The organism is Streptomyces sp. ATexAB-D23 (genome assembly GCF_000373645.1).
In the GTDB taxonomy this organism is placed as follows: domain Bacteria; phylum Actinomycetota; class Actinomycetes; order Streptomycetales; family Streptomycetaceae; genus Streptomyces; species Streptomyces castrisilvae.
The window spans coordinates 54,907-146,868 of the sequence record NZ_KB892011.1; the positions used below are offsets into that span (position 1 = coordinate 54,907).

Genomic DNA, 91,962 nt, shown 5'->3' on the forward strand with positions numbered 1-91,962 from the left:
CGACATATCCGGCGGGGCCTCCGGTGGGCGACGACGGGTTGCGGGCGCGCTTCGGGGACGTGCCGCGGTCCCCGGAAGAGCGCCGGGACGGTCTCCCGGTGTACGGGAGCCGCCCCGGCCGGCCCGCACGGGAAGAGCCCGCCGCCCCCGACAGCCGCCGCGGACTCGCGCTGCGGATCACGGAGAACCGGGCGGCGGACGGCGGCTCCCGCGAAGCCCGTACGGTCACCGGCCCGCCCGCCGACGGCACCGCAAAGGACCCCACCGCATGACGCCCCCGGGCCACGAAGACCACGACGGCGGCGACCGGCCACGCCTCCCGGACGGCAACCCGAACCTGCGCCACCTCCTCGCCCGTGCGACCGCCGTCGAGCAACGCATCCGCCACGCGGTGGAGACCCGGCAGCGCACCGACCCGGACCCGCAGGACGCGTTCCGGGGGCTCTACCTGACGGACGAGAACATCGCGCGACTGCTGGACGAGGAGGAGGCGAGGGGCTTCCCGGTGCCGATGCCGCCCGACGACGAGACGGCGGAAGGCATCACCCGGCCCTCCCGGCTCACGTCCCTGGCCACGGACTTCGGCCTCACGCCACTCGACACCGAGATCCTGCTCATCGCGCTCGTACCGGATCTGGACGACCGGTTCGAGGCGTTCTACGGCTACCTCAACGACGACGTGACCCGCCGGCGCCCGTCCATCGGCCTGGCCCTGGGGCTGTGCGGAGTCTCGCCCGCCGATGCCGTCGCCCGGGGCCGGCTCGCCGCGGGCGCCCCGCTCCGTGAGGCCGCCCTGCTCCTGGCCGAGGACCAGGACCGCCCGTTCCTGAGCCGCGCGCTGCGCGTACCCGACCGGGTCACGGCCCACCTCCTCGGCGACGACACGAGGGACCCGCGCCTCGCGGACCTGACGGCGCCCTGGCACGCGATGGCGGGCGTCGGCGATCCCGCACCCCTGGCCCGGGTCCTGGCCGACGGCGTCCGGCTGGCCTACCTGAGCGAGGACCAGGGCGGTGCGGGCACGGCCCTGGCCGCGTCGGCGCTGGAGCTGGCGGGCCGGGGCGTCCTGGGCGTGGACCTCGCCCGGCTGGCGGCCGACCCGGCCCCCGCCGACGCGGTCCGCAGCCTCGTCCGCGAGGCGCGGCTGACCGGGGCGGGCCTGGTCTGCGCCCCACTGGACGCCGTCTCCCGCGAACACCCGCACCTGCTGAGGCTGCTGACGGCCACCCCGGTACCGACCGTCATGGTGGGCCGGGTGCCGTGGGACGCCTCCTGGTCCCCGGCTCCGCCGCTGCTCCTGCACGCCCCGAGGGTCGAGCCTTCGGTGCGGGGCGCGCTGTGGAGCGAGGCGTACCGCCGTACCGCATCGGCCCCGGTCCCGGCCGCCATCGACCCGGACGGCCTGCTGGCGCCCTTCCTCCTCACACCGGAGCAGGTCACGGGCGCGGCCGTCAGCGCCGCCCAGACGGCACGGCTCGACGGCGGGACCCTCACCCCGGACCACGTACGCCGGGGAGCCCGCGCCCAGAACGCGGCCGGCCTCGACCGCCTCGCCCGCCGTATCGAACCCACGGTGGCCTGGGACGACCTGGTCCTCCCACCCGACACCCACACCCAGCTCCGCGAACTCACGGCCCGCGCCCGCCACCGCGACCGGGTCCTGGGGGAGTGGGGCATGCGGCCGGGCGGCGGCCGGGGCCGTGGGGTCTCGGCGCTCTTCGCGGGCGACTCCGGCACGGGCAAAACGATGTCGGCCGAGGTCATCGCGGCCGACCTCGGCCTCGACCTCTACACGGTCGACCTGGCGACGGTCATCGACAAGTACGTGGGCGAGACGGAGAAGAACCTCGAACGCATCTTCACCGAGGCGGCCGGCGTCAACGGCGTGCTCCTCTTCGACGAGGCGGACGCGATCTTCGGCAAGCGCTCGGACGTGAAGGACGCGCACGACCGCTACGCGAACGTCGAGAGCGCGTACCTCCTCCAGCGCATGGAGTCCTTCGACGGCCTGGCCATCCTCGCGACCAACCTCCGCGCCAACCTGGACGACGCCTTCACCCGCCGCCTCGACCTGGTCATTGACTTCCCGGTCCCGGACCCGGAACAGCGCCTGACCCTCTGGGAACGCTGCCTGGGCCGCGTCCTGCCACGAGACGCGGACGTGGACCTCCCCTTCTGTGCCGAGAACTTCGAGCTGGCGGGCGGCAACATCCGCTCGATCGCGGTCACGGCGGCGTACCTGGCGGCCGATTCGGGGGGCGCGGTGACGATGGCCACGCTGATCCACGCGATCCAGCGGGAGTACCAGAAGCTGGGGCGGCTGACGCTGGCCTCGGAGTTCGGGCCGTATCTGGGACTGCTGGCCGCCCCATGACGCCTGCTCGGCATCGGCGGGCGCGCGCCGCCCTTGCGCGGGACGGGCATTGCCATCACCGTTGGTCGCGGCCGGTCCATCGGCCGACAGGTCCGATTCGTACGGTGACGGGAGCCGGTGTGACCGCATTACCTGTTCTGCCTCACGGAGTTCTGCCCCACGCACTGCACGGAGACGGCCCGCACAAGGTGATCGCCGTGCACGGTTGGCTGGCCGACCGTTCCGCGTACGACCCGGTGGTGCGGGACCTCGATCTCGGCTCCTTCCAGTACGCGTTGGCGGACCTGCGCGGGTACGGCGAGGCCAGGGACGTGGCCGGCTCCTACACGACAGCGGAGGGCGCCGCGGACGTCCTCGCACTGGCCGACCGGCTCGGCTGGGAGCGCTTCTCGCTGATCGGCCACTCGATGGGCGGCTCCGTCATCCAGCGGACGCTGGCCGCCGCGCCGCAGCGGGTGCGCAGCATCGTCGGGGTATCACCGGTCCCGGCATCCGGCCTGTCCCTCCCGCCCGAGCAGTGGGAGCTGTTCGCCGGGGCGGCGCGGATCCCGGGCAACCGCCGGGCCATCCTCGACATCACCACCGGAGGCCGGCGCCCGGCGGCCTGGCTGGAGCGGATGGTGCGTCGCTCGGTCGAGTGCAGCGACGCGAAGGCGTTCCGGGCCTGGCTGGACTCCTGGACGGGTGAGGACTTCCACGACCGGATCGACGGTTCGCGGGTGCGGGCCCTGACGGTTGTGGGGTCGCTCGACCCGGCCCTCTCCGCCGACCTGCAACGCGCCACCTGGATGCGCTGGTTCCCGCGCGCCGAGCTCGTCGAACTGCCCTCGTGCGGTCACTACGCGATGGACGAGGCACCGCTCGACCTGATCCGGGTGATGGAGGACTTCCTGCGGGCCGACGCGGGGGACGGCGAGGCGAAGGCGTGAGCGGACCCGCCTCCCCGGTACCGGTACCGGACGTCTTCGACCCGAGGCAGTACGCGCTGGGCGTCCCCCATGACCGCTACCGCCGACTCCGCGACCACCACCCCGTGGCGTGGCAGGAGGAGCCGGAGGTGCTGGGCTGGCCGGCGGGCCCAGGCTTCTGGGCGGTGACCCGGCACGAGGACGCGGTCCGGGTCCTGAAGGACTCCTCGACGTACTCCTCCTGCCTCGGCGCCACCCAGATCCGTGACCCGGACCCGGCGGACCTGCCGTTCATCCGCCGGATGATGCTCAACCAGGACCCGCCGCACCACCGCCGCCTGCGTGTCCTGGTCAGCCGCGCCTTCACGCCGAAGCGCGTGGACCGCTTCGAGACGGTCGTACGGGAACGAGCCCGCTCCCTGCTGACCCGGGCGGTCACCGAGGCGCGGGCCGGCGACGGCACCTGCGACCTGGTCACCCAGGTCACCGACGACTACGCCCTGCTCAACCTCACGGACCTGCTGGGCGTACCGGACACCGATCGCGCGCTCCTCCTCCACTGGACCCAACGCGTCATCGGCTACCAGGACCCGGACGAGGCCGGGGCGCCGGTGCTCGGCCCGGACGGCAAACCGGTGAACCCGCGCTCCCCGGCGGCGCTGCGCGACATGTTCGACTACGCGCACGCCCTGGCGGCCCACAAGCGCCAAAACCCCGCCGACGACGTGATGACAGCCTTGGCCACAGACCCCGAACTGACCGCGCCCGAGCTGGAGATGTTCTTCTTCCTGCTGGTGGTCGCGGGAAACGACACGGTACGCAGCGCCGCCCCGGGCGGCCTGCACCTCTTGGCCGAGCACCCGGAGGCGTACGCCCGCCTGCGCAGCGGCGAGGTGGGTCTCGCCACGGCCGTGGACGAACTCCTCCGCCGCCACCCACCGGTCCTGACCTTCCGCCGCACGGCTGCCCAGGACACGACCCTGGCCGGCACGCGCATCCGCACCGGCGACAAGGTGGTCGTCTTCCACGCCTCGGCCAACCACGACGAACGCGTCTTCCCGTCCCCTCTCACCCTGGACCTCACCCGCTCCCCGAACCCCCACATCTCCTTCGGCGACGGCCCCCACGTCTGCCTGGGCGCGCACTTCGCACGCTTGCAACTGCGGGTGTTGTACGAGGAGGTGTGCGGCGTGATTCCGGCCGGGGGACTCCGGCTTGAGGCGCCGCCGCGGCGGCTGGTGTCGAACTTCATCAACGGGGTGAAGTCGCTGAGGGTGGGGGCGGTGGATGCTGCGACAGCTTGAACCTTTTCCATCTTGATCAGGCGGCGAGTTCGAGCGCGACGACGGCGGTGATCCGGGTGGTGCTGCAGCGGAGTTCCGCATTTGGTTACGCGAATTAACTACTGGAATCAACGATAAATGCCGCAAGGGCTATCAAAATATGGCTTGACAAGAGACTCGCCGTTGTCGATGATCATGACGTCACCGAACGGAAAGGAAATGATCGACAATGAAAAGAATCTGGATTCTTCTGGCGTCCCTCTTGGCAGTTCTGGGAGGAGGGCTTATATCTGCACCAGCGGCAAGTGCGGCTGGCTACGGATGTAGTGGATCTCTGATCGACACGTACAACGTCAACACTTCGGGTGGGACGAAGTACGGAGAAATTCAACTCTACTACAGCACCGCCAACGGTGGAACCAATTGTGCGGTGACTGTCGATACATATTTTGGCTCTTCCGTGAAAAAGCCCATCCGTATCAACATCATTCGCTGTGAAGCATCCGCATCGTCCGGGGGTTCCTGTGCGGCGGCTGGAAGCATGGATGATTGGGATGAATACTATACGTATGCCGGCCCGGTCTCGGTCACGTCGATGAGTGGACGCTGCGTCCGTCTTTCGGGGTCGGTTACCAATCCGAATAACTCCACGGTGTCCGCAAACCGCGACACTGGTGCCGTTCATTGTGGGTAACGGCCGTAAAGGGTGAAGTTGCCTCGATCGTTTGAGCCTCGCTGCGCCAATTAGCTAAATGAGTAAAAGGCGCGCCTGAGGAAGGAACGTCGCCCCGAGGGAAAAGCCTCAACCGCGCGGCCCAGCAGTTGGTAGCACCGGCTGCTGGGCCGCTGGCCCAACCCCTGCTTTCGTGACAGCCCGTCGAATTATCCGTCGGGCCGTTCCGGCTTGTCGGGTCGGTGGTGGGCAGACTGAGCCGCTTCCAACCTGACGGGTGGTTGGGCGGGCGACCCCAGCGGTGAGCATGAGGAAAGCTCCTGGCAGACGGGTTCACGACCAAGATCACCAGTTCGCCAGGAGCTTTCGCGTGCTTGTCCACCCGTCCGGTATTGATCTGTCCAGCCGCACCCTGCAGTACCTCTCCGGTCTCCTCGCAGGTCACCGTTGTCGGACCGGCTCCCGGTGACGCGCCACGCTGGAACAGTCCATGACGACCGTCCGGAAGAAGGCGTACGTGAACCTCGACGCCACCGTGCTGCCGATCGACCGCACCGCTGCCCGGATCACCGCCGTCGTCCGTGCCGTCGTCGCACTCGAACTCGCCACCTGAGCAAGATGGAAAAGGCTCCTTGAGTCTGCCTGCCGGCCATCCAGCGGGAGGCGACGCCGGCTGAAAACACTCAGTGACGTGCTCCCAATGCGCCGGCTACTCGAGTAAATACATGGTCCCGGATATACGTGATCAGTAATTCGCGGTCCTGCCGGGCATCCGAGGGGTACTTGATGCTTGAGTCATGAAACCCTGTGGCTCTCCCCGTCTGCTCCGCTTGAATGGCCCGCACGAGTTGTTTCTCGTACTCTTCATCGGTTCCTTCGAACGCGGTGGAATCGCTGCCCATCAACTTTTCTGAGAAAAGAACCCGTGGCTTGTCGGGCGGGAAGAACACATCGTGATCGGTGATGAGTGCAGGTAGGAGACTGTGTACGTTTGTTTCTTCCCTGCCCGCTGCGAGTTCATGGGCGACAGTCGCCCATAGCATCAAGTCGCGGCGTGGCAGGGCGACGCCTTCCGACACGGCGAGGTTGAGGAAGTTGGCGGTTCCGGATTCAGATACGGCCCGCCAGGGCTCGCCCTCGCACAGTCGAGTGACGATAGTGATGAGACCTCCGACGGAGAGATACCTGGTCGTACCGATGACCGAGGAGAGGAAGAGGCAGGCAGGTGGTGTCTCGGTGGATACGTACCAGGAGTCTCCCTCTTTCTTCCAATAGTCTGGATTGTCTGGCAGAGTCAGTATTTTCCGGCGCTGGTCCACCCAAAATTCTTTGCCCAGAAAATGGAGTGTCGAGGGGCGTTGGCCGTTGATCTTCAAGGCGCGGACGAAATCGGTGCGAGCGTCCCCAAGTGCGGCCATGGTCAGGTCCATGGCTTGTGTCGCACGATCCGTCACTAATCCCCCCAGGTGAGTTGCGTCTTCTCTCGCAATAGAATGAGGATCATTTCCTCGTGCTCGCTGCGCTCGCTCTTCGGGAGCTTCTCCATGTCGACCCCTGCCTCCTCCTCATAGAGTCGCTTAACCAGGTTGAATTCCAAGTCGGTGACCTTTATTGGGGGCTGCGGCTGGTTCTGTGGCCACCTCTCCTTGAGGTCTTGGTCTCGCTCGGCGGTCGGCTTATCGGTTCCGCCTCCGGTCATGGGAGCCATCTTGTAGAAGCTTTCCTTCATCTTCTTCTTGAGGAGAATCAGGTTGGTGACGTGGGCGTTGGGGTTGCGCCTGGCCTCGGCGATCAACGCTGCCAGAACCATGTTGGCGTCGTCGGCTCCGATGCGCACACCATGGAGTATGCCCACTACCATCTCGCGCATGCGTTCAACTGAGTGATCAAAATTTCCGTATCGATATTCGTCCAGTAAACCACGCTCCGCGACGATCATTTTCCCCGACTCTATTTTTCGATTCCTCACCCTGCTCTCGGGGACGATATAATTATTGTCCTGGTCCACGAAGTAGTGATTCCCGTTGAAAGTGAATACGTTGCCCGTGTAGCTCGCGGGGTTGGTCCCCGGGGGCGGGGGAGTGCAGGCCGACTCGTAGTCGGACATGGTGTGTGACATCAGTCGGTCGAACTTGACCTGCAACTCCTCGTACTCGCCGTCGGCCGGTGCCGGGGAGTTTCCAGCACTGTTTCTGCGGTTCAAGGCTTCTGTGCGTACCTTGTCGATGGCGTGGAACACTATGATCTTGACGTCTTTCTGGCTCAGGTATTGCGGGTCGCGATAATTGTCGTCCAGCGAGTACTTGCTGGCGAGAAGCCAGACGGAATATGGGCCGGACCCCTCGATGGAAAATCCGCGAATCCATGAGTAGGTCCGCTTGAGGGGGGCAAGCGCTCCCTGGAGTGCTTCGAGAGTATCGCCCCTTCGTTCGTGGCTCCGCGTGATGCTTCGGGCCCGTCGAAGGGCGGCTGGGAGCTCTCGCTTCTTCTTCGCCTCCTTTCCCTCTCCCTTCCTCCCCCTGGTCTTGTTCCAGAGCGCTTTGCCCTTCTTCGCGATGAAGTTCACGATCTTGTCGATCGCTCGATTCACCGGACGCGCCACCGCATGGAACACGCTCTTCACCTTCGCGGCCAGGCTGCCGATCCCAAGCAGCGAAGCCAGGAAACCGATCAGCAGCGGGACGCTCGCGGCCAAGGCGGTTTCGACCATCTTCGGGACGCCGGCCTTGTCGCCGTTGGCTATCGCCACCACCGCGTCCAGCACCGAATTGACGAACTCCACTATCTGGGCGCCCTGGTTCACGATGAACGTGACGATGTCGATGATTCCCTTGACCGCGCGAACGAATGCGGAGGCGGGGTTCAGGAGGGAGAGGATCCAGGTGATTCCCGCGATGATGACCGTCGGGATCAAATAGCTCGTCAGCTTTTCCAGGATCGTGGACTTGAGGTCGCCCGCCTCTTCCTGGATTTCCTTGACCGCGCCCGCAGGGCCCTCGTTCGCGATGTTCTTCGCTACCGGGACCGAGGACTCGACCGCCGTCATCGCCTGGTCGGGGACGCCCTTGCGGGTCACACGGGCGCGGATGTTGGCCCAGGTCAGGCCCAGCAGGGAGCCGATGAGCTGGATGATGCCCTTCATGTCGAACTTCTGGGGGATTTCGAGGCCCGCCTTGACCGCGGTGCCGAGCAGCCAGGACACGACCCCGGTCTTCAGGTGGTCGGCGATGCCCGTCATGAAGAGGTTCAGGCCCGCGCCGACGGCCGACACCAGGTTGCCCAGGAAGCCGATGGGGTCCTTGATGATCTTCATGATCGCGCCGGCGGCCTTGGCGAGGATGCCCAGGAGGAGGTTCTTCAGGTCGTTGATCGTCTTTATCGCACCGACGATCGCGTCCTTCGCCTTGTCGATCAGGCCCTTGTTGGCCTCCTGGAGTTTCTTTATGTCCTCGTCGATCTTGTTCAGGGCGGCGGTGTACTTCGATGCCAGGTCCTGGACCAGTTGTTCCGACTTTTCGTTGACCGTTGATTCCAGGTCATCGAATTTGCCCGCGAAGTCCTTGGCGGCTTCCTCACCGAACTGGCGGAGATCCGCGGGGAGTTTGTCGACCTCCGCCTTCAGTTCCTTGCGGCCCTTGGCGATACGCGCCTTCGCCTTGCCCAGTTCCGTGCCGATGATGTCGGCCACCGACGAGATCACCGTCTGCATCTGCGAGACGTAGAGCTTGCGGGCCTCCTGGTAGAGGTTGTTCGCCTCATCCGGGAGACCGGCGAACTTGTCCTTCACCCAGCGGGCCTTTCCCCGCCAGCCCGAGTAGCGCTTGTCCTTGTACTTCTTCATCCGGCGTTTGTGGTCTGCGGTGAACGCGTCCCGCGCCGCCTTCTCGCCGGTCGTGAAGGCCGTGTCGACCTTCTTGTCCAGGCCGTCGAGTGTTGCCTCGACGTCCTTCTTCGTGCCGTCGTAGACCTTCTGGAGCTTCGCCGTGACCTCGGCGCGCTTCTTCTCGTCCTTCGACTTCGTCTCGCCCTTGCCGCCGTCGACCTTCTGGCCGGCCTGGGTGCGTGTCGCGGTCAGCGCGCTCATGGCGGCGGCGCCGGAGGCCGCGGCGCCCGCCTTCGCGGTGTTCAGCTGCTGGTTCTCGGCGGACCTGCCCTTCGCGGGGGCCTTCGCCGAGTCGGCCTCGGCGGTCTTCTTCGCGCTGAGGGCCTCGTTGAACTCCGGCTCGTTGCCCTTGGCGAGCTGGTCCTCGGTGACCTCCGCGTCCGCCATCGCCTTGTCGTTTTGGGCCGGGCCCTCGGAGAAGTCCGTGACCGATGCCGGCTGCTTCTCCGGGATCGCGGCCGTCGCGGACGGGGCGCCCGGGTTGCCGGGCGGCTGGTCCGGGGTCAGCGGGGTGACGGGTTTGTCCTTGGCGGCGGACGTGTCCGGCGGGGCCTTCGTCGCCGTGTCGATGTCCTTGGCCGACGACTCCTTGCCGTCCGTGACCTTGCCGTCGACCTCCGCCTTGATCTTGTCCGCCTTACCGGACTTGGAGAACTTGTCGGCCTCGTCGAGGTTCTTCGGAGCCTGCGCGTCGATCGCCTTGTTCACGGCCTCGACGAACGCGTTCTTGTCGAACTCGCCCGGCTTCGCGGCATTCATCTTCTCCGCGTTGGCCGCCTTGCCCTGCGCCTCCTTGTCGTCCGGAGGGGCGACAGCCGCGGCCTGCGACGCCTTGGACTCCGTACCGGCCGGCCGGTGCTGGGCCAGGTGCTGCTTCTTCGCCACCACGTCCGCCTTGACGCCGCGGAAACCGGGGGCCTGCGCCGGTGAGGGCTTCACCGGGGCCGTGTAACGCTGGGCGACCAGGCGCGAGACCGCCGCGTTGCCGGCCGCCCGTTGCAGCCGCTGGAGGGCGCGGCGGTCCGGGGACGCGGGAGCGGGGGAGGGAGCCGCGCGGGAGGCGTCCGCGCGGGTGGGAGGGGTGTGGGACGGGGCGGCGGGGGGCTTTTCCGGAACCGCCTTCATCCGTCCCCCCCTCCCCGGCACAGCTCCGTACGGAGCTCGGCACAGCTCCGCCCGGACGCGGTCGATGTGTCAGCGTGCCGGGCGCGTGCGGCACGCGCGCAGAGGGTTCGGGCCACGCCCGGGGCACCGACGCGTGGCGCGGCCGTTGCCGCCCGCTTGCCTCATCGGGCAGCCCCCCGTGCACGGCAGGGCGGCCGGGTATCCGTTCCCGGTGATCGCCGAAGTGGCGAGAATCGCCGGAGTTCCCCAGTCGCACCACGGGCCGTGGAACGGGGTGGGAAGCACGTCGAGGAGCGTCAAGGAGAGGCCCATATGCCGTCGTACCTGTCCCCGGGCGTCTACGTCGAAGAGGTCGAGTCGGGTTCCCGGCCGATCGAAGGGGTGGGCACATCGGTCGCCGCCTTCGTCGGCTTCGCCCAGCGCGGCCCGTTCGACGAGCCGACACTGATCACGAACTGGAGCCAGTTCGTCAGCACCTTCGGCGACTTCGTCGACGGTACGTACCTCGCCTCCAGCGTCTACGGCTTCTTCGCCAACGGCGGCGGCATCTGCTACGTCGTCCGCGTCGGCGACGGCTCCGACACCGTGGCCGGCGGCGAGGACGGGGAACTGGCGGCCGGTGCCGAGGTCCGGATCGGGCCCTACTCCGTCAAGGCCAGGCCGGGAGTGGCCGGCGAGATCAGCGTCGAGGTCGCCGAGGCGGAGGGGGACGACCCGCCATCCGACGTGTTCCAGCTCGTCGTGAAGCGCGACGGCCAGGTCGCGGAGACGTATCCGGCCGTGACCACCAAGCGCAGCAAGGAGAACGTCGCCACCCGGGTCAACGCCAAGTCCGAGCTCATCGAGATCCGGGAACCGGGGCGTGGTGCCGCCCCTGCCCGGCCCGCGCCCCAGTCGGTCACCCTCGCCCCCGCCGCCCCCGCGGCCGGCAGCGCGGGTGCGCTCGCCCCCGAGGTGTACGTCGGTGACGCCGACCGGCGCACGGGCCTCGGCGGGCTGGAAGCGGTGGACGACATCACGATGATCGCCGTGCCCGACCTCATGGGAGCGTACGAACGCGGCCTGCTCGACCTGGATTCGGTCGTCGCCGTACAGCAAGGGCTCATCTCGCACTGCGAGTTGATGGGTGACCGCGTCGCCATCCTCGACCCGCCGCCCGGCCTGTCACCGCAGCAGATCAGGGCCTGGCGCACCGACCGGGCGAACTTCGACTCCAAGTACGCGACCCTCTACTACCCCTGGATCAGCGTCGCCGACCCGGCCTCGGGCCGCGCCACCCTCATACCGCCGAGCGGGCACGTCGCGGGGATCTGGGCGCGCAACGACGACTCGCGCGGGGTCCACAAGGCGCCGGCCAACGAAGTGGTGCGCGGAGCCGTGGCGTTGCAGACCCAGCTGACCAAGGGCGAGCACGATCTGCTCAACCCGATCGGGCTGAACTGCATCCGAGCCTTCCCCGGGCGCGGCATCCGGGTCTGGGGCGCCCGTACGCTGGCCTCCGACCCGGCCTGGCGCTATCTGAACGTGCGGCGGCTCTTCAACTACCTGGAGGAGTCGATCCTCGCCGGCACCCAGTGGGTCGTCTTCGAGCCGAACGACGACGCCCTCTGGGCGCGTATCCGGCGCACCGTCTCCGCGTTCCTGGTGAACGAGTGGCGCAAGGGTTCGCTGTTCGGGCTCACCCCCGACGAGGCGTTCTACGTGAAATGCGACCGGGAGACCAACCCGCCTTCGAGCGTCGACGCCGGTCAGGTCGTCTGCGAGGTCGGCGTCGCACCCGTCAAACCGGCGGAGTTCGTCGTGTTCCGGCTCTCCCAGCTGACCGGTGGTTCCGGGGGCGTGGACGAGTGACCGGCACGCTCGCCGCTCCAGTGACCGGACCGTCCCCGAACCCCGCGTAAGGAGCCTGTTGTGCCACTTCCCGATCTCGACAGTTCCGTCGGGCACTCCTTCGGCCTCGAATTCGACAGCGTCGTCATCAAGCAGATCACCGAGGTCAGCGGTCTGAAGATGGAACAGGACGTCATCGAGCTCAAGCAGAACACCGCCGACGGCAAGTACGCCATCAAGAAGCTGCCCGGCCGCCCCAAGGCCGGCGAGGTCACCGTCACCCGCGGCCTGACCGAGGACAACAGCTTCGAGCGCTGGATCAAGGACTCGCGGTTCGGCCGCATGACCAACGCCCGCCGCAACGGCGCGGTCATCGTGTACGACTACGAGGGCCTGCCGATCAAGCGGTACAAGCTGATCAACGCCTGGCCCAAGTCGCTGGAGATCGGCACGCTCAAGGCCGGTGACACCTCGGTGCTCACGGAGAAGCTGGCGATCACGTACGAGAGCATGGAGCTCGACTGATGCGGCGTTCGGTCCAGTTCCAGGCGCCCCCGGACCGGGATTCCGGCGCGGGCGGGTCCGAGCCGCTGCGGACCGAGTTCTCCTTCGAGCTGCCACGCGGTTACGTGGACGAGGCCGGGACCGTGCACCGCAACGGCGTCATGCGGCTCGCGACCGCACGCGACGAACTGGTGCCGCTGCGCGACGACCGGGTGCGGGAGAACTCCGCGTATCTGTCCGTCGTCCTGATTTCCCGGGTGGTGACCCGGATCGGGACGGTCGAGGACATCCACCCGGGTGTCATCGAGGACCTGTTCGCCTCCGATCTGGCGTTCCTCCAGGACTTCTACCGGCGCATCAACGCCGAGGGGCACACCCGCGCCGCCGTCACCTGTCCTTCCTGCGACGAGGAGTTCGCGGTGAATCTCGCCGGCGGTCGCCTGGGGGAATCGTGACGTACGCGGCCGACCTGCTCTACGAGGAGGTCGCGTACCTCGCCTACCACTTCCACTGGCCGCTGGACGACCTGCTGGACCTGGAACACCCGGAACGCCTGAAGTTCGTCGCACAGGTCGCCCGCCTCAACGGGCAGTAGCCAGGAGCGCGGAGGAGGACGAGGAACCATGGGGCTGATGTCCTGGCTGCGCGGCGGCCGCACCACCGGCCGTGCCATGCCCCCGGAGGCCCCGGGCCGGGGCGACCGGGCCGACCGGGTCGACGTGAACCGGCTGGATCCGGTCCAGTGGTCCGTCACGGGACAGGACCTCCTGACCGACCCCGGCGGATTCGAGGCTTCCCTGACCACACGTCAAGAACCGTCGCTCGGGCGGCCACTGGGGCATCTGGTCAGTCCGCAGGCGCCCGCAGGCCTGGTGCGCGGCGTTGCGGACCCGGCCCCCGGGAGCCCGGCCCCGGCCCCGGCTGCGCAGCGATCCGTGGACATGCCGATGCCGGCCCGTGGGAAGCCGCAGCCCGGAGCCGTCGCCGTCCAGCGGGCGTACGGGGACGGCCCGCCGGCCCTGACCTCCGCCGAGCACTCGTCCGCGTCGGCCGGTCTTCCCGTACGCCAACTGCTGGGCGAGCAACCGCTCGTAGAACCCGGACCGACGGACGAGAGGGTGTCCGGCGGCACGAACGCGGGGCCCTTTCCCCCGCCGGACGCGTCCCCGGGCGCCCCGGCCGTTCAGCGCACCACCGCAGCTGAGCAGCCGCCTCCGCCCCGGCCCACCGCGGGCGGGCTCGGGGCGCCGCTGCCCGGCCTCCCGCCCACCGCCCAGCGCCGGGTCGTCCGCCCGCCCGCCGCTCCGGAGCCCGCGCCCCGGCCCCCGCTCGTGCAACGCGACACCGCCTGGGCGGCCCCGGACGAGGTCCACGCCCCGGCGAACGGTCCCGCCGAGAGCGCGTCGGGGCCGGCGGTCCCGGAAGCGTCGGGCTCCCCGGATGCCCCTGACGGGACGGAGGCCGTGGCCCCCCTGCTGGGCGACGACCCCCTGACGGGCCCGGCGGTGTCCGGGGGAGAGCCGGCAGAGACGTCCGGCGGGCACGGTGCGGCCCCGGGAGGCCCGCCACCCGCCGCCCCGGTCCAGCGCTCCGCCGCAGTGCCGGGCGCCACGCCCGTACCCCCGCCGGCCCAGGACCGACCCACCGCGCCCCTGCTCGGGGACCGGCCGCTCATCCTCCGTACGGCGGACGCCCCCGGCACGTCCGGCACCCCGGCCGGCGCCCCAGCGGCCGTCCAGCGTGCCGCCGGGGGCGGTCCGGGGAAGCCGTCCGCGCCTGATCCGGCCGCCGTCCCGTCGCATCCGGCCGCCGCCGTCCGCTGGGTCCTCCCCGACGCGGACGAGGTCCCGCGCCCGCTGCCGCCCGCGGTGTCCCCCGTACAGCGGCAGACGCACGCCCCGCCCGCCCGGCCGCAGCCGGCGCCCGGGGGCCACCCGCCGGCCTCCGCCCCGACGGCCGGGGCGGTCGCCGTGGCTGCCGGGGTGGCTCAGCGCATGGCCGACGGGAGCGTGGTGTTCGCCTCCGCGCCACGGGCCGGCACCTCGCGACCGGTCGTCCAGCGGGACTCGGAGATCGCAGAGGAGCCACCGCCACCGCCCCTGCCCGAGCCCGAGGCCGGACCCCAGCCAGTGCCCGACGCCGAGCCGCCCTCCGGCGCCGAGCCGCCGACGGCGGAGCAAGGCGGCGGCGACGACGGAACACCCGCGGGGGCGGGAGGAGCGCCGCCCGTCACCGACGAACTGGTCCGCGCCCTGTACGCGCCGCTCAGCAGGCTCCTCAAGGCCGATCTGCGGCTCGAACGCGAACGCTCCGGATTCCTGATCAACACCCGTCACTGATCGAGAGGCACGTGCCATGGCCACCGATTCCGCCCCGGACGACCCCGCCGTCAGCGTCTGCTTCGTCGTGACGATCGACGACATCGAACTCGGGTCGTTCAACACCTGTGACGGGCTGGGCTGCGAAGTGGTCCTGGAGACCCGGGAGGAGGGCGGCAACAACGGGCATGTGTGGCAGCTGCCGACCAGGCTGAAGTACTCCAACGTCAAGCTGTCGCGGCCGCTCACCCGGGAGACGGAGAAGGTGGCCCGCTGGTTCGCCACCATGACCACCGGGTTCAGCCGCAAGACCGCGCACATCGAGGCACGCACGGGTGACGGCCGGAAGGTGGCGCAGTGGGGGCTGCTGGAGGTCGTGCCCGTGCGCTGGACCGGCCCCTCGTTCACCCCCGAGTCACCCAAGGTCGCGATGGAGACGATCGAGATCGCCCACCACGGCTACGTGATGGAGGGCTGAGCGGCGTGAGCGGTGCGGGACCCATCGCCTTCAGCGCGGCAGGGACGTCCGGGGTGGCGTCGGCCGCGAAGGGCGGCTCGGCCAGGCCCAAGCTGGAACACGCCTACCTGGAGCTGCGCACGCCGCCCACCGGGGGCGGCCTCACCCCTGGCGGGCCGTGCGGGCGGATCGACTTCCAGTTCAACCCCAAGGAGCTGAGTCTGACGAAGGCCGCGTCCTGGAAGCGGACTCCGGCCAAGGGCGCGAAGAGTTCGGGCCCGCCCGAGTACCAGGGTTCGCAGCCCAGCAAGCTCACCGTGGAGATGTTCTTCGACGCGGGCGACACCCAGGACACCCGCGTCGTGACGGCGGTGGAGCAGCTGTTCGCGTGCTGTGTGCCGACGAACGAGACGAGGCAGCAGCAGCGCTCCTCGCCGCCCTGGGTGGTGTTCCACTGGGGCGGACTGACCGGATTCCCCGGATACGTGAGCCAAGTCGCCGCGAAATACACCCTGTTCACGACATCGGGCGTGCCGATCCGAGCCGTGTGCCAGGTCACCATGGAGGAGATCAGCGGGGAGACGCCGGGCCAGAACCCCACATCGGGCGCGCTGGCGGCGCGGCGGGTGCACCGGGTGGCCTCCGGGGACTCGCTGCCGTCGCTCGCACACCGGGAGTACGGCGACGCGGGCGCGTGGCGGGTCATCGCGGAGGCGAACGGCATCGACGACCCGCTGCGGCTCGCGCCCGGCACCCAGCTGCTGCTTCCCGCCCTGGACGAGCTGAGCCGGCTGCGTGACGCCGGGGACCGGGGGGCGGGCCGATGACACACCAGGGGGTCGCCAGCGCGCTGGTGGTGGAGTTCGACGGCCGACCGCTGCCGGCCACCTTCATGAACGCCCTGGTCGAGGGGTACGTGGACGACAGCCGCACGCTCCCCGACCTGTTCCTGCTGCGGTTCCGCGACCCCGACCGCCTCCTGCTCGGGCAGACCGGCCTGAAGATCGGCAGCGAGGCCCGGCTGCTGGCCCGCGCGGGCGGTGGCACGGCCCCCCAACCGCTCCTCGAAGGCGCGGTCACGGCCCTGGAGGTGGAGCTCGACGAGACCGGCACCTTCACCGTGATCCGGGGGCTCGACGCCTCGCACCGGCTGCTGCGGGGCCGGCGCGTCGCCAGCTACCAGAACATGACGCTCGCCGACATCTGCGGCCAGGTCGCCCAGCGCGCCGGACTGAAACCCGGCAACGTGGACGTGGCAGGCCCCGTCATCGAACACATCGCCCAGCCCAACGTCACCGACTGGGAGTTCGTGCGCGGCCTCGCCGAGGAGGCCGGCGCCCAGGCGTACGTACGCGACGGGCAACTGCACATCACCCGGCCCGCCGAGGCGAGCGGGGCGCCGGACAGCTCCGCGCGCGCCGACCGCGACCCCCTCGTCCTCGAACTCGGCGGCAACCTGCTGCGCTGCCGCGCCGGGGTCTCGGCCGCCGAACAGGTCTCCGAGGTGGAGGTGCGCGGCTGGGACGTCGGCGCCAAGGAACCCCTGGTCGGCAAGGCACCCGCCGGTACGTCCGCCACGCTGGAACTCGGCGTGACCGCGGCCGAGGTGACCGCCCCCTTCGGCGAGGCGCGATTCGTCGTCACCGACGCCGCCTACGGCACCCAGGCCCAGGTCGACCAGGCGGCGAAGGCGCTGGCCGAGCGCATCGCCGGGTCGTTCGCGGAACTGGACGCCGTGATCCGGGGCAACCCCGAGGTCACGGCCGGCAGCGCCGTCGCGCTGAACGCCGTCGGCGCGCCCTTCGAGGGCCGCTACACCGTCACCACCTCACGCCACGTCTTCGACGCCGTACGCGGATACGAGACCTGGATCACCGTCTCCGGGCAGCAGGAACGCTCCCTGTTCGGGCTCACCGCGGGCGGCGGGCCGCGGGAGAGCGGCGGCCCGCGCTGCGCCGGCCTGGTCAGCGGGACGGTCACGGACACCCACGACCCGGAGGGCTCCGGCCGGGTCAAGGTGCGCTTCCCCTGGCTGTCGGACGAGTACGCGAGCGACTGGGCGCGTACCGCGCAGTCGGGCGGGACGGGCGGCGGCGAGGCGTTCATCCCCGACGTCGGGGACGAGGTGCTGGTCGGCTTCGAGCAGGGCCACCTGGACCGGCCGTACGTGCTGGCCGGGCTGTACAACGGTAAGGACCGGCCCGGCGGGGGCGGCGGCGAGCCAGGCGCCGCGGCCGCCCCCGACGCGGGCGGCGGTGACCTCGTCGACCCCACCACCGGGGCCGTCAACCGCCGGGCCTTCGCCTCCAGAAGCGGCAACCAGCTGGAGCTGCTGGACGCGGCCGACGGACCACAGGGCGTACGGCTGCGCACCGGAGACGGCAAGCTCACCATCGACCTGGACCGGCGGGGCACCGCCGTCGTCATCAACAGCGACGGCAGCGTCACCATCGAGGCCAAGGAGCAGGTCTCCGTCAAGGCGGCCAAGGGCGTCACCGTGGACGCCGGACGCGGGGAGCTGGAACTGACCGGCGACAGCGTCACCCTCACCTCACGCAACGGCCTCGCCCTGAACGGCGGGAACGGCAGGGTCGCGCTCTCCACCGACGGCGCGGTGGAGGTGCACGGCGGTCAGGTCACCGTCGAGGGCAGCCGGCGCACGGACGTGAAGAGCGGGGGATCGGTCTCCGTCAACGCACCGATGATCCAGCTCAACTGACGTACCGCACGCACGCAGTGAACAGGAGTGGACCGCATGCCGTCAGCAGCAGCCGCACGGGTCACCGACCCCACCGGACACCCCGGCACGGTCGGGCCGCCCGGAGTGATCTCGGTGCTGATCGGCGGGAGGCCCGCCGCCACGGTGGGCACTCCCCACCAGTGCGCGTCCCCGCTCGTCCACCCGCCGTCCGTGATCGCACCCCCGGGCAGCACCAGCGTGTTCATCGGCGGCAGGCCCGCCGCCCGCGTCGGCGACCTGAGCGCCTGCGGATCACCGATCGTCGCGGGCTGCGCCACCGTGCTGATCGGAGGCTGAGCGGGCATGGGAGAGCAGTTCATCGGAGCGGGCTGGGCCTTCCCGCCGCGCACCGACGCCACCGGGTCCATCGCACTCGTGCGCGGCGAGAGGGAGCTGGAGGAATCGATCCGGCTGATCCTGGCGACCTCGCCGGGCGAGCGCCCGATGCGGCCGGAGTTCGGCTGCGCCGTCAACGACTACGTGTTCGCGCCCGCCGACGCCGGGACGGCCGGGCAGCTCGCGTACGAGGTGCGCCTCGCCCTGGAGCGCTGGGAGCCCCGGATCGAGGTGGCCGACGTCACCGTCCGTTTCGACGCCGCGGACAACGGGGTCCTCTACATCGACATCGGCTACACCGTGCGCGGCTCCAACGACCCCCGCAACCTCGTCTTCCCGTTCTACGTGATCCCCCAGCACGGGCCGGAGACGAGCCACGACGACGAGGAGGCCGGCGCGTGACCCTGCCCAGTCCCCATCTGGACGACCGCCGCTTCCAGGGCCTGGTGGACGAGGCCAAGCGCCTGGTCCAGCAGCGCTGCCCGGAGTGGACCGACCACAACGTCTCGGACCCCGGCGTCACGCTGATCGAGGCGTTCGCGACCATGGTCGACCAGCTCGTCTACCGGGTGAACCGGGTGCCGGAGAAGAGCTACCTCACCTTCCTCGACCTGATCGGCGTCCAGCTGCACCCGCCCACGGCCGCCCGCACCGATGTGACGTTCCGGCTGTCCGCGCCCCGCCCCGACCCCGTCGTGGTGCGGGCCGGGACCGAGGTGGCGACCGTCCGGACCGAGACGGAGGAGGCGGTCGTCTTCACCACCACCGCCGAACTGGCCGTCGTCCCCTGCTCGTTCGCCCACCTCGCCACCTGGCCGGCCTCGGAGGAGGTCGCCGACCGCACGGAGGAGCTGGCGATCGGCCGTGACGTGGCCTGTTTCGGAGCCACCCCCGCGCCCGGCGACTGCCTCTACGTGGGCCTGTCGGCCGCCGTACCGGCCGGGGTCGTCGTGCTGCGGCTGGACTGCCGCGTCGAGGGCGTCGGTGTCGACCCGCTGCGGCCGCCGCTCATCTGGGAGGCCTGGGACGGCGCGGGCTGGGCGGTCTGCGAGGTCGAGAAGGACGACACCGGCGGCTTCAACCGGTCCGGCGAACTCATCCTCCACCTCCCGAGGACCCACACCCCGGCCGCCGTCGTCCGGCGTACCGGAGGCTGGCTGCGCTGCCGCCTGATCGAGGCCGAGCCGGGCCGCCCGACCTATCTGGCACCGCCCGTGCTCCGGGGGATCACCGCGTTCACCATCGGCGCGACCGCCGCCGCCGAGCACGCCGAGACCATCACCGACGAGGTGCTCGGAGCCGCCGAAGGCGTACCGGGCCAGACCTTCGCACTCGCCCGGCCGCCCGTGGTGCCGGGCGACTTCGTCGTCGAGGTCGCCGACCCGGCGAGCGGCCCCGATCCGCAGTACACCCACTGGACGAGGGTCGACGACTTCGCGCACTCGGGACCCGAGGACCGGCACATCACGCTCGACCCGAACTCCGGCCGCGTCGAGTTCGGCCCGGCCGTACGGGAACGGGACGGCTCCATCCGCTACTACGGAGCGGTCCCCGCCAAGGGCGCCACCGTACGCGTGCGCTCCTACCGCACGGGCGGCGGGCTGCGCGGCAACGTCGCCAGGTCCACCCTGAAGATCCTGCGCAGCGCGATCCCGTACGTGGCACGGGTGGAGAACCGCAGGCCCGCGCTGGGCGGCGTCGACGGGGAGAGCGTCGACAGCGCCCGGGTGCGCGGCCCGATGACGCTGCGCACCCTGCACCGGGCCGTCGTCCCCCACGACTACGAACTCCTCGCCCGCGAGGTCGCCCCGGACGCGGCCCGCGTCCACTGCATCCGGGCCGGGGCCGGCGGCGACGACAGCGGCGCCGAGGCCCAGGGCGTACGGCTCCTCGTCGTGCCCGCCGGGCGCAGCGACGAACAGGGCAGGATCGAGTTCGACGAGCTGATCCCGCCCGCCCCGACCCTGCGTCTGATCGCCGGGCACCTGGAGGAGCGCCGCCCGATCGGCGCCCGGCTCGTGGTCGAGCCGCCCTTCTACCAGGGCGTCACCGTCGTCGCCTCGGTGCAGGCCGAGCCCGGCGCGGTCCGCGAGCGCGTGCGCGACGAGGCACTGGCCGCGCTCTACGGGTACTTCAACCCCCTGTCCGGCGGGCCGAACGGACAGGGCTGGCCCTTCGGCCGGCCGGTCCAGGCGGGCGAGGCCTTCGCCGTGCTCCAGCGGGTGCCGGGCGTGGACCTGGTGGAGGACGTACGCCTCTACCGCGCCGACCCGGTGACCGGGGAGCGCACCGACGCCACCACCAAGATCGCACTCGACCGGCACGCGCTGGTCTTCAGCTACGAGCACCAGCTCCGGGTGAGAGGGGCCTGAGACCATGCGCACCGGCGTCCCCGGACTGGCCACCCCGCACCCGCTCGTCGAGCAACTGCCCGCCGTCTACCTGGAGCAGGACTTCCTCCGGCGCTTCCTGGGCGCCCTCGACGACGTCCTCGCCCCGGTCCTGCTCACGATCGACAACCTGCCCGCCCACCTGGACCCGCGCAGCGCCCCGGACGACTTCCTCGCCTGGCTGGCCCAGTGGGTGGCGGCGGAGCCCCACGAGGACAGCCCGGACGTGCGACGCCGCGAGACGGTGCGGGGCGCGGTGGCCCGGCACGCCCGGCGCGGCACGGCGGGCGGCCTCGCCGAGGCGGTGCGGCTGCGGACGGGTACGGAACCCGAGATCACGGAGAGCGGCGGGACCGCCTGGTCCACAGGGCCGCAGACCGCGCTTCCGGGCGCCCCGCGTCCCTGGGTGACGATCCGGGTCCGGGAGCGGCCCGGCCGGGACATCGACCGGGCGCGTCTGGAGGAGCTCATCGCCGCGGAGGTCCCGGCCCATGTGGGCTTCACGCTGGAGATCCTGCCCCCGGACGGGGGCGCGGGGGGTGCTGCCCAGTGATCTGCGAGTCGTGCGGGCGCAGGAACGAGCCGGGGCGCGAATTCTGCGCCTCCTGCGAGGCGTTTCTCGCCTGGGAGCCGGACGAGGGGGATACGGGGACGGGCCGGGGCGACCGGTCGGGCCCCGCACCCGGCCCGCCGGCCCCCGCACCGCCACCGCGGACGGCCGGTCCTGCCGCTGACGCGTCCACGCCGCCCGGCCCCCCGCCGCCCCGGGCCCACACACCCGCGCCCCCGGCCTCGCCGCCGGGGCCACCCGCTGCCGGACCTTCGCCAGGGCCTCCCGCGACCGGTCCCTCGGCCGCCGGTCTCCTGCCGGCAGTCCCCGCGCAACGGCCGCCGGGAGCCGCCCCTCCCGTTGGGGGGCCCGCCCCGGCCCCGCCGCGTACGCCCCCCGGCCCGGCCCGCTCCTCCGTGCAGCCCGCGGGGGCCGCGCCCCGGCGGCCGGGCGACGGTCCGGACGGGCCCCCGCCCGGCCCCGCGGCGTGGACGCCCGACCGGGCACCCACCACGCCCGCGCCACCGGACCCCGCGCCGAGGGCGGCCGGCGAGCCCGTGGTCTGCCCCGGCTGCGGCACCCGGAACGCTCCGGAGCGCACCCTGTGCGTCCGGTGCGCGCTCCTCCTCGACCCGGGAGCCCCTCCCGCGGTACGCCCGCCGTGGTGGCGCCGGATCTTCCACCGGGGCCCGGCGAGGTCGCACTCCGCCGGAGCGCGGCCCCGGCGGCGCCGCAGCCTGCCGAGGCTCGGGGTGCCCCTCGCGCTGCTCGTCGTACTGGCCGGCGTGTGGTTCGCGCTCCCGTACCTGTCCGGTCTGCTCGGCCTCGCCAAGGAGGAGACCGGCGCACCGGAGTCCATGCCGCCCTCCGCGTGCCACGGTTCGAGCGCGGCACCGGGGCACGCCGCCGGTGCGGCGTTCGACGGCTTCAACAACCGGTACTGGGCGCCCAAGGACCCCGGCGACGGCCAGGGGGAGTACCTGGAGTGCGACTTCGACCAGCCGGTCCGGCTGACCAAGATCGTGGTGTTCTCCGGGACGTCGGCCCGCACGGACGAGTTCCTCACACAGGCCAGGCCCGCCAGGATCACCGCGGAACTCACCGCGAAGGACGGCAGCACGAGCACGCACACGATCCGGCCGGCGGACCAGGCGGGACAGCAGACCTTCGACCTACGGGGCTCGCAGACCGTCCGTGTCCGGCTCACGCTCGACTCCGCGTACGGCACCGGCAAGGGCCGCCGGGTGGCGGTCGCCGAGGTCGAGTTCTTCGGTCACCGCTCCTGACCCCGTCGCTCGCGGGGCGCGTCCCGCTTGCGACGGCGGGACGGGAACGGCAGGGTTCGGTGCTGTGCCCACTCTCCTGATCGTGCATCACACACCCTCGCCCAACTGCCAGGCCCTCTTCGAGGCCGTCGTCTCCGGTGCGACGACCGACGAGATCGAGGGCGTACGCGTCGTGCGCCGCGCCGCGCTCGCCGCGACGGCCTCCGACGTACTCGCCGCCGACGGGCTGCTCCTCGGCACCCCGGCGAACCTCGGGTACATGTCCGGGGCGCTGAAGCACTTCTTCGATCAGATCTACTACCCGTGCCTCGACACCACGGGCGGCCGTCCGTTCGGCTACTACGTGCACGGCGGCAACGACGTCACCGGGGCCGTGCGCGGCATCGAGACGATCACCACGGGACTGGGCTGGCGCCGGGCGGCGGACGCCGTGAAGGTGACGGGGGAGCCGGGCAGGGCCGACACCGAGGCGTGCTGGGAACTGGGCGCCACCCTCGCGGCCGGCCTGGCCGACTGACGCGGGCACCCGCCCCGGACACCCGCCGTCTCAGCCCGCGGCCCCCGCGCGCAGCCCGTCCATCACGAGATCGAAGAGGCGGGCGGCGCGGGGCTGCCAGTCGCTGCGGGGGTCGAGCTGCCACAGGCCCGCTATGGCCAGGAGGAAGTCGTCGGGGGTCATCCCGGGGCGGATGCCGCCCGCCCGCTCGTTCGCCTCCAGGAGGAGCGTGATCGCCTCGGTCACCGGGCCGTGGCCGACCTGGGCCAGGGTGCCGTGTCCGCTCGTCGTCGCACGGAGGGCGTCGGCGAGGCCTGCCTTGGTCATGGCGTACCGCGCGAGCCGGTCCATCCACTCGCGCAGGGCGCGGTCGGCGGGGCGGTCACGGAGCAGTTGGGCGGCCGTGTCGGCGACCTGCTGCATCTCGTAGCGGTAGACCTCCAGGACGAGCGCCTCGCGGTGCGGGAAGTTGCGGTAGAAGGTGCCCTGGCCGACGCCGGCCTTCTTCGCGATCAGACTGACGGGCGCGCCGGCGTCGCGCGTCAGCTCGGTGAGCGCGACGGCGAGGATGCGCTCGCGGTTGCGCTGCGCGTCCGGACGCGTGGGAGTGCTCCGGGCTTCCCGCACGCCTTCTCCCCTCCCGGAGCCACGGCCGGGTACGGCCTTGCTCACCGGACAGCTGTCCGTTAGGTTCGACAATCAAGCGGACAGCTGTCCGCTTGGCTCCACCATAGCGCCGGATCAAGCCACTTGGCCGACCGGTGCCCATGGTCCCCGCACCCGCACGCATCGCCCTTCGACTTCCGGCACCGTCGCGTCCGACGCTCCCGAGCAATGCGAAAGAAGGCTGATCATGGCCCCATCGACGTCCAGTGCCATCACCCTGCACATCAATGGCGAAAAGTACACGCTGCCCGTCGACCACCGCACCACCCTGCTCGACGCCTTACGCGAGCATCTCGACCTGACGGGCACCAAGAAGGGCTGCGACCAGGGCCAGTGCGGCGCCTGCACGGTACTGCTCGACGGCCGCCGGGCCCTTTCCTGTCTCCAGCTCGCGGTGGCGGCCGAGGGGCGTGAGGTCACCACCATCGAGGGCGTGGCCGACGGCGACCGGCTGCATCCCGTGCAGCAGGCCTTCCTGGATCTCGACGGCTACCAGTGCGGGTACTGCACTCCGGGCCAGATCTGCTCCGCCCTCGCGGTCATCGAGGAGCACGCCGCCGGCTGGCCCAGCGCCGTCACCGAGGACGTGCGGCCCGAAGCTCCGGCGCCCGCGCTCACCGCTGGGGAGATCCGCGAGCGGATGAGCGGCAACCTGTGCCGCTGCGGCGCGTACGCGTCGATCGTGCAGGCGGTCGCGCGAGCGGCTGAGAACGCCGCCGACGAGACCAAGGAGCCCGTGGCATGAGGGAGTTCGGCTACGAACGGGCCCATGACATCGCCGGGGCGGTCGCCCTCCTCGGCAGCGACCCCGGGGCCCGGCTGCTCGGCGGGGGCACCAACCTCGTCGACCTGATGAAGGCGGGCGTGGAGCGTCCCACGCTCCTCATCGACGTCCAGGAACTCCCCCTCGGGGAAATCGAGTTCACCCCGGACGGCGGACTGCGCATCGGCGCGACCGTCAGCAACAGCGATCTGGCGGCCCACCCCGACGTACGGCGCCACTATCCCGCCCTCGCACAGGCGCTGCTCGCCGGAGCGTCCGGGCAGCTGCGCAACATGGCGACCGTCGGCGGAAACCTCCTCCAGCGGACCCGCTGCGGCTACTTCGCCGACCTGAGCAAACCCTGCAACAAGCGCACACCCGGCAGTGGTTGTGCCGCCATCGCGGGGGAGCACCGCAACCACGCCATCCTCGGCGCGTCCGATCACTGCGTCGCCACCCACCCCTCCGACATGGCGGTCGCCCTCGCGGCGTTCGACGCGGTCATCTCGTACGAAACGGCCGAAGGCCCCGGCGACCTGCCGATCGATGCCTTCTACCTGCCGGTGGGCGACACCCCGCACATCGAGACCGCCCTCCCGGCCGGCGCCGTCGTCACCGGCATCACGCTGCCGCCCGCACCGGCCGCCGCGCACTCCCACTACCGCAAGGTCCGCGAGCGCGCCTCGTACGCGTTCGCGATCGGTTCGGTCGCCGCCGCCCTCGACGTACGCGACGGGGTCGTACGCGATGTCCGCCTCGCGTTCGGGGCGGTCGCCTCCCGGCCGTGGCGGGCGCGTACCGCCGAGCGGGCGCTGACCGGCGGCCCGGCCGACGCGGACGCCTTCGCGGCGGCGGCCGGCGCCGAACTGGCCGCCGCGAAGACGCTCCCCGCGAACGGCTACAAGGTGACGCTGATGCGCAACCTCGTCGTGGCCGTGCTCACCCGACTCGCCGAGGAGGCCGTCCGATGACCACCACCACCGGCCCGAACACCGCCACCGGAGCCGTCGGCTCGGGCCGCACCCGGGTGGAGGGCCGCGACAAGGTCACCGGGGCGGCCCGCTACGCGGGTGAGGTCCCCTTCGCCCGCCTCGCCCACGGCTGGCTGGTCCTCTCCACCGTGGCCAAGGGACGGATCACCGCCGTCGCGGACGAACCCGTCCTCGCCATGCCCGGCGTCCTCGCCGTACTGCACCACGGGAACGCGCCCCGCGTCGACGCCGGCTACGTGGGGATGCTGGGCCGGCCGAACCCGGTCGTCGGGCTCTTCCAGCACGACCGCGTGCCGTTCGTCGGCTGGCCGGTGGCCCTGGTGGTGGCCGAGACGTCCGAGCAGGCCAGGGAGGCGGCCGAAGCGCTCGCCGTCAGCTACGAGGAGGAGCCGCACGACGTGGCGTTCCGCGCCGGACGCGACGACGCCTACCGGCCCGAGGACTCCCCGATGGTGCGGGCGGACGCCGAGAAGGGCGACCTGGAGGCGCGGATCGAGGGCGCCGCCTTCCTCGTGGACGAGGAGTACACCACTCCCGAGGAACACCACTGCGCGATGGAGCCGCACGCCGCGACCGCCCGCTGGGACGACGGCCGGCTCGACGTCATCGACTCCAACCAGGGCAGCACCTGGGTGAGCGCCGAACTCGCCCAGCTCTTCTCCCTGGACCCGGCATCGGTGCGGGTGCGCTCCGAGCACATCGGCGGCGCCTTCGGCTCCAAGGGGCTGAGCGCCCACCAGGTCGCCGCCGTCATGGCCACCACACTCCTCCAGCGTCCCGTACGCGTGGTCATGACCCGCCGTCAGATGTTCTCGCTCGTCGGCTACCGCAGCCCCACGGCCCAGCGCGTCAGGCTCGCGGCCGACGCCGACGGCAGGCTGCGCGCCTTTGACCACGAGGCGCTGAACCTCACATCGACCGTGCACGAGTTCGTCGAGACGAGCGCGGTGCTGGGGCGCGTCCTGTACGACGCCGACGCGCACCGCAGCCGCCACCGCGTGGTACGGCTGGACGTGCCGACACCGACCTGGATGCGTGCCCCCGGGGAGGCGCCCGGTTCCTTCGCCATCGAATCGGCCCTCGATGAACTGGCCGGGAAATGCGGTGTGGACCCGATCGCGCTGCGGGTGTGCAACGAACCCGCGGCGGGCCCGGTATCCGGTCTGCCGTTCAGCAGCCGCAACCTGCTCGCCTGTTTCGAGGAAGGCGCCCGCAGGTTCGGCTGGGCGGACCGCGACCCGCGACCCGGCCTGCGCCGAGAGGGCCGCTGGCTGCTCGGGACCGGCACGGCCGCCGCCTCCTACCCCTCCGGGGTCGGCCGGTCGACGGCCGCCGTGACCGCCGAGGCCGACGGCACCTTCACCGTGCGGATCAACGCCGCGGACATCGGGACCGGCGCCCGTACCGCCATGGCGCTCGTCGCCGCGGACGCCCTCCAGGTGAACCCGGACCGCGTCCGCGTACGCGTCGGCGACAGCGACCTGGGCCCCGCCGCGATCGCCGGCGGCTCCACCGGCACCCGCTCCTGGGGCTGGGCGGTCCGGCTCGCGGCGAGCGATGTGCGCGAACGGCTGGCCCTGGGCGGTGCCGTCCCGCCGGAGGGAATCACCGCCCGCTCTGACACCGCCGATGCCATCGAGGCCCTCCCGGAGCAGGAAAGGCACTCCTTCGGCGCGCAGTTCGCCGAGGTCGCCGTGGACATCACCACCGGCGAGGTACGCGCCCGCAGACTGCTGGGGATCTTCGCCGCGGGCGTCATCGTCAACCCGCTCACCGCCCGCAGCCAGCTCATCGGCGGCATGACCTGGGGGCTTTCCATGGCGCTCCACGAGGAGGCGGTCCGCGACGAGGCGTCGGGCGGTCACGTCAACGCCGACCTCGCCGGATACCACGTCGCCGCCCACGCCGACGTGCCGCTCATCGAGGCGGACTGGGTGGACGACCACGTGCCCGGCGATCCCGTCGGCATCAAGGGCATCGGCGAGATCGGCGTCGTCGGGGTCGCCGCCGCCGTCGCCAACGCGGTGTGGCACGCGACGGGCGTCCGCCACCGGCACCTGCCGATCCGCCCCGACCGGGTCCTGCGAGCGGCGGGTGACACCCCGGGTGCTTGAGATCGCCGACCGGCTGCACCCCTGGTTCGAGGACGGCCGGGACTTCGCCGTCGCCACGGTCGTGGCCGTCGACGGCAGCGCGCCACGCGGCCCCGGCGCCGCCCTGGCCGTCGACCGGGACGGAACCGTCGTGGGCTCCGTCTCCGGGGGCTGCGTGGAAGCGGAGGTGTACGAGCTCTGCGAACAGGCCCTGGACGACGGGCGGACCGTGCGCCGGCGCTTCGGGTACAGCGACGAGGACGCCTTCGCGGCCGGTCTCACCTGCGGCGGCGTCATCGACATCCTGATCGCACCCGTGCGCCCGGCCGCACCGGTGCTGCGGGCGGCGGTGGCGGCCGCGACCCGGCGGGAGGCGGTGGCTCTCGCCCGGGTGGTGCGCGGCCCCGACGACCTGCTCGGCGGGGCGCTGTCCGTGTCGGCCGACGGAGCGTACGAGGGGCACATCGGCGGCCGTCCGGAACTCGGCCGGTCGGCCGCCGCCGAGGCCCGCGCCATGCTGGACACCGGCCGTACCGGCACCGTCGAGATCGCCGAGGACGGCTCGCACTGCCCCGGCGGCCTGACGCTCTTCGTCGAGTCGAGCCTGCCCCCGCCCCGCATGATCGTCTTCGGCGCCGTGGACTTCGCGACCGCGCTCGTCCGGGCGGGCGCGTTCCTCGGCTACCACGTCACCGTGTGCGACGCGCGGCCGGTCTTCGCCACCCGGGCCCGCTTCCCCGGGGCCGACGAGGTGGTGGTCGACTGGCCGCACCGCTATCTGCGGAGCACCACGACCGACGACCGGACCGTCCTGTGCGTCCTCACCCACGACACCAAGTTCGACGTGCCCCTCCTGGAGGCGGCCCTGCGGCTGCCCGTCGCGTACGTCGGCGCGATGGGCTCCCGCCGCACCCACCGGGAGCGCAACCGGCGCCTGCGTGAAGCCGGAGTCACGGAAGACGATTTGACCCGGCTGCACTCCCCGATCGGCCTCGACCTCGGTGCCCGCACACCCGAGGAGACCGCCCTGTCCATCGCGGCGGAGATCGTCGCGGTGCGCCGGGGCGGCACGGGCACCCCGCTCACCGGCTCGCACACCCCCATCCACCGCGATCCCGGACAGGAGAGCAGACGCTAAGGGCCGTCCAGGCGCAGTTCGCGCCCCCGCCACCGCCGGCGCAGCCAGCGGTCGTGGCTGGCCACCACGACCGCGCCGGGCCCGGGGCCGAGCGCCTCCTCCAACTCGTCGCACAGCCTGGGCGAGAGGTGGTTCGTGGGCTCGTCCAGCAGCAGCAGTTCCGGCGGGCGGGCCATCAGCAGGGCGAGGGCGAGCCTGCGCCGCTGACCCGCCGACAACTGCCCCACCGGCTTGTCCGCGTCCGCCTCGTGCAGCAGACCGAGCGAGGCGAGCGGCACCCGCTCGGCCCGCTCGACGCCCAGCACACCCTCGTACGTGTCGCCGACGGTACGGTCGGGCCGGGCGAACACGGTGTCCTGCGTGAGGACCCCGACGCTCAGACCCGGCCGCCGGTCCATCCCGCCCCGAGCGCCGAGCCGCCCGGCGAGCACCGCGAGAAGCGTCGACTTGCCCGCCCCGTTGCCACCCGTGACCAGCAGACGTTCGGATGCCGCGATGTCGAGGCGGCCGACGGCCAGCCGGCCGGGGACCCGTACCTCGCGCAGGGACACCAGGGTGCCCGGCGCGGACGGCTCGGCGCGGGCGGTGTAGCGGAAGCGCAGCGGCCCGGGCGGCTCCGCGACCTGGCGGCGCTCCAGCTCGTCGAGGCGGCGGGCGGCGTTGCGCACCCGGCGCGCGATCTGGCTCTGCACCCGGCCCGCCCGCAGCCCGTACCCCATCTTCTCGCTGTCGCGGGGCCCGCGGTCCGGCGTGACCCGGCGTGCGGTCACCGCTGCGGAGCGGCGCAGGGCCTCGATCTCCTCCTGCTCCTCGGCGTACCGGCGCTCCCACCGCGCCCGCTCCGCGTGCTTCCCGGCCAGATAGTCGCTGTACCCGCCCCCGTACCGCACGGGTCCGTCCACCGCCGGATCGAGGTCGATCAGATCCGTGCAGACGGCGTCGAGGAAGGCCCGGTCGTGACTGGCGATCACCACGGGCCCCGGCATCGTGCGCAGCTGCTCCTCCACGAACGCGGCGGCCTCGTCGTCCAGATGGTTGGTCGGTTCGTCCAGCAGCAGGGCGGACGGCCGCCGCACCAGCAGAGCGGCGAGCGCCAGCCGGCCGCGCTGCCCGCCCGACAGCGAACCGAGGGTCCGCCCGTGCGGCAACGCGGCGAGGCCGAGCCCGCCGAGCAGGACGGCCGCGCGCCGGTCGGCGTCCCAGGTCTCCCGTTCCTCGGCCTGTTCGAGACGCCGGCCGTACGTCTCCAGGAGTTCCGCGTGCGCCGGGGCGCCCTCGGGCGTACGGGCGAGCAGCCCGGAGAGCCGGTCGAGTTCCGCCAGGTCCGCGCGGGCCTCGCGCAGCGCGTCGTCCAGGACGCCGGCGACGGTGGAGTGCGCGTCGAAGGGCATCTCCTGGTGCAGGAAGCCCACATCGGCGGGCCGGGTGACCTGGCCGGCGTCGGGCTCGTCCGCTCCGGCGAGCAGCCGCAGGAGGGTCGACTTCCCGACGCCGTTCTCGCCGATCAGCCCGATGCGGTGGCCGGGCGACGCGGTGAGCGACACCCCGTCGATGACCCGTTTCGTGCCGAGGGTGCGGATGAGGTCGTGGGCGAGCAGGGCGGGCGGCGGGGTGGTGGCAGGCATGGGTACCTCCGACGTGATCGGTTCTGGGCCCGCCGGGCACGGGGCCTCGGGCGCGGGCCGGGACGGCACGTCAGCGGTTCACGTCTGCGGGGCCCCCGTCTCCCGCAGCTCCCCGCCGGCCAGCCGGAGCCACCGCTCCACCCCGATCCGCTCCAGGAACCGCTCGTCGTGGCTGACCACCACGAACGCCCCGCGATAGGAGGCGAGCGCGCCCTCCAGCTGATCGGCGCTGACCAGGTCGAGGTTGTTGGTCGGCTCGTCCAGGAGCAGCAGCTGCGGGGCCGGCTCCGCGCACAGCACGCAGGCCAGCGTGGCCCGAAGCCGTTCGCCGCCCGACAGCACACCGGCCGGCAGGTGGGCACGGTCACCGCGGAAGAGGAAGCGGGCCAGGAGGTTCATCCGCTCGGCCTCCGTCCGGTGCGGGGCGAAAGCGGCGAAGTTCTCGGCCACCGTCCGGTCGAGGTCGAGCAGGTCGAGGCGTTGCGAGAGGTAGGCGATCCGCCCGTCGGCACGCTTGATCAGGCCGCCGTCCAGTTCCAGGTCGCCGTTGACCAGCCGCAGCAGGGTGCTCTTGCCCGCGCCGTTGGGCCCGGTCAGCGCGATGCGTTCGGGCCCCCGGACCGTCAGGCCGGCACCCTCACCCGTGAACAGCTCCCGGCCGCCGAGGCGGATGCGCATCCGCTCGCCGAGCAGGACCGTGCGCCCGGCGGGCACGTCGGTGTCCGGCAGGTCGAGCGTGAGGTGCTGTTCATCGCGTACGGCACGCCCCGCCTCGTCGAGCCGGGCCTGGGCGTCGCCGACCCGGGAGGCGTGCGTCTGGCCGGCCCGGCCCGCCGACTCCTGGGCACCCCGCTTCATGTTTCCCGCGAAGATGCGCGGGAGTCCGGCGTTCTTGAGGTTGCGCGCCGCGTTGCTCGCGCGGCGCTCGGCCCGTTCGCGGGCCTGCTGCATCTCGCGCTTCTCCCGCTTCAGCTCCTGCTCGGCGTTGCGGACGTTCTTCTCGGCCACCTCGCGCTCGGCCTGCACAGCCTCCTCGTAGGCCGTGAAGTTGCCTCCGTACAGGCGCAGTTCCTCCGGTCCGAGTTCGGCGATGCGGTCCATGCGGTCCAGCAGCGCGCGGTCGTGACTGACCAGGAGCAGCGTGCCGCTCCACGCCTCCAGCGTCTCGTAGAGGCGGTGGCGCGCATCGAGGTCGAGGTTGTTGGTCGGCTCGTCCAGCAGCAGGACGTCCGGCCGCTTCAGGAGCTGGGCGGCCAGCCCCAGCGAGACGACCTGGCCGCCGCTGAGCGTGCCGATGCTCCGGTCCAGGGCGATGCCGTCCAGCCCGAGCCGGTCGAGCTGGGCCCGGGTGCGCTCCTCGATGTCCCAGTCGTCGCCGATGACGGCGAAGTGTTCCTCGCCCACATCACCGGACTCCACGGCGTCCAGTGCGCGGATCACCGCGTCGACGCCGAGCACCTCGGCCACCGACAGGCCGCCGGTCAGGGGCAGGCTCTGCGGGAGTTGGCCGAGCGTGCCGTCGACGGTGACGGAGCCGGCGGTGGGCCGGAGCTCACCGGCGATCAGCTTGAGCAGCGTGCTCTTCCCGGAGCCGTTGGGGGCGACGAGCCCGGTGCGGCCGTTGCCCACCGTGAAGGACAGGCCCGCGAAGACCGGCGTGTCGTCGGGCCAGGAGAAGGAAAGGTTCGAGCAGATGATGGGTGCGTCGGACATGCGTGAGACCTCGCGTGTGAATCCGGGGTCGGCACGGACCGCGGCCCCGGAGGAATGGCCAAAGGGAACAACGACATGGCCACTGCGGCGGCGCCCTCGGCGCCCGCTGTGGCTATCGGCCCCGGGTATCACCCGGAGATGTCGTCGTCGCCTGCCATGTCTGGTCTCCTCGGTACACGCTGAACAGCGTGACAATCCTAGCAGGCGGTCCGGTGCCGCCTCCGGCCCAGGGCCGCGGGACGGAGGCGGCACAGGACCGCGTCAAGGGCGCGGGCGATGGCCGAAACGGGCCCCCTCCCACGGTGTGCCGTCCGGGAACGACTCCGCGAGGCGCTGCCCCGCCGGGCGTGCCGGAGCCCGTTCCACGGTGGGCTTCGCGCCCTCGATCCGCTCCAGCCAGCCGAGCAGCTCCCGGCGCAGCTCGTCGGCGACCGCGCGGTGCGATTCCAGGCCGGCGAGATTGTCCAGCTCGTACGGGTCGGCCGCCAGGTCGTACAGCTCCGTCTCCGTGTAGTGGTCCGCGTCCGGGGCGTTCCAGGCGTCCGCGCCGGGCGCCTGGACGGCGTACTTCCAGCGCGAGGTGCGCACCGCGCGCCCCACCCGGTCCTCGCTGATCTGGACGAACGCGGAATCCGGCCGGCCGGGATCGCGGCCCCCACCGGCCAGCGGCAGCAGGGAGCGCCCCTGCACCCCCGGCGGAACGGGAAGCCCCGCGGCCGCCAGCAGCGTCGGCATCAGGTCCAGCGTGCCGACGGGCCGGCGGACGAGCCCGCCGCCCGTGAAGCCGGGGCCGGTGACGGCGAGCGGGACCCGGACCGACGCCTCGTGGGCGGAGCGCTTGTACTCGCTGTTGCGGGTACGGAAGTGGGAGCCGTGGTCCGCCGTCCACGCCAGGACCGTGTTCGCCTCGGTGCCCAGGCTCCGCAGGGCGTCGCGGAGCCGGCCCACCCCCTCGTCGACCCGCTTGATCTGCCCGAGGTACCCGCCCAGGTGACGGTGGGCTCCGCCCTGCGCGGCACCCGGCGAGAGCGCGGCCAGGTCGGGCGGCAGCCAGGCACCCTCGTACCGCTCGCGGTAGCCGTCCGGGGCCGGGTAGTCGTCGGTGGGGTTCTGGTGGTGGGGCTCCAGGAGGGAGAGGAAGAGGAGGTAGGGCCGGTCGTGGTGGTCGGCCACGAAGCGGATCGCCGCGTCGATCAGCGCGTCGGAGCGGTAGCCGGGCAGCCGGACCGGTTCCCCGTCCTCGTCGTACACCACCGTGCGGTACGCGTCCGAGGTGAATTCGAGCCGGTCCGAGGCGAGCCAGCTGTCGTAGCCGCCCCGCTGTCCGGGCGGTACGGGGCCGTCTGGATTGTCGTCACCCGCCAGGTGCCACTTGCCGATGTAGCCGGTGGCGTATCCGGCCGCCGCGAACTCGCCGGCCAGCGTGGGGATGCCCTGGGGGAGCGGCAGCCCATTGCGGAAGACGCCGGCCGACGTCGGGTAGCGGCCGGTCTGGAGCGCCGAACGGGCCGGAGCGCAGACCGGGTTGGGGGTGATGGCCTGCTCGAACAGGGTGCCCTCGCGGGCGATCCGGTCGAACTCGGGTGTCACGCCCGCCCGGTTGCCGTGCACACCGGCCGTGTCCCAGCGCTGCTGGTCGGTGAGGACCACGATCACCTGAGGGGGCGCCCCGGCGGGCGGCGCCGGAGCGCCGCCCGCCGGGAGTGCGGAGTACGCGCTCACGCAGCCGGCGCCTCGGCGTTGGAGGCACCCGACGCGATACCGAAGGACGGGTCCGGGACCGCTTCCGGGCTGATCAGGGTGGAGGAGCGGCCGTCGACACCGACCGGGACGTCCCCGTCGATGGTGACGCGGCGCAGCTTGCGCTCGTGGGTGTCGGAGTCGTCCACGCCGTAGTGCTGGGTGGCGCGGTTGTCCCAGATGGCGACGTCGCCCACCTGCCAGTCCCAGCGCACGGTGTTCTCCGGGCGCTCGATGTGGGACTGGAACAGGTCGACCAGGGCCCGCGAGTCGCGGCCGGTCAGACCGCTGATGCGCTGCACGAAGTTGCCCAGCAGCAGGACGCGCTCACCGGTCTCGGGGTGGACGCGGACCACCGGGTGCTCGGTGAGGAACTTCGTGGAGGTGAACACCTCCCGGTACTGCTCCAGCGCCTCCGGCAGGGCGTTGGGGCGCACCGACACGTAGTCGTAGTCGTTGGAGTGGACGGCCCGCAGACCGTCCGCCAGGGTGCGCAGCTGCTCGGGCAGTTCCGCGTAGGCGGCGGCCGTGTTGGACCACAGGGTGTTGCCGCCGTACGGGGGGATCACGACGGCCCGCAGGATGGAGAAGGCGGGGTAGGCGGGGACGAAGGTGACGTCGGTGTGCCACTGGTTGGCCCGGCCGCCGTGGTCGGAGTCGATGCCGAGCGAGTAACGGCCGTCCGCCGAGGGGACGGTCGGGTGGGCGACGGGTGTGCCGAGCAGCCGGCCGAAGGCCTCGTGGCTCTCCTCGTCCAGGTGGTCCTGGCCGCGGAAGAAGATCACCTTGTTGGCGAGCAGGGCGTCCCGGACGGCGGTGACCGTCTCCGGGGCGAGGTCGCCGCCGAGGCGGACACCGGAGACGACGGCACCGATGCGGCCGCCGAGCTTCTGGACGGTGACGGCGGGTGCGGCGGTGGTGGTGGAGGACATGACGGTTTCCCTTCGGGAGGACGTGCTCGTCCCCGGCCGGAGGTACGGCGCGGCCGACGGCGAGCTGATTAATCTTGGAGAGGAAGTAATTCGGGCGGAACGTGGCCCGCAGATGGAGACGAGGCGATGCCCGGCGCGACGGTGCGCGGGATCGGGGCGTTGACGCGGGAGCGCGGTGAGGTGTCCGCCGGTCAGGCGGCGGTACAGGGGCCCGGACACACGGGCTGCGGTGCGGGGCGGCCGGCGCGGGCGGGCCGCGCATCGGGAAGTGCCGTCGCGAACATGTCCCGGAGACTTCCAGCGCCCCGCCGCGTACGTCAAGCGCCCTCCGGCACCCCGCAGGGCGTGCGGCAGTGGTTCAATCGGCGCCTGCACGCGGTCCCCATCGCTCCGGAAGAATGCCCAAAAGCCCAGCCTGACCTGGGATTTCATCCATGGTTCCGGGTAGCGGGCGAAGGCCGGTACCGGGTCGGGTGACAGGGCCCGTGCGAATTCACGCCGCCGTAACGTTGCGAGCGCCCCGCCGGCGCAGGACCGAAGGAAGGCCCTTATGACTGCCGCCCCCCGCCTCTTCCGCGCCACCGGTGACGGACGGCGCGAGACCAACGCCGCCACCGTGCTGCGGACCGTCCTGGACCACGGGCCCGTCGCCCGCCGGGCGATCGCCGAGCGCTCCGGCCTGAGCCAGGCCGCCGTCTCGCGGCAGTGCACCGACCTCGTGAACCTGGGCCTGGTACGGGAGTTGCCGGAGCTGGTCGCCAGCAACGGGGTGGGCCGCCCGCAGATCCCGGTCGACCTGCACACGGGGGAGGGCGAGGGGCCCCTGGCCGCCGGGGTCCACATCGGGGTGCCCTACTCGACGTTCGGGCTGCTGGACCTGCGTGGCCGGCTGCTCGACCGGCGCACCTTCCCGCACGACGGCATCGCCCCCGGCGACCTGCCCGCGAAGATCGTCCGGGGGCTGCGCGCCTTCCTCCGGGACGCCGGGCGCGGCAGGCGGCTGCTGGGGGTGGGCGCGGCCCTGGGCGGCTGGGTCGACCCCGGCACGGGCACGGCCGTGCGCCACGCCATGCTCGGCTGGGCCGGCCGTCCGCTGGCCGCCGAACTCGCCCGTGGCCTGGACGGCTTCGAGGTGCGCGTCGACAACCACGCCCGCGCGGTCGCCCAGTCGGAGATCCTCTTCGGCCGGCCCGAGGCACGGCGGAGCCTGGTCCACCTGTTCATCGGCAACGTGGTCGACGCGGCGCTCGGTATCACCGGGGTGGTCCACCAGGGGCCGGGGTCCGGTGCCGGGGACGTGGCACACCTGCCCGTGCCGGACTCCACGGTGGTCTGCCCGTGCGGCCGGTCCGGCTGCCTGGAGGCGACGGTCTCCAACGTCGCCATGGCGCGGACGGCCGTACGCCGAGGCATCGTGCCCTGGCCGGACGCGTTGCTGGTGGTGGACGCGGCGGCGGCGGGGGACCGGCGCGCGGACCGGCTGCTGCGCGAGCGGGCCCGCGCGGTCGGCCGGGCGACCGCCCTGCTGCTCGACGTCCTCAACCCGGACCTGGTCGTCGTCACCGAGCACGCCAGCCTGGTCAATCCCGAGTACCTGGAGGAGATCAGGGGCGCGGCGGTCGACCACTCGCACGTCTGCCAGGACCCCGAACGCATCGTCAGTCCGCATGCCGGGACGGCCGTCCTCCCCGTCGCGGCCGGTGCCGTCGTGCTGAACTCCCTTTTCAGAAGCCCCCTGACGACGTCCCTGCGGTAGCCGCCCGGCGGAGGCGGAAAGGTGCGTCGTACCAGGATGCGGACGCGGCAGGTTGACCGCCCGCCGAGGCCGCTGTCATATTGCTCCCGTGAACCCGGACATGCGCCTCATCTCCCGCAGGCACGTCGACCTCTGTCGACAGGCCAGCGCGGTCTGTGCCGTCCACAGCTGACCCGGACCGCAGCTCCCAGGGCTTTCGCCCGGCCGCTCCCGTCGCCCCGCTGACCCGTCACCGGGGAGCCGTACTCCCCGGGCACCGTCGGATCACCCGGGCCCGGCTCCCCGTCACGGCCCGACCGGCCGCACATTCCTCCTCGCGGCGGGCTCCCCTTCTTCCGCCTCCGTGCTGATGCCGTGCGCCGCCCACGCGGCCCGGCACGTCCTTCGACCAGCGCCGCCCCGTCGCTTTATTCGTCCCGCAGCGGAACGAATACGGCCCCGCGCTCCGCCGCGCCCTCACCTTCACCCTTTCTCACCGTCACAGGCAGGCATCGATGACCGAGCTGTACCCCTTCACGCCCTCCGGTCCGACCCGGCGCTCCACCCTGCGCGCCGCAGGCGGCGGCGCCCTGCTCCTCGGACTGGGTCTTGCGGGCTGCCGTTCGGCCGTGTCCGACACCTCGTCCAGCCCGCAGGGCGCGAGCGCCGCACCCCACCGCGGCGGCGTGCTGAACGTCGCCGTCAACGCCGACTTCACGCCGGCCCTCCTGTTCGCCCAGAGCGGCCAGTCGCTCCAGCAACGGCTGATCTACAACACCCTCACCCGCTACGACGACGACCTCCGCCCGAAACCCGAGCTCGCCACCTCCTGGACGTATGCCAAGGACGGCCGCAGCATCACGCTGCGGCTGCGTGAGGACGTGACCTTCCACAACGGGCGCGAGTTCACCGCCGACGACGTCGTATTCGCCGTGAAGAACCTTCAGAACCCGGTGCGAGCAGCCCAGTTGCGCAGCACGGCGGCCACGATCACCGGGTTCGAGAAGCGCGGCGACCACGAACTGGTCCTCAAGCTGGCCCACCCGGTCAACAACCTCTTCGACCTGTTCGAGTTCATGATCATCACGGACCCGGAGAGCGTCGAGGACGCCGTCGCCGGGAAGAAGTTCATCGGAACCGGCCCGTTCGAGCTGAAGAAGTGGAGCCCCGGCTCCGGCCTGAGCCTCACCCGCAACGACGCGTACTGGCAGCCCGGACGCCCCTACCTCGACGGGGTCGAGCTACGGGTGATAGCCCAGGCCGACGCGCTGATCTCGTCGTTGCGCTCCGGTCAGTCCCAGCTCTCCTTCGACGTCCCCGGCAAGAGCATCGGCGTCGTCAAGGGTGAATCCGGCCTCACCATCAGCGACTACGACACCGGCGCCGGAGCCATCTACCTCGGCGTCAACACCACCGTCGCCCCGCTGAACGACCGGACCGTCCGCCAGGCACTCGCCCGGGCCGTCGACCGCGACCGGCTGGTCGCCCAGACCCTCGGCGGCTACGGTCTCGCCTCCGCCGCGCCCTGGCCCAAGTCCTCGCCGGCCTTCACCGAGGCCCACCGCACCCACTACACCCACGACCCCGCGAAGGCGCGGGCGCTCCTGAAGTCCGCCGGGCACAGCAGGCTCGACCTTCCGATGCTGCACATCGCGCTGCCCGGAGAAACGGCGATCGCCGAGTCCATCCAGTACGACCTGAAGCAGATCGGCGTCCACGTCACGCTCCAGCCCACCGACGGGGCCACCGCGCAGAAGAAACTGATCTCGCAGGGCATGCCGGCCCTGTGGTCCATGGGACACGGATTCGCCCAGGTGCAGCCCTCCACCCTCGCCGTGAGCGCGTACCCCTTCAACGAGGCGAAGAACACCTCCAGATACCGCTCCGCCGAGTACACCGAGGTCGTGCAGGAGGCCTGGACGAAGCCGGAGACCGACACGGCCGCCGCCAACGCCCTGCACGAGAAGATCTCCTCCATCCTCCTGGACGAGGCGTTCCTCATCGACCTCGTCGTGCGCGGGCAGCTCCAGGTCTCCGCCGCCCGGCTGCACGGCGTGACGCTCAACAAGTTCTCCTACCTCAACCTCGACAACGCCTACCTGGTGTGACATGCGCAGCTACCTGATCCGGCGGCTGCCGTCCGCCCTCCTCGTCCTGCTCGCCGCCTCCTTCCTGATCTTCACCATCCTCCGGCTGGTCCCCGGCGACCCCGCCACGACACTCGCCGGGCCCGACGCGGACGCGGCGACCGTCGCCGCGATCCGTGACCGGCTCGGCCTCGACGCACCCCTGCTCACCCAGTACGCCCACTGGATCGGCTCGCTCCTGACGGGCGACCTCGGACCCTCGTACGCCATCGGCGGACAGACCGCCGACCTCATCGGCGACTGCCTCGGCGCCACCACCGAACTGACCGTGGCCGCCCTCGTGTTCGTGATCGTGCTCGGCACGGCGTTCGGTGTGCTGGGGGCCACCTCGCGCAGCCGCTGGCTGACGGCCGCCGTCCGCGTGATCACCACCGCCGCCCTGGCCGTACCGCCCTTCGTCAGCGGGGTCCTGCTCGTCCTGCTCTTCGCCGTCGCCCTCCCGGTGCTCCCGCCGGGCGGCCGGGTCGCCTTCCTGACCGCCCCCGACCTCGCCGTCCAGTACCTGGTGCTGCCCGCGCTCTGCCTGGCGCTGCCCAGCGCCGCCGTACTGGGCCGCTACCTCAAGGACGGCATCGAACGCGGCCTCGCCGAGGACTACATCCGCACCGCCACCGCCGCCGGAATCGCCCCGCGCCGGCTGCTGTGGCGCCACACCCTGCCCAACGCCCTCCCGCCCGTCGTCACCCTGCTCGGCATGCAGGTGGGCAACCTGCTCGGCGGAGCCGTACTCGTCGAGGCGATCTTCGCCTGGCCCGGCCTCGGTCAGCTCGCCGAGCAGGGACTCCAGCGCCGCGACTACCCGGTCGTCCAGGACCTCCTGCTGCTCCTGGTCGCCGTCTTCGTCCTCGTCCAGCTGCTCACCGACCTCGTCCACGCCTGGCTCGACCCCCGGATCAGGTGGGAGTGACCCTGATGACCCCGACGACCGACCTCCTCACCGCCGCCCCGCCCCCGGCCGCCCGCAAGGCACGCCGCCCGGCCCGCAACCGCCACCCCTACCGCAGCGCCCTGTCCACCGCCCGCGCCCGCACCGGCCTGGTCCTCGTCGGCGCGGTGGTCCTCGCCGGGCTGCTCGCCCCGCTCATCGCCGGACACGGGCCCACCGACCAGAGCGGCCAGAGCCTCGCCGCCCTCGGCACCCCCGGGCACCCACTGGGCACCGACGACCTCGGCCGGGACCTGCTCAGCCGGGTCCTGTACGGCATCCGCGCCGACCTCGGCATCATCGCGCTCGCCGTGCCGACGGGGGCCGCGCTCGGCTGCCTGTTCGCCCTCGTCGCCGCCGCCCACCCGGTGGCCGACGTCGTCGTGCAGCGGGTCTTCGACCTGCTCCTCGCCTTCCCCGGCCTGATCCTGGCGCTCGCCGTCACCGCGATCCTGGGCCCGGGACGCATCCCCGTCATCCTCGTCATCGCGCTCGCCGAGGTCCCCGTGTTCGGCCGGCTGCTGCGCAGCGGGGTCCTGGTCCAGCGGGAACGCGAGTACGTCACCGCCGCCCGAGTCGGCGGGAGTTCGGCCCCCAGGCTGCTCGTCCGGCACATTCTGCCCAACGCGGCCGACCCGCTCGTCGTGCAGATCGCCGTCTCGCTGACCGTCGCCGTCTTCATCGAGGGAGCGATGAGCTTCCTCGGCGTCGGCGTACGGCCACCGGAACCCACCCTGGGAGCCGTCCTCAGCCAGTCCATGCCCTACCTCGCCCAGTCACCCCACTTCGCCGCGGGTCCCTTGATCACGGTGACCGCGCTCGTCCTCGGACTCTCGCTCGTCGCCGAGGCGCTCAACCGGGAGGTACGCCGATGACCGCCCAGGAACTGCTGGAGGTCCGTGACCTCGGCATCGAGTTCACCGCCCCCGACGGGTCGCCGCTGCGCGCCGTGCGCGGCCTCTCGTTCACCCTGCGCCGGGGGGAGACCCTGGCCGTCGTCGGCGAGTCCGGCTCCGGCAAGTCGACCACCGCGCTCGCCCTGACGCGGATGCTGCCTGGCACCGGCCGCATCACCACCGGCACCGTCCGTCTGGCGGGCCGGGACCTGGCCGCCGCCGGGGACGAGGAGCTGCGGGCGGTGCGCGGCGCCCGCATCGGCATGATCTTCCAGGACCCGATGACCGCCCTCAACCCCGTCCTCACGGCGGGCCGCCACATCGAGGAGGTCCTCCGCGCCCACGGCAACCGCGACAGGGCCGCCCGCCGCGCCCGCGCCGTCGAACTCCTGGACCGGGTCGGCATCCCCGAGCCGCACCGCCGCGCCGGCGACTACCCGCACCAGTTCTCCGGCGGCCAGCGTCAGCGCGTCCTCATCGCCATGGCCCTCGCCGGCGAACCCGACATCCTCCTCGCCGACGAACCCACCACCGCACTGGACGCCACCGTCCAGGACCAGATCCTCACCCTCCTCGCCGACCTCAACCGCGAGACCGGCACCGCGCTCGTCCTCATCACGCACAACATGGGCGTCGTCGCCCGCGCCTGCGAACGCGTCCTCGTCATGTACGGCGGCACCGTCGTGGAGGACGGCCCCACCGCCGAGGTGCTCACCCGCCCCCGCCACCCCTACACCGCGGGCCTCCTGGCCGCCGTACCCCGCCTCGCCACCCCCTCCGGCACCCGCCTCACCGGCATCCCCGGCAGCCCGCCCGACCTGACCCTGCTCGGTGACGGCTGCGCCTTCGCCGACCGCTGCACCCTCGTCGAGGACCGCTGCCGCACCGCCACCCCGCCCCTCGCACGGGTGGCGGCGGACGTACGGGTGGCCTGCCTGCCCGCCGCCGGACGCACCGGACCCCTGCCCGCCCCCGCCCCGCCCGCCCCCATCGACCGCCCCGTACCCGGCGCGGTCGTCCTGGAGGCGGACGGCCTGACCAAGACCTACGGGGGCCGCGGCTCCCGCAGGCGCGGGGCACCGGCACTCGACGGGGTGTCGCTGACCCTCGCGCAGGGCGAGACCCTGGGCATCGTCGGCGAGTCCGGCTCCGGCAAGTCGACCCTGGCCCGGGTGCTGGCCCACGCCCACAGCGCGGACGGCGGCACCCTGCGACTGCGCGGCGAGGACATCACCCGGCCCTCCCGGCGGGCGCTGCACACGGTGCGCCGGCAGATCCAGATGGTGTTCCAGGACCCCTACGCCTCGCTCAACCCCCGCCTGACGGTGGGCGAGATCGTCGCCGAACCCCTGATCGCCTTCGGCCTCGGGGACCGGGACTCCCGCCGGGCGCGCGTCGCGGAACTCCTCGAACTGGCCGGCCTCGACCCCGCCGTCGCCGCCCGGCACCCCCGCTCCTTCTCCGGCGGTCAGCGCCAGCGCATCGGCATCGCCCGCGCCCTCGCCCCCGAACCCTCCGTCCTCATCTGCGACGAACCCGTCTCCGCGCTCGACGTCTCCGTGCAGGCACAGATCGTCGGCCTGCTCACCGACCTCCAGCGCGACCTGGGCCTGTCCCTCGTCTTCATCGCCCACGACCTCGCGGTCGTCCGGCAGGTCAGCCACCGCATCGCCGTCATGCACCGGGGCCGCGTCGTGGAGACCGGCAGCGCCGACGAGGTCTGCGAGCACCCCCGTGACCCGTACACCCGCGCCCTGCTCGCGGCGGCGCCCGAACCCGTACCCCCGGCCCCCCGTGCCGAGCACGCCGAGAAGACGGGAGCCCTCGCATGAACGCGTGCTGCACACCGGGCCGCCCGTGCGCCGGCGTACTGCCCCTGCCGTCGGTGCGCCGGACCGCCCCGCCGCCGGCCGTGGCCCACCGGCGGATGGCCGAACTGCCCGGCGGGGTCTTCCGGATGGGCGACGCCTTCGGCGAGGGCTACCCCGCCGACCGCGAGGGCCCGGTGCGCGAGGTGACCGTGGCCCCCTTCGCCATCGACACCGCCGCCGTCAGCAACGCCGACTGGGCCCGCTTCGCCGACGCCACCGGCTACCGCACCGACGCCGAACGGTACGGCAGCTCCTACGTGTTCCACCTGCTCCTCGCCCCGGCCGCCACGCGCCACGTCATCGGGCAGGTGCCCGGCGCGCCCTGGTGGCTCGGCGTCGAGGGCGCCAACTGGAGCGCCCCCGGCGGGCCCGGCTCCTCGGCCGGGCCGACCACCCCGTCGTCCACATCTCCCACGACGACGCCCGCGCCTACTGCGACTGGGCAGGGCTGCGCCTGCCCACCGAGGCCGAGTGGGAGTACGCCGCCCGCGGCGGACTCGACGGCGCCCGCTACCCGTGGGGCGACGAACTCACCCCCGGCGGACGCGAGATGTGCAACATCTGGCGCGGCGCCTTCCCGCACCGCTCCGAGCGGCCCGGCGGCCGTACCGGCACGGTGCCCGTCACCGCGTACGCCCCCAACGGCCACGGCCTCCACAACACCTCGGGCAACGTCTGGGAGTGGTGCGCCGACGCCTTCGGACCCGGCGAACGCGTCATCCGCGGCGGCTCCTACCTGTGCCACGCCTCGTACTGCAACCGCTACCGCGTCGCCGCACGCTCCCACAACACCCCCGACTCCTCCACCGGCCACGGCGGCTTCCGCTGCGCCCGCGACCTCACCCCGCGCCTTCCCCCGCCCGCCCCGACCCACGACGGAGCCTCCCGCCGATGACCACCAGCACCCGCCGCGACCCCTACGACGGCTTCCCCGGCCGCATCGGCCGCACCTTCGCCGCCTCCGAACCGGCCTGGCCGGCCGCCCGCACCCCGGGCGAGAAGGCCCCCAACATCGTCGTCGTCCTCATCGACGACATGGGCTACAGCGACATCGGCCCCTTCGGCTCCGAGATCGAGACGCCCACCCTGGACGCCCTGGCCGAGGACGGCGTACGCCTGAGCAACTACCACACCATGCCGCTGTGCTCCCCGGCCCGCGCGGCCCTCCTCACCGGCCTCAATCCGCACCGCGTCGGCTACGCCATGGTCGCCAACTCCGACCCCGGCTTCCCCGGCTACGGAATGGAGATCGCCGACGACATCCCCACCCTCGCCGAACTCCTCCACGACACCGGCTACGCCACCTACGCCGTCGGCAAATGGCACCTGGTCCGCGACTCCGCCTCCAACGCCGCCGACGACCGCGACAACTGGCCGCTGCGTAAGGGATTCGACCAGTACTACGGCGTCCTGGAGGGACTGACCAGCCTCTTCCACCCGCACCAGCTCGTCCGCGACAACAGCCCGCTGGACATCGACGAGTTCCCCGACGACTACTACTACACCGACGACATCACCGACCAGGCCATCTCCATGGTGAAGTCGCTGCGCGCCCACGACCCGGACAAGCCCTTCTTCCTCTACCTCGCGCACAACGCCGTCCACGGCCCCCTCCAGGCCAAGGACGAGGACATAGCCCGCCACCGCGGACGCTACGACGAGGGCTGGGACGTGCTGCGCGAGCGCCGCTTCGCCGCCCAGCTCGCCGACGGCCTCTTCCCGCCCGGTACCGAACTGCCCGAACGCAACAGCGAGGCCGGGCTCGACGTGCCCGCCTGGGACAGCCTCACCGAGGAGCAACAGCGGCTGTACGCCCGCTACATGGAGGTGTACGCGGCCCTGGTCGACAACATCGACCAGAACCTCGGCCGGCTCACCGCCACCCTCGACGCCCTCGGCGAACTCGACAACACCATCATCGTCTTCACCTCCGACAACGGAGGCACCGGCGAGGGCGGCGCGGAAGGCACCCGCTCCTACTTCAGCCGCTTCGTCCACCACCCCGCCCTGCCCGGCGACTGGACCCCCGACGTCGACCGCGACCCCGGACTCATCGGCGGGCCGCGCAGCCTGGTGCACTACCCGCGCGGCTGGGGCATGGCCTCCAACACGCCCTTCCGCCTCTACAAGGGCCACACCTACGCGGGCGGCGTCCGCGTGCCCTTCGTACTGTCGTGGCCGAGGGGCACCCGCGAGGGCCGGCTCGCCCCCGGGCTGCGCCCGCAGTACCAGTACGTCACCGACATCGCGCCGACCCTGCTGGAGCTGGCCGGCCTGGAGCGCCCGGAACAGCGGCGCGGCGTCACACTCCAGGAGCCGGACGGCGCCAGCCTCGCGCCCGTGCTCGCCGACCCGGAACACGCCTCCACCCACCCCGAGCAGTACTGCGAGATGACCGGCAACCGCAGCTACTACCGGGACGGCCGCAAACTCGTCACCCTTCACCGGCCCGGCGCGCCCTACGACGACTCCGAGTGGGCGCTCTACGACATCAGGACCGACCCCACCGAGATCCACGACCTGGCAGCCCAGCAGCCCGGCCTCGTCAAGGAACTCTCCGCCGCCTGGGAGCAGGCCGCCTGGCGCAACGGCGTCTTCCCGCTCCCCGACGGCAGCGGGGCACTCGCCCGGCGCAACCCTGCCGAGCAGCGCCTCACACGCCCGCTGACCCTGCTGCCCGGCACCCCGGAGCTGGAGCGCTACCGCTCCTCGCGGCTGGTCGCCCTGCGCTCCTTCGAGATCGCCGTCGCGATCGAGGAGACGGGGGAGGGGGTGCTCGTCTCGCACGGCGACCAGGGCGGCGGCTACAGCCTGTACGTCGAGGACGGCCGCCTGCACTTCGCGTACAACGAGTACGGCGTGCTCCACGAGAGCGACGCCGGGCCCCTGGCGCCCGGTGAGCACCTCGTCGTCCTCGCGGCAACGGCGCGGACGGGGCTGCGCTGGAGCTTCGCGGTCGGTGTCGACGGCGAGGAGCGGGCAACCCCGCCGAGCGTCCACCAGCTCATCGGGATGGCCCCCTTCCAGGGCATCAGCGTCGGCGTCGACCGCAAGTCCCCCGTCTCCTGGCCACTGTTCGAACGCCACCGCTCCTTCCGCTACCGGGGCCGGCTGCGGTCGGTGACCTACACCCCCGGTGAGCCGGGTCCCGACTCCCCGGAGGCCGTGGCGGCGGCGCTGAAGGAGGCGGCGGCCGCCTTCGAGTGAGCCCCGGCCGGTGCCGGCGGTCCCGGACCGCCGGCACCGACGGCCCGTCCGCCGTACCCGGAGATCGATTCGCGACGGCACACGGGCAGGTCTAACGTCGATGGAGTGAACGATCGCGTTCACTGACGGCACACGAGCGCCGGCGAACGAACGAACCTATGACGGGCTCCCACGCGACAACCCCGAAGGCCACCGAAACCCCTCGGAAGGGGCGAGGCGGCGGGATCGCCCTGCTCGTCATCTGCTCGTGCCAGCTGATGGTGGTCCTCGACATCACCATCGTGAACATCGCCCTCCCGCACATCCAGACCGCCCTCGGCTTCTCCACCGAGAACCTCTCCTGGGTGATCAACGCCTACACGCTGACGTTCGGCGGTCTGCTCCTGCTGGGCGGGCGACTGGGCGACATCCTGGGCCGGCGCAGGGTCTTCATGACCGGCGTCGCCCTCTTCGTCCTCGCCTCGCTGCTCGGCGGCCTCGCCCAGGAGTCGTGGCAGCTGCTCGCCGCCCGGTCCCTCCAGGGCGTCGGAGGCGCGATCGCCTCGCCCACGGCGCTCTCCCTCATCACGACGACCTTCCGCGAAGGGCCCGCCCGCAACCGGGCGTTCGGCGTGTTCGCGGCCGTCTCCGCGGGCGGCAGCGCCATCGGGCTGCTCGCGGGCGGCCTGCTGGTGGAGTGGCTGGACTGGCGGTGGATCTTCTTCGTCAACGTGCCCATCGGTGTGGTGATCGTGCTTGCCACCCGCCGCTACATCGCGGAGTCCGAGCGCCACCCGGGGCACTTCGACGTCATCGGCGCCCTCACGGCGACACTGGGCATGGTGTGCCTGGTCTACGGCTTCATCCGGGCCTCCGAGGAGGGCTGGAGCAACACCCTCACCCTGGGCGCGTTCGCCGCGGCCGTGGTGCTGCTCGGGCTGTTCATCGCGATCGAGAGCCGGTCCCGGCAGCCCATCACACCGCTGTGGATGTTCCGCGACCGCAACCGCGCGGGCACCTACGGAATGATGCTGAGCCTCGCCGCGGCGATGTTCGGGATGTTCTTCTTCCTGACCCTGTTCGTGCAGAACATCCTGGGCTTCAGCCCCCTGCGCACCGGCCTCGCCTTCCTTCCGGTCAGCGTCATCATCGCGATCGGCGCCGGATTCACCTCCCGGCTGCTGCCGCGCTGGGGCCCCAAGCCCTTCATGGTGACCGGGGCCGTGCTCGCGGCGGTGGGCCTGGGCTGGCTCACGCAGACCGACGTGCACAGCTCGTACCTGGGCAGTCTGCTCGGCCCGGTGCTGGTGTTCGGCCTCGGTATGGGCCTGCAGTTCGTGTCGCTGACGCTGATGGCGCTGTCCGGCGTCGCACCCCACGAGTCGGGCGCGGCCTCCGGAATCCTCAACACCACACAGCAGGTCGGCGGATCGCTCGGCCTGTCCATCCTCGTCACGGTCTTCGGCACGGCCAGCCGCAACGAGGCGACGGACCAGGTGCCGAAGTTCATGGCCGAGGCGACACCGGCGCAGCTGGCACAGTTCCGCAGGACCGGACAGCTCCCGGGCCACTGGGGCGACCAGGTGCTGGCCTCGGGCGTCTCCACCGCCTTCCTCGCCGCCGCGGCCTTCGCCCTCGTCGCCGCGCTCATCGCGCTGTTCGTCATCCAGGTGCGCCCCTCGGACCTGGAGCGGCTGCGCGGCAGCGGGCGGCCGGGCCCGTGAGCACCCGGCCGCCCGCCCCCGGCGTCAGCCCTTGACGGTGAAACCCGCCCGCAGCAGATCGTCGTCGCGCGACGAGGGACCGACGAGGAGTTCGAAGGCGCCGGGCTCCACCACCCGGCGGCCCTCGGCGTCGACGAGACTGCACGCGGCCACCGGCAGTTCGATGACGACCTCGCGCGACTCACCGGGAGCCAGCGTGAGCTGGCGGTAGGCCTTGAGTTCCTTCTCGGCCCAGGTCACCGACGTGACCGTGTCACTCACATACGCCTGCACCGTCTCCAGCGCGGGACGCCCGCCGGTATTGCTGACGACGACGCGCGCCCGCAGTGTGTCGCCCGCGCCCAGGACATCGGTCAGCACCTCCAGGTCCGAGTAGGCCACGGTCGTGTAGCTGAGGCCCTCCCCGAACACGAACGCCGGCCGCTGTGTCAGATCCGCGTACCGCGTGCCGTGCTGGCCGCGCAGCTGGTTGTAGTACGTCGGCTGCTGCCCCGCGTGACGCGCGAACGACACGGGCAGCCGTCCCGAGGGCTCGACGAGGCCGAGTACCAGCTCCGCCACCGCCCGGCCGCCGGCCATGCCCGGGTTGAAGGCGTGCACGATGGCCGCCGCGCGGTACGCGGACGGCGGCAGCACGAGCGGTTTCGAGCTGATGACCACCACGGTGAACGGTGTGCCCGTCCCGGCGAGCGCGTCCAGCAGCGCGATCTGCCCGCCGATCAGCTCCAGGGTCGCCGTCGACCGCCCCTCACCGACCAGCTCGATGCGGTCGCCGACCACGGCGACGACGTGGTCGGCGGCCTCGGCGGCGGCGACCGCCTCGGCGATCAGCGCCTCGGACGGCTCCGCGGGGACCACGATCTCGGGCCGGGGCTGCCCGTCCGGGAAGAAGGCGCCCTCCGGGTCCGGGCCCACCGTCAGGATGTCGGCCCCGCGCGCGTGGGTGACCGACCAGCCGGCGGGCACATGCTCCCGGAAGCCGTCGAGCACGGTACGGATCATGGCGCGCGGATGGCCCTCCGGCAGCCAGTCCGCCTGCCCCGACGATCCCGCCCAGTCCCCGAGCTGGGTCTGCGCGTCGTCGGCGTTGGGCCCGATCACGGCGACCGTACGCGGTGCCGTGCCGGCCCCCGCGACCGCGCGCCCGTCCGCGCCCGCCTCATAGCCGCCGTCCAGCGGCAGGGTGCCGTCGTTGGCCAGCAGCACCAGCGAGCGGCGGGCCGCTTCGAGGTTCAGCTCGCTGTGGCCGGCACTGCCGATGACCGCCGCCTGCCGGGCCCGGTCCGGGTGACGCGGGTTCTCGAACAGGCCCAGCTCGAACTTGAGCGTCAGGATGCGCGCGACCGCCGCGTCGATCGCCGCCTCGTCGAGCCGTCCCGCCGCGACCGCCTCCTGCGCGCCCGCGAAGAAGTCGGGCGTCGTCATCACCATGTCGTTGCCCGCCCGGACCGCGGCGGCCGCCGCCTGCGCGTGGTCCGCGAAGACCTTCTGCTCCCACACCATCCGGCCGACGTTGTCCCAGTCGGTCACCAGGGTCCCGGTGTAGCCCCACTCGCCCCGCAGCACCTCGTTCAGCAGCCAGTTGTTGACCGTGACCGGGACGCCGTCCATCGACTGGTAGCCGAGCATGAACGTACGGCAGCCCTCCTTGGCCACCCGCTCGAACGGCGGCAGGAACCACGAGCGCAGCTTGCGCCGCGAGATGTCGGCCTCGCTCGCGTCCCGCCCGCCCTGGGTCTCCGAGTAGCCCGCGAAGTGCTTGGCGCACGCGAGGACCGCCGTCGGGTCGTCCAGCCCCTCGCCCTGGTAACCGCGCACCATCGCCGACGCCAGCTCGCCGATGAGGAACGGATCCTCGCCGAACGTCTCGCTCACCCGTCCCCAGCGCAGGTCCCTGGTGATGCACAGCACCGGCGAGAACGTCCAGTGGACCCCGGTCGCCGCGACCTCCACCGCCGTCGCCCGCGCCACGCGCTCCAGCAGCTCCGGGTCCCAGCTCGCGGCCATGCCGAGCTGGGTGGGGTAGATGGTGGCGCCCTCCCAGAACGAGTGCCCGTGGATGCAGTCCTCGGCCACCAGCAGCGGGATGCCCAGCCGGGTCCGCCCGGTCAGCTCGGCCGCCTCCAGGACGCGTTCGGGCGAGGCGTGCAGGATCGACCCCACGTGCATGTCCTCGATGAGGTGCCGCACTCCGTCCTTGGCGTTCAGCTGGAGCATCTGACCGACCTTCTCGGGCAGCGTCATCCGGCCGGTCAGGTCGGCGACGCGCTCCGGTACGGACAGGCGGGGGTCGAGATAGGGCAGGGAGGAGCCCACAGGAGTTCCTTTCAGGACGTCGGCGACGTTCTCGTCGGGGCGGTACGCGGAGGCCGCGCTCCGGGTCCACCGTACGCTGAATCCCGACCGGGTGGTAAGTATGTGAGTATGCGAGCGTACCCAGCGGGGCAGTCCGATGTGACCGGGGAGCGTGCCGAGTGACCGGCGATGAGCGGCGTGGTTACGCGAAGGGCCGGGCCAAACGCGAGGAGATCCTCGACCAGGCCATGGCGATGTTCGGAGAGGCCGGATACCGGGGCGCCTCGCTGCGGGTGATCGCCAACCGCTGCGGCATCTCGCATCCCGGACTGCTGCACCACTTCCCGACGAAGGAGTCGCTGCTGCTGGCGGTCCTCGAACACCGCGACGCCGTGGACGGCGAGTGGCTGGAGGCGGGCCGGCCCACCGGTGTCGACCGGCTGCGCCGGCTGGTCGACCTCGCGGCGCTGAACGCCCAGCGGCGCGGCATCGTGGAGCTGTTCTGTGTCCTGTCCGCCGAGGCGACCTCCGCCGACCACCCGGCGCACGCCTACTTCGTGGAGCGGTACCGCACCTCGGTCCTGACCACGCGCGTCTCCTACACCGAGGCCCGGGACAAGGGCGTGCTGCGTGAGGGCATCACCCCCGGCGAGGCGGCTCAGCAGCTGATCGCGCTGATGGACGGGCTCCAGACCCAGTGGCTCCTCAGCGGCGGGGCGACCGACATGGCGGACGTTCTGCGGGCCCATGTGCAGGCGCAGTTGACCGTGCCGTTCTGAGCGGGGGCGGGCCGGCGGGGGAGCGGGGCCGGACGGCCGTGCCGCACCTCTTTACGGCCTTGTCATGTGCCGGTAACTTTCTTGCGCAAGAGATTTCAGCAATATTCCGGCTGTTCTTACAGGCGGATGATCCCCCTCGCTCGGACCTTGAGGCGCGTCAGGGTTTCCGGCGGAACGGCGCAGGTCGCCCCTTTCCTGTGCCTCGGTCGCCACGGCTTCGCCGCCGCCGTGGCCCTTCCCTGGAGACATCACCATGAAACGCACCCCTCACCGGCTGCTGAGACGCACCCTGGCGTCCGCCTCGGCCGCCGCCGCAGTGTGCGCCCTGCTCACGGCGCTGCCGTCCGCGTCCGGCCTCGACGCGCGGCCCGTAGCCGCCTCCGACACGTCCACGACCGTCTTCTACTACACGAAGACCAAGAACTGGGCCGCGTACAACCTGCATTACGCCCCGGACGGCGGCGCGTGGACCACGGTGCCGGGCGTGGCGATGGAGGCCGCCTGTACCGACTGGGTCAAGAAGACCGTCCCGCTCTCGGGCGCCGGGGGAATCCAGGCGACCTTCAACAACGGCTCGGGCGTGTGGGACAACAACGCCGGCGGGAACTACGACCTGGGCAGCGGGAACATCACGGTCAAGGACGGGGTCGTCGCCCACAGCGACCCGTGCGACAGCGGCAGCGGCAACGACCCGGATCCGAGCCCGGACCCGACCGACGGCGCCAACACCGCGTCCGTGTACTACTCCACCACCACCGTCGGCTGGACGACCACGAATCTGCACTACCAGCCGGCCGGCGGGCCCTGGACGACCGTGCCCGGCGTCGGCATGGAACCGGCCTGCACCGGCTGGGTGAAGAAGACGGTCGACCTCGGCACCGCGACCTCGATGAAGGCCGCGTTCAACAACGGCAACGGCGTCTGGGACAACAACAACGGCAGCGACTACGCGATCCCCGCCGGCGTCAGCACCGTGAAGAACCAGGCGGTCGTCAAGGACGCCGAGGACCCCTGCGCCGCCGAACCCGCGGACACCGAGGCGCCGTCCGTGCCGGCCGGTGTGAGCGCCGAGGCGGACGGTGTGGCGGTCGTCCTGAGCTGGGAACCCTCCACCGACAACACCAAGGTGACGAAGTACCAGGTCACCCGCACGGGCGGCACCAAGGGCAGCGTCGTCACCGATGTGACGTCGACGGTGCTCTCCGAATCGAACCTGGAGGAGAACACCACCTACACCTACACCGTCAAGGCCGCCGACGCGGCGGGCAACACCTCCGCCGCCTCGGCGCCCGCAGAGGCGACGACCGGGGTCAGGCCGCCCGCCGCCGCGCAGGGGCAGCCGCTGGGCACCGACCCACGCAAGGACCCCATCTACTTCGTCCTCACCGCCCGCTTCGACGACGGGGACGCGAGCAACAACCGGGGCGGCAGCCAGGACGAGAAGTCTGGCAACGCCGCCAACAACGACCCCATGTTCCGCGGCGACTTCAAGGGCCTGGTCAACAAGCTCGACTACATCAAGGGGCTCGGCTTCTCGGCCATCTGGATCACCCCGGTCGTCCTGAACCGGTCCGACTACGACTACCACGGCTACCACGGCTACGACTTCTACAAGGTCGACCCCCGGCTGGAGTCCGCCGGAGCCTCCTACCAGGACCTGATCAACGCCGCCCACGCCAAGCGCATCAAGATCTACCAGGACGTCGTCTACAACCACTCCTCGCGCTGGGGTGCCAAGGGCCTGTACACCCCGACGGTCTACGGCGTCCGGGACGAGCAGTGGAGCTGGTACTACGACGAGAAGAACGAGGGCTTCGAGTACGACGGCCTGACCGTCGACCCCAAGAGCGGAAAGTCGTACTACAACGGCGACCTGTGGTCCACGGCCGAACCCGCGGGCAACACCTGCCTCAACTGGGGCAAGCCCACCGGAGGGACCTCCGTCGAGGGCTACAAGATCTACAACTGCCAGTGGCCCAACCCGACATCCGGAATGTTCCCGAAGGAGTACTACCACACCTGCTGGCTGGGCAACTGGGAGGGCGAGGACTCCCGTTCCTGCTGGCTGCACGAGGACCTGGCCGACTTCAACACCGAATCGGCCCCGGTGCAGAACTACCTGATCGGCGCCTACAACAAGTACATCGACATGGGCGTGGACGGCTTCCGCGTCGACACCGCGGTCCACATCCCGCGCACCACCTGGAACCGCCGCTTCCTGCCCGCGATCCAGGAACGGGTCACCCAGCAGTTCGGCGCCGAGGCCGCGAAGAACTTCCTCGTCTTCGGTGAGGTCGGTGCCTTCGTCAACGACAAGTGGAACCGCGGATCGGTCAACCACTCCGCCCAGTTCTTCACCTGGAAGGAACGCAAGGAGTACGCCGCCGACGACGCCGAGGCCGCGCTGGAGATGTACGACTACGAGGAGCAGCTCGGCACCGGCTCCCAGCCGACCTCCACCAACGCCTTCCTGGACGGCAACGACTACCACACCCCGGACCACAGCGAGTTCTCCGGGATGAACATCATCGACATGCGCATGCACATGAACTTCGGTGACGCCACCAACGCGTTCAACAACGGCAAGGACTCCGACGACTCGACCAACGACGCCACTTACAACGTCGTCTACGTCGACAGCCACGACTACGGGCCCAACAAGAGCAGCGAGCGCTACGCGGGCGGCACCGACGCCTGGGCCGAGAACATGTCCCTGATGTGGACGTTCCGCGGCATCCCGACCCTCTACTACGGATCGGAGATCGAATTCCAGGCCGGCAAGCAGATCGACTGCGGCCCCAGCTGCCCGCTGGCCACCACCGGCCGCGCCTACTACGGCGACCACCTCGAAGGCAACGTCACCGCCTCGGAGTTCTCACAGGTTGACTCCGCCTCCGGTGAGGTCGCCACCACCCTGTCCCAGCCCCTGGTCGAGCACCTCCAGCGGCTCAACCGGATCCGCCGGGCCGTGCCCGCCCTGCAGATGGGCCAGTACTCCACGGAGGGCATCACCGGCCAGATGGCGTACAAGCGCCGCTACACCAGCGGGTCGACGGACAGCTTCGCACTCGTCACCGTCACGGGCGGTGCCTCGTACACCGGCATCCCCAACGGCACCTACACCGACGCCGTCACCGGAGACACCCGCGTCGTCACCGACGGAAAGCTCACCGTCACCGCCCCGGGCAAGGGCAACATGCGCGTCTACGTGCTGAACGGCCCCGGCAGGATCGGGACCGCCGGTCCCTACCTGAAGTAGCCGGTACGGTCCCGCACGCACAGGCGCCCCGACGGACCCGGTACTCCGGGCGTCGGGGCGCCTTCGTGCTCCGCAGCGGCAGGGCTACGAGCCCAGCAGCTCCGACCGGCCGATCATGGCCGTCGACCCGGGGGCCGTACAGGCGTAGGCACCCGCGACCGCGCCCAGCCGGGCACACTCCACGGGCTCCCGGCCGTCGAGCCTGCCGTACAGGAAGCCGGTGACGAACGCGTCGCCCGCCCCGTTGCTGTCGACCACCGGCGCGGGCGGCACGGTCGCCGGGACATGGACCGGGTCCTCGCCGCCCTCGCGGGTCAGGAGGCAGGAGCCCGCCGCGCCCGCCGTGGCGACCACCGTGGTGGCCCGGCCCTCGCTCAGGATCTTCCGCATCAGCGCGGGGGCACGCTCTCCCGTCGACGCCGCGCTGAAGAAGACCAGATCGGACCGGAGCGCGAACTCCCGCTGGTGGTCGCTCAGTCCGTCCCAGTCGTGAAGATCGGTGGAGACCGGCACCCCCAGCTCCTCGATGTCGTCGAACAGGAACCGCGTGAAGTTCGTGATCGACAGATGGACATGGCGTGCCCGGCGCAGCCGGGGCAGATAGAAGTCCCGGGGCATCCGCAGGTCCTCCGGGTCACGGGCGTCGTAGAACGACATCCGCCGCCCCGTCGCGTCCACCAGGTTCACCGCGCGACGGGTCCCCGCCGGAGAGATCACCGGATGGAACTCCACACCGCCCCCGGCCAGCCGCTCGCGGACCTGCGTCCCGGTCCAGTCGTCACCGATGCAGTCCAGGAACGCCACCTCAAGACCCAGCGCGCGGGCGCCGAGCGCCACGTTGCCCCCGGTCTGACCGGGCCACTCCCGGATCGGGCCGACCATGACCGAGTCGGCGAGAGGCACCGGCAGGGCGTCGACGCGGACGATCGTGTCCACCCCGCTGCCGCCGACCACCACGACGTCGTATTCCGTTCGCTGTTGGACCACTGAGCCCCCTCTCGTGTTCCCGCCGTGATCAGTATGGCCCACCTCGCGAGGGCACCCGGGCGCTCTCGGCGCGCGCCCTGCACACCCGCTGGCTAGGCTCGGTCGGGGGCCGACAACCTGAACCGTGGAGGCTCACGCCATGATGCCGTTGCCCGAACCGCGCGATATCCCGCCGCGCCTCGCCACCGGCGCGTTCATCCTCAACTCCGGCCTCGGCAAGCTCAAGGCCGACGAGGCGACCGCCCAGGGACTGCACGGTATGGCCAGCACCGCCTATCCGTTCCTCGGCAAGCTCGAACCCGCCCGGTTCACCCGGTTGCTCGCCTGGTCCGAGATCGCGGTCGGCGGCACCCTGCTGGCCCCGTTCGTACCGACCAGGCTCGCCGGCCTCGTCCTCACCGGGTTCTCCGGCGGCCTGCTCGGCCTCTATCTGCGCACCCCCGGGATGCGTGAGCCGGGCAGCCTGCGGCCGAGCCAGAACGGTGTCCCGCTGGCCAAGGACTCCTGGATGTTCGGCATCGGCCTGGGCTTCCTGGGCGCCGGCGGCCACCGGGTCCGCGCCCAGGCGCACTGCCGCACCCGGCGCGGGTGCGGCCGCTGACCGGACGACGGGGAGGGCGGGCGGCGGCGCACCCCGCGCCACCGCCCGCCCTCACGTACGGACCTGGGCCATCAGCAGCGCCACGTCGTCGTGGTCGTACGGATCCCGCAACTCCCGCAGCAGCCGGTCGCACGTCGCGTCGAGCGACGGGTCCGGGGTGCGCAGCAGGGTCAGCAGCGTCTCCAGACGGCTGTCGATGTCGTCGTCGCGCGTCTCCACGAGCCCGTCCGTGTACAGGACCAGCCGGTCGCCCGGCCCGATCGGCACCGTCACATCGCTGAACGGCACACCGCCCACCCCGAGCGGCACCCCGGCCGGCAGATCGAGGAGCACCGGGGCGCCGCCCTCCGGAATCAGCACCGGTGGCAGATGCCCGGCGGTGCTCACCCGGCACAGCCCGGCGTCCGGGTCGTACACGACGTAGACGCAGGTGGCGAACCACGGGTCCAGATCGGCGGTGATCTCGTCCAGGTGCCGCAGCACCTCGCCGGGCTCCAGGCCGAGCCGGGAGAGCGTCTGTGTGGCGGTACGCAGCCGCCCCATCGTGGTCGCCGCGTTGATCCCGCTGCCCATCACATCGCCCACCACCAGCGCGGTCCTGCCGCCCCGCAGCCCGATCACGTCGAACCAGTCCCCGCCGACCTCGTACCGCGAAGCGGCCGGCCGGTAGCGGGAGACCACGTCGAGTTCCTTGGGGTGGTGGTGGTTGCGCGGCAGCATGCTGCGCTGGAGCGTCAGCGCGGTCTCCTGCTGCTGCCGGTAGAGCCGCGCGTTGTCGATGGCGACCGCGGCCCTGGCGGCCAGATCGCCGGCCAGCGCCTCGTCCTGGGCGGTGAACGGCAGCGGGTTGTCCGTCCGGATCAGGTCGACCGCGCCCAGCACCTCGCCCCGGGCGATCAGGGGCACCGCCAGGTAGGAGTGGGCGCCGGCCTCGGCGAGCAGCGCGGCCGAGCGGGCGTCGCGGGCGATGCGGCCGAGCTTCTCCGCGTCGAGATACGGCTCCCGTACCGGTGAGGCGGTCCGCACACAGCGGGTGACCAGGCGGTCGGCGCCGTAGTGGGCGGCGTGGCCCGGCGGGTCGGCAGCCTCCACCACGGGGGTCGGCCGTGCGGCGACGACGGCGAGGGCCTGGATGAGGAGGGGGCCCTCGGTCGACCCCGGGCGCCCCTTCAGCACGCTGTCCAGCACATCGACGGCGGCGACGTCGGCGAGCTGCGGCACGGTGACCTCGGCCAGCTCCCGGGCGGTCTGCTCCAGGTCGAGCGTGGTGCCGATGCGCACCGAGGCATCCGCGATCAGCGCCAGATGCTGCCGGGCCCGCTCCGCCTCGGCCCCCGCCCGGTAGCGGTCCGTGACATCGATGAGCGACACGGCGATCCCCAGCACCCGGCCTCCGGAATCGTCCAGCCGGTACAGCGACACCGACCAGGCGCGGTCGGTCCCGGGATCGGCCGGGCTGCGGCCCACCACCTGGTGCGACACCTGCGGCACCCCGCTGGCCAGCACCTCCCGCATCGCCGCCTCGATGCCGTCGGAGTCGAGGAACGGCAGCGCCTCGCCCACCCGCCGGCCCAGATGACCGGCGGCGCTCATGCCGTCCATCCGCTCCAGCGCCGCGTTGGCCGCCAGATAGCGCAGGTCGTCTCCCAGCACCGCCAGCCCGATCGGCGACTGGTCGACCAGCCCCACCGACAGGGCCAGATCCCGCTCCACCCGGCGCAGCACCTCCCCGTCCGCCGCCAGCCCCAGGGCGTAGAACTCGCCCCGGTCGTCCTGCAGGCGCATATTGCGGAACTCCAGGAGCCGGGTGGTGCCGTCCTTGTGCTGTACGGGGAAGACCCCCGACCAGGCCTCGCCGCTGCGCATCACCTCGCCGAACAGGCGCAGCACCAGCTCGAAGTGTTCCTCGGCGACCAGGACCCGGGCGGCGAACCGCCCCAGCGCCTCCTGGGCCGAGTAGCCGAGCAGCCGTTCCGCCTGGGGGCTCCACAGGACGATGCGGCCCTGGGCGTCCAGCGCCAGTGCGGCGACGCCGAGGACGTCGAGCAGACCGCCCTCGGGCGACCGGTGCGCGCCCGCCCTGCGGGCCTCGCCCCAGCCGATCCGCAAGTCATCAGTGCCGCCCACGGACGATCCTTCCCATGCCAGTCACCGCGCCCGGAAGCAGGCCCGCCAACTCCCATGGTCGCCCCTGAGCCACCGCCCCCGCAGCTTCGCGGGACATGAAGAGGCCGCCGCCGGGGGTTTCGGGCGCGGAATGCCGGTCACCCGCAGCGTACCGAGGCAAACGCGACGCACACGACTGTCAGGAGTGGGAGTTCATGGAGAACTGGCGCATGCACGCGGCCTGCCGCGACGAGGACCCGGATCTGTTCTTCCCCATCGGAACCACCGGTCCGGCACTCGTCCAGGCCGAGGAGGCCAAGACGGTGTGCCGGGGCTGCCCCGTACGGGAGCAGTGTCTGCGCTGGGCCCTGGAGAACAACCAGGACGCCGGAGTATGGGGCGGCCTGGGAGAGAACGAACGGCGCGCGCTCAAGCGCCGCGTCCGCCGGCGGGCGCACGGTTCCGGATGAGACCGCCGCACGGCACCGGACCGAGGGCAGTGTCACACCGGCAGATGCCCCGTCGTGCGGACTTCTCGCGGCCGGAGGGTGGAGGATGAAGCATGGACACCACGGCATGGATCATCATCGGCGCGATGCTCGTGCTGCTCACCATGGCCGTCGCGGGCGTCCTGCTGGTGCGGGTGGTGCGAGCCAGGAAACTGCTGGTCGACGCGGGTGTCCCGCTGCACAACAAGGCACTGGTCTGGGCCGCGGTGCTCTACACCGTCTCGCCGGTCGACCTGCTGCCGGACCCCGTCTACCTCGATGACATCGGGTTCCTCCTGCTGGCGCTGCGCTCGCTGCACGCGGCCGCGCGGGCCGCGGGGGTGGGCGGGCGCCCTGAGAAGCCCGCCGACGCCGGGCGCGGGGTCCTTTCGTAGCCCTTCCCCGGCGATCCGGGCAACCGGGCACGTCCTGATCGTTGACAGCTGGACGGGTACACGTCACTCTCCTGGGAGAGCGCTCTCCCAACCCGCAGCGGGACACCCTCCCGCACTCTTCCGCCAGGAGAGAATGTGCACAGACCCGGCGCAGCCCTGCCCGCGAGACCCCGCACGGGCACGCTGCTGATCACTCTTCTCGGTCTTCTCGCGTCGTCGCTGGTGCTGCTCACCGCGCCGCACGCCCGTGCCGCGGAAACCCTGCTGTCGCAGGGCCGGCCCGCGACCGACTCCTCCCACGAAGGAGACGGCTACGCGGCCTCGGCCGCCGTGGACGGAGACCTGACCTCCACCCGCTGGGCCAGCGAGTGGAGCGACCCCCAGTGGATCCAGGTCGACCTGGGTGCCACCGCGGACCTCAGCAGGGTCGTCCTGACCTGGGAATCCGCCTACGGCAAGGCGTACGAGATCCAGGCGTCCGACAACGGGTCCGACTGGCGCACCCTGAAGACCGTCACCGACGGCGACGGCGGCACCGACGATCTGGCGGTCACCGGCTCCGGACGGTACGTCAGGATGCACGGCACGGCCCGCTCCGGCGGATACGGCTACTCCCTGTGGGAGTTCCAGGTGTACGGCACCACCGACGGCACACCTCCGGCGACCGGCGGAGCCGTCCGCGTCACCGGATCGCAGGGCAACTGGCAACTGACCGTCGACGGCAAGCCGTACCAGGTCAAGGGCCTGACCTGGGGGCCGTCCGTCAACGACGCGGCACGCTACATGCCCGACCTCAAGTCGATGGGCGTCAACACCATCCGCACCTGGGGCACCGACGGCACATCCAAACCGCTCCTGGACGCGGCGGCCGCCAACGGCATCCGCGTCGTCAGCGGCTTCTGGCTCCAGCCCGGCGGCGGTCCGGGCAGCGGCGGCTGCGTCGACTACCTCACCGACGACGCGTACAAGTCCTCCTCGCTCACCGAATTCGCCAAGTGGGTCGACACGTACAAGACCCACCCCGGTGTGCTCATGTGGAACGTCGGCAACGAGTCGGTCCTCGGGCTGCAGAACTGCTACGGCGGTGACGAGCTGGAGAGGCAGCGCGACGCGTACACCACCTTCGTCAACGACGTGGCGAAGAAGATCCACACCATCGACCCCGACCACCCCGTGACCTCGACCGACGCCTGGACGGGCGCCTGGCCCTACTACAAGCGCAACGCCCCCGACCTCGACCTGTACTCGGTCAACTCCTACGGCGACATCTGCGGCGTCCGCGCCACCTGGGAGGCAGGCGGCTACACCAAGCCCTACATCATCACCGAGGGCGGCCCGGCCGGTGAGTGGGAGGTCCCGAACGACGCCAACGGTGTCCCGGACGAGCCCACAGACGTGCAGAAGGCCGAGGGCTACACCCAGGCGTGGAACTGCGTCACCGCCCACCAGGGCGTCGCCCTGGGCGCCACCTTCTTCCACTACGGCACGGAGCACGACTTCGGCGGCGTCTGGTTCAACCTGGTGCCCGACGGCAAGAAGCGGCTCTCGTACTACGCCCTGAAGAAGGCGTACACCGGCTCCACCGCGGGCGACAACACCCCGCCCGTCATCAGCGGCATGACCGTCGAGAACGCCGGAGGCGCGCCCGCGGGCAGGGAGTTCACCGTCCGGGCCGACGTGCGCGACCCGGACAACGACCCGGTCACGTACAAGATCTACCTGAGCGGCAACTACGCGACCGGCGACAAGGGCCTGGTCGAGGCCGACTGGCGGGCCACCGGCAACGGCACCTTCGCGGTGACCGCGCCCGCGCGGCTCGGTGTGTGGAAGGTGTACATCCAGGCCGAGGATGGGCACGGCAACGCCGGAATCGAGACCAAGTCGGTGAAGGTCGTGGTGCCCCCGGTCAGCGGCACCAACCTGGCACTCGGCCGCCCGACCACCGCCACCTCCGCGCAGACCGGCAGCAGCGGCTGCCCCTGCACCGCGGGAATGGCGACCGATGGACGGCTGGACACCCGGTGGGCCAGCGACTGGAGCGACCCGCAGTCCATCCAGGTCGACCTCGGCGAGCGGAAGTCCTTCAGCCACCTCCAGCTGGTGTGGGACCCGGCGTACGCCAAGTCCTACGAGGTGCTGGTCTCGGACGACGGCAGCTCCTGGCGGTCGGTGTACACCACCACCGACGGGAACGGTGACGCCGACGACCTCGACGTCGCGCAGACCGCCCGTTACGTGAAGCTCGACCTCACGCAGCGGGGCACGGCCTGGGGCTACTCGCTCTGGGAGTTCGGCGTCTACAGCTGAGCACCGGGCGGGCGCCGGACGGGTCGTTCCCGCCGGCGCCCGCCGCAGGGCGTGTCGAGGGCCCTCCCGGCGCGGGGAGCGGCCAAGGTGAAAGCATGAACGTCGCTGACATTTTGACGGATGGATACTCCCGCATCCGGGAGAGCGTGCACATGGCCGTCGAAGGGCTTGAACCCGACGACCTCCACGCCCGGCTGGACGACGGCGCCAACTCGATCGCCTGGCTGGTGTGGCATCTGACCCGCGTCCAGGACGACCACATCGCGGACGCGGCCGGCACCGAACAGATCTGGTTCGCCCAGGACTGGGCCGGCCGTTTCGATCTGCCGTTCACCGCCGACGCCACCGGGTACGGACAGAGCAGCGAGCAGGTCGGGGCCGTGCGCGTGGGCTCGGCGGAGCTGCTCCTCGGCTACCACGACGCCGTGCACGACCACACGCTCGGCTTTGTCGGCGGCCTCGACGGCCACGCGCTGGACCGGGTCGTGGACGAGGCCTGGTCGCCACCGGTCACCCTGGGGGTACGTCTGATGAGCGTCCTGTCGGACGACCTCCAGCACGCGGGCCAGGCGGCTTTCGTCCGGGGAGTGCTGGAACGCCGCTAGAACCCCGGCTCACGCCCCGCGCGTACGGGCGTAGTGCCCCGGACCGGTGCCCACGACCCGCTTGAAGTGGCGGGTCAGATGGGACTGGTCGTAGAAGCCCGCCGAAGCCGCCACGGCCGACGCCGGGACTCCGCGCAGCAGCAGCCGGCGGGCGAGGTCGACCCGCCGCCCCGTCACGTACTGGTGCGGTGCCATGCCGAACTCCCGGCTGAAGGCCCGCACCAGATGCGCGTGATGGGCATGCAGCCGGGCGGCCGCCTCCCGGAGCGTGATGCCCTCGACGTACTTCTCGTCCAGCAGATCCCGCAGCCGGTGCGCGACCTTGCTGTCGTGGACGTAGGGGACGGGATCGAGCCGGTCGCGCAGGTGCTGTTCGAGACGCTCCGACACCAGGGCGAGCCGGCTCGCCGCCTCCAGTTCGTCGCCCGGACCCGCGAGGGCCCGGTGGAGGCTGTCGATGCGGCTGCGCAGCGCCGGATCGTGGAGGACGGGCCGGACCACGGCCCGGCCGATGAGCCGCTCGTCCACCTGCGGGACATCGAGGTACAGGACGCGCTTGCGGAACCCCTCCGGGGTGGCCGCCCCGCCGTTGTGCGGGACGTGCGGGGGCAGCAGCGTCACGGTGTGGGTGAGTACGCCGTGCTCGTGGTGGTCCAGGTCGTAGCGGACCATGCCCTCGTCCACCAGGAGCAGCGTCCACGCGTCGTGCGTGTGCATGGGGTAGACGTGGTCGGTGAAGTGCGCGTGGAAGACCTCTGCGATTCCCTCCACGGGCGGACACCAGGCGGTGATGTCCGGACGGGCAGCCATGTGCCGATCGTACGCCGGACGCGGTCGCGCGCCGACGTGCAAAGTTCGTACAAGACCGGGCACCGCCGGCCCGGCAGGCTCGGGGCATGACAGCCGATACCACCGCCTCTGCCCCCGTCCGCTTCGACACCAAGATCGCCGTACTGCTCCGGGACGACCTGGAGACCTGGCAGCGGCTGAACGTCACGGCCTTCCTGGTCAGCGGCCTCGGCACCGCCGTCCCCGAGGTGGTCGGCGAGCCCTACGCCGACGCCGACGACACCCCGTACCTGCCGATGTTCCGTCAGCCGGTGCTGGTCTTCGAGGGCACGAAGGAGCTGCTGACCACCGCCCACGGCCGCGCCGTCGGCCGGGGAGTTCCCCTTTCGGTGTTCACCTCCGACCTCTTCGCCACGGGCAACGACCGGGACAACCGGGCAGCGGTGCGCGCGGTGCGCGGGGACGGGATGGACCTGGTGGGCCTGGCCGTGCACGGCCCCCGCAACGCCGTGGACAAGATCCTCAAGGGCGCGTCCATGCACCCCTGACACCCGGTGGGCGGGGCGAGGCCGCCCCGCCCACGGACGATGCGTCACCCGGTGCGTTCGACCACGTACGGGAGCAGCGTGAGCATGTCCTCCAGGGCCCGCGGTGCCAGCGGAACGCTCTCCAGGCAGGCCCGCGCGCTCTCCAGGTGGCGGCGGGCCTCGGCCGTGGCGGCGGCGCGCCCGCCCGCCGCGTCGACCAGGCCGGCCGCCCGCCCGACGGCCGCGTCGTCCAGTGGGCCGCCGCGCAGCAGCGCCCCCAGCTCCGTCGCCAACGGCCCGCCCGAGGCGAGCGCCGCCAGCACCGGGTACGTCTTCTTGCCGCGCCGCAGGTCGCTGTGGACCGGCTTGCCCGTGACCGCGGGATCGCCCCAGATGCCCAGCACGTCGTCCGCCGCCTGGAACGCCACCCCGAGATGCCTGCCGGCGGCGGTGAGGGCGTCGGCCTCCGTGCGTCCGGCGCCGCCGAGCAGTGCGCCGAGACCGGCCGCGCACCCCAGCAGCGCACCGGTCTTGTGCTCGGCCATCAGCCGGTACTCGTGCGGCCGCACGGCGTCCGGCCCGGTCCAGGGCCGCGACTCGAAGAGCAGGTCGTCGGCCTGGCCGCGCACCAGATCGGTGAGGGCCGCGGCGAGCAGCCGGACCGCCGGCACACAGGTGCCGCCCGGTGCGTCGGCCAGGGTCTGCACGGCCTGCGCGAACAGCGCGTCCCCGGCGAGCACCGCCGGCCCGGTCCCGTACGCCTTCCAGGCGGTGGCCCGCCTCCTGCGCGTCTCGTCGCCGTCCATGATGTCGTCGTGCAGGAGGGAGAACGTGTGGATCAGCTCGACGGCGACCGCTCCGGCGACCGCGCTGCCCGCCTTCGCCCCGACCGCCTCGGCGCCGAGCACCGCCAGCGCCTGGCGGACCCCCTTGCCCTGCGCACCGGGCACATCCCCGCCGTCGACCCCGTCCCAGCCGAGCGAGAACGCGGTGATCTCGCCGTGCCACGGGTGCAGTTGCCGCACGGACCGGTACAGGGCGGGACGGATCAGTCCGCGGCAGCGGGCGAGTATCTGCGGCGCGGTGGCCGACGAGGTCACGGGAGGCGTCATCGGCGTCCGCCCGCGGCCGGCACCCTGTCACCGGCCGGCCCGACGCCCAGCTCCGCGTAGGCCCGGTCGACCATGTCCCGGGCGTTGAGCAGCCCGATCCCGTCGAGCGCGGCGCGCAGCGCGTCCAGATCGGCGGCCGTCTCCCCGCTGTCACGCCCGAGCCGCGCGAGCGACTTCACCAGACCGAGCCGGGAGAGCGCCTCGCCCCGGGGCTCGGTCATCGCACGGAACTCCTCCAGGGCCCCTTCGTAGACCTGCCTGGCCTCCTCGTAGCGTCCGGCACGGTAGAGCACGTTGGCGCGCATCTTGTGGTTGTAGGCCAGGGCGCTCGACAACTTCATCTCGCGGCAGGTGACCTCGGCCTCCGCGAGCAGGCCCAGCGCCCGGTCCGGGTCGTTGTCGCGTACGGAGATGATGTCGGCCATGCCGCGCAGCGCCCAGGCCCGGCCCCGCCGGTCGTCGGCGTCCCCGGCCAGCTGCGCCGCCTCTTCGAACATCGCCAGCGCGGTGTCGAGCGAGCCGGTGTTGCGGTGGATCTGCGCGATGCCCTCCAGGGCCCAGACGGTGTGGCGGGCCTCGCCGCGTGCGCGGGCCTCGGCGAGCAGCTGCTCGTGCTGCGACGCGACGGTGCGGTAGTCGCCCTGGATCCGCCCGGTCTCCGCGAGCCCGGCGAGCGAGTAGCCGCGGGCGACCACGTCGCCACCCCGCTTGCCCATGTCCGCCGCCAGGCCCAACAGACGGAAGGCCAGGCGGAGTCGGCCGCGCTGGCGGGCGAGCGTCCCACCGCTCCACAGCGCCCAGGCCATCGCCCCGGCGTCGTCCGCCGACCGGGCGGCGCGGTAACTGGCCTTCCACGCGAGGTCGGCGTCCGCCACGTGGCCGAGCCGGCGGTGCGCCTCGGCCACGGCGAGCCCCGTCCGGGCCACTTCCCGCGCGGAGCCGGAGCGTTCGGCTGCCTCCAGGTGGCGTATCCCCTCGGCCAGTACGTCCGTGAGGGATGCGTTCACGGACATCTTGGTGAGGGCACCTTGGTATTCCGGCGCCAGTGCTTTGCTGTGCATGGGAGCCTTTCGCGCGTAGGCGGACCGGCCCGGCCGCAACTATACGCCGCATGTATACATGGAGGGTATAGTTGGCCGGCTCTCCGGCCCGTGCATTCATGAGGGGGAGGGGTGGGGTCGTCGTGTGTGCGGTGTGCCGCCTTGCTGTGGATCAAGACGGCGTATCCACGGCGAGGGTTGCCTCGTGTGCACGAATCCGTGCGGACCCGGTGGCGGGGCCTCGCGTCAGCCGGTCCCCGGCGCCAAATGGCCGATGAACCACGCGCGGGCCCGCTGCGCGACCTCGTCCAGAGTGCCCGGTTCCTCGAAGAGGTGAGTGGCGCCGGGAACGATGTCGAGCCGGCTCTCGCAGTGCAGCTCCGCCTGGGCCCTGCGGTTCAGTTCGAGCACTTCGGTGTCCCGGCCGCCCACGAGGAGCAGGGTCGGGGAGCGGACCTCGCCGAGACGGGCGCCCGCGAGGTCGGGCCGGCCGCCCCGCGAGACGACCGCGCCGATCCCCGTGCCGGGCTCCGCCCCGACCATCGCCGCCGCCTGGAGGGCGGCGGCGGCCCCTGTGCTCGCCCCGAACACACCGAGGGGGCCGGGTGCGTGGAGCCGCAGCCAGGCGGTGGCGTCCACGAGCCGTCCGGCGAGCGTCGAGATGTCGAAGACGTGGGAGCCCTCGGCCTCCTCGTCGGGCGTGAGCAGGTCGAACAGCAGGGTGCCGAGGCCGGCCCGGTTCAGGGCCGCCGCCACGGACCGGTTGCGCGGGCTGTGCCTGCTGCTGCCGGAGCCGTGCGCGAACACCACGAGGGCCCCGGTGTCACCGGCCCGGGTGAGACTGCCGGGCAGGGCCACGCCGCCGGCGTCCACCAGCACGTCGCTGGACGCCGGGGGCCCGGACCGCCGCGCCGCCCGCTCCAGCAGCGACACGACCTCCCCGTCCGGCGTCTGGCCGAAGTCCCGGTACCACTCGCCCACCGCGGAGAAGCCGGCCGGCGCCGACAGACACACCAGCTCGTCCGCCTCCTTGCGCAGCCGGGCGGCGGCGGACGGCGGTGCGACCGGCACGGCCAGCACCACATGGGCCGCGCCCTGGGCGCGGGCCACGGCGCAGGCGGCGAGAGCCGTCGCACCGGTCGCGATGCCGTCGTCCACCAGGATCACCGTGCGCCCTTCGAGCGGCACGCGCGGCCGGTCGTCCCGGAACTCCCTTGCCCGGCGGGACAGTTCCGCCTCCTCGGCCTGCTGGACGGCGGCGATGTCGGCCTGATCCACCCCGGTCCGGCGCACGATGTCCTCGCTGATGATCCGCACCCCGTCCTCCCCGATGGCGCCGAAGCCCAGCTCCGGATGGCGGGGGACGCCCAGCTTGCGGACCACGATGACATCGAGCGGAGCGCCGAGCTCCTGCGCGACATGGAAGGCCACGGGCACACCGCCGCGGGGCAGGCCCAGCACGACGGGGTCGCTCTGCGCGAGCGGTCCGAGCGCTTCGGCGAGCCGTCGGCCGGCGTCGGCGCGGTCGGCGAACAGCACGGCATTCACCCCCAGACGGGGGGAGGAGAGGAGGAAATCGCCCACCTCGTTCCAGTCAAGGGCACCCCGGGGCGACCCGCAACCGGACGCCCCGGCCGCGGCCGGACCCGGGAGCTTCACGGCTCAGCGCGGAGCGGAGCGGGCGATTCGGAACCCCGTGTCGTCGATCCGGAACGTCGGGTGGCTGCGCCGCCGCACCGAGGCCCGGCAGCTCCAGCGCTCGTCGAACCAGCCGCCGCCGCGCAGCACCCGGTAGCTGCCGTACACCTCGGCGTCGTAGACGTCCCAGCACCACTCCCACACATTGCCCAGCGTGTCGTACAGCCCCCACGCGTTGGGCCGCCGTCCGCCGACCTCGTGCGGCCGCTCCCCGGAGTTGCCCCGGTGCCAGGCGATCTCGTCCAGCTCCCCGTACCGCGCCGTGTCCGTGCCGGCGCGGCAGGCGTGCTCCCACTCCGCCTCGGACGGCAGCCGGTATCCGTCGGCCTGCCCGTCCCACTCGGTGTCCTCGGCCGCCGGCCCCGGGCGGTAGGCGGGGGCCAGGCCCTCCTGCCGGGACAGGGCGTTGCAGAACCGGACCGCGTCGAGCCAGGAGACGCCCTCGACGGGGAGCCTGGCGCCCCGCGCGCTGCTGGGCCGCTCGCCGGTGACCTTCGCGTACAGCTCCTGGGTGACGGGGTGTGCGGCGAGCCGGTACGGAGAGAGGTCCACGTCCCAACTGCGCTGTGTGCGGCGGTCGGAGAGGGTGGCCCGGCCCGCGGGAACGGTGACCATCGGGATCGTGCCGGCAGTGTCCATGGGACGGTGATCGTATCAACGACCCGGCCGTGGGCGGGGGCGCGTCAGCCGCGCCCCTTCCCCAGCGCCTCGATGAGGAGGAGCGCGATGTCGTCGCTGCCCGGCGTGGCGTGCTGCGCGTACCGCACGAGACTGTCGGCCAGGGCGTCCATGGAGCGGCCGGTGCCCCGGGCGAACTGGCCGGCGAGGGCCGCCGTCGACTCGTCGGGATCGGTGCCGGGCACCTCCACCAGGCCATCGGTGTACAGGGCGAGGGCAGCGCCGGGCGGGAGCGGGATCTCGGTCGTCGGGTAACGCGCCGCCCGGTCGATGCCGAGCAGCAGCCCGGGTGGCAGCCGCAGCACCTCGGTCTGCCCTCCGGGACGGCGCAGCAGCGGCGGCGGATGCCCGGCCGTGGCCATCAGCGCCCGGTGGCCGGCCAGGTCCAGGTGGACGTAGAGACAGCTGGTGAAGAGGCCGGGGTCGAGATCGGTGAGCAGACGGTTGGTCCGCTCCAGGACCTCGGCGGGCGGCGCCCCGGCCGAGGCGTGCACCGCGGTGCGGACCTGGCCCATCAGGACGGCGGCCTTCACGTTGTGGCCCTGCACGTCGCCGATGGCCGCGGCGGCCGTGGTGGCGTCCAGCCGGATCACGTCGTAGAAGTCGCCGCCGATCCCCATGCCCCGGGTGGCCGGCAGATAGCGGGCGGCCACGTCCAGGCCGTCGATCGCGGGGAGGGTGTGCGGGAGCAGATGGGCCTGGAGGCTGTGCGCCAGCTGTTCCTTGGTGTCGAAGAGGCGCGCCCGGTCCAGGGCCTGGGCGATCAGCCCGGCGATCGAGGTGAGCAGGGCGCGCTCCTCCGGCTCGAAGGGGCGCGTACGTTCGTAGCCGAGCACCAGCGTGCCCACCGGGCGTCCCGAGGCGAGCAGCGGGAGGAACGCCCATGCGGCCAGGCCCTGTTGGAGCGTGGCGGGCTCGAAGGCGCGCTGGAATTCGTCGAAAGTGCGGTAGAAGGCGGGCACCCCGGTGGTGAGGACGTGTGCGACCGGGGCGTGCGAACTCAGGGGCGCGCCCTCGAAGCACTCCATCAGTTCGGCGTCGAAACCACGGTGTCCGTCGATCCCCAGCCGCCCCTCCGCCGCCGTCATCACGGCGAATGCCTGGATACGGAAGGCCGGCACGAACTGCTCGGAGATCAGCTCGACCACGTCACGGATGCCGACGGCCTCGGTGAGCGTCGCCGCCAGGTGCATCAACTGGTAGAGCGCCACCGCCCGGCCGGGGGTGCTCGGCGGCGCGGCGGCGGCCGTGGGAGGCGTGGGGGAGTGCGGCGCGCTGACGGGAGTGATGTAGACGCTGATGCCGGACGCGTCGGGGTAGAGGCAGAAGGACAGCCACTGGTCCGGCGGTCGCAGCGCGGTGAATGACATCGGCTCGCGGCTGATCATCGCACCCCGGTACTGGTCCTCGAAGTGCGGATCGGCGAGCCAGCGCAGCGACTCCCAGGGCAGCGTTCCCACCAGTTCGTCCGCCCGTCTGCCGACCAGGGCGGCGCCCGCGTCCGTGAGGTAGGTGATCCGTCCGTGCGTGTCCAGGGTGCAGCAGCCGCCCGGCAGCCGGGCGACGAAGTCGGCCGCGGCGACCGCCTCGGCGCGTGCGGGCGGGGCGGTGGTGACCGGCGGCAGCACCCGGGGCCCGGCCCCCGCGCCGACCGGTCGCCCCTTCTCCCGCGCCTCGTGCAGCACCCGCGCTGCCTCGCCGCAGCAGTCGTGGACCGCCGCCCGCTCCCGCGGAGTCAGCTGCGGCGGGTGCGAACCGGGCCACAGCAGCACGAGACCGCCGAGAGCCGTGGTCCCCGCCAGGACGGGCGCGGCCGCCAGCGCGAAACGGTAGGGAAGGACGAGCGCGGGACGCGGATAGCTCCGGGCCAGCTCCTCCTGGCTGCCCAGCCACACCAGATGCCGGTCCTTCACCGCGTCGGCCACCGGCATGGGAGCGGACAGCGGCACCCGGAGCCAGGGGTCGGCCATCTCCTGCGGCACCCCGGCGAGCACGGCGAGCCGCAGGGTGGGGCTCCCGGGCGGCAGCACGTACAGCATGGCCACCGCGGCCCCCGTCTCCCGCACGGCACGCGCCACCGCCGCGTCCAGGAGATCGTCCGCGGAGTCCGTCACAGGACCGACATTGCCCATAAACGGACCATACGCCCGGCGCTTCCGGTCGACACCGTGATGCCCGCCGTCATGGCGCGCTTCCCGGGGTGCGGGCTCGCCCCGGGCCGGGTCAGCCGGCGGCGGCCTCGCGGCCGATCTGCTCGAACCGCGCTCCCATCTCCGCGGCCAGGGCCTGCGCCGCGGACAGCGGGCGGACCATCACCATGAGGCTGTCGATCTCGCCCGCCTCGTTCAGATGGAGGAAGTCGCAGCCGTTGATCTCGCGGTCGCCCACCTTCGCCGTGAAGACGAGGGCGTGGTCGCGCCCGTCCGTGCTCGCCATCTCCCGCACGTAGCGGAAGTCCGTGAACACCTCCGACACGGCACGCAGGATCGCGGCGGTGAGCGGCTTTCCGGCGTAGGGCTTGAACGCCACCGGGCTGGTGAAGACGACGTCCTCGGCGAGCGTCGCCTCGGCGGCCGCGATGTCGTGTGCCTCGACGGCCTTACGGAAAGCAAGCATCCCGGACTCCCATAGTCAATTTGTTGAATAGGTGTGAACGAGATTAATCACATCGGTGTTAGTGTGTCCAGATGTCACTCAAGTACGCCGTCCTGGCGGCCCTGCTCGAAGGCGAGGCGTCCGGATACGACCTGGCCAAGGTCTTCGACGTCTCGGTGGCGAACTTCTGGTCCGCCACACCGCAGCAGCTCTACCGGGAACTGGACCGGCTGGCGGCGGACGGGCTGATCGAGTCACGCGTGGTGGAGCAGCAACGCCGCCCGAACAAGAAGGTGTTCACGCTGACCGGCGCCGGCCACGACGCGCTCGGTGCGTTCACCGCGAAAGCGCCCCGCCCCACGGCGATCCGGGACGAGCTCCTGGTGATGACCCAAGCCGTGGACATCGGCGACCGGGACGCGGTCCGCGCGTCGGTCGAGGAGCGCATGGAGTGGGCACGCGCCAAGCTCGACCGGTACGAACGGCTGCGCGAACGCCTGCTGGCCGGCCGCGACGAGGCCGCCTTCATCGCGGAGACCGAACGCATCGGCCCCTACCTGACCCTGATGCGCGGCCGGTCCTTCGAGGAGGAGAACCTGCGGTGGGGGCAGCGGGTCCTGGAGATCCTGGACAGCCGCGCCGCGGCGGAGCAGAAGCCCGGGGCGGGCGGCGTTGCCCGCCCCCTCGGCCCGCCATCGCCCGTGCGCGCGCCCCGAACGGACGACCAGGATGCGCGCACCCGCGGCGCGCGGGCTGCAATGGACGGGTGACCGCGCCCCCCGACGACTGCCTCGCGCGCAACGAATGGATCTGCGGCGCCTACCTGAGCTCCCGCCGGCACATCCTCTGGGACGCGGTCCTGCAACACGTGCAGCTGACCGCGGTGGCCGTGCTCATCGGCCTCGTCCTCGCACTCCCGCTCGCCCTCGCCGCCCGCCGCTGGCACTGGGCGGCGGGCCCCGTGCTCGGGGTGACGACGATCCTCTACACCATTCCGTCGCTCGCCATGTTCTCCCTGCTGCTGCCGGTGTACGGACTGTCCGCCTCGCTCGTCGTCGCCGGCCTCGTCCTCTACTCGCTGACCCTGCTCGTACGCAACGTCCTCGCCGGGCTGCGCGCCGTCCCCGAGGAGACCCGGCAGGCCGCGCGCGGCATGGGATACGGACCCGTACGACTGCTCCTGGCCGTGGAACTCCCGCTCGCCCTGCCCGCCGCCATGGCCGGCCTGCGCATCGCCACCGTCTCCGCGGTCTCCCTGGTCACCATCGGCGCGATCGTCGGCTACGGAGGACTCGGCAACCTCATCTACTCCGGGATGAACACGTACTTCAAGGCCCAGGTGCTCACCGCGTCCGTCCTGTGCGTCGTCATCGCCGTCGCCGCCGACCTGCTCCTCCTGCTGCTGCAACGCCTGCTGACCCCGTGGACCAGGAGCCGGTCGTGAACACCCTCCTGGACGCCTGGTCCTGGCTGACGACCTCCGCGCACTGGCACGGCCAGGACGGCATCGGGGCCCGGCTCGTCCAGCACCTCTACCTCACCGCCGTCTGCCTGCTCGTCAGCTGCCTCATAGCCCTGCCCGTCGCGCTGGTACTCGGCCACCTCGGCAGGGGCGGCGCGCTCGCCGTCAACCTCTCCAACATCGGGCGGGCCGTACCCACCTTCGCCGTCCTGGTGCTGCTCCTGCTCACCCCGGTCGGCCGCTGGGGCGAGGGCCCGACCATCGTGGCGCTCGTCCTGTTCGCCGTGCCCCCACTGCTCACCAACGCCTACGTCGGCATGCGCGAGGTCGACCAGGACGTCGTCCGCGCCGCCCGGGGCATGGGGATGACGGGCCGGCAACTACTGCTCCAGGTGGAGCTGCCGCTCGCCCTGCCGCTCATCCTCACCGGCGTGCGCATCGCGGCCGTCCAGCTCGTCGCCACGGCCACCATCGCGGCCCTGGCGGGCGGCGGCGGGCTCGGCCGCATCATCACCGCCGGGTTCAACCTCGCCTCCACCGCCCAGGTGGTCGCCGGAGCGGTCCTGGTCGCCGTGTTCGCGCTGGTCGTCGAGGGGATCTTCGAGGCGGCGCAGCGGCTCGCGCCCAGCAGGCTCGGGCTGCGCGTGGGGGCGACCGGGTGAGGTCCCGGCGCCCGCTCACCGCGCTCGTGCTGCTGGCGGCCACCGCCTGCTCCACCGGCCCCGCCCTGGAGAACCAGGGCGAGGTCACCACCCCGCCCGGCGACAGCAAGCACCTGACCATCGGCTCCGCCGGCTTCACCGAGAGCGACCTGCTCGCCCAGATGTACGCCCTGCTGCTGGGACGCGCCGGATACTCCACGAAGATCATCTCCGTCACCAACCGGGAGATCTACGAACCCGCCCTGGAGAACGGCCAGATCGACATCGTCCCCGAGTACGCGGCCACCTTCGCCGACTGGCTGAACGCCAAGAAGAACGGATCCGACGCCGACCCCGTCGGATCGCCGGACCTCGCCGCCACCATGAAGGCCCTGCGCGCCCTCGCCGCACCCCGCGGCCTCACCGTCCTGGACCCCGGCAGGGCCGTCGACCAGAACGCGTTCGCCGTCACCGCCGCCTACGCGGGGAAACACCACCTGAAGACGCTCAGCGACCTGGGCCGGTCGGGTCTGCCGGTACGCCTCGCGGCCGGCGACGAATGCGTCGAGCGCCCCTACTGCGCGCCGGGGCTGAGGAAGACGTACGGGATCGACATCACCGCGGTCGACCCCAAGGGCGTCGGCACCACCCAGGCCAAGCAGGCCGTGCAGAGCGGCCGGGACCAGATGGTCCTGACCACCACCACCGACGCCACCCTGGACGACTTCGGACTCGTCCTGCTCGCCGACGACAAGCACCTCCAGAACGCCGACTACCTCGTCCCCGTCGTGAACCGCTCCCGCGCGGGCGGCGCGGGCGTGCGCACGGCGCTGGGCAGGCTCAACACCGTACTGACCACCGCGGACCTGGCCCGGCTGAACGAACAGGTGGACAGCTGGCGGCGGCTCCCCGAGGACGTGGCCCGCACCTACCTGCGATCCGAGCACCTCATCCCCGGCAAGGACGGGTGAGCGATCCCCGCCGCGGCCGACGCGCGACCTCCGGCGGTACGACGCGAGCGCCCGACCCCGGACGGGGCGCGGCTCAGGCGTCCGCCACCGAGTCGAACCGGACCTCGTCGCGCCCCACACCCTGCGCGTCCGCGTCCACCGAACGCCGCAGCGCCTCATGGAGCTTCGCCGGAGTCAGCACCCCGAGGAACCGCGCCCCGTCCAGCACCGCGATCCACCCCGCGTCGTGCTGGAGCATCTCGCTGAACGCCCGCTTCAGCGGGGCGCCGACCGGCACCCACGCGTCCATCCGGCGCGCCAGCTCACCCACCGTGCCCTGGTCCCCGGCGATCCGAAGGGCGTCCGCCGACACCCAGCCGTGCAGCTCGCCCCCGGCGTTCAGCACGACCGCCCACCGCGATCCCGCCGCGCCCAGCCGGGCCGCGGCGGCCCCGGCGGGCTCGTCCAGCCGGGCCACGGGCGGCTCCTCCAGATCGTCCGGCTCGATCGTGGTGACCGACAGCCGCTTCAGCCCCCGGTCGGCGCCGACGAATCCGGCCACATACGGCGTCGCGGGGGAGCCGAGCACGGCGCCGGGACTGTCGAACTGCTCGATGCGCCCCTGGCCGAACACCGCGATCCGGTCACCCATCCGCACCGCCTCCTCGATGTCATGGGTGACCATCAGAACCGTCTTCCTCACCCTGGACTGGAGGTTGAGGAACTCGTTCTGCAGCCGCTCCCGCACCACCGGGTCCACCGCACCGAACGGCTCGTCCATCAACAGCACCGGCGGGTCGGCCGCCAGCGCCCGCGCCACCCCCACCCGCTGGCGCTGGCCGCCGGAGAGCTGGGCGGGGTAGCGCGCACCGTACGTCGACGGGTCCAGGCCCACCAGGTCGAGCAGCTCGGCCGCGCGTTCCCGTGCCCTGGACCGCTTCCAGCCGACCAGCGCCGGCACCGTCGCCGTGTTGTCGAGCACCGTCCGGTGCGGGAAGAGCCCCACCTGCTGGATGACGTAGCCGATGCGGCGGCGCAGCTTCACCGGGTCGGTCCCCGCGATGTCCTCGCCGTCCACGAGAATGCGTCCCGACGTCGGTTCGATCAGCCGGTTCACCATCATCATCGTGGTGGTCTTGCCGCAGCCCGACGGGCCCACCAGGGTGACCAGTTCCCCCTCGGCGACCTCGAAGGACAGCCCGTCGACCGCGGCCGTACCGTCCGGGTAGACCTTGCCGACCTGTTCGAACCGGATCATGACTGCACGGTAGGAGCCGGGCACCCGCCCCGCACACGGGCCGCGACCGTCCGGGGCACAGCGGTGTGCTGAACTGTCCGGGAACCGTCCGATCCAGGAGCACCCTTGAACAGCTACCGTCAGCCCGGCCTCGTCCTCACCGACCATCGCTTCACCGTCCCGCTCGACCACGCCGACCCCGGCGGTGAGCGGATCGAGATCTTCGGCCGGGAGATCGTGGCCGCCTCCAAGGCGGACCAGGAACTGCCCTGGCTGCTCTATCTGGAGGGCGGCCCCGGCTTCGGCGCCCGCCGCTTCGCGGGCGCGGAGGCCTGGCTCGGACGGGCGGTCCGCGAATTCCGGGTGCTCCTGCTCGATCAGCGCGGCACCGGCCTGTCCACCCCGGCCAACCGGCAGACCCTCCCGCTGCGCGGCGGACCGCGCGAGCAGGCCGACTACCTCGCCCACTTCCGCGCGGACAGCATCGTGCGGGACTGCGAGTTCATCCGCCCGCAGCTGACCGGCGGGGCACCCTGGACGGTCCTCGGCCAGTCCTTCGGCGGCTTCTGCGCCGTGCGCTACCTCTCCGCCGCTCCCGAGGGCCTCAGCACGGTCCTGATCACCGGCGGCCTGCCCTCCCTCGACGCCCACGCGGACGACGTCTACCGGGCCGCGTACCCGCGCATCGAACGCAAGGTCGCCGCGCACTACGCCCGCTACCCGCAGGACGTCGAACGCGCCCGGGAGATCACCGCTCACCTCGCGGAGCACCGCCCCGAGAGCGCCGGGCACCGGCTGACGCCCGAAGGCTTCCAGTCGCTCGGCATCCTGCTCGGCGGCGGCAGCGGCAGCCACCAGCTGCACTACCTCCTGGAGAACGCCTTCGTCCGCACCCCGCACGGCACGGAGCTCTCCGACACCTTCCAGGAAGCCATGCGCACCGCGACGTCGTTCGCCGGGCACCCCCTGTACGCCCTGATGCACGAGGCCATCTACGGCCAGGACAGCCGGCCCACCGCCTGGGCGGCGGAGCGGGTCCGTGCGGAGTTCCCGCAGTTCGACGCCGCGAAGGCGCTGGAGGGCGACGGGCCGGTCCTGTTCACGGGCGAGTCCATCCACCCCTGGCACTTCGACGTCGACCCGGCGCTGCGTCCGCTGCGCGAGACGGCCGGACTCCTCGCGGCCCGCGCCGACTGGGCACCGCTGTACGACCCCGAGCGCCTCGCCGCCAACGAGGTCCCGGTGGCCGCCGCCGTCTACCACGACGACATGTACGTCGACACCGCTCACGCGCTGCGCACCGCCGGCGCGATTCGCGGGCTGCGCACCTGGGTGACCGACGAGTTCGAGCACGACGGGGTCCGCGCGGGCGGGCCGCGCGTGCTGGACCGGCTGCTCGCGGTGGTCCGCGACGAGGTCTGAGACCCGGGCCGTGTTTGCGAAACGCGCGGGGGCCGGCCGCACGCGCCGTGCGGCCGGCCCCCGCGGCGCTCCGTCAGGCCTGGAGGGCGTCCAGGGTCGCGTCCAGGCCGGCCGCCGAGCGCGGGGCGCGGTTGTGCGGGAGCTTCGACAGGGCCGCCGCCATGCCGCAGGTGTCGGTGACCGCGGAGAAGACGAGGCCGGAGCCGACGCCGGCGGCCAGCCAGCGCGCGGCGGGATACCTGACGCCGGCCAGCAGCCCGGCCACCACGAGCGAGCCGGCGGCCAGTCGCACCTGGCGTTCCATCGGCCAGGTGGCCCTGCCGCCCTCCGGGCGCTCCAGGCCGTGGCCCTCGCTCTCCCAGGCGGAGGTACCGCCCGTGAGCGTCGCGGCCTCGATGTCGGCCGCCGAGAGGATGTCGCACGCGCGCGTCGAGCGGACGCCGGAGGCGCACACGACGAGCAGCGCGCCGCGGGCGGACGCGGACTTGAGGGCGGGCACCGCGTCGGAGAGGTGGTCCAGCGGTATGTTCAGCGCACCCGGCACGTGCCCTGCGGCGTACTCACCGGGGGCCCGCACATCGATCACGGTGAATTCCGGGAGCCGGGCGGCGGCCTCGGTGGGGGAGAGGGATACGGGGACGGGGCTGGTCACGAGCTGTGTTTCCTTTCGTTCACCGGGTGTGAGGCAGGCACACGCTCTCCTGCCCCGGATGGCCCAGGATACCCCTCGGGGTATTGCCCCGGCCGTGTCATGAGTCTCGGGGGCCTCCTTGCCGGTTTAGCCTGCGGACATGACCGAGCAGCTGAAGCCCATGCCCGAGGACTGGCGGCGCGCTCTCGCCGTGGTCGCCCACCCCGACGACCTGGAGTACGGCTGCGCGGCGGCCGTGGCCGGGTGGACCGACGGCGGGCGCGACATCACCTATCTGCTGGCCACCCGGGGCGAGGCAGGCATCGACACGCTCGAACCGGAGGAGTGCGCGCCGCTGCGTGAACGGGAGCAGCGCGCGAGCGCCGCCGCTGTGGGAGTCTCGCGCGTAGAGTTCCTGGACCACCGCGACGGGGTTATCGAGTACGGCGTCCCGCTCCGTCGCGACATCGCCGCGGCCATCCGCCGGCACCGTCCCGAGCTGGTGATCACGCTGAACCACCGCGACACCTGGGGCTCGGTCGCCTGGAACACGCCCGACCACCGTGCGGTCGGACGCGCGACCCTCGACGCGGCCGCCGACGCGGGCAACCGCTGGATCTTCCCCGAGCTGACCGAAGAGGGCCTCGAGCCGTGGGACGGGGTGCGCTGGGTGGCCGTGGCCGGATCGTCCACCCCCACCCACGCGGTGGACGCGACGGCCGGGCTCGAACGGTCCGTGCAGTCCCTCCTGGCCCACCGCACGTACATCGAGGTGCTCACGGACGAGGACCCCGAGACGTACTGCCGCACCTTCCTCACGGCCAACGCGGAGGTGGCGGCCGAGCGCTTCGGCGGGCGTCCGGCCATCCCGTTCGAGCTCTTCGGACGCTGACTCGGGGCGGGGGGCCACCCGCACTCCTCCGTGCAGAAGTGGCATTTCTGAAGGAGAAATCACAGGTCAGCGCATCGATGTTGTCCAGACCATTGACATGCAAGCGCCAGGATGTTGAATTCAGTCTCATTGTGTTGCGCGACTCTGGTGACTTGAGTGACCAATGGAGGATCTGTGACGCCTCGCTCGCCCCGCATCACCGCACTCACCGCCGCGGCGGCCCTGCTCGGAGGCGGCCTGCTGGCCGCCGGGCCGTCCGCCCACGCGGCTGACGGCGCACCGGCCGGCGCCTCGGCCAAGGCCCAGGAAACCCCGGCCATCACCCCGACCCCGCGGTCGGTGAACAACCGCACGGACCGGGTGACCATCACCCCCACCGTCACGCTCGTCGCGGGAGAGACAGCCGACGGGCCCGCCCTCGACGTGGTCGAGGCGGCCCTGCGCGAGGCAGGCGCCCGGCACGTCGTCCGCGCGGCGCGGCCCGCCCCCGGCAGGCTCACCGTGTACGCGGGCGACCCCGCGGCCCTGGCCGCCCAGAAGCTCGAAGGCCCCTCCGCGCTGCCCGCCGAGGGATACGTGCTCGGGATCGGCGCGGGCCGGATCGTCCTCGCCGGCAAGGACACCACCGGTACCTACTACGCCGCGCAGACCCTGCGCCAGGTGCTCCCGCACCGGGCGCACCCGGGAGGCGAGGTCTCCGGCCTCGCCGTGCGCGACTGGCCGGGAACCGCGCTGCGCGGGGTCATCGAGGGGTTCTACGGCACCCCGTGGTCGCACGAGGCACGCCTCGACCAGCTCGACTACTACGGCGAGCACAAGATGAACATCTACGTGTACTCGCCCAAGGACGACGACTACCTCCGGGCGAAGTGGCGCGAGCCGTACCCCGCCGGGCAGCTGGCCCAGATCGAGGACCTCACCGACCGGGCCGCCCAGCGGCATGTCGAGTTCACCTACGCGCTCTCGCCCGGCCTGTCGGTCTGCTACAGCTCCGAGGACGACGTGAAGGCGCTCGTCGACAAGTTCCAGACGATGTGGGACATCGGGGTCCGCACCTTCGCGGTCCCGCTCGACGACATCAGCTACACCGAATGGAACTGCGAGGCCGACCAGGAGAAGTGGGGGACCGGCGGCGGCGCGGCGGGCGCGGCCCAGGCCCATCTGCTGAACCGGGTCAACCAGGAGTTCATCGCCACCCACGCCGGCGCCCAGCCGCTCCAGATGGTGCCCACCGAGTACTACAACGTCAGCTCCTCGGCGTACAAGACGGCCCTGTCCGAACAGCTCGACCCCCATGTGCTCGTCGAGTGGACCGGCGTCGGCGTCGTCGCCCCCACCATGACGGTGGCCCAGGCCGACGCGGCCCGGGAGGTGTTCGGGCACCCGATCCTGACCTGGGACAACTACCCGGTCAACGACTACGCGACCGACCGCCTCCTGCTCGGCCCGTTCAACGGCCGCGAGAAGGGGCTGCCGGGACGGCTCGCCGGGGTCACCGCCAACCCGATGATCCAGCCGTACGCCTCGAAGCTCTCCCTGTACACCGTCGCGGACTACGCCTGGAACGACGCCGCCTACGACCCGCGCGAGTCCTGGGGCAAGGGCCTCAAGGAGTACGCGGGCGGCGACGCCCGCACCGAGGAGGCGCTGAGGGCCTTCGCCGACGTCAACTACAGCTCCGCGCTCAACACCGACAAGGCGCCCGAGCTGTCCGCCGAGTTCGCCCGCTACTGGAAGTCCGGCGACGCCGGGCGGCTCACCTCCGTCCTGACCTCGCTGGGCGCGGCCCCCGCCCGGCTGCGCGCAGACCTCCCCGACCGCGGCTTCATCGAGGACTCGGGCCCCTGGCTGGACGCCACCGCGTCCTGGGCGACCGCCGCCCGCACCGCCCTCGGCATGGTCGAGGCCGCCCGCGCGGGCCAGGGTTCCCAGGCCTGGGAGCTGAGGCAGAAGCTGCCCGCACAGGTCGAGCGGGCCGCCTCCTTCACGTACACCGGACTCGACGGCCGCGAAGTGCCGGTCCTCGTCGGGGACGGGCAGCTGGACGGGTTCGTCGAGGCGGCCACCGCCGAGTACGACCGGCTGCTCGGGGTGAGCGGCAGGCCCACGGCCTCGACCAGCCTCGGTACGTACCAGAACAACACCCCCGCCCGGATGCTCGACGGCGACGACTCCACGTACTTCTGGAGCGACGGGGCGCCCGCGGCGGGCGACCAGCTGACCGTCGACCTCGGAGAGTCCCGGGCCATCGGTGACATCACGCTCGCCATGGCCAAGCCGGGAAGCACCGACGACTACCTCCACGCCGGGGTCCTGGAGTACTCGGACGACGGGCAGAGCTGGCGGAAGCTCGCGGACTTCTCCGAAGAGCCCGACGTCACGGCGGTCCCGCCCGCCGGCACCGAGGCGCGCTACGTACGGGCCCGTGCGACCGCCGGACAGACCAGCTGGGTCGTCGTGCGTGAATTCCAGGTCACGACGACCGACGGCGCCGTCACCGGCAACCCGCCCGCGGCCACCGGTTCCACGCTGCGTGCGGCCGCCGACGGCGACCCGGCCACCGTCTACCGGGCGGCGCGCGCGACCGAGGACGGCGAGTCGCTCGAGGTGGACCTCGTCGCCGCGCGCACGGTCGGCTCCGTGACCGTTCTGCGCCCGGCCGGATCCGACACCGCCGCCGACATCCAGCTGCGCGAGGCGGACGGCACCTGGCGCACCGTCGGCGCGCTGCGCGGCGCGTACACCCGCGTCGACACCGAGGGGCGCACCGCCGACGCGGTACGTCTGGCCTGGCGGGCCGGCTCGGCCGCGCCCCAGGTCGCCGAGGTGGTCGTGGGGAAGTAGCACCACCGCTCGGCCGTGCGCCCGGCGCCCCCGCGGTCCTGCGGGCGGGGCCGGGCGCACCGCCGTGTCGCGGGCCGGCCGGACCGGATGCGCGAGGGTTGTTCCCACAGAGGCAAGCGACCGCTTAGTATGCCCCGGAGCAGTGGTAATGCCGACAGTGTTGTGGAGGCCCCTCATGCAGGCATGGCGAGTGCACCGGAACGGCGAGCCGAGCGAGGTGATGCGGCTGGAGGAGACGGATCGGCCCACGCCCGGCGACGGGCAGGTGACCGTCGAGGTGCTCGCGGCGAACATCAACTTCCCCGACGCGCTCCTCTGCCGGGGCCAGTACCAGGTACGGCCACCGCTCCCGTTCACCCCCGGCGTCGAGATCTGCGGCCGCACCGAGGACGGGCGCCGGGTGCTCGCCACCCCCGCCCTGCCCGACGGCGGCTTCGCGCAGTACGTCGTCGCCGACGAGGCGGCCCTGCTGCCCGCCCCCGAGGCTCTCGACGACGCCGAGGCCGCGGCCCTGCACATCGGTTACCAGACCGGCTGGTTCGGGCTGCACCGCCGGGCGCACCTGCAGGCGGGCGAGACCCTTCTCGTGCACGCCGCAGCGGGCGGCGTCGGCAGCGCGGCCGTCCAGCTCGGCAAGGCCGCGGGCGCCACCGTCATCGGCGTCGTCGGCGGACCGGAGAAGGCGAAGACCGCCGCCGCACTCGGCTGCGACCTCGTCATCGACCGGCGCACCGAGGACATCGTCGCGGCGGTCAAGGAGTTCACCGGCGGCCGCGGCGCCGATGTCGTGTACGACCCGGTCGGGGGCGACGCGTACGCCAAGTCGGTGAAGTGCATCGCCTTCGAGGGGCGGGTCGTCGTCGTCGGCTTCGCCAGCGGCGTCATTCCCACCCCAGGGCTCAACCACGCCCTGGTGAAGAACTACTCGGTCCTCGGACTCCACTGGGGCCTCTACAACACCAAGGACCCGCAGGCGGTACGCGACTGCCACGCGGAACTCACCCGGCTCGCCGCCGAAGGCGTCATCAAGCCGCTGATCAGCGAGCGGGTCGCGATGGAGCAGGCGGCGGCCGCCGTCCAGCGCGTGGCCGACGGCACCAGCACCGGCCGCATCGTCGTCCTCCCGTCAGGAGCCGCCCGATGACCGCCCCCGACGCCGGCGAACTGCGCCGCCTCACCCGCGAACTGCTCGCCGCACACCCCCCGGCCACCACCGGCCGCACCGACTTCCTCAAGGCACGCTTCGACGCCGGACTCGCCTGGGTGCATTACCCGGTGGGGCTCGGTGGCCTGGACGCCCCGCGCTCCCTCCAGCCCGTCGTGGACGCCGAACTCGCCGCCGCGAACGCCCCGGACAACGATCCCCGCCGCATCGGCATCGGCCTCGGCATGGCCGCCCCCACCATCCTCGGCTTCGGCACCGACGAGCAGAAGCGGCGCTTCCTCAAGCCCCTGTGGGCCGGCGAGGAGGTGTGGTGCCAGCTCTTCAGCGAACCGGGCGCCGGCTCCGACCTGGCCGCCCTCGGTACGCGCGCGGTGCGCGACGGCGAGAGCTGGGTGGTCGACGGGCAGAAGGTGTGGACGTCCAGCGCCCACGTGGCGCGCTGGGCGATCCTCATCGCCCGCACCGACCCGGACGTGCCCAAGCACCGCGGCATCAGCTACTTCATCTGCGACATGACCGACCCCGGCGTCGAGGTCCGGCCACTGCGCCAGATCACCGGCGAGGCCGAGTTCAACGAGGTCTTCCTCACCGGCGTGCGCATCCCCGACAGCCGCAGGCTCGGCCCCGTCGGCGAGGGCTGGAAGGTCGCGCAGACCACCCTCATGAACGAACGCGTCTCCATCGGCGGCTCCCGCATCCCGCGCGAGGGCGGCATGATCGGCCCCGTCGCCAGGACCTGGCGCGAACGCCCCGACCTGCGCACCCACGACCTGCACCAGCGCCTGCTGACCCTGTGGGTCGAGGCCGAGGTCGCCCGGCTCACCGGCGAACGCCTGCGCCAGCAGCTCGTCGCGGGACAGCCCGGCCCCGAGGGCTCCGGAATGAAGCTCGCCTTCGCCCGGCTCAACCAGGAGATCAGCGGCCTCGAAGTGGAACTCCTCGGTGACGAGGGGCTGCTCTACAGCGACTGGACCATGCGGCGGCCCGAGCTCGTCGACTTCACCGGCCGCGACGCCGGCTACCGCTACCTCCGCTCCAAGGGCAACTCCATCGAGGGCGGCACGAGCGAGGTACTGCTCAACATCGTCGCCGAACGCGTACTCGGCCTGCCCGCCGAACCGCGCAACGACAAGGACGTCGCCTGGAAGGACCTCTCCCGATGAGCACACAGACCGAAGTGGGCCAGGCGCCCGACCTCCTCTACTCGGAGGCCGAGGAGGACCTGCGCGCCGCCGTCCGCTCCCTGCTCGCGGACCGGGCCGACGCACCGTCGGTGATCGCCCGCACCGAGTCCGACACGCCGTACGACCCGCAGCTCTGGAAGGCGCTCGCCACCGGCATCGGCGCCGCCGGGCTCCTCGTGCCCGAGGAACTGGGCGGCCAGGGCGCCACCCACCGCGAGGCCGCCGTCGTCCTGGAGGAGCTGGGCCGCAGCGTCGCGCCCGTGCCGTACCTGACCAGCTCCGTCGTCGCCACCGAGACCCTGCTGGCGCTCGGCGCGCAGGACGGGCCGGCGGCCGGACTCCTCGCCCGACTCGCCGAGGGCCGCAAGGTCGCGGTGCTCGCCGTCCCGTTCTCCGCCGCGTCCGCGGTCCCCCCGGCCGTGACCGGCTCCCTCGACGCGACGCTCGGCCCGATCGCCGACGCGGCCGCCGCCGACGTGCTGCTGGTCCCCACGGCCGACGGCCTGCACGCCGTCGCCACGGACGCGCCCGGCGTACGCGTCGAGCCGCTCGTCCCGCTGGACCTCACCCGCCCGCTCGCCACCGTCACCCTCACCGGCGCCACCGGAACCCGGCTCGCGGACGCCGGGGCCTCGGCACGCGCCGTGGACCGTGGGCTGCTGGCAGGTGCCGGGCTGCTCGCATCGGAGCAGCTGGGACTCGCCGAGTGGTGCCTGACCGAAACAGTGCGACACACCCGGGAACGCCACCAGTTCAACCGGCCCGTCGGCTCCTTCCAGTCGCTCAAGCACCGCATGGCGCAGCTCTGGCTGGAGGTCGTCTCGGCTCGGGCCGCGGCGCGAAACGCCGCCGACGCCCTGGCGAAGGGCAGCCCCGACACGCCGTTGGCCGTGGCCGTCGCCCAGGCGTACTGCTCGAAGGCCGCCGTCCACGCGGCCGAGGAGTGCGTCCAGCTGCACGGCGGGATCGGGATGACCTGGGAGCACCCGGCGCACCTCTACCTGAAGCGGGCCAAGGCCGACGCGACCGCGTACGGCACGGCGGGACGCCACCGGGAGACGGTCGCGGCACTCATGGAACTGCCGGCACCGTAACGGGCCGCGGGTACGCGGGAGCGGGGGTGCGCGAGGCCGCGCCCCCGCTCCCGGGCGGACCGCCCCTTCCCCGCTTCGCGCAGGGCGACTCAAGCCCTACCCGTTTGGCGGACACGCCAGTGCGCGGGGCCGCTCCCCGGCTGGGCCACACTTGCGCCGAATGCCGCAAATCGGGTGCGGCGGAGGAGGTTGGCCATGGCTATTTCGATCTCAGTGGTTCTGCTTCTGCTGATTCTCGCGGTGCTCTTCCTCCGCAACGGCGGACTGAAGATCTCGCACGCGCTGGTCTGCGGGCTGCTCGGCTTCTTCCTGGCGGGCACGAGCATGGCGCCCACCATCCAGGACGGCATCATGGCCACCGCCGACGTGGTCAGCAGCATCAGGCCCTGACCGCTCGCGCGCACCATCGCCCGGCGGCCGGGCCCGTACGCGTACGGGCCCGGCTACTCGGCGGTGGCTTCGTCCGCGGCCTGCTCGGGGGTGGTCCGCAGCGCGGGAACCGTCGCCGCCGACCCCTCCCGCACCGCCTCCACGGCTGCCGCGTGCAGGGCGCGGCTCGCTTCCTCCGACGGACAGGGCACGGGGCTGCCCGCCATGGTGAACCAGTCGGCCGCGTCGGTGTACTGCACCGTTATCTGCGCCGTGCCCTCGGCCCATGTGGTGTGAATCGTCAGGTCACCGGACAGCGGCCCCACCTCCTCGGTGAGCACGCCGCCGTGCCCCGAATAGACTCCGCGTGTTGTCCAGGACGCCCAGGTCATGTATCCAGGCTCGCACCAAAGCGCCCGGATCGCGACCCGCGTGAACGGGGAATCCTCGGCCGTCCGCCGACGCCGGACACAGCGCGAGGAAAGGCTCCGGACCGGGACGATGAGCAGGTCGGGGGCCGGATGGCGGTCGAACGGGTGACACAGGCCGCTCATCCCACATGCCGGAGCCGCGAGGCGGTTAGGCATGCGGGCATGACCAATGATCCCCACCCCAAGAACACCGGATTCCTCCGCGCCCACCGCCTCCGCGCGGCCGGCGCCGCCTGCGTCCTGCTCGCCGCGGGCCTCCTGACCGGCTGCGGCCAGGACAGCGGCAGCTCCTCCACGGCCGCCGAGACCTCCGAGGCGGCGCGCGCCGTCCCCGAGGCCACGGGCAGCCCGTCACCCAGCGCGAGCACGAGCGCCTCGCCCGCGCAGATGACCGAGGACCAGAAGGAACGCAAGGAGCTGATCTCGGCCACCAAGGTCACCTACGACAAGGCCATCACCACGGCCGAGGGCGCCGTCAAGGACAGCAAGCTCACCGAGCTGGAACTCAAGGGCCCGGGGGACGCGGACGACGACATGTCGGCCAGCCCCTCCCCGACGGGAAGCCCCTCACCGACGGGCAGCGCCACGCCCGGCGCCGCTCCGCAGTGGGTTGCCGCCGTCGTCGCGAAGGACGGGACGAAGCACACCGTCCGCATCGACGCCGTCTCCGGCAAGGTCGTCAAGTCCTCCGAGGACACCGATCAGGACGCCGAGGACAAGAGCAAGGCGGCCAAGCGGATCGCCGACGCCAAGCAGACGCCCCAGCAGGCCGCGAAGGCCGCCACGGACAAGAAGAAGGGCACGGTGACGTCCCTCGACCTGGACGAGAACGACAGCGACGCTCTCGTCTGGAAGGTCGACGTCGTCACCAAGGACTGGAACAAGACCACCTTCGACATCGACGCGGACAACGGCTCCATCACGCATGAGGAGACCGACCGCGACTGACGCGGAGCACGGATGCTGTGCCCCCGGCCCGCAGGGACCGGGGGCATCACCTATTCCCCGGGCGTGACGTCCGGGTCGGTCAGCCCCTTCATCAGCTCGGCGACGAGCTGCCGGTCCCGCAGCTCGTCGGTGTACGGGCCCGGAGCGGCGGTCTCCTCCCGGGGCACGAACCGTCGCGTGCTCCGGGGCGCGCTGAGCTGTTCCATCAGCTCCTGGACGGCGGCGATGTCCTTGTCGGCCTCATCGGCCCCGTCCCCGGTGCCGCCCTCGTAGCCCTGCTCGAACAGGAACTCCAGCAGCTGGTCCAGCACGTACACCCGACCGCTGTCGATACCGGAGCGGTCCTGCCCGGCGATCCTGTGAACCTCGCGCAGCGCACACTCCACCAGGGAGTCCAGCAAAGGCCCTCCGAGCGAGCCCATAGGAATCTCTTCGAGCTCCTGGTGGAGACCGATGGCCCCGTACCAGTCGTCGGCCTCCAGCCGCTCCGCCAGATCGAGCCGGATCCCCCGCGCCACCTCGTCGGCGAGACGTTCCGCGTCCTCCTGCGGAATCAGCCGGCTGTGATCCACGGCGCGCACCAGCGCCACGAGGTGCTCGACATGCTCACCGTGCCAGGGGCCGATGCCCGCCTCCTTCGCCACATACGACGCCAGCGGGGCCGAGTCCAGGAGCTCGGCCACCTCCAGGACCCACTGGAGATGGGACGCCTCGCTCTCCTCCCCGGGGGAGGGGGACCACTCCACGAACTCCGCCGTCTCCACCACGGCGGCCGCCGTCCGATCGGCATCGGCCCTGAGCTGCGCCAGGATGCCGGCTCCGTCCGGCATACCGGCCGCCTCGGTCAGGCTGCGGATCTGCACCGGGTCGACCAGCGCGCCGAGGAGTTCGCGCATCCGCGCCCGGCCGTCGCCGAGGTGGAACCGGAGGTAGTCCGCGATGGACGGGTTGTGGAAGGACACCCCGTGCGCGTCGACGGCGATCATCGTGCCGTCCAGTACCTGCAACGCCCTGCGGAAGGTCCGGGCACCCGCCTCCAGGTCCATTTCCCCGCGGTACCACGTCCAGGACTCCTGGAGGGTGTCCGCTGCCACCGTACGGAAGGTGAAGAGGACTTCGAGCAGGTGAACGGCCTCGTCCGTGAGGTCGTTCTCGACGATCCGCTCCCAGACGCGCCGGGGGTCGTCCAGGTTCTTGAGCACCGCGGCCGCGACGTCCTGCTCCCTGACCGGGGCGAGCCGCAGGGTCTCCTCGATCAGCCGCGGACTGAAGTTGCGGTGCTGGACGATCGGCTGCCACACGGCCGGGTCGGCGAAGGGGCGTTTGCGCTCGGCGGGCAGCCGGGCCCGGTGGACGTGGTTGTAGAGGATCCGGCCCCTGACACCGAGGCCCAGATCGGTGAGGTGGACGACGCTGGTCGCCTCGGACACGTCCGGGGAACCCAGCCGTTCGTGCTTCAGCAGCGCGTGTTCCCGGATGTAGTCACGGGTCGTCATCACCAGGGCCTTGTCCGGGGCTTCCCGGATCGCGCGGATGATGTCGATGAGGCGGGCGTCCTCGTTCTTGTTGAGCTGGGACTCCAGCGTCGTCCGGCCGAGGAAGTCGTCGTACAGAAAGAGCTGGGGCGTGCCCTCGCGCCACAGCGTGGTGATCTCCTCGGCGTCCTGGGAGATCTCGTGCACCTCGTACCCGTCGCCCATGAGCCAGGCCGCGAGCATGAGGGCTACCGTCGTCTTGCCCACGCCCGGAATCCCGGAGATGACACACACCCGCTGCGCGTCGAGGATCGCCCGCGCCCGCTCGAAACCCTCGTGCGGTACGAAGGTCTCCGCCGCGCGCGGAATGCGCTTGGCCAGCCAGGAGGAACGCAGGTACTTCTCCTGGTTCAGCACCGTCTGCAGTACGGCGGTGCTGCTCAGCCAGAGACGGAAGTGGCGCCGGACCAGCTCCGGCCTGTTCCGCAGTTCCGCGACGATGTCGTCCAGCCCGTACAGGTCGCCGGTGGTGCGTACATACGGAGTGAAGGCGTCCCGGATCTTCTCCTTGCCGTCCACGGTCAGACCCACGCTCGTGGCGATGAGATACCGGTCCGGCTCCAGCGCGACGACCTTGCGCAACTCGTCCTTGGCCAGACGCTTCGTCAGCGTCGCCTGGGTGCCCCTGAACCAGTGCTTGCACTGGACGACGGTGGTGGTGCCGTCCGCGGCGGTGTGCCGCAGATCGATGCCCCGGTCCCGGCCGCGCGGGAACAGCTCCAGCGGCACGCCGAGGATCTCGCCGAACAGGTCGCGGCAGACGACCTCGAAGTCGTGGTCCGTCAGACGCCCCAAGTCAAAAGAGTCCATGCCGCCTTCGCCCGATCGCAGTAGTGCCGCCGGTGCCCCATTCTTCACCCGCCGGGGCCAGGCGACACACCTCTGCCCACGTCAGACGGACCGCACGGGCTCCGGCCGGCCCTCTTCCTCTTCCTCCGCGGGCTCCCGGCCCTCGGGCGAAGCGAACTGTGTGCGGTACAACTCCTCGTAGCGGCCGCCCGCCGCCAGCAACTCGGTGTGTGACCCGCGCTCGATGACCCGGCCCTCCTCCACGACCAGGATCAGATCGGCGGCCCGCACCGTCGAGAGCCGGTGGGCGATCACCACGGCGGTGCGCCCCTCCAGCGCCTCGGCCAGGGCCTCCTGCACGACCGCCTCGGACGTGGAGTCCAGGTGCGCGGTCGCCTCGTCCAGGATGACCACGCGCTGCCGGGCCAGCAGCAGCCGGGCGATGGTCAGCCGCTGGCGCTCACCGCCGGAGAGCCGGTAGCCGCGTTCGCCGACGACCGTGTCGAGCCCGTCGGGCAGCGAGGCCACCAGCCCGTCGAGACGGGAGCGCCGCAGCGCGTCCCAGATCTCGTCCTCGGTCGCGCCCGGCCTCGCCAGCAACAGGTTGGCGCGCACCGATTCGTGGAAGAGGTGCCCGTCCTGGGTGACCATGCCGAGGGTCTCGCGGATCGACTCGGCGGTCAGATCGCGTACGTCCACGCCATTGAGCCGCACCGCTCCCTCGTCGGTGTCGTACAGCCGGGGCAGCAACTGGGCGATCGTGGACTTGCCGGCACCCGACGAGCCGACCAGGGCGACCATCCGGCCGGGCTCGGCCCGGAAGGAGACATCGTGCAGCACCCGGGTCCCGCCCCGGGAGTCCAGCGTCGCGACCTCCTCCAGCGAGGCGAGCGAGACCTTGTCGGCGGACGGATAGCCGAAGGAGACACCGTCGAACTCCACCGACACCGGCCCCTCGGGCACCCTGCGGGCCTCCGGCTTCTCGGCGATCAGCGGCTTCAGATCCAGGATCTCGAAGACCCGCTCGAAGCTCACCAGCGCGCTCATCACCTCGACCCGCGCACCGGCCAGCGCCGTCAGCGGGGCGTAGAGCCGGGTCAGCAGCAGCGCCAGCGTCACGACCGCGCCCGGCTCCAGGCTGCCGCGCAGCGCGTAGTACCCGCCCAGCCCGTAGACGAGCGCCAGCGCCAGCGCGGAGACCAGGGTCAGCGCCGTGATGAACGTGGACTGCGCCATCGCCGTACGGATGCCGATGTCCCGTACCCGGCCGGCACGCGCGGCGAACTCGGCGGACTCGTCCGCGGGCCGGCCGAAGAGCTTCACCAGGGTCGCGCCCGGAGCCGAGAAGCGCTCGGTCATCTGCGTGCCCATCGCCGCGTTGTGCGCGGCCGCCTCGCGCTGCATGCGGGCCATCCGGGAACCCATCTTCCGCGCCGGGACGACGAACACCGGCAGCAGGACGAGCGCGAGCAGCGTGATCTGCCAGGAGATGGTCAGCATCACCGCGAGCGTCAGCACCAGCGTCACCAGATTGGAGACCACCCCCGAAAGGGTGTTGCTGAACGCCCGCTGCGCCCCGATCACATCGTTGTTGAGCCGGCTCACCAGCGCCCCGGTCCGGGTCCGGGTGAAGAAGGCGACCGGCATCCGCTGGACGTGGTCGAAGACCGCCGTGCGCAGGTCCAGGATCAGGCCCTCGCCGAGCGTCGCCGACAGCAGGCGGGTCAGCAGGCCGAGCCCCGCCTCGGCCACGGCGATCACGGCGATCAGCAGGGCGAGACGGACCACCGTCCCGCTCTCCTTGCCCTGCACGATCGCGTCGACCACCCGGCCCGCGAGCATCGGCGTCGCCACGGCCAGCAGCGCGGTGACCACGCTGAGCAGCAGGAAGCGGTAGAGCGCACGGCGGCGCGGCCGGGCGAAGGACGCGATCCGGCGCACGGTGGCCCGGGAGAACGGCCTGTGGTCCGCTTGCGCGTTCATCGCGCTGTGCAGCGACGACCAGGCGGTGACTTCCATACTCATGCGGTGCCTCCGGGGCAGGTCGGGTCGGGTCGGCCCCGGGCCGGCCGGACGGCGGACCCGGGGCACAGGAAGAACGCTAAGAGCTCAATCGAACTTGAGGTCAACTCTTCCGGTGCCCGGTGCGGAGCATGGCACGGACCTGCGTAGAATCGGCCCCTGTTTCCGGCCGGACCACGGCAGACACGACCGATTGAGGCAGTTCGACGTGAGTTTCACAGACAGTTCCGAAGCACCGATCTACGCCGGTCTCGTGGAGGAACACGGGGATGTGCCGGCCGAGGTGCGGCGGGTGGCTGAGGAGACCATGCGCGAGGCCGACCGGGCCATCGACTTCAGTGATGTACGCAGGTCAGCGGCTTACCGGTAGCCCCTGAACCCTTCCCGTCCGGCCCCGTCCGAGCCCTGTCGATCCGGCGTTCCACCCGCCTGCGGCCCGTGAGGACGGGCCGCCCCCGGCTCCCGCCGGCCGCCCCGTACGGCACACCTTCGCGGCGGCCGGCCGGGGATGTCTCGTACTGCGGACCCGGCTCTCCCGTCGGAGCATGGAACGAACAGTCGGCGACGACATCGGGACGAAGGGAAGCCGGATGGGTGGTGAAAGGCATGAGCCACCGACCGACGCGTTCGAGGCCGAGCTGCGCCAGATCGAGGCGCTGAACCGGATGGAGGCATCCGACTCCGGCCCGGCGCGTCTTCCGGGACCGGACGACGTGGTCAGGGCCGACGGTACGCCGGAGGAGGGCAGGCGCCGCGACTCCCTGCTGCTCTCGGCCGGGCACGCGGTGGCCGAGGCCGACACCCTGGACGAGGCGCTGCGGCTGGCGGCCGGACTGTACGCCCCGGACTTCCCGCTGGACGGGCAGTGCGTGTTCGGCGTCGCCGACGGGAACCTGACCGCCCTCGGGCAGTACGGATTCCGCCCCGGAGGGCCGGGCCGGGGCTTCCGCATGCCGATGACCACCGGCTACCCGGCGGCCGAGGTGGCCAGGACCGGGCGCGCCGTCTTCCTCGGCTCCACCGACGAGTACCGCCGCCGCTTCCCCGCGACCTGGCACCTGTCCTCCCGCAAGAGCCGCGAGGCATGGGCGTTCCTGCCGCTCGTCACCGCCGGCCGGGTCGTCGGGGTCTGGCTGGCCGCCTTCCGCTCGCCACTGGCCTTCACCGCCGGCGAGCGCTCGCTGCTGACCGTGACCGGACGCATGATCGCCCAGGTCCTCGAACGCGCCCGCGCCACCCGGGCCGAACTCGAACTCTCCCGCGGTCTGCGCCGCAGCATGCACACCGCCGGCGCCGCCCCGACCGGACTGAGCGTGGCCACCCGCTACGTGCCGACCGGCGGCGGCCTCATGGTCGGCGGGGACTGGTACGACAGCATCGACTTGCCGAACGGCCGGATGGCCGTCGTCATCGGCGACGTCCAGGGGCACGATGTGCACGCCGCCGGGCTGATGGCCCAGCTCCGGACCGCCGTGCACGCGTACGCCGCCGAGGGCCACGGCCCCGACGCGGTGCTGGCCCGCGCCTCGCGCTTCCTGACCACCCTGGACGAGGACCGCTTCGCGACCTGCCTCTACATCGAGGCCGACCCCTCCACCGGAAACCTGCACATCGCGCGGGCCGGCCACCCGCACCCCGTCCTGCGCATGCCCGACGGCACCTGTGTGCTCAAACACGTCAGTGGCGGGCTGCCACTCGGACTCATGCCAGGCGAGGAGGACTACCCGGTCGACACCGTGCGCCTGCACGAGGGCGAGATCCTCATGCTGTGCACGGACGGGTTCATCGAGAGCGGCGGCCATGACATGTACACCGGCTGGGTGCGGGTCCGCGACGCGTTCGCGCCCGGTCCCGTCGACGACCTGGAGGCGATGGCCGACCGGCTCATGGCCGCCGTGCTCAGCCCCGGGCCCGGCGGCCGGGAGGACGCGGCCGCGCGGGACGGCGACGACATCGCCCTCCTGCTGCTGCGGCGCGACGCCGGACACGTACGCGCCGAGGTCAGCCAGCGCCGGCTGATGCTCACCGTGGGCCAGGACCAGGGGGAGGGGCTGGCCGAGGCGCGGGCCGAACTGAAGGCGCTGCTGCACGACTGGGCGCGGCCGGACCAGGTGGACACCGCCGTGCTCCTGGCGACCGAACTCCTCGGCAACGTCCTCGTGCACACCGACCAGGACGGCGCCCTCAACGCGACCGTCACGGGGGAGACGGGCACACGCAGGCTGCTCGTCGAGGTCATGGACCGCGGCGACGAACTGCCCCACCAGCGCACCCCCGGCGAACTCGCCTCCTCGGGGCGCGGACTGCTGCTCCTGGACATCCTGGCCCACCAGTGGGGCGTACGGCCCGAACCCGAGGGCAAGACCGCCTGGTTCGCACTCATGGAGGCGGCGCCGGCCGACACCGGGGACACCGCCCTCGCCTGAGACCCGCACACCTCCGTGCGGCCCGAACGCTCTGCTCCGGGCGGCCCCGCCGTGGGCGGCGAGCACGACCGACGCGATTCCCCGTTATCTTCTTCGCGGCCCTGCAAGAGGGCCGCTGGCCTCCGGGCCCGGCATGACTGTTGCCCCCTGTCGAAGTCGATGACCTGGGGGGTGGTGTCACCGGGTCCGGGAGGTGCCGTCGGAGACGCTGATCAGAGGTCCGGCCGCCATCCGGTCCGGTGCAACGCCGGACAGCTCGCGGATGGCAGGTCTGCATAACGTGGATGCGCGAGCACGACACCGATGCCGAGGCCGGCACGTTCAACATCATGGGAGGGGCGCCATGTCCGACACCGAAGA

At 72.1% G+C, this 91,962-nt stretch carries 75 protein-coding genes and 1 pseudogene (1 of these 76 only partly in view); 54 read left to right on the plus strand and 22 right to left on the minus strand.

Translation table 11 applies throughout. The annotated features are described in order from the left end of the window. From B082_RS0112060 to B082_RS40230, 5 genes are all read left to right on the plus strand, one after another. On the plus strand, nucleotides 1-272 hold the 3' portion of the coding sequence (locus B082_RS0112060) for a DUF4255 domain-containing protein (RefSeq protein WP_018552054.1). It extends 511 nt beyond the left edge of the window; 272 of the gene's 783 nt are visible here — the last part of the coding sequence; its start codon lies beyond the left edge, outside the window; the stop codon is at nucleotides 270-272. Continuing rightward, complete coding sequence (locus B082_RS0112065) at nucleotides 269-2,374, plus strand: ATP-binding protein (RefSeq protein ID WP_018552055.1); 2,106 nt, start codon at nucleotides 269-271, stop codon at nucleotides 2,372-2,374. The genes B082_RS0112060 and B082_RS0112065 overlap by 4 nt, the downstream gene beginning before the upstream one ends. Nucleotides 2,375-2,562: 188 nt before the next feature. After that, the gene (locus B082_RS0112070) at nucleotides 2,563-3,303 is read left to right on the plus strand and encodes an alpha/beta fold hydrolase (protein ID WP_018552056.1); all 741 of its coding nucleotides are present in this window, start codon (nucleotides 2,563-2,565) and stop codon (nucleotides 3,301-3,303) included. Then, entirely contained in the window at nucleotides 3,300-4,586 is a 1,287-nt protein-coding gene (locus B082_RS0112075) for a cytochrome P450 (RefSeq protein ID WP_018552057.1), read from the plus strand. The genes B082_RS0112070 and B082_RS0112075 overlap by 4 nt, the downstream gene beginning before the upstream one ends. 1,142 nt (nucleotides 4,587-5,728) lie before the next feature. Beyond that, nucleotides 5,729-5,851 (plus strand): hypothetical protein, encoded by a 123-nt coding sequence (locus B082_RS40230; protein WP_018552058.1) that lies wholly within the window; start codon nucleotides 5,729-5,731, stop codon nucleotides 5,849-5,851. A gap of 70 nt (nucleotides 5,852-5,921) precedes the next feature. Here B082_RS40230 and B082_RS39165 read toward each other — a convergent pair whose 3' ends face one another. After that, complete coding sequence (locus B082_RS39165) at nucleotides 5,922-6,668, minus strand: hypothetical protein (RefSeq protein WP_158688868.1); 747 nt, start codon at nucleotides 6,666-6,668, stop codon at nucleotides 5,922-5,924. Nucleotides 6,669-6,691: 23 nt separating this feature from the next. Then, complete coding sequence (locus B082_RS36030) at nucleotides 6,692-10,246, minus strand: phage tail protein (RefSeq protein WP_018552059.1); 3,555 nt, start codon at nucleotides 10,244-10,246, stop codon at nucleotides 6,692-6,694. 312 nt (nucleotides 10,247-10,558) lie between these two features. Here B082_RS36030 and B082_RS0112090 point away from each other — a divergent pair, with 312 nt between their 5' ends. The 14 genes from B082_RS0112090 (at nucleotide 10,559) to B082_RS0112155 (ending at nucleotide 23,174) form a co-directional block, all read left to right on the plus strand. Then, entirely contained in the window at nucleotides 10,559-12,097 is a 1,539-nt protein-coding gene (locus tag B082_RS0112090; RefSeq protein ID WP_018552060.1) for a phage tail sheath family protein, read from the plus strand. A gap of 60 nt (nucleotides 12,098-12,157) precedes the next feature. Next, nucleotides 12,158-12,601 (plus strand): phage tail protein, encoded by a 444-nt coding sequence (locus B082_RS0112095; RefSeq protein ID WP_018099792.1) that lies wholly within the window; start codon nucleotides 12,158-12,160, stop codon nucleotides 12,599-12,601. Further along, nucleotides 12,601-13,035 (plus strand): hypothetical protein, encoded by a 435-nt coding sequence (locus B082_RS0112100; RefSeq protein ID WP_018552061.1) that lies wholly within the window; start codon nucleotides 12,601-12,603, stop codon nucleotides 13,033-13,035. The genes B082_RS0112095 and B082_RS0112100 overlap by 1 nt, the downstream gene beginning before the upstream one ends. After that, the gene (locus B082_RS39460; RefSeq protein WP_018099790.1) at nucleotides 13,032-13,175 is read left to right on the plus strand and encodes a DUF6760 family protein; all 144 of its coding nucleotides are present in this window, start codon (nucleotides 13,032-13,034) and stop codon (nucleotides 13,173-13,175) included. The genes B082_RS0112100 and B082_RS39460 overlap by 4 nt, the downstream gene beginning before the upstream one ends. 28 nt (nucleotides 13,176-13,203) lie before the next feature. Beyond that, nucleotides 13,204-14,919 carry a hypothetical protein gene (locus B082_RS0112110; RefSeq protein WP_026249701.1) on the plus strand — a complete coding sequence of 572 codons (1,716 nt, stop codon included), beginning with the start codon at nucleotides 13,204-13,206 and terminating at the stop codon, nucleotides 14,917-14,919. A 16-nt stretch (nucleotides 14,920-14,935) separates the two neighbouring features. Beyond that, nucleotides 14,936-15,376 carry a phage tail protein gene (locus B082_RS0112115; protein ID WP_018552062.1) on the plus strand — a complete coding sequence of 147 codons (441 nt, stop codon included), beginning with the start codon at nucleotides 14,936-14,938 and terminating at the stop codon, nucleotides 15,374-15,376. A gap of 5 nt (nucleotides 15,377-15,381) precedes the next feature. Beyond that, on the plus strand, nucleotides 15,382-16,182 hold the full coding sequence (locus B082_RS0112120) for a LysM peptidoglycan-binding domain-containing protein (RefSeq protein ID WP_037709985.1): 801 nt from the start codon (nucleotides 15,382-15,384) through the stop codon (nucleotides 16,180-16,182). Then, on the plus strand, nucleotides 16,179-18,074 hold the full coding sequence (locus B082_RS0112125) for a VgrG-related protein (RefSeq protein ID WP_018552064.1): 1,896 nt from the start codon (nucleotides 16,179-16,181) through the stop codon (nucleotides 18,072-18,074). The genes B082_RS0112120 and B082_RS0112125 overlap by 4 nt, the downstream gene beginning before the upstream one ends. Nucleotides 18,075-18,110: 36 nt before the next feature. Further along, the gene (locus B082_RS0112130; protein WP_018552065.1) at nucleotides 18,111-18,392 is read left to right on the plus strand and encodes a PAAR domain-containing protein; all 282 of its coding nucleotides are present in this window, start codon (nucleotides 18,111-18,113) and stop codon (nucleotides 18,390-18,392) included. 6 nt (nucleotides 18,393-18,398) lie between these two features. Beyond that, entirely contained in the window at nucleotides 18,399-18,833 is a 435-nt protein-coding gene (locus B082_RS0112135; RefSeq protein WP_018552066.1) for a GPW/gp25 family protein, read from the plus strand. Then, a complete protein-coding gene (locus B082_RS0112140) occupies nucleotides 18,830-20,803 on the plus strand; it encodes a putative baseplate assembly protein (protein WP_018552067.1) in 1,974 nt (657 codons plus the stop codon). The genes B082_RS0112135 and B082_RS0112140 overlap by 4 nt, the downstream gene beginning before the upstream one ends. A 4-nt stretch (nucleotides 20,804-20,807) precedes the next feature. Then, on the plus strand, nucleotides 20,808-21,374 hold the full coding sequence (locus B082_RS0112145) for a phage tail protein (RefSeq protein WP_018552068.1): 567 nt from the start codon (nucleotides 20,808-20,810) through the stop codon (nucleotides 21,372-21,374). Nucleotides 21,375-22,123: 749 nt separating this feature from the next. Then, nucleotides 22,124-22,657: an NADase-type glycan-binding domain-containing protein gene (locus tag B082_RS38655; protein ID WP_018552069.1), complete on the plus strand. Its 534-nt coding sequence runs from the start codon at nucleotides 22,124-22,126 to the stop codon at nucleotides 22,655-22,657. Nucleotides 22,658-22,721: 64 nt separating this feature from the next. Beyond that, on the plus strand, nucleotides 22,722-23,174 hold the full coding sequence (locus tag B082_RS0112155; protein ID WP_018552070.1) for a flavodoxin family protein: 453 nt from the start codon (nucleotides 22,722-22,724) through the stop codon (nucleotides 23,172-23,174). Between the two features lie 30 nt (nucleotides 23,175-23,204). Here B082_RS0112155 and B082_RS0112160 read toward each other — a convergent pair whose 3' ends face one another. Beyond that, entirely contained in the window at nucleotides 23,205-23,780 is a 576-nt protein-coding gene (locus tag B082_RS0112160; protein ID WP_018552071.1) for a TetR/AcrR family transcriptional regulator, read from the minus strand. A gap of 226 nt (nucleotides 23,781-24,006) precedes the next feature. On the opposite strand from B082_RS0112160, the gene B082_RS0112165 reads away from it, so the two are divergent. Genes B082_RS0112165 through B082_RS0112180 form a run of 4 tightly spaced genes read left to right on the plus strand, consistent with a single transcriptional unit; the run spans nucleotide 24,007 to nucleotide 28,805 of the window. Then, nucleotides 24,007-24,564 carry a 2Fe-2S iron-sulfur cluster-binding protein gene (locus B082_RS0112165; RefSeq protein WP_018552072.1) on the plus strand — a complete coding sequence of 186 codons (558 nt, stop codon included), beginning with the start codon at nucleotides 24,007-24,009 and terminating at the stop codon, nucleotides 24,562-24,564. Further along, a complete protein-coding gene (locus B082_RS0112170; RefSeq protein WP_018552073.1) occupies nucleotides 24,561-25,553 on the plus strand; it encodes an FAD binding domain-containing protein in 993 nt (330 codons plus the stop codon). The genes B082_RS0112165 and B082_RS0112170 overlap by 4 nt, the downstream gene beginning before the upstream one ends. After that, a complete protein-coding gene (locus tag B082_RS0112175) occupies nucleotides 25,550-27,688 on the plus strand; it encodes a xanthine dehydrogenase family protein molybdopterin-binding subunit (protein ID WP_018552074.1) in 2,139 nt (712 codons plus the stop codon). Before B082_RS0112170 ends, B082_RS0112175 begins: the two co-directional genes overlap by 4 nt. Then, nucleotides 27,681-28,805 carry an XdhC family protein gene (locus B082_RS0112180; RefSeq protein WP_018552075.1) on the plus strand — a complete coding sequence of 375 codons (1,125 nt, stop codon included), beginning with the start codon at nucleotides 27,681-27,683 and terminating at the stop codon, nucleotides 28,803-28,805. The genes B082_RS0112175 and B082_RS0112180 overlap by 8 nt, the downstream gene beginning before the upstream one ends. Here the strand turns inward: B082_RS0112180 and B082_RS0112185 are convergent. The 4 genes from B082_RS0112185 to B082_RS0112200 all read right to left on the minus strand — a co-directional run bounded on the left by B082_RS0112185 (nucleotide 28,802) and on the right by B082_RS0112200 (nucleotide 34,815). After that, the gene (locus B082_RS0112185; protein ID WP_018552076.1) at nucleotides 28,802-30,430 is read right to left on the minus strand and encodes an ABC-F family ATP-binding cassette domain-containing protein; all 1,629 of its coding nucleotides are present in this window, start codon (nucleotides 30,428-30,430) and stop codon (nucleotides 28,802-28,804) included. The genes B082_RS0112180 and B082_RS0112185 overlap by 4 nt on opposite strands. A 78-nt stretch (nucleotides 30,431-30,508) precedes the next feature. Continuing rightward, nucleotides 30,509-32,143: a ribosomal protection-like ABC-F family protein gene (abc-f, locus tag B082_RS0112190; RefSeq protein ID WP_018552077.1), complete on the minus strand. Its 1,635-nt coding sequence runs from the start codon at nucleotides 32,141-32,143 to the stop codon at nucleotides 30,509-30,511. A 261-nt stretch (nucleotides 32,144-32,404) separates the two neighbouring features. Next, entirely contained in the window at nucleotides 32,405-33,865 is a 1,461-nt protein-coding gene (locus B082_RS0112195) for a sulfatase-like hydrolase/transferase (RefSeq protein WP_051094611.1), read from the minus strand. Next, a complete protein-coding gene (locus B082_RS0112200) occupies nucleotides 33,862-34,815 on the minus strand; it encodes a TauD/TfdA dioxygenase family protein (protein WP_018552079.1) in 954 nt (317 codons plus the stop codon). The genes B082_RS0112195 and B082_RS0112200 overlap by 4 nt, the downstream gene beginning before the upstream one ends. A gap of 550 nt (nucleotides 34,816-35,365) precedes the next feature. Here B082_RS0112200 and B082_RS0112205 point away from each other — a divergent pair. The 9 genes and pseudogenes from B082_RS0112205 (at nucleotide 35,366) to B082_RS0112240 (ending at nucleotide 47,299) form a co-directional block, all read left to right on the plus strand. After that, nucleotides 35,366-36,571: an ROK family transcriptional regulator gene (locus B082_RS0112205; protein WP_018552080.1), complete on the plus strand. Its 1,206-nt coding sequence runs from the start codon at nucleotides 35,366-35,368 to the stop codon at nucleotides 36,569-36,571. A 100-nt stretch (nucleotides 36,572-36,671) separates the two neighbouring features. Then, nucleotides 36,672-36,743: a putative leader peptide gene (locus tag B082_RS40395; protein WP_317824983.1), complete on the plus strand. Its 72-nt coding sequence runs from the start codon at nucleotides 36,672-36,674 to the stop codon at nucleotides 36,741-36,743. Between the two features lie 322 nt (nucleotides 36,744-37,065). Beyond that, nucleotides 37,066-38,658 (plus strand): ABC transporter substrate-binding protein, encoded by a 1,593-nt coding sequence (locus tag B082_RS0112210; protein ID WP_018552081.1) that lies wholly within the window; start codon nucleotides 37,066-37,068, stop codon nucleotides 38,656-38,658. Nucleotide 38,659: 1 nt separating this feature from the next. Further along, on the plus strand, nucleotides 38,660-39,604 hold the full coding sequence (locus tag B082_RS0112215; RefSeq protein ID WP_018552082.1) for an ABC transporter permease: 945 nt from the start codon (nucleotides 38,660-38,662) through the stop codon (nucleotides 39,602-39,604). Nucleotides 39,605-39,609: 5 nt separating this feature from the next. After that, a complete protein-coding gene (locus B082_RS0112220) occupies nucleotides 39,610-40,497 on the plus strand; it encodes an ABC transporter permease (protein ID WP_026249705.1) in 888 nt (295 codons plus the stop codon). Beyond that, nucleotides 40,494-42,350, plus strand: coding sequence for a dipeptide ABC transporter ATP-binding protein (locus B082_RS0112225; RefSeq protein WP_018552084.1), 1,857 nt, complete (start codon nucleotides 40,494-40,496; stop codon nucleotides 42,348-42,350). Before B082_RS0112220 ends, B082_RS0112225 begins: the two co-directional genes overlap by 4 nt. A 125-nt stretch (nucleotides 42,351-42,475) precedes the next feature. Then, nucleotides 42,476-43,284, plus strand: a pseudogene (locus B082_RS36035) (formylglycine-generating enzyme family protein). After that, the gene (locus B082_RS0112235; protein WP_018552086.1) at nucleotides 43,281-45,596 is read left to right on the plus strand and encodes an arylsulfatase; all 2,316 of its coding nucleotides are present in this window, start codon (nucleotides 43,281-43,283) and stop codon (nucleotides 45,594-45,596) included. The pseudogene B082_RS36035 and the gene B082_RS0112235 overlap by 4 nt, the downstream one beginning before the upstream one ends. 158 nt (nucleotides 45,597-45,754) lie before the next feature. Next, nucleotides 45,755-47,299, plus strand: coding sequence for an MFS transporter (locus B082_RS0112240; RefSeq protein ID WP_018552087.1), 1,545 nt, complete (start codon nucleotides 45,755-45,757; stop codon nucleotides 47,297-47,299). Between the two features lie 24 nt (nucleotides 47,300-47,323). Here the strand turns inward: B082_RS0112240 and B082_RS0112245 are convergent, their stop codons facing one another. Then, nucleotides 47,324-49,615, minus strand: coding sequence for a glycoside hydrolase family 3 N-terminal domain-containing protein (locus tag B082_RS0112245; RefSeq protein ID WP_018552088.1), 2,292 nt, complete (start codon nucleotides 49,613-49,615; stop codon nucleotides 47,324-47,326). 158 nt (nucleotides 49,616-49,773) lie between these two features. On the opposite strand from B082_RS0112245, the gene B082_RS0112250 reads away from it, so the two are divergent. Then, complete coding sequence (locus B082_RS0112250) at nucleotides 49,774-50,373, plus strand: TetR/AcrR family transcriptional regulator (protein ID WP_018552089.1); 600 nt, start codon at nucleotides 49,774-49,776, stop codon at nucleotides 50,371-50,373. Nucleotides 50,374-50,626: 253 nt separating this feature from the next. Next, nucleotides 50,627-53,632 (plus strand): carbohydrate binding domain-containing protein, encoded by a 3,006-nt coding sequence (locus B082_RS0112255; protein ID WP_018552090.1) that lies wholly within the window; start codon nucleotides 50,627-50,629, stop codon nucleotides 53,630-53,632. 84 nt (nucleotides 53,633-53,716) lie between these two features. On the opposite strand, the gene B082_RS0112260 is transcribed toward B082_RS0112255, so the two are convergent. Then, nucleotides 53,717-54,589 carry a PfkB family carbohydrate kinase gene (locus B082_RS0112260; RefSeq protein WP_018552091.1) on the minus strand — a complete coding sequence of 291 codons (873 nt, stop codon included), beginning with the start codon at nucleotides 54,587-54,589 and terminating at the stop codon, nucleotides 53,717-53,719. 169 nt (nucleotides 54,590-54,758) lie between these two features. Between B082_RS0112260 and B082_RS0112265 the strand changes: the two genes are divergently transcribed. After that, on the plus strand, nucleotides 54,759-55,220 hold the full coding sequence (locus tag B082_RS0112265) for a hypothetical protein (protein ID WP_018552092.1): 462 nt from the start codon (nucleotides 54,759-54,761) through the stop codon (nucleotides 55,218-55,220). A 51-nt stretch (nucleotides 55,221-55,271) separates the two neighbouring features. Here the strand turns inward: B082_RS0112265 and B082_RS0112270 are convergent, their stop codons facing one another. Continuing rightward, nucleotides 55,272-57,347: a SpoIIE family protein phosphatase gene (locus B082_RS0112270; RefSeq protein ID WP_051094612.1), complete on the minus strand. Its 2,076-nt coding sequence runs from the start codon at nucleotides 57,345-57,347 to the stop codon at nucleotides 55,272-55,274. 194 nt (nucleotides 57,348-57,541) lie between these two features. Here B082_RS0112270 and B082_RS0112275 point away from each other — a divergent pair, with 194 nt between their 5' ends. The 4 genes from B082_RS0112275 (at nucleotide 57,542) to B082_RS0112290 (ending at nucleotide 61,121) form a co-directional block, all read left to right on the plus strand. Continuing rightward, nucleotides 57,542-57,796: a WhiB family transcriptional regulator gene (locus B082_RS0112275; protein WP_018552094.1), complete on the plus strand. Its 255-nt coding sequence runs from the start codon at nucleotides 57,542-57,544 to the stop codon at nucleotides 57,794-57,796. Between the two features lie 92 nt (nucleotides 57,797-57,888). Then, the gene (locus B082_RS0112280) at nucleotides 57,889-58,209 is read left to right on the plus strand and encodes a YkvA family protein (protein WP_018552095.1); all 321 of its coding nucleotides are present in this window, start codon (nucleotides 57,889-57,891) and stop codon (nucleotides 58,207-58,209) included. Between the two features lie 135 nt (nucleotides 58,210-58,344). Then, nucleotides 58,345-60,516, plus strand: a complete 2,172-nt coding sequence (locus B082_RS0112285; protein ID WP_018552096.1) for a discoidin domain-containing protein — start codon at nucleotides 58,345-58,347, stop codon at nucleotides 60,514-60,516. A gap of 95 nt (nucleotides 60,517-60,611) precedes the next feature. Next, a complete protein-coding gene (locus tag B082_RS0112290; RefSeq protein ID WP_026249707.1) occupies nucleotides 60,612-61,121 on the plus strand; it encodes a mycothiol transferase in 510 nt (169 codons plus the stop codon). Between the two features lie 9 nt (nucleotides 61,122-61,130). On the opposite strand, the gene B082_RS0112295 is transcribed toward B082_RS0112290, so the two are convergent. Next, on the minus strand, nucleotides 61,131-61,931 hold the full coding sequence (locus B082_RS0112295; protein ID WP_026249708.1) for an AraC family transcriptional regulator: 801 nt from the start codon (nucleotides 61,929-61,931) through the stop codon (nucleotides 61,131-61,133). Nucleotides 61,932-62,017: 86 nt separating this feature from the next. Between B082_RS0112295 and B082_RS0112300 the strand changes: the two genes are divergently transcribed. Then, a complete protein-coding gene (locus B082_RS0112300) occupies nucleotides 62,018-62,458 on the plus strand; it encodes a DUF2000 domain-containing protein (RefSeq protein WP_018552099.1) in 441 nt (146 codons plus the stop codon). Between the two features lie 44 nt (nucleotides 62,459-62,502). On the opposite strand, the gene B082_RS0112305 is transcribed toward B082_RS0112300, so the two are convergent. The 6 genes from B082_RS0112305 to B082_RS0112330 form a co-directional block, all read right to left on the minus strand. Next, a complete protein-coding gene (locus B082_RS0112305; protein ID WP_026249709.1) occupies nucleotides 62,503-63,549 on the minus strand; it encodes a polyprenyl synthetase family protein in 1,047 nt (348 codons plus the stop codon). Further along, nucleotides 63,546-64,610, minus strand: coding sequence for a tetratricopeptide repeat protein (locus B082_RS0112310; RefSeq protein WP_026249710.1), 1,065 nt, complete (start codon nucleotides 64,608-64,610; stop codon nucleotides 63,546-63,548). Before B082_RS0112310 ends, B082_RS0112305 begins: the two co-directional genes overlap by 4 nt. Before the next feature lie 225 nt (nucleotides 64,611-64,835). Continuing rightward, a complete protein-coding gene (locus B082_RS0112315) occupies nucleotides 64,836-66,128 on the minus strand; it encodes a phosphoribosyltransferase family protein (protein ID WP_026249711.1) in 1,293 nt (430 codons plus the stop codon). Between the two features lie 123 nt (nucleotides 66,129-66,251). Next, nucleotides 66,252-66,926 carry a formylglycine-generating enzyme family protein gene (locus B082_RS0112320; protein WP_018552103.1) on the minus strand — a complete coding sequence of 225 codons (675 nt, stop codon included), beginning with the start codon at nucleotides 66,924-66,926 and terminating at the stop codon, nucleotides 66,252-66,254. A 44-nt stretch (nucleotides 66,927-66,970) separates the two neighbouring features. Then, the gene (locus B082_RS0112325) at nucleotides 66,971-69,097 is read right to left on the minus strand and encodes a SpoIIE family protein phosphatase (RefSeq protein WP_018552104.1); all 2,127 of its coding nucleotides are present in this window, start codon (nucleotides 69,095-69,097) and stop codon (nucleotides 66,971-66,973) included. 91 nt (nucleotides 69,098-69,188) lie between these two features. After that, nucleotides 69,189-69,581 (minus strand): nuclear transport factor 2 family protein, encoded by a 393-nt coding sequence (locus B082_RS0112330; RefSeq protein WP_018552105.1) that lies wholly within the window; start codon nucleotides 69,579-69,581, stop codon nucleotides 69,189-69,191. A 71-nt stretch (nucleotides 69,582-69,652) separates the two neighbouring features. Here B082_RS0112330 and B082_RS0112335 point away from each other — a divergent pair, with 71 nt between their 5' ends. From B082_RS0112335 to B082_RS0112350, 4 genes are read left to right on the plus strand one after another with little or no spacing between them, the layout of a single operon-like run. Continuing rightward, nucleotides 69,653-70,330, plus strand: coding sequence for a PadR family transcriptional regulator (locus B082_RS0112335; RefSeq protein ID WP_018552106.1), 678 nt, complete (start codon nucleotides 69,653-69,655; stop codon nucleotides 70,328-70,330). Then, nucleotides 70,327-71,004: an ABC transporter permease gene (locus B082_RS0112340; protein ID WP_018552107.1), complete on the plus strand. Its 678-nt coding sequence runs from the start codon at nucleotides 70,327-70,329 to the stop codon at nucleotides 71,002-71,004. Before B082_RS0112335 ends, B082_RS0112340 begins: the two co-directional genes overlap by 4 nt. After that, on the plus strand, nucleotides 71,001-71,684 hold the full coding sequence (locus tag B082_RS0112345) for an ABC transporter permease (protein WP_026249713.1): 684 nt from the start codon (nucleotides 71,001-71,003) through the stop codon (nucleotides 71,682-71,684). The genes B082_RS0112340 and B082_RS0112345 overlap by 4 nt, the downstream gene beginning before the upstream one ends. Continuing rightward, the gene (locus tag B082_RS0112350) at nucleotides 71,681-72,634 is read left to right on the plus strand and encodes an ABC transporter substrate-binding protein (protein WP_018552109.1); all 954 of its coding nucleotides are present in this window, start codon (nucleotides 71,681-71,683) and stop codon (nucleotides 72,632-72,634) included. The genes B082_RS0112345 and B082_RS0112350 overlap by 4 nt, the downstream gene beginning before the upstream one ends. 73 nt (nucleotides 72,635-72,707) lie before the next feature. On the opposite strand, the gene B082_RS0112355 is transcribed toward B082_RS0112350, so the two are convergent. Continuing rightward, complete coding sequence (locus B082_RS0112355) at nucleotides 72,708-73,871, minus strand: ABC transporter ATP-binding protein (protein ID WP_018552110.1); 1,164 nt, start codon at nucleotides 73,869-73,871, stop codon at nucleotides 72,708-72,710. Nucleotides 73,872-73,976: 105 nt separating this feature from the next. Between B082_RS0112355 and B082_RS0112360 the strand changes: the two genes are divergently transcribed. Then, a complete protein-coding gene (locus B082_RS0112360; RefSeq protein ID WP_018552111.1) occupies nucleotides 73,977-75,272 on the plus strand; it encodes an alpha/beta fold hydrolase in 1,296 nt (431 codons plus the stop codon). 73 nt (nucleotides 75,273-75,345) lie between these two features. Here the strand turns inward: B082_RS0112360 and B082_RS0112365 are convergent, their stop codons facing one another. Beyond that, nucleotides 75,346-75,924: a rhodanese-like domain-containing protein gene (locus B082_RS0112365; protein WP_018552112.1), complete on the minus strand. Its 579-nt coding sequence runs from the start codon at nucleotides 75,922-75,924 to the stop codon at nucleotides 75,346-75,348. Between the two features lie 139 nt (nucleotides 75,925-76,063). Here B082_RS0112365 and B082_RS0112370 point away from each other — a divergent pair, with 139 nt between their 5' ends. The 6 genes from B082_RS0112370 (at nucleotide 76,064) to B082_RS0112395 (ending at nucleotide 83,472) form a co-directional block, all read left to right on the plus strand. Beyond that, nucleotides 76,064-76,795: a PIG-L deacetylase family protein gene (locus B082_RS0112370; RefSeq protein WP_018552113.1), complete on the plus strand. Its 732-nt coding sequence runs from the start codon at nucleotides 76,064-76,066 to the stop codon at nucleotides 76,793-76,795. A 174-nt stretch (nucleotides 76,796-76,969) separates the two neighbouring features. Then, the gene (locus B082_RS0112375) at nucleotides 76,970-79,639 is read left to right on the plus strand and encodes a beta-N-acetylglucosaminidase domain-containing protein (RefSeq protein WP_018552114.1); all 2,670 of its coding nucleotides are present in this window, start codon (nucleotides 76,970-76,972) and stop codon (nucleotides 79,637-79,639) included. 175 nt (nucleotides 79,640-79,814) lie between these two features. Then, nucleotides 79,815-80,783, plus strand: a complete 969-nt coding sequence (locus tag B082_RS0112380) for an NADPH:quinone oxidoreductase family protein (RefSeq protein WP_037709990.1) — start codon at nucleotides 79,815-79,817, stop codon at nucleotides 80,781-80,783. Further along, on the plus strand, nucleotides 80,780-81,967 hold the full coding sequence (locus B082_RS0112385; RefSeq protein ID WP_018552116.1) for an acyl-CoA dehydrogenase family protein: 1,188 nt from the start codon (nucleotides 80,780-80,782) through the stop codon (nucleotides 81,965-81,967). The genes B082_RS0112380 and B082_RS0112385 overlap by 4 nt, the downstream gene beginning before the upstream one ends. Beyond that, nucleotides 81,964-83,082: an acyl-CoA dehydrogenase family protein gene (locus B082_RS0112390; protein ID WP_018552117.1), complete on the plus strand. Its 1,119-nt coding sequence runs from the start codon at nucleotides 81,964-81,966 to the stop codon at nucleotides 83,080-83,082. The genes B082_RS0112385 and B082_RS0112390 overlap by 4 nt, the downstream gene beginning before the upstream one ends. Nucleotides 83,083-83,277: 195 nt before the next feature. Further along, nucleotides 83,278-83,472: a hypothetical protein gene (locus B082_RS0112395; protein WP_026249714.1), complete on the plus strand. Its 195-nt coding sequence runs from the start codon at nucleotides 83,278-83,280 to the stop codon at nucleotides 83,470-83,472. 53 nt (nucleotides 83,473-83,525) lie between these two features. Here the strand turns inward: B082_RS0112395 and B082_RS0112400 are convergent, their stop codons facing one another. Then, nucleotides 83,526-83,843, minus strand: coding sequence for a hypothetical protein (locus B082_RS0112400; protein WP_026249715.1), 318 nt, complete (start codon nucleotides 83,841-83,843; stop codon nucleotides 83,526-83,528). Between the two features lie 201 nt (nucleotides 83,844-84,044). Here B082_RS0112400 and B082_RS0112405 point away from each other — a divergent pair, with 201 nt between their 5' ends. Then, nucleotides 84,045-84,830 carry a PepSY domain-containing protein gene (locus B082_RS0112405; protein ID WP_018552120.1) on the plus strand — a complete coding sequence of 262 codons (786 nt, stop codon included), beginning with the start codon at nucleotides 84,045-84,047 and terminating at the stop codon, nucleotides 84,828-84,830. A gap of 50 nt (nucleotides 84,831-84,880) precedes the next feature. On the opposite strand, the gene B082_RS0112410 is transcribed toward B082_RS0112405, so the two are convergent. After that, nucleotides 84,881-87,160, minus strand: coding sequence for a restriction endonuclease (locus tag B082_RS0112410; RefSeq protein WP_018552121.1), 2,280 nt, complete (start codon nucleotides 87,158-87,160; stop codon nucleotides 84,881-84,883). A gap of 96 nt (nucleotides 87,161-87,256) precedes the next feature. Then, nucleotides 87,257-89,179: an ABC transporter ATP-binding protein gene (locus B082_RS0112415; RefSeq protein ID WP_026249716.1), complete on the minus strand. Its 1,923-nt coding sequence runs from the start codon at nucleotides 89,177-89,179 to the stop codon at nucleotides 87,257-87,259. 205 nt (nucleotides 89,180-89,384) lie between these two features. Here B082_RS0112415 and B082_RS39465 point away from each other — a divergent pair, with 205 nt between their 5' ends. Beyond that, nucleotides 89,385-89,546: a hypothetical protein gene (locus tag B082_RS39465; RefSeq protein ID WP_168712285.1), complete on the plus strand. Its 162-nt coding sequence runs from the start codon at nucleotides 89,385-89,387 to the stop codon at nucleotides 89,544-89,546. A 220-nt stretch (nucleotides 89,547-89,766) separates the two neighbouring features. Beyond that, nucleotides 89,767-91,602 carry a SpoIIE family protein phosphatase gene (locus B082_RS0112425; protein ID WP_018552124.1) on the plus strand — a complete coding sequence of 612 codons (1,836 nt, stop codon included), beginning with the start codon at nucleotides 89,767-89,769 and terminating at the stop codon, nucleotides 91,600-91,602. Nucleotides 91,603-91,962: the final 360 nt, after the last annotated feature.

What these genes read in the sequence shown, in the direction of transcription:
- B082_RS0112295 (WP_026249708.1), bottom strand. Translation starts at nt 61,931, where the DNA reads ATGGCTGCCCGTCCGGACATCACCGCCTGGTGTCCGCCCGTGGAGGGA.
- B082_RS0112405 (WP_018552120.1), top strand. Translation starts at nt 84,045, where the DNA reads ATGACCAATGATCCCCACCCCAAGAACACCGGATTCCTCCGCGCCCAC.
- B082_RS0112300 (WP_018552099.1), top strand. Translation starts at nt 62,018, where the DNA reads ATGACAGCCGATACCACCGCCTCTGCCCCCGTCCGCTTCGACACCAAG.
- B082_RS0112115 (WP_018552062.1), top strand. Translation starts at nt 14,936, where the DNA reads ATGGCCACCGATTCCGCCCCGGACGACCCCGCCGTCAGCGTCTGCTTC.
- B082_RS0112090 (WP_018552060.1), top strand. Translation starts at nt 10,559, where the DNA reads ATGCCGTCGTACCTGTCCCCGGGCGTCTACGTCGAAGAGGTCGAGTCG.
- B082_RS0112235 (WP_018552086.1), top strand. Translation starts at nt 43,281, where the DNA reads ATGACCACCAGCACCCGCCGCGACCCCTACGACGGCTTCCCCGGCCGC.
- B082_RS0112320 (WP_018552103.1), bottom strand. Translation starts at nt 66,926, where the DNA reads ATGGACACTGCCGGCACGATCCCGATGGTCACCGTTCCCGCGGGCCGG.
- B082_RS0112100 (WP_018552061.1), top strand. Translation starts at nt 12,601, where the DNA reads ATGCGGCGTTCGGTCCAGTTCCAGGCGCCCCCGGACCGGGATTCCGGC.
- B082_RS39165 (WP_158688868.1), bottom strand. Translation starts at nt 6,668, where the DNA reads ATGGACCTGACCATGGCCGCACTTGGGGACGCTCGCACCGATTTCGTC.
- B082_RS0112210 (WP_018552081.1), top strand. Translation starts at nt 37,066, where the DNA reads ATGACCGAGCTGTACCCCTTCACGCCCTCCGGTCCGACCCGGCGCTCC.
- B082_RS0112280 (WP_018552095.1), top strand. Translation starts at nt 57,889, where the DNA reads ATGGACACCACGGCATGGATCATCATCGGCGCGATGCTCGTGCTGCTC.
- B082_RS0112110 (WP_026249701.1), top strand. Translation starts at nt 13,204, where the DNA reads ATGGGGCTGATGTCCTGGCTGCGCGGCGGCCGCACCACCGGCCGTGCC.
- B082_RS0112415 (WP_026249716.1), bottom strand. Translation starts at nt 89,179, where the DNA reads ATGAGTATGGAAGTCACCGCCTGGTCGTCGCTGCACAGCGCGATGAAC.
- B082_RS0112130 (WP_018552065.1), top strand. Translation starts at nt 18,111, where the DNA reads ATGCCGTCAGCAGCAGCCGCACGGGTCACCGACCCCACCGGACACCCC.
- B082_RS0112125 (WP_018552064.1), top strand. Translation starts at nt 16,179, where the DNA reads ATGACACACCAGGGGGTCGCCAGCGCGCTGGTGGTGGAGTTCGACGGC.
- B082_RS0112290 (WP_026249707.1), top strand. Translation starts at nt 60,612, where the DNA reads ATGAACGTCGCTGACATTTTGACGGATGGATACTCCCGCATCCGGGAG.
- B082_RS0112305 (WP_026249709.1), bottom strand. Translation starts at nt 63,549, where the DNA reads ATGACGCCTCCCGTGACCTCGTCGGCCACCGCGCCGCAGATACTCGCC.
- B082_RS0112200 (WP_018552079.1), bottom strand. Translation starts at nt 34,815, where the DNA reads ATGTCCTCCACCACCACCGCCGCACCCGCCGTCACCGTCCAGAAGCTC.
- B082_RS0112225 (WP_018552084.1), top strand. Translation starts at nt 40,494, where the DNA reads ATGACCGCCCAGGAACTGCTGGAGGTCCGTGACCTCGGCATCGAGTTC.
- abc-f (WP_018552077.1), bottom strand. Translation starts at nt 32,143, where the DNA reads ATGTCCGACGCACCCATCATCTGCTCGAACCTTTCCTTCTCCTGGCCC.
- B082_RS0112335 (WP_018552106.1), top strand. Translation starts at nt 69,653, where the DNA reads ATGTCACTCAAGTACGCCGTCCTGGCGGCCCTGCTCGAAGGCGAGGCG.
- B082_RS40230 (WP_018552058.1), top strand. Translation starts at nt 5,729, where the DNA reads ATGACGACCGTCCGGAAGAAGGCGTACGTGAACCTCGACGCCACCGTG.
- B082_RS0112065 (WP_018552055.1), top strand. Translation starts at nt 269, where the DNA reads ATGACGCCCCCGGGCCACGAAGACCACGACGGCGGCGACCGGCCACGC.
- B082_RS0112385 (WP_018552116.1), top strand. Translation starts at nt 80,780, where the DNA reads ATGACCGCCCCCGACGCCGGCGAACTGCGCCGCCTCACCCGCGAACTG.
- B082_RS0112310 (WP_026249710.1), bottom strand. Translation starts at nt 64,610, where the DNA reads ATGCACAGCAAAGCACTGGCGCCGGAATACCAAGGTGCCCTCACCAAG.
- B082_RS0112275 (WP_018552094.1), top strand. Translation starts at nt 57,542, where the DNA reads ATGGAGAACTGGCGCATGCACGCGGCCTGCCGCGACGAGGACCCGGAT.
- B082_RS0112135 (WP_018552066.1), top strand. Translation starts at nt 18,399, where the DNA reads ATGGGAGAGCAGTTCATCGGAGCGGGCTGGGCCTTCCCGCCGCGCACC.
- B082_RS0112145 (WP_018552068.1), top strand. Translation starts at nt 20,808, where the DNA reads ATGCGCACCGGCGTCCCCGGACTGGCCACCCCGCACCCGCTCGTCGAG.
- B082_RS0112185 (WP_018552076.1), bottom strand. Translation starts at nt 30,430, where the DNA reads ATGCCTGCCACCACCCCGCCGCCCGCCCTGCTCGCCCACGACCTCATC.
- B082_RS0112395 (WP_026249714.1), top strand. Translation starts at nt 83,278, where the DNA reads ATGGCTATTTCGATCTCAGTGGTTCTGCTTCTGCTGATTCTCGCGGTG.
- B082_RS0112175 (WP_018552074.1), top strand. Translation starts at nt 25,550, where the DNA reads ATGACCACCACCACCGGCCCGAACACCGCCACCGGAGCCGTCGGCTCG.
- B082_RS0112240 (WP_018552087.1), top strand. Translation starts at nt 45,755, where the DNA reads ATGACGGGCTCCCACGCGACAACCCCGAAGGCCACCGAAACCCCTCGG.
- B082_RS0112325 (WP_018552104.1), bottom strand. Translation starts at nt 69,097, where the DNA reads ATGGGCAATGTCGGTCCTGTGACGGACTCCGCGGACGATCTCCTGGAC.
- B082_RS0112390 (WP_018552117.1), top strand. Translation starts at nt 81,964, where the DNA reads ATGAGCACACAGACCGAAGTGGGCCAGGCGCCCGACCTCCTCTACTCG.
- B082_RS0112400 (WP_026249715.1), bottom strand. Translation starts at nt 83,843, where the DNA reads ATGACCTGGGCGTCCTGGACAACACGCGGAGTCTATTCGGGGCACGGC.
- B082_RS0112265 (WP_018552092.1), top strand. Translation starts at nt 54,759, where the DNA reads ATGATGCCGTTGCCCGAACCGCGCGATATCCCGCCGCGCCTCGCCACC.
- B082_RS0112370 (WP_018552113.1), top strand. Translation starts at nt 76,064, where the DNA reads ATGACCGAGCAGCTGAAGCCCATGCCCGAGGACTGGCGGCGCGCTCTC.
- B082_RS0112330 (WP_018552105.1), bottom strand. Translation starts at nt 69,581, where the DNA reads ATGCTTGCTTTCCGTAAGGCCGTCGAGGCACACGACATCGCGGCCGCC.
- B082_RS0112215 (WP_018552082.1), top strand. Translation starts at nt 38,660, where the DNA reads ATGCGCAGCTACCTGATCCGGCGGCTGCCGTCCGCCCTCCTCGTCCTG.
- B082_RS0112220 (WP_026249705.1), top strand. Translation starts at nt 39,610, where the DNA reads ATGACCCCGACGACCGACCTCCTCACCGCCGCCCCGCCCCCGGCCGCC.
- B082_RS0112165 (WP_018552072.1), top strand. Translation starts at nt 24,007, where the DNA reads ATGGCCCCATCGACGTCCAGTGCCATCACCCTGCACATCAATGGCGAA.
- B082_RS0112425 (WP_018552124.1), top strand. Translation starts at nt 89,767, where the DNA reads ATGGGTGGTGAAAGGCATGAGCCACCGACCGACGCGTTCGAGGCCGAG.
- B082_RS0112355 (WP_018552110.1), bottom strand. Translation starts at nt 73,871, where the DNA reads ATGATCCGGTTCGAACAGGTCGGCAAGGTCTACCCGGACGGTACGGCC.
- B082_RS0112205 (WP_018552080.1), top strand. Translation starts at nt 35,366, where the DNA reads ATGACTGCCGCCCCCCGCCTCTTCCGCGCCACCGGTGACGGACGGCGC.
- B082_RS0112255 (WP_018552090.1), top strand. Translation starts at nt 50,627, where the DNA reads ATGAAACGCACCCCTCACCGGCTGCTGAGACGCACCCTGGCGTCCGCC.
- B082_RS36030 (WP_018552059.1), bottom strand. Translation starts at nt 10,246, where the DNA reads ATGAAGGCGGTTCCGGAAAAGCCCCCCGCCGCCCCGTCCCACACCCCT.
- B082_RS0112170 (WP_018552073.1), top strand. Translation starts at nt 24,561, where the DNA reads ATGAGGGAGTTCGGCTACGAACGGGCCCATGACATCGCCGGGGCGGTC.
- B082_RS0112380 (WP_037709990.1), top strand. Translation starts at nt 79,815, where the DNA reads ATGCAGGCATGGCGAGTGCACCGGAACGGCGAGCCGAGCGAGGTGATG.